At 68.3% G+C, this 109,724-nt stretch carries 109 protein-coding genes and 1 pseudogene (2 of these 110 only partly in view); 38 read left to right on the top strand and 72 right to left on the bottom strand.

Annotated features, from left to right (window positions below; all coding sequences use genetic code 11):
• From nagZ to AC3A6G_RS07215, 22 genes are all read right to left on the bottom strand, one after another.
• Window positions 1-702: the 5' portion of a beta-N-acetylhexosaminidase gene (gene nagZ / locus AC3A6G_RS07320; RefSeq protein ID WP_487859607.1), read on the bottom strand. 411 nt of this gene lie to the left of the window's left edge; 702 of the gene's 1,113 nt are visible here — the first part of the coding sequence; its start codon is at window positions 700-702; its stop codon lies off the left edge, out of view.
• Window positions 699-1,091, bottom strand: a complete 393-nt coding sequence (gene acpS / locus AC3A6G_RS07315; protein ID WP_487859606.1) for a holo-ACP synthase — start codon at window positions 1,089-1,091, stop codon at window positions 699-701. Before acpS ends, nagZ begins: the two co-directional genes overlap by 4 nt.
• The gene (locus AC3A6G_RS07310; protein WP_487859605.1) at window positions 1,088-1,849 is read right to left on the bottom strand and encodes a pyridoxine 5'-phosphate synthase; all 762 of its coding nucleotides are present in this window, start codon (window positions 1,847-1,849) and stop codon (window positions 1,088-1,090) included. Before AC3A6G_RS07310 ends, acpS begins: the two co-directional genes overlap by 4 nt.
• On the bottom strand, window positions 1,846-2,622 hold the full coding sequence (gene recO, locus AC3A6G_RS07305; protein ID WP_487859604.1) for a DNA repair protein RecO: 777 nt from the start codon (window positions 2,620-2,622) through the stop codon (window positions 1,846-1,848). Before recO ends, AC3A6G_RS07310 begins: the two co-directional genes overlap by 4 nt.
• A 1-nt stretch (window position 2,623) precedes the next feature.
• Window positions 2,624-3,592: a GTPase Era gene (gene era / locus AC3A6G_RS07300; RefSeq protein WP_487859603.1), complete on the bottom strand. Its 969-nt coding sequence runs from the start codon at window positions 3,590-3,592 to the stop codon at window positions 2,624-2,626.
• 7 nt (window positions 3,593-3,599) lie between these two features.
• Window positions 3,600-4,286, bottom strand: coding sequence for a ribonuclease III (rnc, locus tag AC3A6G_RS07295; protein ID WP_487859602.1), 687 nt, complete (start codon window positions 4,284-4,286; stop codon window positions 3,600-3,602).
• A gap of 17 nt (window positions 4,287-4,303) precedes the next feature.
• Complete coding sequence (locus AC3A6G_RS07290; protein ID WP_487859601.1) at window positions 4,304-4,675, bottom strand: DUF4845 domain-containing protein; 372 nt, start codon at window positions 4,673-4,675, stop codon at window positions 4,304-4,306.
• Between the two features lie 30 nt (window positions 4,676-4,705).
• Window positions 4,706-5,671: a signal peptidase I gene (gene lepB / locus AC3A6G_RS07285; protein WP_487859600.1), complete on the bottom strand. Its 966-nt coding sequence runs from the start codon at window positions 5,669-5,671 to the stop codon at window positions 4,706-4,708.
• 8 nt (window positions 5,672-5,679) lie between these two features.
• Entirely contained in the window at window positions 5,680-7,491 is a 1,812-nt protein-coding gene (gene lepA, locus AC3A6G_RS07280) for a translation elongation factor 4 (protein ID WP_487873433.1), read from the bottom strand.
• A 522-nt stretch (window positions 7,492-8,013) separates the two neighbouring features.
• The gene (locus AC3A6G_RS07275) at window positions 8,014-9,522 is read right to left on the bottom strand and encodes a DegQ family serine endoprotease (RefSeq protein WP_487873432.1); all 1,509 of its coding nucleotides are present in this window, start codon (window positions 9,520-9,522) and stop codon (window positions 8,014-8,016) included.
• Window positions 9,523-9,619: 97 nt separating this feature from the next.
• A complete protein-coding gene (locus tag AC3A6G_RS07270; protein WP_487873431.1) occupies window positions 9,620-10,684 on the bottom strand; it encodes a MucB/RseB C-terminal domain-containing protein in 1,065 nt (354 codons plus the stop codon).
• A gap of 22 nt (window positions 10,685-10,706) precedes the next feature.
• Window positions 10,707-11,381, bottom strand: coding sequence for a sigma-E factor negative regulatory protein (locus AC3A6G_RS07265; RefSeq protein WP_487873430.1), 675 nt, complete (start codon window positions 11,379-11,381; stop codon window positions 10,707-10,709).
• A 17-nt stretch (window positions 11,382-11,398) separates the two neighbouring features.
• Entirely contained in the window at window positions 11,399-12,073 is a 675-nt protein-coding gene (rpoE, locus tag AC3A6G_RS07260) for an RNA polymerase sigma factor RpoE (protein WP_487859595.1), read from the bottom strand.
• Between the two features lie 9 nt (window positions 12,074-12,082).
• Window positions 12,083-12,565 (bottom strand): hypothetical protein, encoded by a 483-nt coding sequence (locus AC3A6G_RS07255; RefSeq protein WP_487859594.1) that lies wholly within the window; start codon window positions 12,563-12,565, stop codon window positions 12,083-12,085.
• Between the two features lie 13 nt (window positions 12,566-12,578).
• Window positions 12,579-13,823 carry a beta-ketoacyl-ACP synthase II gene (gene fabF, locus AC3A6G_RS07250; RefSeq protein WP_487873429.1) on the bottom strand — a complete coding sequence of 415 codons (1,245 nt, stop codon included), beginning with the start codon at window positions 13,821-13,823 and terminating at the stop codon, window positions 12,579-12,581.
• Window positions 13,824-13,922: 99 nt separating this feature from the next.
• The gene (gene acpP / locus AC3A6G_RS07245) at window positions 13,923-14,162 is read right to left on the bottom strand and encodes an acyl carrier protein (protein WP_007830471.1); all 240 of its coding nucleotides are present in this window, start codon (window positions 14,160-14,162) and stop codon (window positions 13,923-13,925) included.
• A 98-nt stretch (window positions 14,163-14,260) separates the two neighbouring features.
• On the bottom strand, window positions 14,261-15,004 hold the full coding sequence (fabG, locus tag AC3A6G_RS07240; RefSeq protein WP_487873428.1) for a 3-oxoacyl-ACP reductase FabG: 744 nt from the start codon (window positions 15,002-15,004) through the stop codon (window positions 14,261-14,263).
• A gap of 29 nt (window positions 15,005-15,033) precedes the next feature.
• The gene (gene fabD / locus AC3A6G_RS07235; protein WP_487873427.1) at window positions 15,034-15,984 is read right to left on the bottom strand and encodes an ACP S-malonyltransferase; all 951 of its coding nucleotides are present in this window, start codon (window positions 15,982-15,984) and stop codon (window positions 15,034-15,036) included.
• A 54-nt stretch (window positions 15,985-16,038) separates the two neighbouring features.
• The gene (locus tag AC3A6G_RS07230; RefSeq protein WP_487859590.1) at window positions 16,039-17,016 is read right to left on the bottom strand and encodes a beta-ketoacyl-ACP synthase III; all 978 of its coding nucleotides are present in this window, start codon (window positions 17,014-17,016) and stop codon (window positions 16,039-16,041) included.
• Window positions 17,016-18,110 (bottom strand): phosphate acyltransferase PlsX, encoded by a 1,095-nt coding sequence (gene plsX / locus AC3A6G_RS07225; RefSeq protein WP_487859589.1) that lies wholly within the window; start codon window positions 18,108-18,110, stop codon window positions 17,016-17,018. The genes AC3A6G_RS07230 and plsX overlap by 1 nt, the downstream gene beginning before the upstream one ends.
• Before the next feature lie 61 nt (window positions 18,111-18,171).
• Window positions 18,172-18,354 carry a 50S ribosomal protein L32 gene (rpmF, locus tag AC3A6G_RS07220; protein ID WP_007830466.1) on the bottom strand — a complete coding sequence of 61 codons (183 nt, stop codon included), beginning with the start codon at window positions 18,352-18,354 and terminating at the stop codon, window positions 18,172-18,174.
• 125 nt (window positions 18,355-18,479) lie between these two features.
• Complete coding sequence (locus tag AC3A6G_RS07215) at window positions 18,480-19,046, bottom strand: YceD family protein (protein ID WP_487873426.1); 567 nt, start codon at window positions 19,044-19,046, stop codon at window positions 18,480-18,482.
• A gap of 36 nt (window positions 19,047-19,082) precedes the next feature.
• Here AC3A6G_RS07215 and AC3A6G_RS07210 point away from each other — a divergent pair, with 36 nt between their 5' ends.
• Genes AC3A6G_RS07210 through AC3A6G_RS07200 form a run of 3 tightly spaced genes read left to right on the top strand, consistent with a single transcriptional unit; the run spans window position 19,083 to window position 21,573 of the window.
• The gene (locus AC3A6G_RS07210; protein WP_487859587.1) at window positions 19,083-19,664 is read left to right on the top strand and encodes a Maf family protein; all 582 of its coding nucleotides are present in this window, start codon (window positions 19,083-19,085) and stop codon (window positions 19,662-19,664) included.
• Window positions 19,661-20,422 carry an SAM-dependent methyltransferase gene (locus AC3A6G_RS07205; protein ID WP_487859586.1) on the top strand — a complete coding sequence of 254 codons (762 nt, stop codon included), beginning with the start codon at window positions 19,661-19,663 and terminating at the stop codon, window positions 20,420-20,422. The genes AC3A6G_RS07210 and AC3A6G_RS07205 overlap by 4 nt, the downstream gene beginning before the upstream one ends.
• Window positions 20,423-20,424: 2 nt before the next feature.
• On the top strand, window positions 20,425-21,573 hold the full coding sequence (locus AC3A6G_RS07200) for an MFS transporter (RefSeq protein WP_487873425.1): 1,149 nt from the start codon (window positions 20,425-20,427) through the stop codon (window positions 21,571-21,573).
• 36 nt (window positions 21,574-21,609) lie between these two features.
• Here the strand turns inward: AC3A6G_RS07200 and AC3A6G_RS07195 are convergent, their stop codons facing one another.
• Genes AC3A6G_RS07195 through AC3A6G_RS07180 form a run of 4 tightly spaced genes read right to left on the bottom strand, consistent with a single transcriptional unit; the run spans window position 21,610 to window position 24,810 of the window.
• The gene (locus tag AC3A6G_RS07195) at window positions 21,610-22,653 is read right to left on the bottom strand and encodes a S49 family peptidase (RefSeq protein WP_487859584.1); all 1,044 of its coding nucleotides are present in this window, start codon (window positions 22,651-22,653) and stop codon (window positions 21,610-21,612) included.
• A gap of 1 nt (window position 22,654) precedes the next feature.
• Entirely contained in the window at window positions 22,655-23,029 is a 375-nt protein-coding gene (locus tag AC3A6G_RS07190; protein WP_487873424.1) for a Rieske (2Fe-2S) protein, read from the bottom strand.
• A gap of 31 nt (window positions 23,030-23,060) precedes the next feature.
• Window positions 23,061-23,735, bottom strand: coding sequence for an HAD family hydrolase (locus AC3A6G_RS07185; RefSeq protein ID WP_487859582.1), 675 nt, complete (start codon window positions 23,733-23,735; stop codon window positions 23,061-23,063).
• On the bottom strand, window positions 23,728-24,810 hold the full coding sequence (locus AC3A6G_RS07180) for an RluA family pseudouridine synthase (RefSeq protein ID WP_487873423.1): 1,083 nt from the start codon (window positions 24,808-24,810) through the stop codon (window positions 23,728-23,730). Before AC3A6G_RS07180 ends, AC3A6G_RS07185 begins: the two co-directional genes overlap by 8 nt.
• Before the next feature lie 559 nt (window positions 24,811-25,369).
• Here AC3A6G_RS07180 and AC3A6G_RS07175 point away from each other — a divergent pair.
• Window positions 25,370-28,660: an Rne/Rng family ribonuclease gene (locus tag AC3A6G_RS07175; protein ID WP_487873422.1), complete on the top strand. Its 3,291-nt coding sequence runs from the start codon at window positions 25,370-25,372 to the stop codon at window positions 28,658-28,660.
• A 100-nt stretch (window positions 28,661-28,760) separates the two neighbouring features.
• On the opposite strand, the gene AC3A6G_RS07170 is transcribed toward AC3A6G_RS07175, so the two are convergent.
• Genes AC3A6G_RS07170 through hemC form a run of 4 tightly spaced genes read right to left on the bottom strand, consistent with a single transcriptional unit; the run spans window position 28,761 to window position 32,800 of the window.
• Window positions 28,761-30,050, bottom strand: a complete 1,290-nt coding sequence (locus tag AC3A6G_RS07170; RefSeq protein WP_487864195.1) for a heme biosynthesis HemY N-terminal domain-containing protein — start codon at window positions 30,048-30,050, stop codon at window positions 28,761-28,763.
• Window positions 30,050-31,153, bottom strand: a complete 1,104-nt coding sequence (locus AC3A6G_RS07165) for a uroporphyrinogen-III C-methyltransferase (protein WP_487873421.1) — start codon at window positions 31,151-31,153, stop codon at window positions 30,050-30,052. The genes AC3A6G_RS07170 and AC3A6G_RS07165 overlap by 1 nt, the downstream gene beginning before the upstream one ends.
• The gene (locus tag AC3A6G_RS07160) at window positions 31,150-31,929 is read right to left on the bottom strand and encodes a uroporphyrinogen-III synthase (protein WP_487873420.1); all 780 of its coding nucleotides are present in this window, start codon (window positions 31,927-31,929) and stop codon (window positions 31,150-31,152) included. Before AC3A6G_RS07160 ends, AC3A6G_RS07165 begins: the two co-directional genes overlap by 4 nt.
• 7 nt (window positions 31,930-31,936) lie before the next feature.
• Window positions 31,937-32,800: a hydroxymethylbilane synthase gene (gene hemC, locus AC3A6G_RS07155; protein ID WP_487873600.1), complete on the bottom strand. Its 864-nt coding sequence runs from the start codon at window positions 32,798-32,800 to the stop codon at window positions 31,937-31,939.
• 145 nt (window positions 32,801-32,945) lie between these two features.
• Between hemC and ppc the strand changes: the two genes are divergently transcribed.
• The 5 genes from ppc (at window position 32,946) to AC3A6G_RS07130 (ending at window position 40,785) form a co-directional block, all read left to right on the top strand.
• Complete coding sequence (gene ppc / locus AC3A6G_RS07150) at window positions 32,946-35,813, top strand: phosphoenolpyruvate carboxylase (protein ID WP_487873419.1); 2,868 nt, start codon at window positions 32,946-32,948, stop codon at window positions 35,811-35,813.
• 247 nt (window positions 35,814-36,060) lie between these two features.
• Entirely contained in the window at window positions 36,061-37,554 is a 1,494-nt protein-coding gene (locus tag AC3A6G_RS07145) for an NCS1 family nucleobase:cation symporter-1 (RefSeq protein WP_487859574.1), read from the top strand.
• A gap of 32 nt (window positions 37,555-37,586) precedes the next feature.
• Window positions 37,587-38,324 carry an aspartate/glutamate racemase family protein gene (locus AC3A6G_RS07140; protein WP_487860044.1) on the top strand — a complete coding sequence of 246 codons (738 nt, stop codon included), beginning with the start codon at window positions 37,587-37,589 and terminating at the stop codon, window positions 38,322-38,324.
• A 49-nt stretch (window positions 38,325-38,373) separates the two neighbouring features.
• Window positions 38,374-39,129 carry a GntR family transcriptional regulator gene (locus AC3A6G_RS07135; RefSeq protein WP_487859573.1) on the top strand — a complete coding sequence of 252 codons (756 nt, stop codon included), beginning with the start codon at window positions 38,374-38,376 and terminating at the stop codon, window positions 39,127-39,129.
• Window positions 39,130-39,288: 159 nt separating this feature from the next.
• Window positions 39,289-40,785: a nucleobase:cation symporter-2 family protein gene (locus AC3A6G_RS07130; protein ID WP_487864199.1), complete on the top strand. Its 1,497-nt coding sequence runs from the start codon at window positions 39,289-39,291 to the stop codon at window positions 40,783-40,785.
• A gap of 28 nt (window positions 40,786-40,813) precedes the next feature.
• Here AC3A6G_RS07130 and AC3A6G_RS07125 read toward each other — a convergent pair whose 3' ends face one another.
• From AC3A6G_RS07125 to AC3A6G_RS07105, 5 genes are read right to left on the bottom strand one after another with little or no spacing between them, the layout of a single operon-like run.
• Window positions 40,814-41,671, bottom strand: coding sequence for an aldo/keto reductase (locus AC3A6G_RS07125; protein WP_487873418.1), 858 nt, complete (start codon window positions 41,669-41,671; stop codon window positions 40,814-40,816).
• 10 nt (window positions 41,672-41,681) lie between these two features.
• Window positions 41,682-41,963, bottom strand: a complete 282-nt coding sequence (locus AC3A6G_RS07120) for a DUF3325 domain-containing protein (protein WP_487873417.1) — start codon at window positions 41,961-41,963, stop codon at window positions 41,682-41,684.
• The gene (locus AC3A6G_RS07115; RefSeq protein ID WP_487873416.1) at window positions 41,960-43,582 is read right to left on the bottom strand and encodes a PepSY-associated TM helix domain-containing protein; all 1,623 of its coding nucleotides are present in this window, start codon (window positions 43,580-43,582) and stop codon (window positions 41,960-41,962) included. Before AC3A6G_RS07115 ends, AC3A6G_RS07120 begins: the two co-directional genes overlap by 4 nt.
• 6 nt (window positions 43,583-43,588) lie before the next feature.
• Window positions 43,589-43,879, bottom strand: a complete 291-nt coding sequence (locus AC3A6G_RS07110) for a DUF3649 domain-containing protein (protein ID WP_487859568.1) — start codon at window positions 43,877-43,879, stop codon at window positions 43,589-43,591.
• Between the two features lie 19 nt (window positions 43,880-43,898).
• Complete coding sequence (locus tag AC3A6G_RS07105) at window positions 43,899-46,070, bottom strand: TonB-dependent receptor (protein ID WP_487873415.1); 2,172 nt, start codon at window positions 46,068-46,070, stop codon at window positions 43,899-43,901.
• Window positions 46,071-46,416: 346 nt separating this feature from the next.
• Between AC3A6G_RS07105 and AC3A6G_RS07100 the strand changes: the two genes are divergently transcribed.
• The 5 genes from AC3A6G_RS07100 to AC3A6G_RS07080 all read left to right on the top strand — a co-directional run bounded on the left by AC3A6G_RS07100 (window position 46,417) and on the right by AC3A6G_RS07080 (window position 51,719).
• On the top strand, window positions 46,417-47,751 hold the full coding sequence (locus AC3A6G_RS07100; protein ID WP_487859566.1) for a C4-dicarboxylate transporter DctA: 1,335 nt from the start codon (window positions 46,417-46,419) through the stop codon (window positions 47,749-47,751).
• Window positions 47,752-47,756: 5 nt separating this feature from the next.
• Window positions 47,757-48,470 (top strand): GntR family transcriptional regulator, encoded by a 714-nt coding sequence (locus tag AC3A6G_RS07095; protein ID WP_487859565.1) that lies wholly within the window; start codon window positions 47,757-47,759, stop codon window positions 48,468-48,470.
• 57 nt (window positions 48,471-48,527) lie between these two features.
• Entirely contained in the window at window positions 48,528-49,598 is a 1,071-nt protein-coding gene (locus tag AC3A6G_RS07090) for an AI-2E family transporter (RefSeq protein WP_487859564.1), read from the top strand.
• Between the two features lie 163 nt (window positions 49,599-49,761).
• A complete protein-coding gene (locus AC3A6G_RS07085; protein ID WP_487873414.1) occupies window positions 49,762-50,199 on the top strand; it encodes a DUF2141 domain-containing protein in 438 nt (145 codons plus the stop codon).
• Window positions 50,200-50,207: 8 nt separating this feature from the next.
• On the top strand, window positions 50,208-51,719 hold the full coding sequence (locus tag AC3A6G_RS07080) for a carotenoid oxygenase family protein (RefSeq protein ID WP_487873413.1): 1,512 nt from the start codon (window positions 50,208-50,210) through the stop codon (window positions 51,717-51,719).
• Window positions 51,720-51,723: 4 nt separating this feature from the next.
• Here AC3A6G_RS07080 and AC3A6G_RS07075 read toward each other — a convergent pair whose 3' ends face one another.
• Window positions 51,724-52,626, bottom strand: a complete 903-nt coding sequence (locus AC3A6G_RS07075) for a LysR family transcriptional regulator (RefSeq protein WP_487859561.1) — start codon at window positions 52,624-52,626, stop codon at window positions 51,724-51,726.
• Window positions 52,627-52,738: 112 nt separating this feature from the next.
• On the opposite strand from AC3A6G_RS07075, the gene gcl reads away from it, so the two are divergent.
• Genes gcl through AC3A6G_RS07060 form a run of 3 tightly spaced genes read left to right on the top strand, consistent with a single transcriptional unit; the run spans window position 52,739 to window position 56,279 of the window.
• Window positions 52,739-54,532 carry a glyoxylate carboligase gene (gene gcl, locus AC3A6G_RS07070; protein WP_487873412.1) on the top strand — a complete coding sequence of 598 codons (1,794 nt, stop codon included), beginning with the start codon at window positions 52,739-52,741 and terminating at the stop codon, window positions 54,530-54,532.
• A gap of 14 nt (window positions 54,533-54,546) precedes the next feature.
• Complete coding sequence (hyi, locus tag AC3A6G_RS07065; RefSeq protein ID WP_487864209.1) at window positions 54,547-55,335, top strand: hydroxypyruvate isomerase; 789 nt, start codon at window positions 54,547-54,549, stop codon at window positions 55,333-55,335.
• Window positions 55,336-55,367: 32 nt separating this feature from the next.
• A complete protein-coding gene (locus AC3A6G_RS07060) occupies window positions 55,368-56,279 on the top strand; it encodes a 2-hydroxy-3-oxopropionate reductase (protein ID WP_487864210.1) in 912 nt (303 codons plus the stop codon).
• 18 nt (window positions 56,280-56,297) lie between these two features.
• On the opposite strand, the gene AC3A6G_RS07055 is transcribed toward AC3A6G_RS07060, so the two are convergent.
• Window positions 56,298-57,632, bottom strand: coding sequence for an NAD(P)/FAD-dependent oxidoreductase (locus tag AC3A6G_RS07055; protein WP_487873411.1), 1,335 nt, complete (start codon window positions 57,630-57,632; stop codon window positions 56,298-56,300).
• Between the two features lie 239 nt (window positions 57,633-57,871).
• Between AC3A6G_RS07055 and AC3A6G_RS07050 the strand changes: the two genes are divergently transcribed.
• Window positions 57,872-60,175 (top strand): NADP-dependent malic enzyme, encoded by a 2,304-nt coding sequence (locus AC3A6G_RS07050; RefSeq protein ID WP_487873410.1) that lies wholly within the window; start codon window positions 57,872-57,874, stop codon window positions 60,173-60,175.
• Window positions 60,176-60,202: 27 nt separating this feature from the next.
• On the opposite strand, the gene AC3A6G_RS07045 is transcribed toward AC3A6G_RS07050, so the two are convergent.
• On the bottom strand, window positions 60,203-61,129 hold the full coding sequence (locus AC3A6G_RS07045) for an aspartyl protease family protein (RefSeq protein WP_487873409.1): 927 nt from the start codon (window positions 61,127-61,129) through the stop codon (window positions 60,203-60,205).
• Window positions 61,130-61,400: 271 nt separating this feature from the next.
• Here AC3A6G_RS07045 and AC3A6G_RS07040 point away from each other — a divergent pair, with 271 nt between their 5' ends.
• From AC3A6G_RS07040 to AC3A6G_RS07030, 3 genes are read left to right on the top strand one after another with little or no spacing between them, the layout of a single operon-like run.
• Window positions 61,401-62,435, top strand: a complete 1,035-nt coding sequence (locus AC3A6G_RS07040) for an ABC transporter substrate-binding protein (RefSeq protein WP_487859555.1) — start codon at window positions 61,401-61,403, stop codon at window positions 62,433-62,435.
• Window positions 62,435-63,295, top strand: coding sequence for an ABC transporter ATP-binding protein (locus AC3A6G_RS07035; protein ID WP_487873408.1), 861 nt, complete (start codon window positions 62,435-62,437; stop codon window positions 63,293-63,295). The genes AC3A6G_RS07040 and AC3A6G_RS07035 overlap by 1 nt, the downstream gene beginning before the upstream one ends.
• 10 nt (window positions 63,296-63,305) lie before the next feature.
• The gene (locus tag AC3A6G_RS07030) at window positions 63,306-64,073 is read left to right on the top strand and encodes an ABC transporter permease (protein WP_487859553.1); all 768 of its coding nucleotides are present in this window, start codon (window positions 63,306-63,308) and stop codon (window positions 64,071-64,073) included.
• A gap of 34 nt (window positions 64,074-64,107) precedes the next feature.
• On the opposite strand, the gene AC3A6G_RS07025 is transcribed toward AC3A6G_RS07030, so the two are convergent.
• Window positions 64,108-64,620 (bottom strand): DUF2938 domain-containing protein, encoded by a 513-nt coding sequence (locus AC3A6G_RS07025; protein ID WP_487859552.1) that lies wholly within the window; start codon window positions 64,618-64,620, stop codon window positions 64,108-64,110.
• Complete coding sequence (locus AC3A6G_RS07020; protein ID WP_487859551.1) at window positions 64,613-65,494, bottom strand: class I SAM-dependent methyltransferase; 882 nt, start codon at window positions 65,492-65,494, stop codon at window positions 64,613-64,615. The genes AC3A6G_RS07025 and AC3A6G_RS07020 overlap by 8 nt, the downstream gene beginning before the upstream one ends.
• A gap of 74 nt (window positions 65,495-65,568) precedes the next feature.
• Between AC3A6G_RS07020 and AC3A6G_RS07015 the strand changes: the two genes are divergently transcribed.
• A complete protein-coding gene (locus tag AC3A6G_RS07015) occupies window positions 65,569-66,042 on the top strand; it encodes a helix-turn-helix domain-containing protein (RefSeq protein WP_487859550.1) in 474 nt (157 codons plus the stop codon).
• On the opposite strand, the gene AC3A6G_RS07010 is transcribed toward AC3A6G_RS07015, so the two are convergent.
• From AC3A6G_RS07010 to AC3A6G_RS06990, 5 genes are read right to left on the bottom strand one after another with little or no spacing between them, the layout of a single operon-like run.
• Window positions 66,011-66,970 carry a Bug family tripartite tricarboxylate transporter substrate binding protein gene (locus AC3A6G_RS07010; RefSeq protein ID WP_487859549.1) on the bottom strand — a complete coding sequence of 320 codons (960 nt, stop codon included), beginning with the start codon at window positions 66,968-66,970 and terminating at the stop codon, window positions 66,011-66,013. The two genes, AC3A6G_RS07015 and AC3A6G_RS07010, sit on opposite strands and share 32 nt — an antisense overlap.
• A 29-nt stretch (window positions 66,971-66,999) precedes the next feature.
• Window positions 67,000-67,809: an HpcH/HpaI aldolase family protein gene (locus AC3A6G_RS07005; RefSeq protein ID WP_487873407.1), complete on the bottom strand. Its 810-nt coding sequence runs from the start codon at window positions 67,807-67,809 to the stop codon at window positions 67,000-67,002.
• Window positions 67,810-67,856: 47 nt separating this feature from the next.
• Window positions 67,857-69,614: an L-arabinonate dehydratase gene (araD, locus tag AC3A6G_RS07000; RefSeq protein WP_487859547.1), complete on the bottom strand. Its 1,758-nt coding sequence runs from the start codon at window positions 69,612-69,614 to the stop codon at window positions 67,857-67,859.
• A gap of 4 nt (window positions 69,615-69,618) precedes the next feature.
• Window positions 69,619-70,593, bottom strand: a complete 975-nt coding sequence (locus AC3A6G_RS06995) for a Bug family tripartite tricarboxylate transporter substrate binding protein (protein WP_487864218.1) — start codon at window positions 70,591-70,593, stop codon at window positions 69,619-69,621.
• Between the two features lie 46 nt (window positions 70,594-70,639).
• Complete coding sequence (locus AC3A6G_RS06990) at window positions 70,640-71,581, bottom strand: 2-hydroxyacid dehydrogenase (RefSeq protein WP_487873406.1); 942 nt, start codon at window positions 71,579-71,581, stop codon at window positions 70,640-70,642.
• Between the two features lie 82 nt (window positions 71,582-71,663).
• On the opposite strand from AC3A6G_RS06990, the gene AC3A6G_RS06985 reads away from it, so the two are divergent.
• The gene (locus tag AC3A6G_RS06985) at window positions 71,664-72,800 is read left to right on the top strand and encodes a LacI family DNA-binding transcriptional regulator (protein ID WP_487873405.1); all 1,137 of its coding nucleotides are present in this window, start codon (window positions 71,664-71,666) and stop codon (window positions 72,798-72,800) included.
• 15 nt (window positions 72,801-72,815) lie between these two features.
• Here the strand turns inward: AC3A6G_RS06985 and AC3A6G_RS06980 are convergent.
• The 3 genes and pseudogenes from AC3A6G_RS06980 to AC3A6G_RS06970 all read right to left on the bottom strand — a co-directional run bounded on the left by AC3A6G_RS06980 (window position 72,816) and on the right by AC3A6G_RS06970 (window position 74,912).
• Window positions 72,816-73,054, bottom strand: a pseudogene (locus AC3A6G_RS06980) (oxidoreductase-like domain-containing protein).
• Entirely contained in the window at window positions 73,055-73,951 is an 897-nt protein-coding gene (gene lpxO / locus AC3A6G_RS06975) for a lipid A hydroxylase LpxO (protein ID WP_487859542.1), read from the bottom strand.
• A gap of 73 nt (window positions 73,952-74,024) precedes the next feature.
• Window positions 74,025-74,912 (bottom strand): NAD(P)-dependent oxidoreductase, encoded by an 888-nt coding sequence (locus AC3A6G_RS06970; RefSeq protein WP_487860043.1) that lies wholly within the window; start codon window positions 74,910-74,912, stop codon window positions 74,025-74,027.
• Between the two features lie 102 nt (window positions 74,913-75,014).
• On the opposite strand from AC3A6G_RS06970, the gene AC3A6G_RS06965 reads away from it, so the two are divergent.
• Window positions 75,015-75,368 carry a winged helix-turn-helix transcriptional regulator gene (locus AC3A6G_RS06965; RefSeq protein WP_487859541.1) on the top strand — a complete coding sequence of 118 codons (354 nt, stop codon included), beginning with the start codon at window positions 75,015-75,017 and terminating at the stop codon, window positions 75,366-75,368.
• Window positions 75,369-75,395: 27 nt separating this feature from the next.
• Here AC3A6G_RS06965 and AC3A6G_RS06960 read toward each other — a convergent pair whose 3' ends face one another.
• Window positions 75,396-75,797, bottom strand: coding sequence for an OsmC family protein (locus tag AC3A6G_RS06960; protein WP_487859540.1), 402 nt, complete (start codon window positions 75,795-75,797; stop codon window positions 75,396-75,398).
• Between the two features lie 62 nt (window positions 75,798-75,859).
• Window positions 75,860-76,327 (bottom strand): Lrp/AsnC ligand binding domain-containing protein, encoded by a 468-nt coding sequence (locus AC3A6G_RS06955; protein ID WP_487859539.1) that lies wholly within the window; start codon window positions 76,325-76,327, stop codon window positions 75,860-75,862.
• 128 nt (window positions 76,328-76,455) lie between these two features.
• On the opposite strand from AC3A6G_RS06955, the gene AC3A6G_RS06950 reads away from it, so the two are divergent.
• On the top strand, window positions 76,456-77,757 hold the full coding sequence (locus tag AC3A6G_RS06950; RefSeq protein ID WP_487859538.1) for a D-amino acid dehydrogenase: 1,302 nt from the start codon (window positions 76,456-76,458) through the stop codon (window positions 77,755-77,757).
• Between the two features lie 27 nt (window positions 77,758-77,784).
• Here AC3A6G_RS06950 and AC3A6G_RS06945 read toward each other — a convergent pair whose 3' ends face one another.
• Window positions 77,785-78,864, bottom strand: coding sequence for an aromatic ring-hydroxylating dioxygenase subunit alpha (locus tag AC3A6G_RS06945; protein ID WP_487864222.1), 1,080 nt, complete (start codon window positions 78,862-78,864; stop codon window positions 77,785-77,787).
• Between the two features lie 287 nt (window positions 78,865-79,151).
• Here AC3A6G_RS06945 and AC3A6G_RS06940 point away from each other — a divergent pair, with 287 nt between their 5' ends.
• Genes AC3A6G_RS06940 through AC3A6G_RS06930 form a run of 3 tightly spaced genes read left to right on the top strand, consistent with a single transcriptional unit; the run spans window position 79,152 to window position 81,581 of the window.
• The gene (locus AC3A6G_RS06940; RefSeq protein WP_487873404.1) at window positions 79,152-80,186 is read left to right on the top strand and encodes an ABC transporter substrate-binding protein; all 1,035 of its coding nucleotides are present in this window, start codon (window positions 79,152-79,154) and stop codon (window positions 80,184-80,186) included.
• Complete coding sequence (locus AC3A6G_RS06935; RefSeq protein ID WP_487864224.1) at window positions 80,183-80,716, top strand: nucleoside deaminase; 534 nt, start codon at window positions 80,183-80,185, stop codon at window positions 80,714-80,716. The genes AC3A6G_RS06940 and AC3A6G_RS06935 overlap by 4 nt, the downstream gene beginning before the upstream one ends.
• Window positions 80,717-80,750: 34 nt before the next feature.
• A complete protein-coding gene (locus AC3A6G_RS06930) occupies window positions 80,751-81,581 on the top strand; it encodes an urease accessory protein UreD (RefSeq protein WP_487859534.1) in 831 nt (276 codons plus the stop codon).
• A gap of 29 nt (window positions 81,582-81,610) precedes the next feature.
• On the opposite strand, the gene AC3A6G_RS06925 is transcribed toward AC3A6G_RS06930, so the two are convergent.
• The 3 genes from AC3A6G_RS06925 to AC3A6G_RS06915 form a co-directional block, all read right to left on the bottom strand.
• On the bottom strand, window positions 81,611-82,453 hold the full coding sequence (locus AC3A6G_RS06925) for an alpha/beta hydrolase (protein WP_487859533.1): 843 nt from the start codon (window positions 82,451-82,453) through the stop codon (window positions 81,611-81,613).
• Between the two features lie 35 nt (window positions 82,454-82,488).
• Window positions 82,489-82,830: a DUF1161 domain-containing protein gene (locus AC3A6G_RS06920; RefSeq protein ID WP_487873403.1), complete on the bottom strand. Its 342-nt coding sequence runs from the start codon at window positions 82,828-82,830 to the stop codon at window positions 82,489-82,491.
• 127 nt (window positions 82,831-82,957) lie between these two features.
• On the bottom strand, window positions 82,958-83,383 hold the full coding sequence (locus tag AC3A6G_RS06915; RefSeq protein ID WP_487859531.1) for a sel1 repeat family protein: 426 nt from the start codon (window positions 83,381-83,383) through the stop codon (window positions 82,958-82,960).
• A gap of 254 nt (window positions 83,384-83,637) precedes the next feature.
• Here AC3A6G_RS06915 and AC3A6G_RS06910 point away from each other — a divergent pair, with 254 nt between their 5' ends.
• Window positions 83,638-85,287: an ankyrin repeat domain-containing protein gene (locus tag AC3A6G_RS06910; RefSeq protein ID WP_487873402.1), complete on the top strand. Its 1,650-nt coding sequence runs from the start codon at window positions 83,638-83,640 to the stop codon at window positions 85,285-85,287.
• 14 nt (window positions 85,288-85,301) lie between these two features.
• Here AC3A6G_RS06910 and AC3A6G_RS06905 read toward each other — a convergent pair whose 3' ends face one another.
• From AC3A6G_RS06905 to AC3A6G_RS06860, 10 genes are all read right to left on the bottom strand, one after another.
• Window positions 85,302-85,508, bottom strand: coding sequence for a YbdD/YjiX family protein (locus tag AC3A6G_RS06905; RefSeq protein WP_487859529.1), 207 nt, complete (start codon window positions 85,506-85,508; stop codon window positions 85,302-85,304).
• Window positions 85,509-85,519: 11 nt separating this feature from the next.
• Window positions 85,520-87,586, bottom strand: a complete 2,067-nt coding sequence (locus AC3A6G_RS06900) for a carbon starvation CstA family protein (RefSeq protein ID WP_487873401.1) — start codon at window positions 87,584-87,586, stop codon at window positions 85,520-85,522.
• 124 nt (window positions 87,587-87,710) lie between these two features.
• Complete coding sequence (locus AC3A6G_RS06895) at window positions 87,711-88,133, bottom strand: hypothetical protein (RefSeq protein ID WP_487873400.1); 423 nt, start codon at window positions 88,131-88,133, stop codon at window positions 87,711-87,713.
• A gap of 67 nt (window positions 88,134-88,200) precedes the next feature.
• Entirely contained in the window at window positions 88,201-88,683 is a 483-nt protein-coding gene (locus tag AC3A6G_RS06890) for a C40 family peptidase (RefSeq protein ID WP_487873399.1), read from the bottom strand.
• Between the two features lie 50 nt (window positions 88,684-88,733).
• Window positions 88,734-89,342 carry a DUF938 domain-containing protein gene (locus tag AC3A6G_RS06885; RefSeq protein ID WP_487873398.1) on the bottom strand — a complete coding sequence of 203 codons (609 nt, stop codon included), beginning with the start codon at window positions 89,340-89,342 and terminating at the stop codon, window positions 88,734-88,736.
• A 5-nt stretch (window positions 89,343-89,347) separates the two neighbouring features.
• Window positions 89,348-90,001: a response regulator gene (locus AC3A6G_RS06880; protein ID WP_487873397.1), complete on the bottom strand. Its 654-nt coding sequence runs from the start codon at window positions 89,999-90,001 to the stop codon at window positions 89,348-89,350.
• Window positions 89,998-91,365 (bottom strand): cache domain-containing protein, encoded by a 1,368-nt coding sequence (locus AC3A6G_RS06875; protein ID WP_487873396.1) that lies wholly within the window; start codon window positions 91,363-91,365, stop codon window positions 89,998-90,000. The genes AC3A6G_RS06880 and AC3A6G_RS06875 overlap by 4 nt, the downstream gene beginning before the upstream one ends.
• Window positions 91,362-92,315: a VTT domain-containing protein gene (locus AC3A6G_RS06870; RefSeq protein ID WP_487859522.1), complete on the bottom strand. Its 954-nt coding sequence runs from the start codon at window positions 92,313-92,315 to the stop codon at window positions 91,362-91,364. The genes AC3A6G_RS06875 and AC3A6G_RS06870 overlap by 4 nt, the downstream gene beginning before the upstream one ends.
• 61 nt (window positions 92,316-92,376) lie before the next feature.
• A complete protein-coding gene (locus AC3A6G_RS06865; protein ID WP_487873395.1) occupies window positions 92,377-93,387 on the bottom strand; it encodes an aldo/keto reductase in 1,011 nt (336 codons plus the stop codon).
• Window positions 93,388-93,513: 126 nt separating this feature from the next.
• Complete coding sequence (locus AC3A6G_RS06860) at window positions 93,514-93,891, bottom strand: tautomerase family protein (RefSeq protein ID WP_487873394.1); 378 nt, start codon at window positions 93,889-93,891, stop codon at window positions 93,514-93,516.
• Window positions 93,892-93,984: 93 nt separating this feature from the next.
• Here AC3A6G_RS06860 and AC3A6G_RS06855 point away from each other — a divergent pair, with 93 nt between their 5' ends.
• Window positions 93,985-94,842: a LysR family transcriptional regulator gene (locus AC3A6G_RS06855; RefSeq protein WP_487873393.1), complete on the top strand. Its 858-nt coding sequence runs from the start codon at window positions 93,985-93,987 to the stop codon at window positions 94,840-94,842.
• 26 nt (window positions 94,843-94,868) lie between these two features.
• Here AC3A6G_RS06855 and AC3A6G_RS06850 read toward each other — a convergent pair whose 3' ends face one another.
• The 6 genes from AC3A6G_RS06850 to urtA all read right to left on the bottom strand — a co-directional run bounded on the left by AC3A6G_RS06850 (window position 94,869) and on the right by urtA (window position 101,996).
• Complete coding sequence (locus tag AC3A6G_RS06850) at window positions 94,869-96,119, bottom strand: MFS transporter (protein WP_487873392.1); 1,251 nt, start codon at window positions 96,117-96,119, stop codon at window positions 94,869-94,871.
• Between the two features lie 80 nt (window positions 96,120-96,199).
• Window positions 96,200-96,892, bottom strand: coding sequence for an urea ABC transporter ATP-binding subunit UrtE (gene urtE, locus AC3A6G_RS06845; protein WP_487864231.1), 693 nt, complete (start codon window positions 96,890-96,892; stop codon window positions 96,200-96,202).
• Window positions 96,893-96,904: 12 nt separating this feature from the next.
• Entirely contained in the window at window positions 96,905-97,783 is an 879-nt protein-coding gene (gene urtD, locus AC3A6G_RS06840; RefSeq protein WP_487859516.1) for an urea ABC transporter ATP-binding protein UrtD, read from the bottom strand.
• Entirely contained in the window at window positions 97,780-98,994 is a 1,215-nt protein-coding gene (urtC, locus tag AC3A6G_RS06835) for an urea ABC transporter permease subunit UrtC (RefSeq protein WP_487873391.1), read from the bottom strand. The genes urtD and urtC overlap by 4 nt, the downstream gene beginning before the upstream one ends.
• Complete coding sequence (gene urtB / locus AC3A6G_RS06830; RefSeq protein WP_487873390.1) at window positions 98,991-100,538, bottom strand: urea ABC transporter permease subunit UrtB; 1,548 nt, start codon at window positions 100,536-100,538, stop codon at window positions 98,991-98,993. Before urtB ends, urtC begins: the two co-directional genes overlap by 4 nt.
• A gap of 189 nt (window positions 100,539-100,727) precedes the next feature.
• On the bottom strand, window positions 100,728-101,996 hold the full coding sequence (urtA, locus tag AC3A6G_RS06825; RefSeq protein WP_487873389.1) for an urea ABC transporter substrate-binding protein: 1,269 nt from the start codon (window positions 101,994-101,996) through the stop codon (window positions 100,728-100,730).
• A gap of 194 nt (window positions 101,997-102,190) precedes the next feature.
• Here urtA and AC3A6G_RS06820 point away from each other — a divergent pair, with 194 nt between their 5' ends.
• Both AC3A6G_RS06820 and AC3A6G_RS06815 read left to right on the top strand, forming a co-directional pair.
• Window positions 102,191-102,526: a hypothetical protein gene (locus tag AC3A6G_RS06820; RefSeq protein ID WP_487873388.1), complete on the top strand. Its 336-nt coding sequence runs from the start codon at window positions 102,191-102,193 to the stop codon at window positions 102,524-102,526.
• Complete coding sequence (locus tag AC3A6G_RS06815; RefSeq protein WP_487873387.1) at window positions 102,519-103,043, top strand: ribonuclease toxin HepT-like protein; 525 nt, start codon at window positions 102,519-102,521, stop codon at window positions 103,041-103,043. The genes AC3A6G_RS06820 and AC3A6G_RS06815 overlap by 8 nt, the downstream gene beginning before the upstream one ends.
• On the opposite strand, the gene AC3A6G_RS06810 is transcribed toward AC3A6G_RS06815, so the two are convergent.
• A complete protein-coding gene (locus AC3A6G_RS06810) occupies window positions 102,994-104,064 on the bottom strand; it encodes an extracellular catalytic domain type 1 short-chain-length polyhydroxyalkanoate depolymerase (RefSeq protein ID WP_487873386.1) in 1,071 nt (356 codons plus the stop codon). The two genes, AC3A6G_RS06815 and AC3A6G_RS06810, sit on opposite strands and share 50 nt — an antisense overlap.
• Window positions 104,065-104,131: 67 nt before the next feature.
• Window positions 104,132-105,043: a polyphosphate kinase 2 gene (gene ppk2, locus AC3A6G_RS06805; protein WP_487859509.1), complete on the bottom strand. Its 912-nt coding sequence runs from the start codon at window positions 105,041-105,043 to the stop codon at window positions 104,132-104,134.
• A gap of 150 nt (window positions 105,044-105,193) precedes the next feature.
• On the opposite strand from ppk2, the gene AC3A6G_RS06800 reads away from it, so the two are divergent.
• From AC3A6G_RS06800 to AC3A6G_RS06775, 6 genes are all read left to right on the top strand, one after another.
• Window positions 105,194-106,303 carry a transporter gene (locus AC3A6G_RS06800; RefSeq protein WP_487864234.1) on the top strand — a complete coding sequence of 370 codons (1,110 nt, stop codon included), beginning with the start codon at window positions 105,194-105,196 and terminating at the stop codon, window positions 106,301-106,303.
• A 97-nt stretch (window positions 106,304-106,400) separates the two neighbouring features.
• On the top strand, window positions 106,401-107,258 hold the full coding sequence (locus tag AC3A6G_RS06795) for a 3',5'-nucleoside bisphosphate phosphatase (protein WP_487859507.1): 858 nt from the start codon (window positions 106,401-106,403) through the stop codon (window positions 107,256-107,258).
• Between the two features lie 10 nt (window positions 107,259-107,268).
• Complete coding sequence (locus AC3A6G_RS06790; RefSeq protein ID WP_487859506.1) at window positions 107,269-108,246, top strand: DMT family transporter; 978 nt, start codon at window positions 107,269-107,271, stop codon at window positions 108,244-108,246.
• A 16-nt stretch (window positions 108,247-108,262) separates the two neighbouring features.
• Window positions 108,263-108,898, top strand: coding sequence for an L-threonylcarbamoyladenylate synthase (locus tag AC3A6G_RS06785; RefSeq protein ID WP_487859505.1), 636 nt, complete (start codon window positions 108,263-108,265; stop codon window positions 108,896-108,898).
• 43 nt (window positions 108,899-108,941) lie between these two features.
• On the top strand, window positions 108,942-109,613 hold the full coding sequence (locus tag AC3A6G_RS06780) for a site-2 protease family protein (protein WP_487859504.1): 672 nt from the start codon (window positions 108,942-108,944) through the stop codon (window positions 109,611-109,613).
• Window positions 109,614-109,631: 18 nt separating this feature from the next.
• Window positions 109,632-109,724: the 5' portion of a tryptophan--tRNA ligase gene (locus AC3A6G_RS06775; protein WP_487873385.1), read on the top strand. It continues 1,245 nt past the right edge of the window; only the first 93 of its 1,338 coding nucleotides appear in the window; the start codon lies at window positions 109,632-109,634; its stop codon lies beyond the right edge, outside the window.

Here is a 109,724-nt window from a genome sequence, read left to right as displayed (position 1 = left end):
TCGCTTGTCGACTTTTGGATAGATAACGTGCGCGGGCATCACGGCCGTGAGCGTGCCCGCGAGCCATTCGAACGGCCGCGCGTCGTCCGCCAGGATGGCCTTGAGACCGCGCCGGTCGACCGGAATCTCGACATGCGAATCGGCCTTGACGAAACCGTGTCCCGGAAAGTGCTTGCCGCAGTTGGCCATGCCGGCCTGCAGCATGCCGTGTGCCACGCTCTTGGCCAACATGGCCACCACGCGCGGATCGCGGTGGAAGCTGCGGTCGCCGATCACGCCGCTGCCGCCGTGGTCGAGGTCGAGCACCGGCGCGAAGCTGAAGTCGACATCGCAGGCGCGCAGCTCCGCGGCCAGCACCTGCCCTGCCGCGGTCGCGGCCTGGGTGGCGCGCATGGCATCGCGCATCCACAGTTCGCCCAGCGCCCGCATCGACGGCAGGCGCGTGAAACCGTCGGTGCGAAAGCGCTGGACCCGGCCACCTTCGTGGTCCACGCAAATCAGCAGGTCGGGCCGGATGGCCTTCAACTCGGCGTTGAGCGCGGTCATCTGGGCACGGTCGTGCCAGTTTCGGGCGAAATGGATCACGCCACCCACCAGCGGATCGCGCACGCGGCGGCGGTCGGCATCGGTGAGTTCGGTGCCCGCCACGTCGATGATCAGCGGCGCATGGCCGCCGTTATGCGGCGCCCTTGCGGCCGTCATGCCTTCTCCACCACGACGAAGCTCGCCGCATAGTCGGTCTCGTCGGTCACGGTGACGTGCGCCGTGAGGCCCTGGGCCTCGAACCACCGCTTGAGTTCGCCATGCAGCACGATCACCGGCTTGCCGCTTCGCAGGTTCGCGATCTCGCACAGGCGCCAGCTCATCGGCATGCGCATGCCCATGCCGATCGCCTTGCTGAATGCCTCCTTGGCGGAAAAGCGGGTGGCGAGATAGCTCAGGCCGCGCTTCGGCCAGCGCGCGCTGCGGCTCTTCCAGACCACGAATTCGGCCTCGCTCAGCACGCGCTCGGCAAAACGCTCGCCCTGGCGCTCGAAGGTCGCGGCGATGCGCCGCACGTCGCAGATGTCGGTGCCGATGCCGTAGATCATGACGCGTCGGCGATGCAGCGCAGGTAGGCCCGCGTGGTGGCGGCATAGCCGAGCTCGAGCGCATCGGCGATGAATGCATGGCCGATCGAGACCTCGTGCACACCGCGCACGGCGCGCAAGAAAGGCGTGAGGTTGTCGCGGCTCAGGTCGTGCCCGGCATTGACTCCCAGGCCGGCGGCCTGCGCCGCGCGCGCCGCTTCGGCGTAGCGCGCAAGCACGGCCTCGTCGCCGGCGGTGCCGCGCGCAGCGGCATAGCCCTCGGTGTACAGCTCGACGCGGTCGGCGCCCACGGCTTTGGCCGCGGCCATCATCTCGGGAATCGGGTCCATGAAGAGGCTCACGCGCACGCCGAGCGCACGCGCTTCGGCAATCACCGGGCGCAGGCGCTCGGCGTCCTCCGGGAAGCTCCAGCCGTGGTCGCTGGTCGACTGCGTTTCGCTGTCGGGCACGAAGGTGGCCTGGTGCGGCTTCTGTTCGCGCACGAAGTCCATCAGGTTGTGGAACGGGTTGCCTTCGATGTTGAACTCGATGGCCGGCCACTTTGCGGCGAGCAGTGCCGCCAGGTCGTGCACGTCGTGCGCGCGTATGTGGCGCGCGTCGGGCCGCGGATGCACCGTGATGCCCTGCGCGCCGGCGGCGAGGCAGGCCTCGGCGGCGGCCACCACGCTCGGAATGCCGAGCTGGCGGGTGTTGCGCACCAGCGCTACCTTGTTGAGATTGACCGACAGCGAGGTGGTCGTTGGGCCGGAAGTGCTCATAGGGCTTGCAAATCTCTCATCATCTGCCGCGTACGCAGCGTGGACACACCGCAATGGTAGTTGAGCAGAGGGCGCAGCTGGTTTCTCAACGCACCGTTGCTGCCGGCGTCCAGGTTCGCGATCTCGCGCAGCGTGGCCGTGAACGGCGCCCGGTCGTCGAGCACGGCCTGCAGCGACCGCCAGTCGGTGCCGCGCAGCGCCGCTTCGCCGCCGGCCGCAAGCCGGAGGCCGGCTTCGGGCACCAGACTGTAGTGCGCGTCGGCCGAGAGCGGCTCGAGCGTCAGCGTCTGGACATCGAGCGAAGGCAGCAAGCCCACTTCACGCAGCAGCAGCAATTCGAAGGCGCGCAGCGCCGCGGCCTGGGTGGCCGCCTGCGCACCGGCATGGTCGCCGGCAAGCACCTGCACCACGCCGGCATAGGCGTCGAACAGCGCTTCGTGGGGATCGTCGCGCGCGAGCAGGCGCAGCAGCAGCTCGTTGACGTAATAGCCCGAGAGCAGCGCCTCGCCCGTGGGCATGACATGGCCGCCCATCCATTCGGCACCTTTAAGGGTGCGGATCTCGGCGTCGCCGCCGTAGTTGAGCTGCAGTGGCTGCAGCGGCAGCAGCACCGGCCTGAAATTGGAACTCGGCCGCTTCGCGCCCTTGGCCACCAGCGCGATGCGCCCGTGGTGCCGCGTGAAGACCTCGAGGATCAGGCTCGACTCGCTCCAGTCGTAGCGGTGGAGCACGTACGCCGGTTCGTGCGAAACGCGGTGGGCAGCCGTCGCCACTTCATTCGTAGCCGAAGGAGCGCACGCGGGCTTCGTCGTCGGCCCAGCCGGAGCGCACCTTCACCCACAGCTCGAGGAAGACCTTCGCGTCGGCGAGCTTTTCGAGCTCGACCCGCGTTTCCATGCCGATGCGCTTGATGCGCTCGCCCTTGTCGCCGATGACCATGGCCTTGTGGCCGTCGCGCTCGACGACGATGGTCGCGGCGATGCGCAGCAGGCGCTTCTGCCCCTTCTTCTGCGGCGGCTCTTCCTCGAACTTGTCGATGATGACCGTCGAGGTGTAGGGCAGCTCATCGCCGGTCAGACGAAACAGTTTCTCGCGCACCAGCTCGCCCGCGAGGAATTTCTCGCTGCGGTCGGTCAGTTCGTCCTCGGCGTAGAACCAGGGCTGCTCGGGCAGGTATTTCTCGCAGACGCCGAACAGGCGTTCGACGTCCTTGGCATTCTTGGCCGACATCGGCACGAATTCGGTGAAAGCGTGCTTCTGCTGCATCTGCTGCAGCCAGGGGGCGATGTCGCCGCGGCGGTGCACGTTGTCGAGCTTGTTGGCGAGCAGCACCGTGGGAATGCCCTTGCCGAGCAGCTTGAGCACGCGCTCGTCGGCGGGCGTGAAGCTCCCGGCCTCGACCACGAAGAGGATCAGGTCCACGTCGCCCACGGCCCCCTGCACGGTCTTGTTCAGCGACTTGTTGAGCGCGTTGGCATGCAGGGTCTGGAAACCCGGCGTGTCGACGAACACGAACTGCGTCGCCCCCCGCGTGCGCATGCCCGTGATGCGGTGCCGCGTGGTTTGCGCCTTGCGCGAGGTGATGCTGATCTTCTGGCCGACCAGCGCATTGAGCAGCGTCGACTTGCCCACGTTGGGCTTGCCGACGATGGCCACCAGCCCGCAGTGCTGCGGACCGCTTGCGTTCGGACCGGCCGGAGGCTCCGGGGCGTCTGCTGCTGCTGAGTCGATTACGTCGTTCATTCTGGTTTCACGCGGCGCCGCGTGCCTTGAGCCGGATCAACATGGCCGCCGCGGCGGCCTGCTCGCCGGCGCGGCGCGAGCCACCGATGCCGCGCTCGCGCAGGCCCAGCTCCGGCACTTCGCACTCGACATCGAAGGTCTGCTTGTGCGCTGCGCCGAGCGTGTCCACCACGCGATACGCCGGCAACTTCATTTTGTGGCCCTGGAGCCATTCCTGCAATTCGGTCTTCGGGTCTTTGGCCGCAGCCTGCATTCGCGGATTGATCTCGACCGCGTCGTAGAGCCGATGCACCAGCGCCTCGGCGGCGGCGAAGCCGGCGTCGAGGTAGACCGCGCCGATCAGCGCCTCGAGCGCGTCGGCCAGGATCGAGGGCCGGTTCGGGCCACCCGAGCGTGCCTCGCCTTCCCCGAGCCGCAACAGCGGCGACAGCGCCAGGTCGACCGCCAGCTGGTGCAGCGTGTCCTGCTTGACCAGATTGGCCCGCACGCGGGAAAGGTCGCCCTCGGGCAGCGCCGAAAGCCGGATGTAGAGCAGGTGCGAAACCGCGAGGTTGAGCACCGAGTCGCCGAGGAACTCGAGGCGCTCGTTGTGGTCGGCGGAGAAGCTGCGGTGCGTCAGCGCGAGCTGAAGCAGCCGCGGGTCCGAGAACGAATGCTGGAGGCGCTCCTGCAGCGCAACGAGGCCACCGTCCACCTTGCGTGTCGCCGCGTTCAGCGGGCCTCGCCCTTGTACTTGAGCACCAGGTAGGCCGGGCCGAACAACGGGATCTCGCGCTCGTAGGCATACGAGACGACCACCCGGTCGCCTTCCTTGCGGATGTCGAGGTCCTTGCCGGAGACCGACTTGAAGTCGTCGATCGCCTGCGCCCGGTCGAAGATTGCGCGCACTTCGGGCACCGTGGTGCCTTCCTTGGCCTTGTTGGCGGCCTTGTTGATGGCCTGGTATTCGATCAGCGTCGGAATGACCTGCGCGACCACGACGCCCACGCACGCCAGCACCACGGCCACGAAGACCAGGCCGAGGAACGAAATGCCGCGCTGCCGCGAAGCCCCGGCGCTGCGGATGAATGGATTCGACTTCATATCCCTAACCCCCTCGAGTATCTCGATTGCTTATTGGAACGGACCGATGCGACCCAGGTCTCCGAAATTCATCCACACGAAGAACGCTCGTCCGACGATGTTCTTGTCGGGCACGAAGCCCCAGAAACGCGAGTCGGCCGAATTATCGCGGTTGTCGCCCATCATGAAGTAGTTGCCGGCGGGCACCTTGCACACCACGCCCTCCACCGAATAGCGGCAATTCTCGCGAAACGGGAAATCGGTCACCCCCTGCACGAAGGCCGGGCCTGCATCGTCGTTGAGGAGGCGGTGCTGCTTGCTGCCAAGGTCTTCGCTGAACTGCTTCAGCAGCCGCATCGATTCGCTGTCGAGATAGTCGGGCAGCGGCTGCTTGGGTACCGGTTGGCCGTTGATGGTGAGCTTCTTGTTGAGGTAGGCGACCTCGTCGCCCGGGATGCCGACCACGCGCTTGATGTAGTCCATGCTCGGCTTGGGCGGATAGCGGAAGACCACCACGTCGCCGCGGGCCAGCGGCGTGCCCTCGGTGATCTTGGTGTTGATGACCGGCAGGCGCAGGCCATAGGTGAACTTGTTGACCAGGATCAGGTCGCCGGTCAGCAGCGTCGGCATCATCGAGCCCGAGGGAATCTTGAAGGGTTCGTACAGGAACGAACGCAGCAGAAACACCACCAGGATCACCGGGAACAGCCCGGCCGTCCAGTCGAGCCACCACGGCTGCATCAGCAAGCGCTCGCTCGCCTTCGGGTCCACCGTGTCGACCTGCGTGATGCCCTGGCCGGCGAGGCGCGCGTTGCGCTCGGCGAGCGACTCCTCGAGCGCCGCAGCGGCGCGCTCGCGCCGGGGCAGGAAGTAGAAGCGCTCGGCCAGCCAGTACAGGCCGGTGACCACCGTGGCCAGGAACAGCAGCAGCGCGAAGTTGCCTTCGAGCGCACCAAAGTACCAGGCACCGACGTAGCCGACGAAGGCCGCGAGTACCACTGAAGTAATGAATGCCATGTTTGAGATCAGTCTTCGACTTGCAGAATCGCGAGGAAGGCCTCTTGCGGGACCTCGACGGAGCCGATCTGCTTCATTCTTTTCTTGCCCGCCTTCTGCTTCTCGAGCAGCTTCTTCTTGCGGGAGATGTCGCCGCCGTAGCACTTGGCCAGCACGTTCTTGCGCAGCGCCTTGATTGTCTCACGCGCAATGATGTTGACCCCGATGGCAGCCTGGATCGCAACGTCGAACATCTGGCGCGAAATGATCTCGCGCATCTTCGACACCACCGCCCTGCCGCGGTATTGCGACTGGCTGCGGTGCACGATGATCGACAGCGCGTCGACCTTCTCGCCGTTGAGCAGGATGTCGACCTTGACCACGTCCGACGCCCGGTACTCCTTGAACTCGTAGTCCATCGAGGCGTAGCCCCGGCTGACCGACTTCAGCTTGTCGAAGAAGTCGAGCACGATCTCACCGAGCGGCATCTCGTAGGTCAGCATGACCTGGCGGCCGTGGTAGGCCATGTTCAACTGCACGCCGCGCTTCTGGTTCGCGAGCGTCATGACCGCGCCGACATATTCCTGCGGCATGTAGAGATGAACGGTCACGATCGGCTCGCGGATCTCGCTCATCTTGCCGACTTCGGGCATCTTGGACGGGTTCTCGACCATGATGACCTCGCCGTCGTTGCGCACCACCTGGTACACCACGCTTGGCGCGGTGGTGATCAGGTCCTGGTCGAACTCCCGCTCCAGCCGCTCCTGCACGATCTCCATGTGCAGCAGGCCGAGGAAGCCGCAGCGGAAACCGAAGCCCAGAGCCTGACTCACCTCGGGCTCATAGCGCAGCGACGAATCGTTGAGCTTGAGCTTCTCGAGCGCATCGCGAAGCGAGTCGTACTCGCTGGCCTCGGTCGGATAGAGCCCGGCAAACACCTGCGGCTGGATTTCCTTGAAGCCCGGCAGCGCTTCGGTGGCCGTGGCCCCCGCGCCGCCCGTGCCCGACTTGATCAGCGTCACGGTGTCGCCGACCTTGGCAGCCTGCAGTTCCTTGATGCCCGCGATGATGTAGCCCACCTCGCCCGCCTCGAGCGACGCGCGCGGCTCGGTGGCCGGCGTGAAGACGCCGATGTTGTCGGCGTTGTACATGGCGCCCGAGGCCATCATCTTGATGCGCTCGCCCTTGACGAGCCGTCCATCCACCACGCGCACCAGCATGACGACACCAACGTACGCATCGAACCAGCTGTCGACGATCATCGCGCGCAGCGGACCGTCGGGATTGCCGCGTGGTGCGGGCATGCGCTTGACGATCGTCTCGAGGATCTCGTCGATGCCCACGCCGGTTTTCGCCGAGCAGGGAATCGCGTCGGTCGCATCGATGCCGATCACGTCTTCGATCTCGGTGCGCGCGTTGTCGAGGTCCGCGTTCGGCAAGTCGATCTTGTTCAGCACCGGCACCACCTCGACACCGAGATCGAGCGCGGTGTAGCAGTTGGCCACCGTCTGCGCTTCGACACCTTGCGATGCGTCGACGACGAGCAGCGCACCTTCGCATGCGGAGAGCGAGCGACTCACTTCGTACGAGAAGTCGACGTGGCCCGGCGTGTCGATCAGATTGAGGTTGTAGATCTGTCCATCGCGCGCCTTGTAGTGCAGTGCTGCGGTCTGCGCCTTGATGGTTATCCCACGCTCTTTTTCGATGTCCATCGAGTCGAGAACCTGCGCCTCCATTTCGCGCTCCGCGAGGCCGCCGCAACGCTGGATCAAGCGGTCTGCGAGCGTCGACTTGCCGTGGTCGATGTGCGCAATGATCGAGAAATTTCTGATGTGATTCATCAACGGGAACGCTTAAGTACTTGAATTGGCTCGTGCGCAGAGTGCGACAGGCAAGAAAAAAGGGCGCGTCTTCTGGAGACGCGCCCTGAACCAACAAGCAATGGCAACTGCAGTAGTTGGAACTTCATTGTAGGCAAAAAGGGAAGCGCGTACATCCAGGGACAGGGTCGAAACGGGTCGTTGCGGGTCCACAACATCAAAGATATTAACAACTTATCCACAAGATCGGTGGAGCACTCCATGAACAACATGTGGGCGATCTGTGGAGCGCCGGTGGACTGCTGCAGGACATCTCGCATGGTGGAGGAAACCCACCTCCTTATGCACTGACCTACCGCCCAGCGTTCACTATTCTACCGAAATTCGTCCTAAGGCCCGATTTAAGTTAGTTTTCACTAACAAAATCAACTCTTTTCACCCCATTAACTTTTTTTGAAACCAGGCGCTCGAACGTCGCAAACACCTCAAAAAAAGGGCCCCAAACCCGAGTGAAGGGTGGGGCCACTTGACGGCTGGGCCGGATCAGCGTGCGGGCCGGATCAGTGCGTATTGCGCCCACTCGCCGCGGCGGAACAGCACGCTGAGTGGCTTGCTCTTGTCGGCCTTGGCGATCGCGGCCTCGAAATCCTTCACGCCCGAGACCTCGATGTTCCCGACGGCAAGGATCACGTCGCCTTCGCGGAGCCCGGCCCGCGCCGCGGCATCGCTCGCAGCTTCGATGCGCACGCCACCGCGCATCTTCAGCTCTTTCTTCTGCGCTTCGGTCAGGTCGGTGACCGTCAAGCCCAACGCCTTGCCGGCTGCCGAGGGTTTGCCTTGCGGCTCTTCGCTCTCCTGCGGGCGTTTGCCGGCGGGCTTGGCTTCAGGGTCGCCTTCGGCCACCGTGATCGACAGCTCGCGCGCGCTGCCGTTGCGGAAGACGCTCAGCGTGCTCTTGATGCCCGGCTTGGTGCTCGCGACCGAGCGCGACAGATCGGTCGGCGTCTCGATGACCTTGTCGCCGTACTTGGTGATGATGTCGCCCGGACGCACGCCGGCCTTGTCGGCCGCCGAACCCGGCACCACGCTGCTCACGACCGCCCCACGCGCCTTGCCAAGGCCGAGGGATTCGGCCACGTCCTTCGACACCGTGCCGATGGTCACGCCGATGAGGCCGCGCGACACGCGGCCGGTGGTGCGCAGCTGGTCGCTGACACGGATCGCCTCGTCGATCGGGATCGAGAACGAAATGCCCATGTAGCCGCCCGAGCGCGAGTAGATCTGGCTGTTGATACCGACCACTTCGCCGCGCAGGTTGATCAGCGGGCCACCCGAATTGCCGGGGTTGATCGCCACGTCGGTCTGGATCAGCGGCACCAGGTCGCCGGTGTCGCGCTGCTTCGCGCTCACGATGCCGGCCGTCACGGTGTTCTCGAGGCCGAAGGGCGAACCGATCGCCATGACCCATTCGCCGACGCGCAGCTTCGAGATGTCGCCCACCTTCACCGCGGGGAGGCCCGCGGCCTCGATCTTGACCACGGCAACGTCGCTGCGCTTGTCGGCGCCGATCAGCTTGGCCTTGAACTCGCGCTTGTCGGTCAGGGTGACGATGATCTCGGAAGCATCCTCGATCACGTGCGCATTGGTCATCACGTAGCCGTCGGCGCTCAGGATGAAACCCGAACCCACGCCGCGCGGACGCTCTTCCTCCTGCGGCGGGCGGTTCGGGCGCGGGCCGGGGCGCGGGTTGCCGGGCAGCGGCTGGCCGAAGAAACGGCGGAAGAACTCCTGCATCTCCTCGTCCATTTCCCCGCCACCGTTACCGCCGCCACGCGTGACCTTCTCGACCGTGCGGATGCCGACCACCGCGGGGCCGACCTGCTCGACGAGGTCTGCGAAATCGGGCAGACCGCGCGCTTGCGGCATCTGGGGCACCTGCGGTGCCTGCGCATGAGCCGGCGCGGCGGGCAATAGCGCTGCTGCGCCGGTGAATGCCATGCCGAATGCGAAGAGATAGGAACGAACCTGGTGTCCCTCGACTTTGAACATCATCGGTTTTCTTTCAAAAGAACAGAGCGGCAAAAAGTAGAAGAGATATGGAGTCTGCAATGCCAACTTGGTTCAGCACCGGCCGTGGGACAGTTCCACTTCAGCGCGTGCGTGCAAGGCTCTGGGCAAATGCGTTGAGCGTCTGCTGCGGCACCTCGCCCACTGCCGTGAGCCACCAGTCGCTCACCGGCTCCGGCAGCCGACGGCGAATCGCGTTGGTGGCACCGATGGTCAACACGCCGTCGCGGGGCGCGCGCTTTTCATCGTAGCGTTCGATGAAAAGCGAGACCGAAGCGAGGCCATCGGAAAACGTCCACTGGACGGTGCGTTCCTGCGCACTCTTGTCGCCCGCGGGGCGGCGGTAGAAGCTGCGCGGCCGGAAGCCCGCGACGGGTGTCTTGAGCGTCCAGCCCTCGTCATGCGCGCTGCTGCGCTCGAGTTCGAGCTTCTCGACGCGGTAGCCACTGGTGTTGGACATCATCTGCAGCAGCGCCTGCGCCTTGATCGGTGCATCGAGCTGGAGTTCGGAGAACGCCGACTGCTCCACCACGCGGGAGTCGTTGTCGACGGTCTGGAGCTTCACGAGCAGGCCGGAGCGGCGCTCGCTCCAGATGCGGTAGCCGAAGCGCAGGCCATCGTGCGGCACGAGCTGCACCACGTCGGTGTCGAAACCAGCCACGCGGTCCTTGCCGAGCGCCCGCACCTCGTAGAAGTCGCCGATCGACGAATCGGGCTTGTCCGGCAGGTTGGGGAACAGATCGAAGTTCTCGCGCTTCTCGACCTTCACGACCTTCGCCTCGGGCAGGAAGGTCATGACATGGTGGTTGCGCCTGAACGTGGAGCGTGGCGGCCCCGACAAGGCCTCGATGCGCTCGATCTGCATCTCGCCGTCGCGCACATGCCAGATGCGCGCGCTCGACAGATTGCCGCCCGCGGCCGACACTACGAAGGTACCAATGTAGTTGCGCTGCCGTGCCCCCGAGTGCATGCGCTGCAGCCACTCGACAACGCCCAGCGACGGCGGCGCGTCACCGGCCTGTGCCGAGGCCGCACCTCTGGGGTTCGCCGCCGCGGGCCGGGTCTGGGCGACCGCCACATGGGCCAGGCAAAAGGCAGCGATCACCAGCGCAAACGCGCGAGCGGAGGTGGGCATCGGAACGGTCATCGAGCGTGGCGATCGGCGCACATCAGCGCGAAGGGCCTTCGAAAGTCGCATTGCGCAGGAACCCCGAGGGCATCTGCGATGCGCCGCCGGCCTGCTGATGCGCCTCGAGCAACTGGTCGAGTCGCGGATCGCGCAGCATCACTTGCGGGTTGCCGTTGCCGACCAGCACGCGCGTCGACGCCCGCGCGGTCGGGGCGGCATTCGCGGCGCCGTTCGCACCCGCTGTGGCCACCACGGACGCTGCGCCCGGCTGCGGCTGCGTTGCCGCGAGTTGAGCGCCCGGCGCCTGCACGGCAGCGCCGTTGCCGACCAGGGTCCAGCTGATGGCCGCGACCGCCATCAGCGACGCGGCACCGGCGACGAGTTTCCAGCGGAACACCGGCTCGTTGGCCGCGTCCGCCTTGCGCCGAACCGCAGGCACCGACGTAGCGGGCGCCACGGGCACCGCGGCCGGCCGCACCACCAAGGGCTCGGCCGCCAGGCGCCGCTGAAAGCGCGTCAGGAAGGCGTCGGTGTCGGTGCATGGCGAATGGGCGCCCGAGCGCAGCACGTCGCCCACGAGATGGTAGGCCTGCCAGGCGCCGCGGGCGTCTTCCTGCGCGCAGACCGCTTCGATGGCCTGCGCCAGGTCCTCGCTTTGCAAATGACCGTCCGCGAGTGCGGACACTTGTTCACGAACCGTCATGCTCTGATTCATTTCATTCACCTGCTTACCTACCACCGCTTGCCGGATTGGTTGTCCAGCATCGGCTTGACCTTGGCCGAAATGGCCTCACGCGCTCTGAAGATACGCGAGCGCACCGTGCCGATGGGGCAATTCATGACCTCGGCAATCTCTTCGTAACTCATGCCCTCGATTTCGCGCAGGGTCACAGCCTGACGCAGTTCGGCTGGCAGCGCATCCATGGCCATCTCGACCACGCGGGCGATTTCGTTGGCCGCCAGCACCGATTCGGGGGTTTCGTCGGTGGTTGGTTCGTTTCCCGGACGGTAAGTTTCATCGTCGTCGTCAGAAGACGGGCGCAGGGCGCTTTCCGAAATGGTCGGATCGCGCTTCATGTCGACCAGCGCCTTCTTGGCGGTGTTGACCGCGATCCGGTAGAGCCAGGTGTAGAACTGCGCGTCGCCGCGAAACTGATGCAACGCGCGATAGGCCCGGATGAAGGTCTCCTGCGCGATATCCTCGACCAGGTCGACGTCGCGCACCATGCGCCCGATCAGGCGCTCGATCCGGCGTTGGTACTTGATGACCAGAAGTTCGAAGGCTTTCTGGTCGCCGGCCACGGTGCGCTGGACCAGTTGCAGGTCGACCTCCCCCGGCCGCGGCGCAGCGGCGACTCCCTCGGGCAAGCCCGAGTCCGGTGGCACTGGCGGCACGGAAGTGGTCATCTGGAAGGTTCAGGGCCCATCGGCATGGGCGGTCGCCCGCCACGGCTCACCGGCGGTCGAACCCGACGGGGCGCGCGAATATACCGCACGGCGCAGGTCGCGCCAGCGCTCGGGCATGGCACTGTGCTCGGCCCACACCCAGCGCACCGACCGACCCGGCTCGGCCAGCCTGATCAGCAGCAGTGATTGCAGGTCGAGCGCCACGGCCGCGCGCGCCGCAACAACCGCCCGGCCGGTCTCCGCGCCCGCCAGCGTCCAGTGACGCCCGTCGAAACGCAGTTCGGCCGCAGCGTCGCCTCGCAGCGCGAGCGCGGCAGCACCGCCCGAGAACAGCACGCTCAGCACCAGGAGCACCTGGCGCCAGCCCGCGCCGTCAAAAAAATAGCAGGACACGCCGGCGCAGCACGCACCCAGTGCCCACGCCGCGATCAGGATCCGGGCTGCACCGCGCGAGCGCCCGACCGGATAGATCACCGACGGCGCGCTGTGCATGAAAGAGCAATGCTCAAACGCGCTTGAACACCAGCGTGCCGTTGGTGCCGCCGAAGCCGAAGTTGTTCTTGACCGCGACATCGATCTTCAGATCGCGCGCCTCGTTGGCGCAGTAGTCGAGATCGCACTCTGGATCCTGGTTGAAGATGTTGATGGTCGGCGGGCTCTTCTGATGATGCAGCGCGAGCACTGTGAACACCGACTCGATGCCGCCAGCGCCGCCCAGCAGGTGGCCGGTCATCGACTTGGTGGAGTTCACGATCAGCTTCTTCGCATGGTCGCCGAAGGTGTTCTTGATCGCGTTGGTCTCGTTCAGGTCGCCCAGCGGCGTGGAAGTGCCATGCGCATTGAGATACTGCACCTCGTCGGCGTTGGCCCCCGCATTGGCGAGCGCCATCGACATCGACCGGCGTGGTCCGTCGACATTGGGCGCCGTCATGTGATACGCGTCGGCGCTCATGCCGAAGCCCGAAACCTCGGCGTAGATCTTGGCGCCGCGCGCCTTGGCGTGCTCGTACTCCTCGAGCACGACCACCCCGGCGCCCTCGCCGAGCACGAAGCCGTCGCGGTCCTTGTCCCACGGGCGCGAGGCCGTGGCGGGATCGTCGTTGCGCGTCGAGAGTGCGCGCGCCGCCGCGAAGCCGCCGATGCCCAGCGGCGAGACGGTCGATTCGGCGCCGCCCGCGACCATCACGTCGGCATCGCCGTACTCGATCATGCGGGCCGACAGGCCGATCGCATGCAAGCCGGTGGTGCAGGCCGTGACGACCGCGATGTTCGGCCCCTGGAAGCCGTACTTGATGGAGACGTGGCCCGAGATCATGTTGATGATCGAGGCCGGCACGAAGAACGGCGACACGCGGCGAGGGCCGCGGTTCACGAGCTCCCCGTGCGTTTCTTCGATCATCGGCAACCCGCCGATGCCCGAGCCGATGTTGCAGCCAATGCGCGTCGCCTCTTCGGGCGAAAGCGCATCGTTGGTCTGGATACCGCTGTCCTGCACGGCCTGGATGGCCGCGGCAAGGCCGAGATGGATGAAGCGGTCCATGTGACGCGCTTCCTTCTCGGAAATGTATTGGGTGATGTCGAAACCCTTCACCTCGCCTGCGAACTTGCAGGCGAAGGCGCTTGCATCGAAGGCGGTAATGTTCGCAATGCCCGACTTCCCGGCCAACAGGTTGGCCCAGGATTCGGTTGCGGAGTTTCCGACAGGAGCGATGCAACCGAGTCCGGTCACGACGACGCGGCGTTTGGTCATGCCGGCAAACCTTTCTGGAAGCGTGGAGCAGCTGCCGATCGGCGCTTGCGGTTCAGTGAAGAAAAGCCGCCAGGCGCCGTCGCAGCATCAATTGGCCGATCAGGCCTTTTGATTCTTGGTGGCGTAGTCGACGGCGTTTTGCACCGTGGTGATCTTTTCGGCATCTTCGTCGGGGATCTCGATGCCGAACTCGTCTTCGAGTGCCATCACGAGTTCGACCGTGTCGAGCGAGTCAGCGCCGAGGTCGGCCACGAAAGCCTTTTCATTCGTCACTTGAGACTCTTCCACGCCGAGCTGCTCGGCGATGATTTTCTTGACACGTGCTTCGATATCGCTCATTTGGTTCCCTCTGAGGGTTGTAGGTAACAGTGGATTTTAGCCGGGCGCATTGTGGCATTTGCCGTGCGTCCGGTACGGGAAAACATTGCGCCTTTCGGCTACATGTGCATGCCGCCGTTGACGTGCAGCTCCTGCCCCGTCACGTACGACGCCTGAGGCGATGCGAGGTAGGCCACCGCATGCGCGATGTCGGCCGGCTTGCCCAGGTGCCCGAGCGGGATCTGCTGCAGCAGCGCCTGCTGCTGGGCTTCGGGAAGGCTGGCCGTCATGTCGGTTTCGATGAAGCCCGGCGCGACGCAGTTGACCGTGATGTTGCGGCTGCCGAGTTCGCGCGCGAGCGCGCGGGTCATGCCGGCAACGCCGGCCTTGGCGGCCGCGTAGTTGGCCTGGCCGGCATTGCCGGCGGCGCCCACCACGCTCGTGATGCTGATGATGCGGCCGTAGCGCTGCTTCATCATCGGGCGGATCACCGCGCGCGAAAGCCGGAACACGGCTTTCAGATTGGTGTCGAGCACCGCATCCCAGTCTTCGTCCTTGAGTCGCATGGCCAGCGTGTCGCGCGTGATGCCGGCGTTGTTGACCAGCACGTGGATCGCGCCATAAGCCTTGACGATCTCGTCGATGAGCGCTTCGACGGCCGCCCCGTCGTTCACGTCGAGCGCACGGCCGCGGCCGTCGAACGCGCTCAGGGCCGACGTGATCTTGGCCGCGCTGTCGTTGGTGGTGCCAGTGCCGACCACCTTGAGACCGCGCTGCGCGAGTTCGAGCGCGATTGCCGCGCCGATGCCGCGCGATGCGCCTGTGATCAGGGCAACCTGCCCTTCGAATTTTGGAATGCTCATAAAAGGAGTATCGGGCCTTGGGCCGCTCATCAGGCGAGCAGTTGACGGGTGTCTGCGAGCGTGGCCGGGTCGTACACCGACGCGGCTTCGAGTTCGGGGGCGATGCGCTTGACCGTTCCGGCCAGCACCCGGCCGGGCCCGCACTCGATGATGGCGGCGACACCGCGCAGTTTCAAGGCCTGGACGCTCTCGACCCACCGCACCGGACCGGCGGCCTGGCGCACCAGGGCCTCGCGGATGCGCTCGGACTCGGTTTCCACCGCCACGTCGATGTTGTTGAGCACCGGAATTTGCGGCGCGGCCAGCCTGATCGTGCTGAGCTTCTCGCGCAGCGCCTCGGCGGCGGGCTTCATCAGGCTCGAATGGAACGGTGCCGACACCGGCAGCAGCAGCGCGCGCTTGGCGCCGCCCGCCTTGAGCAGCTCGCAGGCCTTGTCGACCGCGGCCTTGCTGCCGGCGATCACCGTCTGCATCGGATCGTTGAAGTTCACCGCCTCGACGATTTCGGCACTGCCCGCGCCGAAGGACGCGGTGGCCTCGGCGCAACCAGCGATCACCTTCGAGGCCTCCATGCCGAGGACCGCCGCCATCGCACCTGCGCCCACCGGCACGGCCTGCTGCATGGCCTTGGCGCGGAACCGCACGAGCGGCGCAGCCTGCGCCAGCGTGAGCACGCCCGACGCCACGAGTGCCGAATACTCGCCCAGCGAATGCCCCGCCACGACCGCAGGGGCCGCGCCGCCCTCGGCGAGCCAGGCACGCCAGGCGGCCACGCCAGCCACCAGCATCACGGGCTGGGTGTTGGTGGTGAGCGCCAGCTCTTCCTTGGGACCGTTCTTGATCAGCGCGCCGATGTCTTCGCCGAGCGCTTCGGACGCCTCGCGCAAGGTCTCGGTCACGGCCGGATGATCGCCCCAGGCGTCGAGCATGCCGACGGCCTGAGAGCCCTGGCCGGGAAAGACAAAAGCAAAGGATTTCATTGTTTTTTATGGCGCATGCGAACGCCGTGGTACGCGACTGCGGACGGCGGCATGCTATAGATTCAGTAGCACCGCACCCCAGGTGAAGCCACCGCCCACGCCTTCAAGCATGAGCGTCTCGCCTTTCTTCACCCTCCCGGACCGCACGGCCTCGTCGAGCGCCAGCGGGATCGAGGCGGCCGACGTGTTGCCGTGCTCGTTGACCGTGACGACAAGCTTCTCGAGCGGCAGCTTGAGCTTCTTCGCCGTGCCTTCCATGATGCGGATGTTCGCCTGGTGCGGAATCAGCCAGTCGATGTCGGCTTCGGTCTTGCCGGCCTTCGCGAGCGTGGTACGGGCGGCTTCCTCGAGCACGCGCACAGCGAGCTTGAAGACGGCCTGACCGTCCATGTGCAGCAGCGGTGTGCCGAGCACGTTGCCGCCCGACACATGGCCGGGCACGCACAGGATGCCCACGTGCTTGCCATCCGCATGCAGGTCGCTCGCGAGAATGCCGGGCTCCTCGCTGGCCTCAAGCACCACCGCGCCCGCGCCGTCGCCGAACAGCACGCAGGTGGTGCGGTCGTTGAAATCGAGGATGCGCGAGAAGACCTCGGCGCCCACCACCAGCGCGCACCGTGCCGTGCCGGTGCGGATCATCGCGTCAGCCACCGTAAGGGCATAGACGAAGCCGCTGCAGACCGCCTGCACGTCGAAGGCCGGGCAGCCGGCAATGCCAAGCTTGTTCTGGAGGATCGCGGCCGACGACGGAAACACCATGTCCGGCGTCGAGGTCGCGACGATGATCAGGTCGATCTCTTCCGCCTTGCGGCCTGCCGCCTCGAGGGCGTGCCGGGCCGCTTCAAGGGCGAGGTCGCTGCTCGACACCTCCGGTGCCGCGAAGTGGCGCGCGTGGATGCCGGTGCGCTCGACGATCCACTGATTGGAGGTCTCGACGCCGCGCAGCGCCAGTTCACTGGCGAGGTCGTCGTTGGTCACCCGGCGCGGTGGCAGGTAGCTGCCGGTGCCGGTGATGCGTGAATATGGGCTCATCAAGCGTGAAGGGCCGTCGCGTCCTGGGACACCGCGGGCTCCTGCCGCGCGAGCAATGGCGCGGCGTGGGCAATGCGGGCCCGCACGCGATCGAGCAGGTTGTTGCGAGCGGCATCATAAGCGCGATCGAGCGCATGGCCGAAAGCCACTTCGTCAGCCGAGCCATGGCTCTTGAAAACCAGCCCGCGCAGGCCAAGCAGGGCCGCGCCATTGTAGCGGCGGTGGTCAAGGCGGCTTTTGAACGCTTTTAGGACCGGATAGGCTGCAATTGCAGCCATCTTGGTGAAAACATTGCGGGAAAATTCGACCCGAATGAAATCGCCAATCATCGAAGCCACGCCTTCGCTGGCCTTGAGCGCCACGTTCCCGACGAAGCCGTCGCATACGACGATGTCGGTGGTGCCTTTGAAAATGTCGTTGCCCTCGACGTTGCCGTAGAAGTTGAGATCTTTCGAATTGGCAGCAGTTCGCAGCAGTTGACTGGCCTTCTTGATGGTTTCGCTGCCCTTGATGGCTTCCTCGCCGATATTGAGCAGGCCCACCGATGGCGCCTCGTTGCCCGTGAGCGCGGAAACCAGGGCGGAACCGAGCACGGCGAACTGCAGCAGGTCCTCGGCGTCGCAATCGACGTTGGCGCCCAGGTCGAGCACGGTCGTCGCGCCACCCTTCACGTTCGGCAGTTGCGGTGCGATCGCGGGGCGGTCGATACCGTCGAGCGTCTTGAGCAGGTAGCGCGCAATCGCCATCAAGGCGCCGGTGTTGCCGGCGGACACCGCCGCGTGCGCCGCGCCGTCCTTCACCTGCTGGATCGCCACGCGCATGGAAGAATCTTTCTTCTTGCGCAGCGCGATCTCGATCGGGTCGTCCATGCCCACCACTTCGCTGGCCGGCACGACGCGGGCGCGCGGATGCGCGGCGAAGCCCGCCAATGCGGCCGGCGCACCTACCAGCAGCAAGGAGGCCTCACTGTGCCGCTCGAGAAACGCGCGGCAGGCCGCGAGCGTGACGCGCGGCCCGTGGTCGCCTCCCATGCAATCGACGGCAAGCGTGATCGCGGAAGGCGCAGCAGTGGATTCGGGAGAAGACGTAGCCATCAAAACAAAGGCCCGACGCTACGGCAAAAGTAGCTTCGGGCCTCGGCCTTGGGATGCGAGATCAGGCTTCGGACTTGTTTTTGAGCACTTGCCGGCCACGGTAGAAACCGTTGGGGCTGATGTGGTGGCGCAGGTGCGTTTCGCCGGTGGTGGGCTCGACGGCGATACCGGGCACGACCAGCGCGTTGTGCGAACGGTGCATGCCACGCTTGGAAGGCGACTTCTTGTTTTGCTGGACGGCCATGATGGCTCCTGGACTGTGAGGTGAGTGATTGGATGCGCTCTCTTGCGGTGGCAATGATGAATGGCATTGCTGATCACGGCGGCGCGCGCGAAGCCCATGATTATAGCCCAGCTGGCGGATAAGGGCTACCCGCCCTCTTTGGGGCCACGCGGACGCAGCGCACCGAGCACCGCGAACGGGTTCGGCTTGGCCTCTTCCGCCGCGTTGAAATCGTCGTCGCTGGACGACAGCCGGACCGGCACGGGACAGACGTCATGCGCGGGCGTGACGGGAATTTCCATCAGCAGTTCGTCTTCGACGAGCGCGTGCAGGTCGAAGTCGCGGCTCATCGCGAGCACGTCTTCGTCGGCTTCCTCGTCCTCGGCCTCGGCCGTGGCCTCGTCGGCGACGAAACGGAACCATCGGCTCACCATGACCGGCGTCGCCACCGGCGTCAGGCAGCGCTGGCAAGTCAGGGGCAGCGTCGCTTCGGCGTCCAGGTGCAGCCAGGGCTCGGCCTTGCCGTCGGCGCCGGGACGCTCTTCGCCGCTGGCTGTCCAGCGCACGAGGGTGTCGGCTGCGGGGTCGGCCTCGGTCGCCAGCTCGGCCGCGAGCCGCACGTAGTTCGCAACCGGCTCGGCCGCTTCCAGCGTGGCGCCCGCGAGGGCAAAGCGGGCCACGTCGAGCCGTTCGGGGGCAAATTCTCTCTTCATCCTCACCAGTCTAGCGCGCTCACGCACAATCATCCCATGCAACGCCCCGTGATCCTTGCCTCGACCTCGCGCTACCGGCGCGAACTGCTTTCCCGCCTGCGCCTGCCCTTCGACGTGCAGCCGCCCGACGTCGACGAAACCCCGCGCGGCGGCGAGTCGCCCCGGGCGCTGGCCGAACGCCTGGCGCTCGAAAAGGCCCACGCGGTGGCGGCGCGCTTTCCCGAAGCCGTGGTGATCGGTTCCGACCAGGTGGCCGACCTGGCCGGCGAGGCGCTGGGCAAGCCGGGCGACCATGCGCGCGCGACCGCGCAGTTGCGGCGCATGCGCGGCCAGACGCTGGTGTTCCAGACGGCGGTGGCGGTGGTCTGCCACGCGAGCGGCTTCGTCCAGCACGACCTGGCGCCCGTTCGGGTGGTGTTCCGCGAGCTCACTGATGACGCGATCGAAAATTACCTGCAGGCCGAGCAGCCCTACGACTGCGCCGGGAGCGCCAAGAGCGAAGGCCTCGGCATCGCCCTGCTCGACGCCATCGACAGCGACGACCCCACGGCACTCGTGGGCTTGCCGCTGATCCGCACCTGCCGGATGCTGCGCGCCGCGGGAGTCGAACTCCTGTGACGCCGGGCAAGCTCTACCTCGTGCCCGCGCCACTCGACTTCGGCTGCGAATCGCAGGCGCCGCTGCAGGACGCGCTGCCGCTCGGAACCCTCCAGGTCGCCGCGGGCCTCACCCACTGGATCTGCGAGAACGCGAAGTCGGCGCGCGCCTACCTGAAGCGGATCGATGCGGTGGTGCCGCTGGCCGCGCCACTACAGGCGCAGGACATCCGCGAACTGCCGCGCGAAGTGCACAAGAAGGGCGACCATGCGGGCCAGTTCGACGCTCGGCCGCTGCTCGCCGCCGCGCTCGAAGGCCATGACATCGGACTGCTCAGCGAGGCGGGCATGCCGGCAGTGGCCGATCCCGGCTCGTCGGTGGCGCGGGCTGCGCACGATCTCGGCCTGGCCGTGGTCCCGCTCACCGGCCCGGTGTCGCTGCTGCTGGCGCTGGCGGCGAGCGGCCTCAATGGCCAGAACTTCGCCTTCGTCGGGTACCTGCCGCAGGATGCCGGCGAGCGCCAGGGCCGCATCCGCGATCTCGAGGCGCTGGCGCTGCGAACCGGCCAGACGCAGCTGTTCATCGAGACACCCTACCGCAATGCCGCACTCCTGCAGGCGCTGGTGCAGACGCTGCAGCACAACACGCGGCTCGCCGTCGCGCGCGGGCTGACGCTGGCCACCGCCGACGTTCGCAGCCAGACCGCGAAGACGTGGCGCACCCAGCCCAAGAGCACCGCGGACGAGCGCCTGCCGGCCGTGTTCGCGATCGGACGTTGACGATGAGGGTGACCGCCAGCCACCGCTGGGCCTCGCGCGCGCAGTTTTTCTCTTCCGGTTTCATCTTCGCGACGTGGGGCGTGCACGTGCCCACGGTCAAGGCGCACTACGGCATCGACGAGGCACAACTCGGCCTCGCCATGCTCGCGGCCGGCGCCGGCGCGATGTTCGGCCTCACGAGCGCAGGCCGATGGATCGGCCGCCACGGCGCCCGCCGCATGGCGGCTATTTGCGGCTGCATCTACGCGTTGCTGCTCGCGGGTCTCATCGCCATGCCGGGCTATTTCGCGCTGCTGGCGCTGCTGGCCGCCTTCGGGCTCGTCACCAGCGTGTTCGACGTTGCCATCAACACCGAGGCGGCCCAGCTCGAGCTGAAGGGCGGCAAGCCGCTGATGAGCGGCATGCACGGCATGTTCAGCCTCGGCGGCATGGCCGGCGCCGCAAGCGGCAGCGCCGCGCTGGCTGCCGGACTTGGGGCCCAGGCGCACCTGCTGTGGGTGGCGGCGGCGATGATGGCTGCGGTCGCGATCGCCTCGACCCGCATGCTGCCGCCCGTTGCCGCTGCCGGCGACGCGGCCGCGCGCCATGGCTTCCGCCTGCCGCGCGGCACGCTCGCGGTGCTGGGCGTGCTCGCCGCGCTGGGCCTGATCGCCGAGGGCGCCATCTACGACTGGAGCGTGCTGTACATGCAGCAGGAGCTCCATAGCCCGCAGCAGCAGGCCGCACTGGCCTATGCGAGTTTTTCCGCAGCCATGGCGGCGGCGCGCTTCGGCGGCGACGCGCTGCGCGCCCGCTTCTCGCCCGCCGCCCTGTTGCTCGGCAGCGGCCTGCTCGCGGCCGCTGCCATGACGCTGGTGCTGTTGACGCACCTGCCGTGGGTCGCACTGCTCGGCTTCGCGGGCGTGGGCGTGGGCTTTGCGAACGTGGTGCCGATCCTGTTCGGCGCCTCGGCCCGCGTGCCCGGCGTGGAACCCGCCAGCGGCATTGCCGCGGTGTCGGCCGTGGCGTACCTGGGCTTCATGGCCGGGCCGGCGGTGATCGGGCTGCTGGCGCGCGCCAGTTCGCTGACGGCCGCGCTGTATGTGGTGGTGGCGTTCGCGGTGGCGCTCGCGGCCTCGGCGCGCTTCACCGAGCGCGGCACCCGGGCTTGATCGCGGCTTGATCGCGCCGGGCAGCCGCTGCCGATCTCAGCGCAGCGCCGGCGAGGCGGACTGCAGCGAGCGGACGGTGGCGGCGCCCATGGCGGCGCCGAATTTCTTCGCGAGCTTCTCGGCCACGTTGTCACGCCGCGTGTAGTCGGTGACCTCCTCGGCCTTGATGACTTCGCGCGCCACGAAGTCGACGTTGCCCAGCTGGTCGGCCAAGCCGAACTCGACGGCCTTCTCGCCGCTCCAGAACAGACCGCTGAAGAGCCCCGGCGTGTCGAGCTTGAGCCGGTCGCCGCGCCCGGTCTTCACCACATTGATGAACTGTGTGTGAATCTGGTCGAGCATCGCCTGGGCATGGGCACGCTGCGCGTCGTTCATGGGGCTGAACGGATCGAGGAAGCCCTTGTTCTCGCCGGCCGTGAGCAAGCGGCGCTCGACGCCGACCTTGTCCATCACGCCCGTGAAGCCGAAGCCGTCCATCAGCACGCCGATGCTGCCGACGATGCTGGCCTTGTCGACGAAGATCTTGTCGGTGGCTGCCGCGATGTAGTACGCCGCCGAGGCACAGGTTTCCTCGACCACGGCATAGACCGGCTTCTTGTGCTTGGCCTTCAGGCGCTTGATCTCGTCGCTGATGATGCCGGCCTGCACCGGGCTGCCGCCGGGCGAATTGATGAGCAGCACGATGCCCTTGGCACCCTGGTCCTCGAAGGCCGTCTTCAACGCGGCGATCACGAACTCGGCGCTCGCATCGCTGCCGTTGGCGATCTCGCCCTTGACCTCAACCACCGCCGTGTGCGCCGTGCTCGTGGCGGTGCTCGGCGCGCTGCGCGACATGGCCAGCCAGACCAGGAAGATGAAGAAGGCGAGCCACGACAGGCGCACGAAGGTCTTCCAGCGGCGCGCCGCCTTCTGTTCGTTCAGCGATGCGAAGGCGAGTTTTTCGAGCGTTGCACGCTCCCAGCCGGGGCGTTGCGTGGGATCTTTGGCCATGTTTCTCGGTGCGCCCTGCGAGGGCGCCAAAGGGGTCGCCGGCTCGAAGGGTTCGAAGCCTTCGGGTTCCGTGCGGTTCGAGTCGGTCATTTCAGAATGTCAGGGGATGGAGGTTCCAGGCAGTATGCCAGTGGACCACGCCGTGGCTTTCGCTCAGGGCGATCTTCACGAGGCCGCCGCGGCACGGGCCGCCCGCGCATTCGCCCGTGTCGGGCCGGTAGACCGCGCCGTGCGTGGCGCACAGCAGCCACTGGCCCGAATCGTCGAAGAAGCGGTCGGGCTGGAAGTCCATTTCCATCGCCACATGGCTGCACCGGTTCAGGTAGGCGTGCGGCTGCCCTTCGAAGCGCACCGCGAAGGCCCGGCAGGTCTCACCGCCATAGACCACGTCGAAGGGAACGGCACGGCCGCCTTCGACCAGGTCGGACCCGTTGCACAGGGGAATGCGCTGTTCTTCGCTCGTCATCGCGCGATTGTCAGGCGGTCGCAGGCGGTCGTCAGGCGTTCTCGAGCAGCCACGCCTCGAGGCTGGCCACCGAGTGGGCCACGAACAACGGCTTCAGTTCGTCGAAGCTCCCGGGCTCGTGCGCGCCGTAGCTCACGCCCACGCTCGCGCAGCCGGCATTGAGCGCGAGCTGCAGGTCGTGCGTGGTGTCGCCGATCATCAGCGTGCGCTCCGCCGGCACTTCGAGCTCTTCCATCAGTTCGAGCAGCATCCGCGGATGCGGCTTGCCGAAGGTCTCGTCGGCGGTGCGCGAGCCGTCGAAGCGCTCGCGCAGCGCCACCGACCGGAGCGCCTCGTTGAGGCCGCGGCGCGATTTGCCCGTGGCCACAGCCAGCTTGTGGCCGCGCGCGCGCAGCGCATCGAGCATCTGCAGCACGCCGTCGAACAGCACGAGGTCGTCCTGGTGCTGCAGGTAGTGGTAGCGGTAGCGGGCGCCGAGCTCGGGGTATTTCTCCTTCGGCACGTCGGGTGCCGCGCGCGCGAGCGCCTCGGCCAGGCCCAGGCCGATCACCCAGGCAGCGTCGTTCTCGCTCGGCTTCGCGCCGCCGACGTCGACCACCGCGGCCTGGATGCAGCGCACGATGAGCCGCGTGGAGTCATAGAGGGTGCCGTCCCAGTCGAAGGCAATCAGGTCGAAACGCAAGGGTCGGGTAGTGGGGTCAGTCATGGGCCGTGGGAAGGGGATGTTGGGCCAGCGCCTCGAGGGCGGGCGGCGGTATCAGGGTATGCAGTTCGGGCGGCAGGTCGGCCTGCAGCGCCACGCGCTCGCCGGTCGCGGGATGGTTGAATTGCAGTCGCCAGGCATGCAGGAACATGCGCCGCAGCCCCAGCCGCTGGAGTGCGCGCTGGCGGTCCGAGTCGCCGTACTTGTCGTCGCCCGCGATCGGGTGGCCGGCCGAGGCCAGGTGCACCCGGATCTGGTGCGTGCGGCCGGTCTTGATGGTGACTGCGAGCAGCGACAACGGCGCGGCCTCGCCCGCCAGCGTGAGCCGCGCAAGCACGCGCACCAGCGTCACCGCGTGCATCGCGTCGGGGTGGTCCTTGGCGACCACGCGCACGCGGCGTTCGCCGGCGCCCGCACCGTCGCCCGGCAGCAGGAACCGCGCGAGCGGCGCATCGAGCACCTTGCGGTTCGCGGGCCAGGTTCCTTCGACCAGCGCCAGATAGGTCTTGCCGGTCTCGCGTTCGCGGAACTGGTCTTGCAGCGCCACCAGCGCGCTGCGCTTCTTGGCCACGAGCAGGATGCCCGAGGTTTCGCGGTCGAGCCGGTGCACCAGTTCGAGGAATTTCGCGCCGGGCCGGGCGGTCCGCAGCTGTTCGATCACGCCGAAGCTCACGCCGCTGCCGCCATGCACCGCCACGCCGGCGGGCTTGTCGATGGCGAGCACGGCGTCGTCCTCGAGCAGCACCGGGAACTCGCGCGCGGGCGCCGGCGGCGTGGCGCCCTCCTCGGCGCGCGCCGAGATCCGCACCGGCGGCAGCCGCAGCACGTCGCCGGCCTCGATGCGCGTCTCGGCCTGCACGCGTCCCTTGTTGATGCGCACCTCGCCCGATCGGATGATCCGGTAGACATGCGTCTTGGGAACGCCCTTCAGGTGGCGGAAAAGGAAGTTGTCGAGCCGCTGTCCGGCCGATTCGGCGTCCACAGTAATGAATTTGATGGACGCGCCGGGCGCGCCGCCTTCATTTCCCGCGATTTGGGGCGCCGCGGGGCTGTGCTTCGCACCTATAATGTTTTTCACCAGCGCGGTCGTGTAAGTGCTTGATTAGACAGAAGTTTAGACCACTGCGGTCAAGCACCCACTACAACGCTGCGAGGTCGATGCCGCTTTGGCGCCGAGACTGCAAACCCCGCGCAAGCGCGCAAAGTGGCAGGCCCTGCACCCAAGTCAAGCCGACACCCACGAAACACCGATACGGAATACCCAGCCTGCAGCTTCCGAGCTGCAGGCGGATCGAAGCGAGCCCCTTGTGTTGATGCTGCTGATTCGACTGTGCCTGCGCTGGCCGACCTGGCTTCTGCCAGCGGCCTCCGGCATGGAATCATCCGCGCCGCGCGCCACCATTGCGCACCCTGCCATCGAAAAGATGGCCGCTCAACACCGAATCTGGCTCGCGCCCATCCACGCGCCCCCACCCCGGCTGTCCTCCTGAGCTGACGCTCGAGAGGCTTGTCCGCGCCTGCGCGGCACAGCACAGCATCCGGGGCCAAGCGGCAATTCCCCTCGTTTCGCGGGCGTCGTCCGTGCATCGTTGGCCCGTCATGGGCCGGTAGAACGATACATAGAAGGACAACGCATCATGAAGCGGATGCTGATCAATGCCACGCAGGCCGAAGAACGCCGCCTGGCCATCGTCGACGGGCAAAAGCTCCTCGACTACGAGATCGAGATCGAAGGGCGCGAACAGCGCAAGGGCAACATCTACAAGGCCGTCGTGACGCGCGTCGAGCCGTCGCTCGAAGCCTGTTTCGTCGACTACGGCGAAGACCGCCACGGCTTCCTGCCGTTCAAGGAAATCTCCAAGCAGTACTTTGCCGAAGGCGTTTCCGCCAGCCAGGCGCGCATCCAGGACGTCATCAAGGAAGGCCAGGAACTGACCGTCCAGGTCGAGAAGGAAGAACGCGGCAACAAGGGCGCGGCCCTCACCACCTTCATCTCGCTGGCCGGCCGCTATGTCGTGCTGATGCCGAACAACCCGCGTGGCGGGGGCGTTTCGCGCCGCATCGAAGGCGACGACCGCGCCGAGCTCAAGGAGGCGATGGACCAGCTCGAGTACCCGAAGGGCATGAGCATCATCGCGCGCACCGCTGGCATCGGCCGCTCGGCGCCCGAACTCCAGTGGGACCTGAACTACCTGCTCAAGCTCTGGACCGCCATCGACGGCGCGGGCAAGGGCGGCAAGGGCGCCTTCCTGATCTACCAGGAATCCTCGCTCGTCATCCGCGCCATCCGTGACTACTTCAATCACGACATCGGCGACATCCTGATCGACACCGACGACATCTACGAGCAAGCGCAGCAGTTCATGGCGCACGTCATGCCCGAGCATGCCGCCCGCGTGAAGCGCTACCGCGACGATGCGGCGCTGTTCAGCCGCTTCCAGATCGAGCACCAGATCGAGTCGGCCTATGCCCGCACCGTGCAGCTGCCCTCGGGCGGCGCCATCGTGATCGACCACACCGAAGCGCTCGTGTCGGTCGACGTGAACTCGGCCCGCGCCATCAAGGGCGGCGACATCGAGGAAACCGCCACGCGCACCAACCTCGAAGCCGCCGACGAAGTGGCCCGCCAGATGCGCCTGCGCGACCTCGGTGGCCTGATCGTCATCGACTTCATCGACATGGACGAGTCGAAGAACCGCCGCGAAGTCGAAAGCCGCCTGCGCGATGCGCTGCGGCAAGACCGCGCCCGCGTGCAGTTCGGCTCGATCAGCAAGTTCGGCCTGATGGAAATGAGCCGCCAGCGCCTGAAGCCGGCGCTGTCGGAGGGCTCGTCGATCCCCTGCCCCCGCTGCGGCGGCTCGGGCCACATCCGCGATACCGAATCCAGCGCACTGCAGATCCTGCGCATCATTCAGGAAGAGTGCCTGAAGGACAACACGGCCGCCGTGCACGTTCAGGTGCCGGTCGAAGTGGCCTCGTTCCTGCTGAACGAAAAGCGCCCCGAGATCGCGAAGATCGAGCTCAAGCAGCGCGTCACCGTGCTCATGGTGCCGAACAAGACGCTCGAAACGCCGAACTACAAGCTCGAGCGCCTGAAGCACGACGACCCGCGCCTCGACCACATCGAAGCCAGCTACAAGATGGCCGACGAGGTCGAGGACCCGACTTCGGTCACCCGCCGCTCGCAGGAGCCGACCAACAAGCAGACGCCGGTCATCAAGGGCGTGCTGCCCGACGCACCGGCGCCCGTGGCGGTGCCCCGGCCCGAACCGGTGCGCGCCCCCGTGGCCGTGGCCCCGGCACCGGTTGCACCGCCAGTCGTGAGCGCACCGGCACCGGCCGAAACCGGCTTCTTCGCACGCCTCAAGGGCTGGTTCTCGGGCACGCCGGCGCCAGCGCCCGCACCGAGCACCATGATCCCGGTCGAGCCCCCGAAGCCCACCCGGCGTGACGGCGGCCGCACCGGCCGCGATGGCGAGGCGCGCGGCGCCCGCGGCGACGGCGAACAGCGCCGCGGTGGCCGCACCGGCGAGAACGGTGGCCGCTCGGGCGGGCGCGATGGCGAACGCCGCGGTGGACGCGGTGGCGAGCGCCGCGAAGGACGCGAACAGCGCGAGGCACGCGGCAACGGCAGCGAACTCCGCAACGACGCCGCCGCCCAACCGCGCGAGCAGCGTGAACCCCGCGAACCGCGTGAGGCCCGTGCCCCGCGCGACGGCGAGCAGCGCCGCGGTGGCCGTGGCGAACGCCGCGACGGCGAAGGCCGCGGTGCCCGCGCGGCATCGGGCGATCCGATCGACAACACCAACCTCGAAGCCCAGCAGCTCGCGCCCAACGGTGAGGCCGGCGACGAAGGCAACACCACGGCCGAGCGCGCACCCCGCGCCCGGGGCGGTGAACGTGGCGAACGCCGTGAACGCGGCGAGCGTGGTGAACGTGGCGAGCGCGGTGGTGAACGCACCGAGCGCGGCGAGCAACAGCCGCAGCCGCAGCCGCAGCGCAACGACACCGAGATGGCGCGCGAATCCACCGACGGCGACAACGCCGCCGCACCGCAGGACGGCGTACAGCCCGAACGCGCACCGCGCAGCGGCCGCGACGAGCGTGGCCCGCGTGGCGAGCGCGGCGAAGGCCGCCGCGGCGAGCGCCGTGGCGAAGGCCAGCCGCGCTTCGGCAGCGACAGCGAAGCAGCCGCCACGCCGGACGATGCCGAGCGCGGTGCAGCCGAGCCGGCTGAACTCGCAGCCGGCACCGAAGGCGAAGCGCCGCGTCGCGATGGCGAAGAGCGCCGTGGTCGTTCGCGTGACCGCTACGGCCGCGATCGACGCGAACGCGCCCCGCGCGACGAGAGCGAAGCCAGGCCATCGGCCGACGGCGCTGCCGTTGCAGAGGCCGGCGAGGCCATGCCTGCTGCGCAGGTGCCGGCCGAGCGCGCTGTCGCCGAAGACGCACCGGCACGACGCAGCTACTTCGACCGCCCCGCGGAAGCGGCTGCGGCCGAAGCAGCGGCACCGGCATTCGTCCCGGCCGCGGCAACGGTTCCTGCGCCCGCACCGGCACCAGCCCCCGCGCCGGTGGCTGCGGTGGCTGCACCCGCGCCCGTCGCAAGCCCCGCACCGAGCCAGCCCGCTGCCAGCGGCCGGGCGCTGCCGAAGGTCCAACCCTTCCAGCTGCCGCTCGACGAACTGGCGCAGGTCGCCGAAAAGTCGGGTCTGCAATGGGTGAACTCCGACGCCGAGCGCATCGCGCAGGCGCGCGCCGCCATGGCGGCCGAGCCGAAGCCGGTGCATGTGCCGCGCGAACGTCCGCCGGCCGTCGTGCTCGACGAAGGTCCGCTGGTGCTGGTCGAAACCCGCCGCGATCTCGGCGCAATGAGCCTGCCGTTCGAGAAGGCAGCGGCATCCTCCGACGCGCAAAACGTGAACTGACGCAGCAGCGAGCAAGCCACCGGGTCGCGAGGCCCGGTGGCCAACAACGAAAAACGGCGCCGATGAGGCGCCGTTTTTTTTGGGCTCTCTCGTTTCCCGCTCAGGCCTTGTCGGTCTGCCCCTGCGCAGCGCGCTTCCAGGCCGCCGCCGCCTGCGCTTCGTCGCCGCGCGCTTCTGCCAGCTCGGCGATGGCGAGCCAGGCGCGGCGGTAGAGGTCCGCGTCCTGCAGGGTCTGGCCGGCCTGCGTGAGCAGCTGCTGCGCCTTGCCCCAGAGCTGGTGCTTCATGCAGGCCATGCCCGCGAGGTACTGCAGGTTCGGGTCGCGTGGATTGTTGCGTTGGGCCGATTCGATGCGCGCCAGCCATTCGGGATCGACCGAATCGAAGCCGGCCTCGAGCGCCCGCGCGAGCTTGACGCGCAACGCGTCGCCCAGGCCGTGCGGTTGCGCGACCATGCGCTCCCAGGCCGGCAGCAGCCAGCCGCGCGCCACCGACAGGTCGCCGCGCAACGCCACCATGCGCTGGGCGGCATGGATCGCGATCTCGGGCATCTCGCGCTCGGCCGGCTCGAGTTCCGACCATGCGCGCAGCAGTTGGGCCGGATCGTGCGCGCCCGAGAGCAGGTCGGTGGCGAGGCCGCGCACGATGCTGCGCGCCGCGGCTTCCGAGAAGGCCCGGTGCTTGGCGAGCAGGCGTGCAGTTTCGAGGGCCTCGAGCGAGCGCCCTTCCTGGCGCGCCGCCTTGAGGCGGATGCGCAGCGCGAGCGTGCGCCGCTGAACGCCCTGGGGCAGCTCTTCAAGACGCGCAAGCGCGGCCGCCGGATCACGGTCTTCGAGCGCCCAGCGGGCGGCGCGCAACTGCACGCCTTCGCGCGTCTCGGGGCTCGCGAGCAGGGTGCGATCGGTACTTTCGTTGAGCGCCTGCTGCAGATGCGCATCGCGTGCGGGCCTGTCCTGCAATGCCTGCGCGCTTTCGGCCGCGAGCAGATGGGCGAGCACGCGCACCTGCTGCGCCTGCGGCAGGTGCGCGTCGAGTGCCGCGAGCGTCTTCTCCTGCACCAGCGCGGCCTGCGCGGCCTTGCGCGCGCGTGAGAAACGCCCAGAGATCAGTTGCACCATCGCGTCGAGCACGGCCGCATGCAGCGTGCGTTCCTTCTGCTGCAGCCGCCACTGCCGCGCCTGCGTCGGCAGCGAGAACAACGCCGCGAGGCCGCGCAATGCCAGGTGAAGCAATGCGAAGACCGCGAACAGGATCAGCAGCACCAGATTGAGCGAAAGATCGACCCGCCAGGGCGGCCAGAACACCGTGATCGTGCCCTGGTTGTTGCCCGCGAACAGGGCCACCGCTGCCGCGATGGCGAACAGGCCGAGGAGCCAGAGCGCCGCTCTCATCAGCGCCCCGCTGCGGCGGTTGCGAGCGCGGCCAGCGTTTCGTCGATGCGCGGCGGCTCGGTGGCCTTCACCTGGGTCTGGAGCTGCTGCAGCAGCGTGGCCGCCGCCTGCGTGCGCCGCGAGGCGGGATCGAAATAGCGGTTCAGCGCGCTGGCGACCACCGCGAGTTCGCTGCGCGCGGTGTCCATCTGGCGCGACAGCAGCGAGAGCCGCGCATTGAGCAGCTTGAGCTTGAGGTTCTCACGCAGGAAGTAGGTCTGGTCGGGCGCCAGCAGCACGGCTTCGGGCCGCTCGATGCGGCCCACGCGCACCAGCGAGCGGAGTTCGGCGCGCACGGTCAACAGCGCCTTTTCCCACCAGGGCGCGTCGGCCGGAATGGGTTCGGGCTGCCAGGCGTTGAGGCCGCTGCCGCGCATGGCGACGGCGTTCAGCGGCGGCAGGTCGTCCACGCCGCGCATCAGCTCGTCGATGCGCCGCAGCGCTTCACCGTTGTCGGCGCTCGCGCTGCTGCGCAGGCGATCGGCATCGCGCTGCATGGCGCGCTGCAGCGGCGCGAGCCGGGGCTGCGCTGCGCGCGCGATGCGCAGGTCGCCGGACTTCATCACCGCCAGCAGCGGCTCCACGCTGCCCGTGACCTGGGCCTGCTGCAAGGCCAGGCGGATGGCCGATTCGATGTCGACCACGAGGTTCTCGTCGCGCGAGCGCGAGAGGCTCTGCATCAGTTCCTCGAGCTGCGAGCGCTGGAGCGCGACTTCGGCCACCCGCGTCTCGGTGAGGGCTGCGCGGGCCGCGGTGTCGCGCACCGTGTCCATGGCCTGGCGCGCGAGCGTGCGCGCCTCGAGCGACTGGGCCTGCGCTTCGGCGCTCTGGCGAGCCAATTGCTCCTGCATGCCGCTGACCCGCTGCCACAGCGCGATGGCGATCACCAGCGCAGCCAGGGCCACGAGCGCCAGCAGGCCGAGGGCGATGCGCGAAAGCGTTCTTGCCGCTGCGGCCAACGACTCCGGCGTCTGCGACATCGACACCGGGGCCGGCAACGGCGCGGCCGCATCGGCGGCGGACGGCGAGGGGGAGAAGTCGTCGGGCGGGGACGCAGCACTCATGAGAACGATTCTATCGACGCGATCAACGCCTCTCGCAGGGGCGCGCACACGCGCACGGCGCCGAAGCCCGCGGCGCGCGCCGCATCACCGATGCGTTCGTGCGTGGCCACCGCGCGGGCCTCGTCCCATGGGATGCCGGGCATGGCATGGCACAGGTTGCGGATCGCCTCGGAGCTGCTGAAGAGCCAGATGGCGCCGCCCGCGGCGGCTTCGCGCGCGAGTGCACGCGCCGTGTCGTCGAAACTGGGCGCGAGCCGCCGGTAGGCGACCACCGTGTCGCGCAGGCCGCCGGCGGCGTCGATCTCCTTCGCGAGCCAGTCGCGCCCGCTCGGCGCCCCGGCCGCGTCGCCGCCGCGCACGATCAGCACGCGCACGCCGTCACCGACCTGGGTCTTCACAAGGGACCAGAGCGCCTCGGAATCGAAGCGTTCCGCATCGGTAGGCGGCGCGTCGATGGCATGGTCGGCCACACCGGCCCGCTGCAGCGCACGCGTGGTGCCGGGGCCGGTGGCCCAGAAGCGCAGGCCGGGCGGCAAGCCGGGCACGCCCTCGCCCGCGTGGGCGAAGAAATGTTCGACGGCCGTGGCGCTCACGAACATCAGTGCGGCATAGCCGGACAGGCGCTTCCACGCGACGTGCAGCGGGGCGGTGTCGAGCGCGGGTTCGATCACGATCAGCGGCAGCGCCTCGGCCCGAAGCCCGGCGGCACGGAAGAGGTCGACCCATTGCGCGGCCTCGCGCGCGGGCCGCGTCACGATGACGGGCTTCGCGGCCATCGGACGCTCAGCGCGCGCCGGCCTGGCGCAGCAGCGCGGCCGCGCGTTCGCCCACCATGCCGGCCTGCGCAAGATCGGCCACCGGCGCCTCGGCCTGCACGCGCACCAGCGCGGCGCGCCCCTCGGGGTCGCCCCAGGCCGCATCGACGCGCAGCGCGCCATCGGGCTGCCAGCGCGCATGGGCCGCCAGCGGCATCGAGCAGCTGCCGCCCATGGCGCGGCTCACGGCGCGCTCGGCGGCGGTGGCGAGCCAGTCGCGCGGATGCGACAGCGTGCCGAGCAGCGCGATCAGCTCAGCACGGTCGGCACGCACCTCGATGCCGAGGGCGCCCTGCCCCGCGGCCGGAAGCATGGTGTCGGGCTCGAATGCGACGCGGATGCGGCTTTCGAGCCCGAGGCGCTTGAGCCCGGCCGCCGCAAGCACGATCGCGTCGTACTGGCCTTCGTCGAGCTTGCGCAGGCGGGTGTCGAGGTTGCCGCGCAGCGGCTCGATGCGCAGGTCGGGTCGCAGCGCCCGCAGCAGCACGACGCGGCGCAGGCTCGAGGTGCCGACCACAGCGCCCTGCGGCAGCGCATCGAGCGAGGCGTAGTGCGGCGACACCAGCGCATCGCGCGGGTCTTCGCGCTCCAGCACGCCGGCCAGCACAAAGCCTTCGGGCAGGTCCATCGGCACGTCCTTCAGCGAATGGACCGCGATGTCGGCGCGGCCTTCCTCGAGCGCGAGCTCGAGCTCCTTCACGAAGAGCCCCTTGCCGCCCACCTTGCTGAGCGACTTGTCGAGGATCTGGTCGCCGCGTGTGGTCATGCCCAGCAGGGTGACCGTCTGGCCCCGCGCCTGGAGCAGTTGTTGCACGTGTTCGGCCTGCCACATGGCCAGCCGGCTTTCGCGCGTGGCGATCACGATAGGGCTCAAGATCGCTCCCAAAAAAGTACGAGTTCGGACGGCCGGAATGCTAGCATGTTGCGCCGCAGCAACGCAGGCGGCGTCTTCTTTCACGTCCAGGAAAAAGCATCGAATGAAAGCCAGCAAGACCCCTGCGCCCGCCAAGCGCCGGCAAGCCGAAGACCAGCCCCTGATCGACGACATCCGGCTGTTGGGCCGGATCCTCGGCGACGTGATCCGCGAGCAGGAAGGGCAGGAGACCTATGCCCTGGTCGAGAAGATCCGCACGCTCTCGGTGGCGTTCCGCCGCGATGCTGACCATGCCGCCGACCGCGCGCTCAAGAGCCTGCTCAAGGGCCTCAGTGCCGCCGAGACGGTGCGCGTGATCCGCGCCTTCACGTACTTCAGCCATCTTGCGAACCTGGCCGAAGATCGGCACCAGATCCGCCGCCGCACCGAAGCGGAACGTGCCGGTGAGAGCGCCGACGGCGACCTGCAGACCGCGCTGGCGCGCATCCGCAAGGCCGGCGTGAAGCCCGAGCAGATCGTCGCCTCTCTGGCCCACAGCTACGTGTCGCCGGTGCTGACCGCGCACCCGACCGAGGTACAGCGCAAGAGCATCCTCGATGCCGAGCGCGCGATCGCGCAGCTGCTCACGGCGCGCGACGAGATCAAGCTGCGCCAGGGCGCCTATGCCGGCGCGAAGGACGCGCTGACGCCGATCGAATTCGCCGAGAACGAAACGCAGATGCGCACCCGCGTCACGCAGCTGTGGCAGACGCGCCTGCTGCGCTTCTCCAAGCTCACCGTGGCCGACGAGATCGAGAACGCGCTGAGCTACTACGAGGCCACCTTCCTGCGCGAGATCCCGCGCGTCTACGCCGACCTCGAGAAAGCCCTGGGCCAGGGCGGCATCACGCCCTCGGTGGCGACCTTCCTGCGCATGGGCCAATGGATCGGCGGCGACCGCGACGGCAATCCCAACGTGACGGCCGAGACGCTCGAATACGCGCTGCGCCGCCAAGCCGAGCTGGCGCTGCGCCACTACCTCACCGAAGTGCACTACCTGGGTGGCGAGCTTTCGCTGTCGGCCACGCTGGTCGACGTGTCGGTCGAGATGCAGGCGCTGGCCGAACGCTCGCCCGACACGAGCGAGCACCGCATGGACGAGCCCTACCGCCGCGCGCTCACCGGCGTGTACGCGCGCCTCGCGGCAACGCTGCGCGAACTCACGGGCGGCGAGGCCGCGCGGCATGCGGTGCCGCCGCAGAACCCCTACGCCGCGGCGGAGGAGTTCCTGGCCGACCTGCGCACCGTCGAGGAGTCGCTCGGCGAGAAGCACGGCAGCGTGCTTGCCGCGCCGCGCCTGCGGCCGCTGATCCGCGCGGTGGAGGTGTTCGGCTTCCATCTGGCCACCGTCGACCTGCGCCAGAGTTCCGACAAGCACGAGGCCGTGGTCGCCGAGCTGCTGGCCACCGCACGCATCGCGCCGGCGTATGTGTCGCTGACCGAAGAGGCCAAGCAGAAACTGCTGCTCGAACTGCTCGACGACGCGCGCCCATTGCGCGTGCCCGATGCCGAGTACTCGCCGCTCGCCACCAGCGAGCTCGCGATCTTCGCGGCCGCGCGCACGGCCCGCGCGCGCTACGGCGCGGCGGCCATCCGCCACTACATCATCAGCCACACCGAGACGGTGAGCGACCTGCTCGAGGCCCTGCTGCTGCAGAAGGAAGTCGGCCTGCTTCGCGGCAGCCTGAGCGACAACGCGGTCTGCGACCTGATCGTCGTGCCGCTGTTCGAGACCATCGAAGACCTGCGCAACGCCGCGCCGATCGTGCGCGCGTTCTATGCCCTGCCCGGCATCGCCGAACTCGTCGAGCGCTCGGGCGGCGAGCAGGACGTGATGCTCGGCTACAGCGATAGCAACAAGGACGGCGGCATCTTCACGAGCAACTGGGAGCTCTACCGCGCGGGCACCGCGCTGGTGGCGCTGTTCGATGAGCTCAACGACAAGAAGAAGAAGGCTTCGGCGAGCAGCGGGCGCCCGCCGATCCGCCTGCGCATGTTCCATGGCCGCGGCGGCACGGTGGGACGCGGCGGCGGCCCGAGCTACCAGGCGATCCTCGCGCAGCCGCCCGGCACGGTACGCGGGCAGATCCGGCTCACCGAGCAGGGCGAGGTGATCGGCTCCAAGTACGCGAACCGCGAGATCGGCCGGCGCAACCTCGAGACGCTGGTGGCCGCCACGCTCGAGGCCACGCTGCTGCCGCAGGGCAAATCCGCGCCCGCCACCTTCATGTCGGCCGCGGCGGAGCTTTCGAGCGCGAGCATGGCGGCCTACCGCAAGCTGGTCTACGAGACGCCGGGCTTCGGCGACTACTTCTTCGGCTCGACGCCGATCCGCGAGATCGCCGAACTCAACATCGGCTCGCGCCCCGCCTCGCGCAACCCGAGCCACAAGATCGACGACCTGCGCGCCGTGCCGTGGAGCTTCAGCTGGGGCCAGTGCCGGCTCACGATCCCGGGCTGGTTCGGCTTCGGCGCGGGCGTCGAACAGTTCCTCGCGGCAGCCGCCACGCCGGCGGCCCGCAAGGAGCGCATTGCGGTGCTGCGGCGCATGTATGCGCAGTGGCCGTTCTTCCGCACCCTGCTGTCGAACATGGACATGGTGCTGGCCAAGAGCGACCTCGCGCTGGCCTCGCGATATGCCGAGCTCGTAACCGACCGCAAGCTGCGCCAGAAGGTGTTCGCGATGATCGATGCCGAATGGCACCGCACCTCGGATGCGCTCACGCTGATCACCGGCGCGAAGCAGCGGCTCGAAGGCAATGCCGAGATGCAGCGCTCGGTGCGCCACCGCTTCCCCTACATCGACCCGTTGCACCACCTGCAGGTCGAACTGATGCGCCGCTACCGCGCGGGCGACGGCGGCGAACGGCTGCAGCGCGGCATCCACATCTCGATCAACGGCGTGGCCGCCGGCCTGCGCAACACGGGCTGAGCCCCGACGCCGCGCGCGGCAGCACGCGGCGGCCCCTCCCTCTTCTTGTCCTGCTCCCGCGCCCCCGCGGGCGGCGGGCGCACGCCCGTGGGCCGATCCGTTGACAGTTCTCAGGGAATGTACGGATATATGAATTCTCGGATGACCTTGATTGCATCCTGTTTTTGTATACAAATAACGAACTCAAAGCGGGCGCAAATTTGCGTCGCAACTGGCTTCCCAACCACCCACTCCAAGAGGTAAGACCATGAGCACAGTCGCCAGCGAGGCCCCGATCGGGTCCGGCAGCACCGGGCCGCACGCCGAATCGAACGCCCTCATCAAGCCCGGCTACCACCCGCGCCTGACCAACGAGGACCTCGCGCCGCTGAAGAAGCAGACCTGGGGCCAGTACAACATCTTCGCGTTCTGGATGTCCGACGTGCACAGCGTGGGCGGCTACATCACAGCCGGCAGCCTGTTCGCGCTCGGGCTGTCGAGCTGGCAGGTGCTGGTGTCGCTGCTCGTGGGCATCGTGATCGTGCAGGTGTTCTGCAACCTGGTGGCCAAGCCCAGCCAGGTGACCGGCGTGCCCTACCCCGTGGTGTGCCGCGCGTCGTTCGGCGTGCTCGGCGCCAACATTCCGGCGATCATCCGCGGCTTGATCGCGGTGGCCTGGTACGGCGTGCAGACCTATCTCGCATCGGCGGCCTTCATGGTGCTGGCGCTGCACATGTTCCCCAACCTCGCACCGTATGCGGACGTGGCCCAGCACGGTTTCGTGGGCCTCTCGGCGCTGGGCTGGCTGGCGTTCATGGTCATGTGGGTGCTGCAGGCGCTCGTGTTCTGGCACGGCATGGAAGCCATCCGCCGGTTCATCGACTGGGCCGGCCCGGCGGTGTACGTGGTGATGGCCATCCTCTGCGGCTGGCTGGTGTGGAAGGCCGGCTGGCAGAACATCGACCTGAACCTCGGCGGCATCAAGTTCCAGGGCTGGGACGCACTGCCGGTGATGCTCTCGGCCACCGCGCTGGTAGTGAGCTACTTCAGCGGCCCGATGCTCAACTTCGGCGACTTCTCGCGCTACGGCAAGAGCTTCGAGGCGGTGAAGAAGGGCAACTTCTGGGGCCTGCCGATCAACTTCGTGTTCTTCTCGTTGCTGACCGTGATCACCACGGCGGCCACGCTGCCGGTCTTCGGCGAACTCATCACCGACCCGGTGCACACGGTCGGCAGGATCGACAGCACCACCGCCGTGGTGCTGGGCGCGGTGACCTTCATGATCGCCACCATCGGCATCAACATCGTGGCCAACTTCGTCTCGCCGGCCTTCGACTTTTCGAACGTGGCGCCGCAGCACATCAGCTGGCGCACCGGCGGCATGATCGCTGCGGTGGGCTCGGTGTTCCTCACGCCCTGGAACCTCTACAACAGCCCCGAGGTCATCCACTACACGCTCGACGTGCTCGGCTCCTTCATCGGCCCGCTGTTCGGCATCCTGATTGCCGACTACTACATCGTGCGCAAGCAGCGCATCGACGTGGACGCGCTCTACACCATGAGCGAGAAGGGCGAGTACTGGTACAGCGGCGGCTACAACCCGAAGGCCATCCAGGCGATGATCCCGTCCGCGCTCGTGCCGATCCTGTGCGTGATGGTGCCGACGCTGCGCGGTGCGGCCAACTACGCCTGGTTCATCGGCATGGCGCTCGGTTTCGTCATCTACGTCCTGCTGAATCGCAACACCATCAAAGCCCGTTGACCCCACGCACCGAAGAAAAGGAAGGCCGCCACGTGCGCATCAAGATCATCAATCCCAACACCACCTGGAGCATGACCGAGAAGATCGGTGCCTGCGCCCGCGCGGTAGCGCACGCCGGCACCGAGATCGTGGCCGTCAGCCCCGCGATGGGACCGGTCTCGATCGAGAGCCACTACGACGAGGCGCTGGCCGTGCCGGGCCTGCTGCAGGAGATCGCGGCCGGCGAGCGCGACGGCATCGACGGCTACGTGATCGCCTGCTTCGGCGATCCGGGCCTGAAGGCCGCGCGCGAACTGGCGCGCGGGCCGGTGGTCGGCATCGCCGAAGCCGCGATGCACCTCGCGAGCATGGTCGCCAGCCGCTTCAGCGTGGTGACCACGCTCGGGCGCACCATGGGCCAGGCCTGGCACCTCGCCGAGATCTATGGCATGGAACGCTTCTGCGCCAACGTGCGCGCCTGCGAGCTGCCGGTGCTCGAGCTCGAGGAGCCCGGCTCCAACGCGCGCGAGCGCATCGTCGATGAATGCCGGCGCGCGCTCGACGAAGACGGCTCCGACTGCATCGTGCTCGGCTGCGCCGGCATGACCGACCTGTGCGAGCACATCGCCGGGCTGCTGGGCGTGCCGGTGATCGACGGCGTGGCCGCAGGCACCAAGCTCATCGAATCGCTCGTCACGCTGAAGCTCGAGACCAGCAAGCACGGCGAACTCGCGCGGCCACTGCCCAAGACCATGATGGGCGCGCTCGAAGGCTTCACGCTGCGCGGGTGATGCAAGCTGGTGCAGGCGAAGGCATCGAACGCTGAGCCACAATCTCCGCATGCCCCGCGCCAGCTCCAAAACCCCTGCTCTTCCCGAAACGATCGCCGCACCCGCCGAAAGCGGCGCGGCTGTCGATAGGGGCAGCTCCATCGAGAGCATCGCCCAGGACATCGCCACCGCCATCGTCGAGAAGCGCCTGCCGCCCGGCACGTGGCTGCGCGAAGAAGCGCTGGGCCGCGTCTACTCGGTGAGCCGTACCAAGGTGCGGGCGGCGCTCTTGATGCTGTCGAAAGACAAGCTGATCGAGATGATCCCCGACAAGGGCGCCTTCGTCTCGCAGCCCACGGTGCAGGAGGCGCGCGAGGTGTTCGCGGTGCGCCGCATCCTCGAGAGCGAAGTGGTCCGCCTCTTCATCGCGAATGCGCGGCCGCGCGACTACCAGGTGCTTGAGCAGCACATCAAGTTCGAGCGCACGGCGCTGCGCCAGAGCCCCGCCATGGGCACGGTGCGCGAGAAGGTGCTGGGCGACTTTCACGTGGCGCTGGCCGAAGCCACGGGCAACCACACGCTGACGGAACTGGTGCGCGAACTGGTGGCGCGCAGCTCGCTGATCGCGATGCTGTATCACTCGTCGAACGATCCGCACTGCTCGTCGGACGAGCATTCGGACTTTCTTCGCATCTGCCGCAAGGGCGATGTCGAAGGCGCTGTGGTCTGCATGACCGAGCACCTCGAACGCATCGAAGCCAGCCTTGAGCTGGGCACCGACAAGCCCGACCGCCAGCTCGACCTGGTCAAGGCCCTGCTCGCCTAGGACCACCGGAAACAGCCCGACACCATTGCGCGCTGTGATGCGGGTTTTCCTGCATCCGTATTGCCGCATAAATTGTATACAGTTTCGCGTACACACTTTGTGGACGCCGCGACGCGCCGTCTGCGCCTTTTCTCCCCTTGCTGCGCCAGGAGATACACGATGACGGCCGAGACCTCTTCCACTGTTTCAACAGTCCATCCGGTGGACCAGCGCCTGCCCGCAGGCAAGCTCACGGCGCTGGGCCTGCAGCATGTGCTGGTGATGTACGCGGGCGCCGTGGCCGTGCCGCTGATCGTCGGCCGTGCGCTCAAACTCTCGCCCGACGAGGTAGCCCTGCTGATCTCAGCCGACCTGTTCTGCTGCGGCATCGCCACGCTGATCCAGGCGCTCGGTGCCACGCAGTGGTTCGGCATCCGGCTGCCGGTGATGATGGGCGTGACCTTCGCCTCGGTCGCGCCGATGGTGGCCATCGCCAATGCCAATCCGGGACAGAGCGGCGCGCAGCTGCTGTTCGGCGCGATCATCGGTGCGGGCATCATCTCGATCCTGATCGCGCCCTTCGTGAGCCGCATGCTGCGCTTCTTTCCGCCGGTGGTCACGGGCACCATCATCGCGGTGATCGGCATCAGCCTGATGCGCGTGGGCATCAACTGGATCTTCGGCAACCCGGTCGGGCCCACCGCGCCGGCGCTGGTCGATCCGGTGTACGCCAAGTGGCTCGCGCAGGTCACCTCGCCCGGCAGCTCGATCCCCGAAGTGCCCAAGGGCTTCGCGATCATGCCGACGGTGCCCAACCCGCGCTACGCCGACCTGCCGGGCCTCGGCGTGGCGGCACTGGTGCTGGTGTCGATTCTTCTGATCGTGAAGTACGCCAGGGGCTTCGTCGCGAACATCTCGGTGCTGCTGGGCATCGTGATCGGCGCGGTGGTGGCCACGGCCACGGGCCTCATGACCTACGAGAAGGTCGGCAAGGCCGCGTGGTTCGACCTGGTGCTGCCGTTCCACTTCGGCATGCCGCAGTTCGATCCGATCCTGATCCTCACGATGACGCTGATCATGATCGTGGTGATGATCGAATCGACCGGCATGTTCCTCGCGCTCGGCGAGATGACCGAACGCAAGATCTCCCAGAAGGACCTGGCCAAGGGCCTGCGCACCGACGGCCTGGGCACGCTGATCGGCGGCGTGTTCAACACCTTTCCCTACACCAGCTTCTCGCAGAACGTGGGCCTGGTGGCAGTCACGGGCATCAAGAGCCGCTACGTCTGCGTGGCGGGCGGCGTGATCCTGGTCGTGCTCGGGCTGCTGCCCAAGATGGCGGCGCTGGTCGAATCTCTGCCCACCGTGGTGCTCGGCGGCGCGGGCCTGGTGATGTTCGGCATGGTGGCGGCCACGGGCATCCGCATCCTTTCGGGCGTGGACTTCAAGCACAACCGCCACAACGCGATGATCGTCGCGGTCTCGATCGGCGTCGGCATGATTCCGCTGATCGCGCCCAACTTCAAGCAATGGATGCCGCATGCCATTCACTCGCTGGTCGAGTCGGGCATTTTGCTGGCGTCGATCGCGGCGGTGCTGCTGAACCTGTTCCTCAACGGCGCGAAGCACGACGAAGAGGCGGTCATCGCGGCTGCAAAGCACGCGGACGCGCACTGACCGCCGAACGTAGCCACCGCGCGCTGATTCAGATCATCGCCAGCGGCCGCTTGCGTGATGGCGGCGGATGCAGCCGGTCCAGTTCGGCGAGCACCTCGGCATCGAGCACGAGGTCGGCGGCCGCGAGGTTGTCGCGCAGGTGGGCACTGCGCACTGCCTTCGGGATGGCGGCCACGCCCGGTCGGGCGATGACGGCCGCCAGCGCGAGCTGCGCCGCCGTGACGTTCAGGCGCGCCGCGAGTTCGGCCAGGGCCTTGTCGCCGGCCCGCGCGCCCTGGTCGATCGGGCTGTAGGCCATCAACGGCATGCCGCGCTCGCGCAGCCAGGGCAGCAGGTCGAACTCGGGTCCGCGCTCGCCGAGCGACAGGTAGACCTGGTTGGCCGCGCAGGGCGGGCCGCCGCGCATCAGCGGCGCGAGTTCCTGCATGTCGTCGGTGTCGAAGTTGCTCACGCCCCAGCGCACGATGCGCCCGCTGGCCACGAGCGACTGCATCGCCTCCACGGTCTCGGCCAGCGGATGGCTGCCGCGCCAGTGCAGCAGGTACAGGTCGATCGTGTCCAGGCCCAGCCGCTGCAGGCTGCGCGCGCAAGCCTCGGGCGTGCCGCGCCGGCTCGCGTTGTGCGGATACACCTTGCTCACGATGAAGAGCTCGTCGCGCCGCACCTCGTTGGCGCGCAGTGACTCGGCAAGGGCCTGCCCCAGCACGGTCTCGGCGCCGCCTTCGCCGTACATCTCGGCGGTGTCGATCAGGCGCCAGCCCATCGCGATGGCCTCGCGCACCGCGGCCACCTCGGCTGCACGCCGGCTCGCCACCTCGCCCATGCGCCAGGTGCCCAGGCCCAGCACCGGCATCTCGCCACCGCCCGGAAGTGAAAGTGTTCGCATCCCGCAGATACTAGCGCCGGCGTCTTCGCGCGCTCGCCACGAGGCCGAGATACACCAGCCCGGCGCCCAGGCTGGTGTGGCCGCTGTACGCAACGAGGCCCAGTCCCCAGCCCCAGTGCCCCACTGCTACCGCGAGGCACACGGCAAGCAGAACCCAGCCCGTGAGCCGAAGCGCGCGCGTAGCGCCGGCCGGCAGCGCGCCCCCCAACAATTCGTCCTGCTGGCGTTCGGTGGCGAGCGCCAGCGCCGCGAAGCCGGCCGCACTCGACAGCAGCATCAGCACGTGGGTCATGCGGGATCGCCGATGCGCTGGTCCGCGCGAGGTGTCGCGGAACGCCTGCCGGCGGGCGCGCGCCCGCGATGGCGCGCGGTACGCACGGCCAGCGCGGCATGCAGCGCTGCCAATACCCAGAGCGCCAGGTCGATGCCCGCGAACACCCAGTCGCCGTCGGCAAGGCTCTGCCACAACGGCCGGTCGGTGGTGAATGCGCCGAGCACCGGCAGCAGCGCGAGCGCTGCGGCCCCGGTCCAGAGCTGCTCGGTCCAGGCACGCTTCGCAGGGCGCAGCAGCGCATGCAGCAGCGCAACACCCCAGACGATGAAGAACACATGCACTTCCCAATCGCCGCGCCGCTCAAGCTGCACCGGCAGCAGCCGGTTGGCCCAGAGGAAGCCCGCCATGGCGACGGACAGCCCCGCAATGGATGCGATGTTCAGCCGTTCGACCAGCCAGAAGCCGAAATGCGGCCGGGCCGGATCGGCGAGCTTCGCGCGGCGCTTGACGGTCCACATGACGAGTCCGGTGCCCACCATGGCGGTGCCGGCGAGGCTGACGATGAAGTAGAGCCAGCGCAATGCGAGGTCGCTGAACCGCCCCAGGTGCAGCGCATACAGAACCCCGCGCGTTTCGGCAGCGGGGCCTACCCCGTCGCGCGCCTCGAGCAGCTTGCCCGTGGTGCCTTCGAACAGCATGGCCTGCGGGCTCATCGACACGCGGCCTGCGTCGCCGCGGGACACGGCCACGCGCGACGCGGCATCGCCGGGGTGCGTGATGGCGACACGGCCCACGTTGCCCGCCCCCCAGGCGGCCTGCGCCTGGCGCACCATGGCGTCGACCGGCGCCAGGGGCGCCGCGTTGCCGCTGGGCTTGCCGGGCGGGACGAAGGCGCGGAGTTCGGCCGACAGCTGCTGCCGCTCGGCCGGGGTCTTGATCGCCGCCTGCTGGCCCCACGGCATGTACATCGCCATCAGCGTGACGAGCCCCGTGTACGTGATCATCAAGTGGAAAGGCAGCCCGAACACCGAGAGCGCGTTGTGCGCATCGAGCCAAGAGCGCTGTCCCTTGCCCCAGCGGAAGGTGAAGAAGTCGATAAAGATCTTCTTGTGCGTGATGACGCCGCTCACGATGGCCACCAGCATGAACATCGCGGCCAGCCCCGCCAGCCAGCGGCCCCACGGCACCGGCATGTAGTGAAACTGGAAGTGGAAGCGGTAGAAGAAGTCGCCGCCTTTCGTCTCGCGCGCGGCGATCTTCGCGCCGGTCGCGGGGTCGAGGTGCGCTTCGGTGAAACCGCGCCTGCCGGGTTCACGCTGCGCTGTGCGCCAGAACACGTCGACGCTGTTGTTGCGCGCATCGGGCATGCGCATGTTCCATTGCGGGCTGCCGGGCGCGGCGACGGCCAGCGCATCGGCCACGCGCTGCGCCACCGCGGCGGCATCGGGCACCTGGGCCTGGTGCGGCAGCTCGGGCCGCATCCACTGCGAGAGTTCGTCCTTGAAATAGCTCACCGTGCCGGTGAGGAACATCGCATAGAGCACCCAGCCGAGCAGCAGACCGACCCAGATGTGCAGGCCGGACATCGTCTGGCGGATGCCTGGGGCTTTCTGCGGCGTGAGGGATTCGTTCGACATGGCGGCTCAGGGCGCAGGGCTTGCGGACCAGACCGTCCATGCAGGAACCGACAGCAAGGCGGTGGCCACCAGCAGGCCCGCCCAGGCACGGCGCGCGCTGCGCACCGCGAACACCCAGACCACCGCCGCCGTGTAGACGATGAAGCTCAGCAGCATGCCCGCGAGCACCCCCTGTGGCTGGCTCACGGGCAGCGCGACGGTGGCCACGCTCGCGAGCGCGGCCACCGCGTAGCCGCCGAACACGGCGGCCACGATGCGCGAGATCAACGGACCGACGCCGCGGACTCCCCAGCGCATTGCACTCACCGTCCTTGCGTCAGAAGTCGATCGACGCCGACAGCATCAGCGTGCGCGGCGCGCCGACCGTAACGTAGGTGCTGGTGACCCAGTAGTTCTTGTCGAACACGTTCTCCAGGTTGGCGCGGAAGATCACAGGCTTGTTCGCCACCTTGGTCGCATAGCGCGCGCCGATGTCCAGCCGCGTCCACGCGGGAACGCGCAGCACGTTGGCGGCGTCGGCGTACACCGACGAGGTGTGGATCACGCGGCCGTTCAGGCTCAACCCCGGCACGCCGGGCAGGTCCCAGTCGAGCCCCAGGTTGAAGGTGCGGTCGGGCACGCCGGCGGCGTCGTTGCCCTGGTTGACACCGCCCGCCGTGCGCGTGAGCTTGGCGTCGTTGAAGGCCGCGCTGGCCATCACGCGCAGGCCGCGCTGGATTTCGCCGTAGGCCGTGAGCTCCAGGCCGCGGTTGCGCTGCTCGCCGCCGAAGCTGTAGACGTTGGTGACCGGATCGGTCAGGCTGCTCGGCCGGGTGATCTGGTAGACGGCGGCCTGGGTGGTCAATTGGCCCCAGTCGATCTTCACGCCGGCCTCGTACTGCTTCGACTTCTGCGGCGCGAAGGTCTCGCCGACGTTGGCGGTGCCCGGTCCGGCCGTGCCGCCGCGCGTGAGGCCGGCGGTGTAGTTGGTGTAGAGCGAGACGTTGCTCACCGGCTTGAAGACCAGGCCCGCGAGCGGCGTGACCGAACTCGCTTTGTAGCGGCTCGTCGAGGCGCCGGTGGTCTGCGAGAAGTTCTCCTGCTCGATGGTCTGGTCGCGCAGCCCCAGCGTGACCAGGACGCGGTCGTTGGCGAACGACATCGTGTCGGCCAGCACCACGCTGGTCTGCTTCAGCTCGCCCGACTTGACCGGCGCCGTGCGCGGCACCGTCACGGGCGGCAGCGGCGCGGGGAAGTACAGGCTCGACGGGTTGGTTCGGGCCGACTGCGCGTAGAAGTAGCCCGACTCCTGGTCGAGCAGGTTCACGCCCAGCGCGAGCGTGTGGCCCACGCTGCCGGTCTTGAAGCGGGTGCGCACGCCGGCATCGGCCGCGGTGTTCTTGCTGAAGAAGTCGTAGTAGGCGTTCGAGACGTTGAAGTTGCCGAGCGCGTTGGGGCGGCCGCTCGGGAACACCTGCATGTAGTCGAAGTCGGTGTAGCCGACGCTGCCGTAGACGGTCGTGCTGTCGTTGATGTCGTATTCGGCGCGCGAGATCACCGTCTTCACGTTGTCTTCCAGCCGCGTGCCCGGATAGAAGTTCAGGCGCGCCGGCGGCGGCTCGGGAATCTGCGTGATGCCGGCCGCAAAGCTGGTCTGCGGGCGGAACTCGCGCGTGTCGCCCTTGCTGGCCATGGCGTCGAGCGACCAGCGCAGCCGCGTGCCGAGGTAGTCCAGGCCCAGCGATCCGAGGCCGAGCTCCTGCTTGCCGTTGTCGATGTTGCCTTCGCCGCCGCGCAGCACGCCGTTGAAGCGCACGCCCCACTGGTTCTCTTCGCCGAAACGGCGGCCCACGTCGAGGTGCGTGCCGAACTGGGCGCGGCTCATGTAGGTGGTGGTCAGGCGCGTGAGCGGCACGTCGGCCGCGCGCTTGGTCACCACGTTGATGCTGCCGCCGACGCTGCCGGTGGGCGCCACGCCGTTGGCCAGCGCGCCCGGTCCCTTGAGCACCTCGACGCGCTCGATCATCTCGAGCGGCACGCGCGTCGTGGGCGTCAGCCCGAACAAACCGTTGATGCCGATGTCGCCGTTGGGCACGGTGAAGCCGCGGATCTGGAAGTCGTCGCCGAAGCCGCCGCGCGAGGTGAGCGGCCGCACCGACGCGTCGTTCATCACCACGTCGGCCACGCTCAGCGCCTGCTGGTTCTGGATCAGCTCGGCCGTGTAGTTGGTGGTGCTGAACGGCACGTTCATCAGGTCGGTGATGCCCAGGATGCCCAGGCTGCCACCTCGCGCGAACTGGCCGCCCGAATAGGTCTTCTGCAGCCCGCCGATGGCTTCGGCCTCGCCGAACACCGTCACTTCATGCAGTTGCTGCGAGCCCGTGGGCGCCGGGGTCTGCGCGGCGGCGCTGGCGGCGGCCAGCAAGAGCGAAGCGCCAAGCCCCTGGCGCAGGAGACGAACCACAGGCGTGAGGGCGAAGCGGAGTGAGGAAGCGGTCGGCGAAAGCATGGGAGATGAAAGCGAGGAGAGCAGGAGGGAACGGGTACGGGAATGGGAACGGGAGCCCGCGGTGGCCCGGAACGTGCAACGCGAGAGTTCCAGCACGCCCGCAAATGCCAATCGCAACGAGAACAATTCCGATTCTATAAACAGATGTAAGCCGATCCTGCTAAATCCCCTCTCATTCACATGCGTTTTCATGGAACGTTGCGATCGCGAGACGCACGGCCCGTCTGAATCAGCGCGGCGCCGGGAATACCCTCTGAAACGCAAAGGCCTTGTTGCCTACATTTCTTGTATGCAAGAAAACCTAACCTTGCATGCAAACATCGTCCCTTCCTCCAAGGAGCCTTACATGCCCCGCTTCGCCAGATCCCTTTTCGGCCAGGTCGTCATCGCGCTGGTGCTCGGCGTGCTGGCCGGCCTCTTCGTGCCGGAATTCGCCGTCAAGCTCAAGCCGCTCGGCGACGCGTTCATCAAGCTGATCAAGATGATCATTCCGGTACTGGTGTTCTGCGTGGTGGTGCACGGCATCGCCGGCGCCGGCGACCTGAGGCGCGTGGGCCGCGTCGGCGTGAAGGCACTGATCTACTTCGAGGTGCTCACCACCATCGCGCTGGCCATGGGCCTGGTGCTGGCCTTCGTGTTCCAGCCCGGCGTGGGCATGAACGTCGATCCGGGCCAGCTCGACGCGACCGCCATGAGCGCCTACGCCTCGAACGCCGACAAGCTCACGAGCGGCGGCACGGTCGACTTCCTCATGAAATTGATCCCCACCACGGTGGTCAACGCCTTCGCCACCGGCGACGTGCTGCAGGTGCTGCTGTTCGCGGTGCTGTTCGGCTGCGCGCTCGCGCTGCTCGGCGAACGCGGCAAGCCGGTGGCGGTGGTGGTGGACGCGCTCTCGCTGGTGCTGTTCAAGATCATGGGCATCATCATCAAGCTGGCGCCGCTCGGCGTGCTGGGCGCCATCGCCTTCACGGTCGGCAAGTACGGCATCGGCTCGCTCAAGCAGCTCGGCATGCTCGTGGTGCTGTTCTACGGCGCGGTGCTGGTGTTCGTGTTCGTGGTGCTCGGCGCGGTCATGCGCATCTCGGGCTTCAGCCTCTGGAAGCTGCTGCGCTACCTGCGCGAGGAACTCGCGATCGTGTTCGCCACCACCTCGTCCGACAGCGTGCTGCCGCAGATCATGGCGAAGCTGCGCCGCATGGGCATCCGCGATTCGACGGTCGGCCTGGTGATTCCCACCGGTTACTCGTTCAACCTCGACGCCTTCTCGATCTACATCACGCTGGCGGCGGTATTCATCGCGCAGGCCACCAACACGCCGATCGGCATGGGCGACCTGCTCACGATCCTGGCGATCGCGCTGGTCACTTCCAAGGGGGCGCACGGCGTGCCGGGCTCGGCCATCGTGGTGCTCGCGGCCACGCTGCATGCGATACCCGCCATTCCGGCGATCGGGCTGGTGCTGGTGCTCTCGGTGGACTGGTTCATGGGCATTGCGCGCGCGCTCGGCAACCTGATCGGCAACTGCGTCGCCACGGTGGCGGTCGCGGCCTGGGAAGGCGACATCGACCGCGAGCGCGCCCATGCGGTGCTCGACGGCACCTACGTGCCCGACGAGGTGCCAGCCGACGAAACTCCCGCCACCGCGCCGATCGCCGCCGCCGGCGCGGCAAGCCACTGACCGCGATGGCCCCCGCCAACGACGTTACCCCCACCGCCATCGCCGAGCGCGTGGTCGAAGCGATCCTGGCGCAGAAGCTCGCGCCGGGCGAGCGGCTCGGCGAGCAGGCGCTGGCCGAGAACTTCGCGGTCAGCCGCACCATGGTGCGTGAGGCGCTGATGCAGCTGCAGGCGCGCGGCTTCGTCGAAGTACAGTCGCGCCGCGGCTGGTACGTGGTGGAGCCCTCGGCCGAGGAAGCGCGCGATGCGTTCTCGGCGCGCCGCATCGTCGAGGCGGGCATCCTCGCCGAGAGCGAAGGCCGGCCGCTGCAGAAGGCCATTCGCAAGCTGCGCGACCACATCGCCGACGAGCAGCGCGCGATCGAGGGCGCCGACGCCGCCACGCGCGCCTTCCTGCTGGCGGACTTCCACGTCTGCCTGGCCGAGCAGATGGGGCACCAACTGCTGGTCGACGTGCTGCGCGACCTGACGGCCCGCACCACGCTGGCCGCCACGCTCTACCAGTCGAAGCACGAGGCCGGCCAGTCGTGCGCCGAGCATGGCGCAATCGTCGCGGCGCTCGAGGCCGGCGACACCGATGCGGCACGCCGGCTCATGATCGACCACATCGGCAACGTCGAGCGGGCGCTCGAGGTGGCGCCGCCCGCCGCACCCGACGCGCCGGCCCGGCTGCGCGCCACGCTGGCGCCCGTGGCCCTGCCGGCGCGCACACGGCGCTGACTAGGGCCCCGGCCGACATGGCCGGGCCGCGGGGCTGGGCTACAGTGCGGTTCACGTATGAACACACCCCAACTCCAGCGCGGCGTCTTCCTCGCCCTCCTCGCCATCGTCACGGTTGCCTTCCTCTGGGTGCTGATGCCGTTCTTCGGCGCGGTGCTCTGGGGGGTTTCGCTCGCGATCCTGTTCACGCCGCTCTACAAGTGGTTGCTCAGGAAGATGCCGGGCAAGCGCAATGCCGCGGCGCTGTCGACGCTGGCGATCTGCCTGTTCATCGTGATCCTTCCGCTCGCGATGATCGGCGTGTCGCTGGTGCAGGAAGTGGCGCTGGTGGCGCAGAAGATCCGCTCGGGGCAGATCAACTTCGCGGCCTACTTCCAGCAGATCCTCGACGCGCTGCCGCAATGGATCTGGAATATTTTCAACCGCTTCAACCTCGGCGACACCGGCGCCTGGCAGGCGCGCATCTCGGCGGGCGCCGCGCAAGGCAGCCAGGCCATCGCAGGCCAGGCGCTCACCATCGGGCAGAACACCTTCGACTTCGTGGTCAGCTTCTTCGTGATGCTGTACCTGCTGTACTTCCTGGTGCGCGACGGCGCCAGCCTGTCGAAGTCGATGCGCCAAGCCGTTCCGCTCGCGCAGCCGCACACCGAGTACCTGCTCAACAAGTTCACCACCGTGATCCGTGCCACGGTGAAGGGCAACGTGGCGGTGGCGATCGCGCAGGGCACGATCGGCGGCCTGGCGTTCTGGTTTCTCGGTGTGCAGGGCGCGCTGCTGTGGGCCGTGCTCATGGCCTTCCTGTCGCTGCTTCCGGCAGTCGGCGCGGCGCTCATCTGGGCGCCGGTGGCGATCTACTTCCTGGCCACCGGCCAGTTCTGGCAAGGCGGCGTGCTGATCTTCGTGGGCGTGTTCGTCATCGGGCTGGTCGACAACATCCTGCGCCCCGTGCTCGTCGGCAAGGACACGCAGATGCCCGACTACATCGTGCTGATGTCGACCATCGGCGGCATGGCGCTCTTCGGCATCAACGGCTTCGTGATCGGGCCGGTCATTGCGGCGCTGTTCATGGCGGCTTGGAGCCTGTTCGTGGCGTCCGACAAGCTGGAAGTGCCGCCAAAGCAGGGCTGAGCCCGCCGCGGCCGGCTGTCCGGCCGCGCATTCATTGCAGCTTCGCCTCGCACCGGCGAAGCGCATCCCGCGCCCTTCAGGCGGCGTTTCGTCGCATGCCGCTGGGAAGCGAACGCGCGCTGCGCGATGGTCGGGACCTCCAACTTTCGACGAGGTCCGATTGATGAACTTCCGCTCCAAGCTCCCCCGGCCGCGCATGCTCTGCGCCGCCCTGCTCCTGTCGCCGCTGGCCGTGATGGCCGCCGACCTGAACCTGCACGTGGCCGACGGCCCCGCCGCCGACGCCACGCTGTATGCCGCGCTGTACGACAGCGCCGAAGCCTTCGCGGGCGGCGGCAAGCCCGTGGCCGCACAGACCGCGGCGCTGCGCGGTGGCGAGGCCCGACTGCGCTTCGCGAACCTTGCGCCGGGGCGCTATGCGCTGCGCGTGTTCGCCGACGAAAACGGCAATGGCAAGCTCGACGCCAACCCCATGGGCCTGCCGCTCGAACGCTACGGCTTCTCGAACGACGCCAAGGGAAACCGCGGCGCGCCGGCGTTCGACGCCGCCGCACTGCCCGTCGAGGCCGACGACGTTCCGGCCGTCATCCACCTGCGCTGAGGTTCGCCATGGCACCCCCGCTTCAACGGCGCGCGCTCCTGCTGCGCCTGATGGCCACGGCCGGTGCGCCTGCCTGGCTGCCCGCGCGCTCGCATGCCGCCAGGCGCGACGATTGGCAGGCCGCGTACGAGGCCGCCCCCGCGCGCTGGAAGTCCGGCTTCGCCACGCCGCCGGCCGACTTCCCGCCGGTGCGCGCCGCGGTGCGCGGCCGCTTCCCCGATGCCGTCGCGGGTACGCTTTTCCGCAACGGCCCGGCCGGGCACGACCTCGGCGGCCAGCGCTACCACCACTGGTTCGACGGCGACGGCATGGTGCAGCGCTTCGCGATCGATGGCCGCGAGGTGCTGCACCAGGGCCGCTACGTCGCCACGCCCAAGCGCGTGGCCGAGCTGCGCGCCGGCCGCCGCCTTGCCGAAGCCTTCGGCACCGTGCCGCCGGGCGCGGAGCCAACGGCTTCGCCCGACAGCATCAACGTGGCCAACACCAGCGTGCTGCCGCTCGCGGGCGAGCTGCTCGCGCTGTGGGAAGGCGGCTCGGCCACGCGGCTCGATGCGCGCACGCTCGAGACGCTGGGCCTCAAGACCTGGCGCCCCGACTTCGCGGGCATGCCCTTCTCGGCCCATCCGCGCGTGGACCCCGACGGCACGGTCTGGAACTTCGGCATCGGCGCGGGCCAGGACCTGCTGGCGCTCTACGAGATCGCGCCCGACGGTGCGCTGCGCCGCGCCAGCGCGATCACCGTTCCCGACCTGCCGATGGTCCACGACTTCGCGGTGACCGCGCAGCATCTCGTCTTCCTGATGCCGCCGCTCGTGTACGACCCGAAGCGCAAGGAAGCCGGTGCGAGCTTTCTCGATGCGCATGTCTGGCGCCCCGAGCTCGGGATGCGCGTGCTGGTGGTCGACAAGCAGGACTGGGCGCGCCGCCACACGCTGGCACTGCCCGCGGGCTTCCTGTTCCATGTCGGCAACGCCTGGGAAGAGCAGGCGCCGGGCGGCACGCGCATCCACATCGACTACGTGCGTTCGGACACCGCCGCCACGGTGTTCACCACCAGCCGCGAGCTGATGCGCGCGCGCTGGGTGAAGCGCCCCACGCCGCAGCTGACGGTCGCGACGCTGGACCTCGGCACCGGCCGCGCCACGCAGACCACGCTGCCGTTCGACGCCGAGTTTCCACGCATCGATCCGCGCCGCACCGGCCTGCGCCACCGCCGCGTGGTCCATGCGACCGCAGCCCTGCCCGACCGGCCCGGCTTCACCGCGGTGGCGCTGACCGACGTCGAGACAGGCCGCAGCCAGCGCTACAGCTATGGCCGGCAGGCGATGGTGGAGGAGCATGTCTTCGTGCCTGACGGCGGTGGCCCAGGCTGGGTGCTGGGCACCGCGCTCGACTTCGGCCAGCAGAAGACGCTGCTCTCGTGCTTCGCGGCCGATGCGCTGGCGGCGGGTCCGGTCGCGCAGGCCACGCTGCCGTATGCGCTGCCGCTCGGGCTGCATGGGGCGTTCGTGGCGGGTTGAGGGATCAGCCCGCCCACCAACCCTCGGCAAAGCGCCCCTGCAAGAATGCCACGAAGCCCGACACCTTGCCCGGCACCAGCTTGGGCGACGGAAAAACGGCGTGGATCTCCTGCTCGGGCAGCGCATGGTCGCCGAGCACTTCGGTCACCTTGCCGGCGGCGAGCGACTCGCTCGCCACGTAGCGCGGCATCAGCGCAATGCCCAGACCGTCGCGCGCCGCGGCCAGCACGGCCGACAGGTTGTTCGAGCGGAAGCGGCCCGACACCGGCACGGTCACCGCCTCTCCCTTGGGCGTGTGCATGCGCCAGAACTCGTCGCCGACCACGCTGCTGTAGATCAGCGCCACATGCGCGCTGAGGTCCTGCGCGCGCCGGGGCATGCCGTGCTTCTTCAGGTAGCCGGGCGCCGCGACCATGGCCCACGGGTTGGTGCCGAGGTAGCGCGCGCCAAGCGACGAATCGGCCAGCTTGCCCATGCGGATCGCCACGTCGATGCCTTGCGCGACAAGGTCGACGTAGCGGTCCTCGAAGCTCAGGTCGAGCTGCACCTGCGGATGGCGGCGCATGTACTCGAGCGCGAGCGGCACCACCACGCGGCGCCCGAACGCCACCGAGGTGCCCACGCGCAGGAGGCCCTGCGCCTGGTTTTGCCGCAGTTGCACGATGCTGTCGGCCTCCTCCGCGTCGCGCACGATCGTCTTGCACTTCTCGTAGTACAGGGCGCCCGGCTCGGTGAGGCTCACGCCGCGCGTGTTGCGGTTCAGCAGCCGCACCTTCAGCCGCGCCTCGATGGCCGCGACCTGCTTGGTCACGGTGGGCTGGGTGGTGTTGAACTCGCGCGCCGCCTTCGAGAAGCTGCCTGTCTCGACCACGCGCACGAACATTTCCATTGCCAAGAGTCTGTCCATCCACGCATCGTAGTCAGTTATTCCGCCACGGAATAGCTTTTATGGCCTGCAGCTGTCTTCTTCGAACGGGCATCGCTTCCTACAGTGGGACCACTTCAACGGAGACAGTCCCATGGCAAAAATGAAAGCGGTCCAGGCCGCCGTGCTGGTGATGGAAAAAGAAGGCGTGACGCAGGCCTTCGGCGTGCCCGGCGCTGCCATCAACCCGATGTACTCGGCGCTGCGCCAGCGCGGCAGCATCTCGCACATCCTCGCGCGCCACGTCGAGGGCGCCTCGCACATGGCCGAGGGCTACACGCGTGCGGTGGCCGGCAACATCGGCGTGTGCATCGGCACCTCGGGCCCCGCAGGCACCGACATGATCACGGGCCTCTACTCGGCCTGGGCCGATTCGATCCCGATCCTGTGCATCACAGGCCAGGCGCCGCGCGCACGGCTCTACAAGGAAGACTTCCAGGCGGTGGACATCGAGTCGATCTCCAAGCCGGTCACCAAGTGGTCGGTCACGGTGCGCGAGCCGGGCCAGGTGCCGCAGGTGTTCCAGCAGGCCTTCCACCTGATGCGCTCAGGCCGCCCGGGCCCCGTGCTCGTCGACCTGCCGTTCGACGTGCAGATGGCCGAGATCGAATTCGACATCGATGCCTACGAGCCGCTGGTGCCCTACAAACCGGCCGCCACGCGTGCGCAGATCGAGAAGGCCATCGGCATGCTCAACGCCGCCGAGCGCCCGCTGATCGTGGCCGGCGGCGGCATCATCAACGCCGACGCGAGCGACCTGCTGGTGCGCTTTGCCGAGATCACGGGCGTGCCGGTGATTCCCACGCTGATGGGCTGGGGCGCGATTCCCGACGACCATCCGCTGATGGCCGGCATGTGCGGCCTGCAGACCAGCCACCGCTACGGCAACGCGACCATGCTCGCCTCGGACTTCGTGCTGGGCATCGGCAACCGCTGGGCCAACCGCCACACCGGCTCGGTCGACGTCTACACCAAGGGCCGCACCTTCGTGCACGTGGACATCGAGCCCACTCAGATCGGCCGCGTGTTCACACCCGACTTCGGCATCGTGTCGGACGCGAAGGCCGCGCTCGAGCAGTTCGTGGCCGTGGCCGAGGAGATGAAGGCCGCCGGCCGCCTCGCCGACCGTCGCGCCTGGGCCAAGGATTGCATCGAGCGCAAGAAGACGATGCTGCGCAAGACCAACTTCGACGACGTGCCGATGAAGCCGCAGCGCGTGTACCAGTGCATGAACAACAACTTCAGCAACGACACCTGCTACGTGAGCACCATCGGGCTGTCGCAGATCGCCGCGGCGCAGTTCCTGCACGTGTACAACCCGCGCAACTGGATCAACTGCGGTCAGGCCGGCCCGCTGGGCTGGACCATCCCGGCCGCGCTGGGCGTGCGCGCGGCCGACCCTACGCGCAAGATCGTCGCGCTCTCGGGCGACTACGACTTCCAGTTCATGATCGAAGAGCTCGCGGTGGGTGCGCAGTTCAAGCTGCCGTACATCCACATCGTGGTCAACAACTCGTACCTGGGCCTGATCCGCCAGGCGCAGCGCGGCTTCGAGATGGACTACTGCGTGCAGCTCGCCTTCGACAACATCAATGCGGGCCCCGACGCCGGCATCGAGAGCAGCTACGGCGTGGACCACCTCAAGGTGGTGGAGGGCCTGGGCTGCAAGGCGATCCGCGTGAACAAGCAGGAAGAGATCGCGCCGGCGATCCAGCGCGCCGAGGCGCTGATGGCCGAGTTCAGCGTGCCCGTGGTGATCGAGGTGATGCTGGAGCGCGTGACCAACATCGCGATGGGCACCGAGATCGACAACATCGCCGAATTCGAACCGCTGGCCGAGACGCCGGCGGACGCGCCCACGGCGGTGGCGGCCGAGATGCTGGACTGACGAGGAGCCACGCCATGCCCAAGTTCGCAGCCAATCTCACGATGCTCTTCACCGAGCTGCCGTTCATGCAGCGCTTCGAGGCGGCCGCCAAGGCCGGGTTCGAGGCGGTGGAATATCTGTTCCCCTATCCGTTCGAGAAGAAGGAACTCGCGGCCGCCCTGCGCGCCAACGGCCTTGCGCAGGTGCTGCACAACCTGCCGGCCGGCGACTGGGACAAGGGCGAGCGCGGCATCGCCTGCCATCCCGACCGCACCGGCGAGTTCCGCGAAGGCATCGCGATGGCGATCGACTACGCCACGGCGCTGGGCTGCCCGCAGGTGAACTGCCTGGTCGGCAAGGTGCCGGCGGGCGTGGGCCACGACGCGGCGCACAAGACCGTGGTCGAGAACCTGCGCCTGGCCGCGGGCGAGCTCGGGGCGGCCGGCATCCGCCTGCTCGTGGAGCCGATCAATCCCTTCGACATTCCCGGCTTCTTCCTCAACCGAACCGACCAGGCAGTCGCGCTGATCGACGAGGTGGGCTCGGCCAACCTGCGCGTGCAGTACGACATCTACCACGCGCAGCGCACCGAGGGCGAACTGGGCAACACGCTCACGAAGCACTTCGCGCGCATCGGCCACATCCAGCTCGCCGACAACCCGGGGCGCGGCGAGCCGGGCACGGGCGAGATCAACTACCCCTGGCTCTTCGCGCACATCGACGCGCTGGGCTACGACGGCTGGATCGGCTGCGAGTACAAGCCGCGCGCCACCACCGCCGAAGGCCTGGGCTGGCGCGAGGCGCTGGCCGCCGCACCGCAGTGAACACGGACAACAACATTCAAGGACAGAAAGACATGTCGGCAACGCAACAGAAAATCGGATTCATCGGCCTCGGCATCATGGGCGCACCCATGGCGGGGCACCTGCTCGACGCGGGCCACGAGCTCTTCGTGAACACGCAAGGCAACACGCCCGAGCCCTTCATCTCGAAAGCCACGATCTGCGGCTCGGCGGCCGAGGTGGCGCGCCGGGCCGACGTGATCTTCATCATGGTGCCCGACACGCCCGACGTGGAGAAGGTGCTGTTCGGCGAACCGGGGACGCAGGGCGTGGCCGAGGGTCTCGAGGGTTCGCGCGGCAAGATCGTGGTCGACTGCAGCTCCATCGACCCGATCGCCACCAAGGGCTTCGCGAAGCGCATCCTCGCGCTCGGCTGCGGCTACATCGATGCGCCGGTCTCGGGCGGCGAAGTGGGCGCCAAGGCCGCGAGCCTCACGATCATGTGCGGCGGCGACGAAGGCACCTTCGGGCGCGTGCGCCCGCTGCTCGAGAAGATGGGCAAGAACGTCACGCTGGTGGGCGGCGTGGGCGACGGCCAGGTCTGCAAGGTGGCCAACCAGATCATCGTGGCGCTCAACATCGCGGCCGTGGGCGAGGCGCTGCTCTTCGCCTCGAAGGCCGGTGCCGATCCGGCCAAGGTGCGCCAGGCGCTGATGGGCGGCTTCGCGAGCTCGCGCATCCTCGAGGTGCACGGCGAGCGAATGATCAAGCGCACCTTCGCGCCGGGCTTTCGCATCTCGCTGCACCAGAAGGACCTGAACCTCGCGCTGCAAAGTGCCCGCGCACTCGGCGTCGCGCTGCCGCAGACCGCCGGTGCGGCGCAGCTGATGAACGCCTGCGCGGCGCTCGGCCACGGCCAGCAGGACCACTCGGCGCTGGTGCGCGCGCTTGAGGCGCTGGCCCAGCACACGGTGGCGCCCGACTGAGCACGCAGCGGGGGCGAGCTAAGCTTTCGCTTCGAGAGACTCTTTGAGGTTGCGCCGGCGCCAGGCCCAGGTCTTCACGGCCTGCGGCAGGATGCCGAGGCACGACGCGTAGTAGGTCACCTTGAAGCCCCAGAAGCGCGGGCCGATCGGCGTGTTGCGGAACAGGTCGCCGGCCAGGATGGACAGCAGTGCCTCCTGCATGCGCCAGATGTTGCGCGGGTTCATGAACAGCCGCCGGATGGCCGGCGAGGTGATGCGGTAGATGAACCACGAGAACATCCGGGGCCCGTGCTTCATCACCTTCTCGTAGTGGCGGAACGCGCGCTCGGCCGCCTTCGCCTCGCCGCGCAGCCAGTGGTCGGCCGCAGTGGCCGCCTCGAAGCCGCTGTTCATCGCGAGGTAGACGCCCGACGAGAACATCGGGTCGACGAAGGCGTAGGCGTCGCCCACCATCATGAAGCGGTCGCCGCGGCAGAACTTCGAGTCGTAGGCGTAGTTGCCGGTCGAGGTGACGCCGTCGACCAGCGTGGCGTTCGCGAGGCGCGCCGCGAGCTTGGGCGCGAGCGCGATGGTTTCCATCAGGAACGCCTCGAGCGTGCCCTTGCGGCGCTTGAAGTACGCGGGCGAGGCCACGGCGCCGACGCTCACGGTGCCGTCCTTCAGCGGGATGTACCAGAACCAGCCGTGGTCGAACCAGAACAGCGTGATGTTGCCCTCGAAGCGGCCGGGCCGGCGTTCGGCATTCACGAAGTGGCCGTAGAGCGCGGCGCTCGCATGCTTGCGGTTGCGCTGCTTGACGTCGAACTGGTTCGACAGCAGCGTGTCGCGCCCGCTCGCGTCGATCACGAAGCGCGGGCGCCACTGGGTCTCGGTCCCGTCGTCGGCCTTCACCTTCACGAGCGGGCGGTTGTCCGGCGTGCCCTTGCCGACGTCCATGTCGACGCCGGTGACGCGCTGGCACTCGAAGGTGCGCGCGCCGCGCTTGCCGGCATGGCGGAACAGCAGCTCGTCGAACTCCGAGCGGCGCACGTGCACCGCATACGGAAAGCTCTTGTCCATTGCCTCGCCGAAATGGAAGTGGCTGCTGTGGTCGTGCCAGGGCGACACGAACTCGGCACCATGCTTGCGCAGGCCGATGGCCTCCACTTCGGTGCGCACGCCGAGCCGGTCGAACAGCGGCATGTTCATCGGCAGCAGCGATTCGCCGATGTGGAAGCGCGGATGCTGCGCCTTCTCGATCAGCACCACGTCGTGGCCCTTGTCGGCCAGCAGCGCGGCCACGGTGGAGCCCGAAGGGCCGCCGCCGATGACCACGACGTCGGGCTCGGCGGTGGTGAAAGGTCCGGGTGTCATGCGCTGCCCTCGTTCTCGTTCGTGTGTTGTTGTGGACGATGGCCGGCCCGCTGGCTTGCGGCGCGGCAAAAAAACGTAACCGCGGCCGACAGAATCCGGCCCCGGTTTACAGGTTGCGGAGTGTAGCGAACCGCCCGCCCCTTTCGCTATGGGTTCAGGCGTTTTCGGCATTCCCCGGTCCCGATCCGGCGCTGGTTTTGCGGTAGCCTCGTTGCCCGACAGAAACAAGGAGACATTTCATGGCTGCACCTCTCTCCCCCGCAGAAGAAGCACTTCGCGAAGCAGCGCGCGAATACCACCGCGCTCCGGTCCGGGGCAAGATTTCGATCACGCCGACCAAGGCACTGCTGAACCAGCGCGACCTGTCGCTCGCCTACTCGCCCGGCGTGGCCTACCCCTGCCTCGACATCGCGGCCGATCCGTCGATGGCGGCCGAATTCACCGCGCGCGGCAACCTCGTGGGCGTGGTCACCAACGGCACCGCGGTGCTGGGCCTCGGCAACATCGGCCCCTTGGCCGCCAAGCCGGTGATGGAAGGCAAGGGCTGCCTGTTCAAGAAGTTCGCGGGCATCGACGTGTTCGACATCGAGCTGGCCGAGACCGACCCCGACAAGCTGGTCGACATCATCGCTGCGCTCGAGCCCACGCTCGGCGGCATCAACCTCGAGGACATCAAGGCGCCCGAGTGCTTCTACATCGAGAAGAAGCTGCGCGAGCGCATGAACATCCCGGTGTTCCACGACGACCAGCACGGCACCGCCATCATCTCGGCCGCGGCGCTGATCAACGGCCTGGAGCTCGTGGGCAAGAAGATCGAGGACGTGAAGATCGCCGTCTCGGGCGCCGGCGCGGCCGCCATCGCCTGCCTCGACGTGATGGTCGGGCTGGGCGCGAAGCCCGCGAACATCTTCGCCTGCGATTCCAAGGGCCTGATCTACACCGGCCGCGCCGGCGGCTTCGACGAGTCGAAGGCGCGCTACGCGCAGCGGGACACCGGCGCGCGCACGCTGGCCGACGTGGTGGACGGTGCCGATGTGTTCCTCGGCTGCTCGGCGCCCGGCGTGATGACCGCCGACATGGTGAAGTCGATGGCCGCCCAGCCGATCATCCTGGCGCTGGCCAACCCCGAGCCCGAGATCCGCCCCGAACTGGCCAAGGCCGTGCGGCCCGACTGCATCATCGCGACCGGCCGCTCGGACTACCCGAACCAGGTCAACAACGTGCTGTGCTTCCCGTACATCTTCCGCGGCGCGCTCGACTGCGGCGCGAGCAAGATCACCGAGGAAATGAAGCTCGCCTGCGTGCGCGAGATCGCCGAACTCACCAAGGCCGACATCAGCGAGGAAGTGGCCACCGCCTATGCGGGCCAGGAACTGACCTTCGGGCCCGATTACCTCATTCCCAAGCCCTTCGACTCGCGGCTCATCCTGCGCATCGCGCCGGCCGTGGCCAAGGCGGCCGAGGCGTCGGGGGTGGCAACCCGCCCGATCGAGGACATGGAGGCCTATCGCCAGCACCTCACGCGCTTCGTCTACCAGACCGGCATGTTCATGCGCCCGGTGTTCGGCGCCGCCAAGATCGCGGCCGCCAAGCGCGTGGCCTATGCCGAAGGCGAGGACGAGCGCGTGCTGCGCGCGGCGCAGTGGGCCGTCGACGAGGGCCTCGCGCAGCCGATTTTGGTGGGGCGCCCCGCCGTGATCGAGGCGCGCATCGAGAAGGCGGGCCTGCACATCCGCCCCGGCACCGACTTCGAGATCGTCGATCCCGAGGACGATCCGCGCTTTCGCACCTATTGGGAGAGCTACCACAAGCTCATGGGCCGGCGCGGCGCCACGCCCGAGGCGGCCAAGTCGATGGTGCGCCGCTCCAACACCATCATCGCCGCGCTGATGCTGCACCTGGGCGACGCCGACGCGATGATCTGCGGCCTGGTCGGCCGCTTCGATGCACACCTGGAGCACATCCGCAGCCTGATCGGCCTGAAGCGCGGCGCGCCGGGCTTTGCCACGCTCAACGCGCTCACCCTCGACAAGCGCACGGTGTTCATCACCGACACCAACGTCAACGAGGACCCGAGCGCCGAACTGCTCGCGAGCATCGCGCTGATGGCGGCCGAGGAGGTGAGCCGCTTCGGGCTGCCGCCGAAGGTCGCTTTCCTTTCGCACTCGAACTACGGCACCTCCGAGCGCGCTTCGGCGCGCAAGATGCGCCTGGCGCGCGACCTGTTCGCGCAGATGGCGCCCGACATCGAATGCGACGGCGAGATGCACGGCGACACGGCGCTGTCCGAGGAAGTGCGCCGCATGGCGCTTCCAGAGACCACGCTCAGCGGCGAGGCCAACCTGCTGGTGTGCCCCAACCTCGACTCGGCGCACATCCTCTACAACGTGCTGAAGATGACGGGCGCCAACGGCATCACCGTCGGCCCGATCCTGCTGGGCGGCGCCGCCTCGGCGCATGTGCTCACGCCGTCGTCGACCGTTCGGCGCGTGGTCAACATGACTGCGCTGGCTGTGGCCAAGGCGAACACGGCGCTGAAGTAACGGGGCGCCGCGGCGCCGCCTGACGCGTCACGGGCTGCGCTGCACCAGCAACTGGCGGGTGGCATACGAGATCCAGACCTTGCGCGAACGCAGGAAGTCGAGGCCCAGCAGCCCGTCGTAGGGATCGACCTGGATCTCGGACACCTTGACCACCACGTTGCGAAAGTTGCCCTGGCCGATGCGCACGCTGCCGAAGCGGTGCGCGTAGTTGCGCATCGGCGTGCCGTGGGTGCTGCGGCTGATGCTCTCGGGCGCCTCGTTCTTCAGGCGTTCGAGGTCCATCCCGAGCTTTTGGGCGGCGGCTTTCAACGAGAGCTTGGAGCGCATGGCGCCGGTGTCGAGCGCCAACTGGAGCTCGATGCCCTCGAGGACCACCGGCAGCGAGACGATGCTCTTCGCCGAGCGCTTCAGCGGCACCACGTCGTGTGGCACATTCCAGGGCCGAAAGCCGCTGTCGCCCGGCGCGCAATGGCTCACGCGGTAGAGCGACAAACGTTCGTTGGGAAAGTCGAACTCCACGTCGAAGCCCGAGAGCAGGTCCGCGCCGATGGTCCCCTGCGGCCGTGGCGGGGTTTCGACCTTCCTGTCGTGCTGTGCCATGGCCACGTCCTGGCGCTCCATTCCCGCGAACGCGAGGCGTTCGATGGTCACCTTGGGATACGCCTTTCCGCGCCGCCCATCGGTGCCGATCAGGAAGATCCGGCGCCCCGGCCGCGCCGGCAGGCCCAGGCGCTCGGCAAGATCGACATTGACGATGCTGGTCTCCGCGCCCGTGTCCACCGTGAAATCCACCGGCGTCTCGCCGTTGACGAGCGCCGTGATCTGGTAGTGCCCGTGCACCCGCACCATCGGCGTCTCGCCGACCTTGACGATGGCGCAACGCTCGGCGTGTGCCGTCGCGGCCATGCCGCAGGCCGCCAGGCCCAGCGCCAGGCGCCACAAGAAACGGCGCACGGCCGGCCGCTCCATCCACCGGCCGCGACCGGGCCGTCGATTCGATGACATAGGCATTCCTCCCTGGAGACCGTCGCTGCAGCGACGTTGTTGTGGCGGCGAGTTTGCCATGGAGGCCCGGCTTTGGTGCCTGCACCTTCGACCGTCCAGCGCAATCCCCGCACCGGTGCATGCCATGCACCACGCTCGTGACCGAAGAGGGTTCGCACCAATCGCGTGCGGGCACCGTTTTTGCTTGAATGCCGAAGCATTCACATTTACGGGTCCCGCAATGAACAAGCGCCAACTGCTCCAGTCCTTCCTCGCCGCCTCGGCACTCGGCCTCGGCCTTTCGCCGGCCCTGGCCCAGACCACGACGCCGATCAAGTTCCAGCTCGACTGGCGCTTCGAGGGACCGGCCGCGCTGTTCCTCCATCCCGCGGCCAAGGGCTATTTCAAGGCGGCAGGCCTCGACGTGACGATCGATGCGGGCAACGGCTCGGGCGGCACGGTCACGCGCGTGGCCTCGGGCGCCTACGACATGGGCTTCGCCGATCTGGCGGCGCTGATGGAATTCCACGCCAACAACCCCGACAGCCCCAACAAGCCGGTCGCGGTGATGATGGTCTACAACAACACGCCGGCCTCGGTCATGGCGCTCAAGAAGAGCGGCATCACCAAGCCGTCCGACCTCACAGGCAAGAAGCTCGGCGCGCCGGTGTTCGACGCGGGCCGCCGCGCGTTCCCGATCTTCGCCAAGGCCAACAACATCGGCGCCGTCAACTGGACCGCGATGGACCCCACGCTGCGCGAAACCATGCTGGTGCGCGGCGACATCGATGCGATCACCGGCTTCACCTTCACGTCGCTCCTGAACCTCGAGGCGCGCGGCGCCAAGGCGGCCGACGTGGTGATCCTGCCCTACCCCGACTTCGGCGTGAAGCTCTACGGCAACGTGATCATCGCGTCGCCGAAGCTCCTCAAGGAGAACCCCGAGGCGGTGAAGAGATTCCTCGCGGCGTTTGCCAAGGGCGCCAAGGAAGTCATCGCCAATCCGGCCATGGCGATCGAATCGGTCAAGGCGCGCGACGGCATCATCAACAGCCAGCTCGAGACGCGCCGCCTGCAGCTCGCGATCGACACCGTGATCAACAGCCCCGACGCGCGCGCCGACGGTTTCGGCGCGGTGAACGCGGGCCGCCTGTCGCTGATGGCCTCGCAGGTGTCCGACGCCTTCAACACCAAGACCCGCGTGGTCCCCGAAGCCGTGTGGACGGCCGCGATGCTGCCGCCCGCGGCCGAGTTGAGCGGGGTCCTTCGCAAGTGATGGCGCGCGCATCGAACAACAACGCCGCGGCTGCCGCCCCCTTCGTCGAATTTCAGGACGTCTGGCTCGCCTACAACGAGGAGCTGCTGCGCGCCAACCACTTCGCGGTCGAAGCCATCGACCTGCAGGTGACGCGCGGAGAGTTCATCGCCATCGTCGGCCCCTCGGGCTGCGGAAAGTCGACGTTCATGAAGCTCACCACGGGGCTGAAGATGCCGTCGATGGGCAAGATCCGCATCGACGGCCAGCCCGTGACCGGGCCGCTCAAGATCTCGGGCATGGCGTTCCAGGCGCCGTCGCTGCTGCCGTGGCGCACCACGGTCGACAACGTGCTGCTGCCGCTGGAGATCGTCGAGCCCTACCGCTCGAGCTTCAAGGCGAAGCGCAAGGAGTACGAGGAGCGCGCCCGCAAGCTGCTGCAGAAGGTGGGCCTTGCCGGCTATGAAGACAAGTTCCCGTGGCAGCTGTCGGGCGGCATGCAGCAGCGCGCGAGCATCTGCCGCGCGCTGATCCACGAGCCCAAGATGCTGCTGCTCGACGAGCCGTTCGGCGCGCTCGATGCCTTCACGCGCGAGGAGCTCTGGTGCATCCTGCGCGACCTCTGGACCGAGCAGCAGTTCAACGTGATCCTGGTCACGCACGACCTGCGCGAGTCGGTGTTCCTGGCCGACACGGTCTACGTGATGAGCAAGAGCCCGGGCCGCTTCGTGGTCAAGCGCGAGATCGAGCTGCCGCGCCCGCGCGAACTCGAACTCACCTACACCAAGGAATTCACCGACATCGTGCTGGAGCTCCGCGGCCACATCGGCGCGATCCGCGGCGGCACGACGGCCACCGCCCCCGCGGCGGCGGCACATTGAGGAAGCGGCCATGAAGAACACCAAGCAACTCGAACGCTGGTCGCCCTGGCTGCTGCTCGTGGCGGTGATCCTGCTGTGGCAGGTGATCTGCGCGGGCTTCGGCGTGTCGGACTTCATCTTTCCGAGTCCGCTGCGCATCTGGGAGCAATTCTGGGAATACAAGGGAATCATCGCGGGCCATGCCTGGCGCACCTACTGGGTCACGATGGCGGGCTTCGGCCTGGCGATCGTGGTGGGCGTGCTGCTGGGCTTCGTGATCGGCAGCTCGCGCCTGGCCTATGCCGCGATCTATCCGCTCATGACGGCCTTCAACGCGCTGCCGAAGGCCGCCTTCGTGCCGATCCTCGTGGTGTGGTTCGGCATCGGCATCGGACCCGCGATCCTCACCGCCTTCCTGATCAGCTTCTTCCCGATCATGGTCAACATCGCCACCGGCCTCGCCACGCTCGAGCCCGAACTGGAGGACGTGCTGCGCGTGCTCGGCGCCAAGCGCTGGGACGTGCTCGTCAAGATCGGGCTGCCGCGCTCCATGCCCTACTTCTTCGGCTCGCTCAAGGTCGCGATCACGCTGGCCTTCGTCGGCACCACGGTCAGCGAGATGACCGCCGCCAACGAGGGCATCGGCTACCTGCTGATCTCGGCCGGCTCGGCCATGCAGATGGGCCTGGCCTTCGCGGGCCTGATGGTGGTGGGCGCGATGGCCATGCTGATGTACGAACTCTTCAGCGTGGTCGAGAAGCACACCACGGGCTGGGCCCACCGCGGATCGCAGGCCTGACGCGCGGCCCCTGCAGCCGCGGGCGCTGCAGGCACTAGTCGGCGAGCGGCAGGCGCCAACCTTTGGTGAGCCAGGCCGAACCGTAGAGACCGAGCCCGAACACCGCGTGCGTGGCAAGGCTCTGCCAGCGCGCCGCCCAGGGCCGTGGCGAGCGGCTGGCCGCCACGCCGAATCCCAGGGCCGGCTGCATCACGAAGAACGGCGCGGCCACGCTGCCGATGCCGACCGTGAGCGCCGGCCCCGGCGTCGGCCCGCGCGCCCAGCCGAGCCCCCAGACCGCGAGCAGCACGGCAGCGAACGCGATGCCGATCGCGTAGTGGGCGCTCCACCCGAGCAGGCGCTCGCCCGCGATCGGCGGCGAGGCGCCGATGGGATGGTGGCGAAAGCGCCCGCGCGCGAGGTGGCCGAGCCAGCGTCCGACCAGCGCATAGTCCAGCGCGCGTTGGCCGAGCAGCCGCTGTCGCACCAGCGCCCACACGTCCATCGCCACGGTCGCGCCGCCGCCGATCAGCAGCGCGCGCAGCATGAATTCGAGCGGCTCAGGCATGGCCGACCTTCATCACCGCAGGCGGCGCAGAACGCGCACGCGCATCGACCTGCCAGCAGGCGGCCGTGAAGCGCACCTCGACCCCATGGACGTAAGGCGCGAAGGCGGCGCGCACGGTCTCGATCACGCGCTCGCGCGTGGCGGCATCCGCCTGGTCGAGCGCGAGGCCCACGGGCCCGAGCCGGGCGAGGTACGTCGGCAGGCTCGGCTCGGGCATGCGGCAGGCGAACTCCACCGGCTGCACGTCGATGCCCGTCCAGCCGCTGTCCTCGAGAACCCTGGCCATGTGGTTGCGCTCGGCAAAGGCGAACTGCCCCGGTGCGCCCGGCCGGCGCGGTGGCAGGCCAGGCAGCAGCGGCGCCGCGGCCCGCTCGGCGGTCGTCATGAACGGGTTCTCGGCCGCGCTGCGCCAGGCGATGAAGCGCAGCGCCGCGCCCGCCTTCGCGGCCCGCCGCAGGTTCGAGAAAGCCCGGACCGGGTCGCCGAAGAACATGACGCCGAGACGCGAGACGACCGAGTCGAAACCCGCGGGCTCGAACACATGCGCCTGCGCATCGGCCTCGATGAAGCGGGCCGCGAGGCCCTCGCGGCCGGCGCGCGCGCGGGCGGCCTCGAGCATCGGCCGGGAGATGTCGATGCCCGTGCAGTGCCCCCGGGCGCCGAGCCGCCGCGCGAGCGCCAGCGTGACGGCGCCCGTGCCGCAGCCCACGTCGAGCACGCGGCTGGCGGCGCCCGCGGGCACGGCCTCGGCGAGCGGCGCCGCGAGCGGTTCGAAAAGCCCGTCGAGCAGTTCCTGCGTGTCGACCCAGGCGCGGCCCGCGGGGCCGTTCCAGAGCCTTGCCTGTTCGCTGTCGGCCTCGGGAATGTCGTTCATGGTGTGGTCCTTTCACTTGCCTTGGATAAGCGGAACCTGCACTATGCAAGCTCAAGTCGACTTGAGGTCAAGGGATGAAACATCTGGACATTGCCGAGGTGGCACAACGTTCCGGCCTGCCGGCATCGGCGCTGCGGTATTACGACGAGAAGGGCCTGATCACCTCCACCGGCCGGCGCGGGCTTCGGCGGTTGTTCGACGAGCGCGTGCTCGAACGGCTGGCGCTGATCGCGCTGGGCCGCGCCGCCGGTTTCTCGCTCGACGAGATCGCCGCGATGTTCGCGCCCGACGGCCGGCCCGACATCGACCGAAGGATGCTCGCGGCCAAGGCGGACGAGATCGACCGCACGATCCGCGGCTTGGCCGCGATGCGCGACGGCCTGCGGCATGCGGCGGTATGCCCGGCGCCGAGCCACATGGAATGCGCCACCTTCCGGCGCATCGTGGGCGCTGCCGCATCGGGGGCGATCGGCGGGCGGCGCCGGAAAGCGCCCGCCGTGCCGGCTGCGCCGGTGCCTACTGCTTCTCGGCGAGCCCGAGGTTCTTGATCAGGCCGGTGTAACGCGCCTGCTCGGCCTGCACGAAGGCCTCGAAGGCCTTGCCGTCGCGCCACACCAGCGGCGTGTTCGCCTGGTCGGCCTTGGCGGTGTAGGCCTGGGCGTGCGCGGCCTTCCGGCATGCGGCTTCGAGCTTCTGGCGGATCGGCGCCGGGAGCCCCTTGGGCGCGATCAGGCCGCCCCAGACCGACGCCTCGAGCGGAAAGCCCGTCTCCGCCGCGGTGGGCACCTCCGGATAGGCCGGCAGCCGGCGCTTCGCCAGCACCGCCAGGCCGCGCAGCTTGTACTGCGTGGAGACGGTCGGCGTCTCGTTGAACAGCGCCACGTGCTGGCCCAGCAGCCCGGTCACCATCTCGCCGGAGCTCTTGTAGGGCACGTGCAGCCCGGTGGCCTTGGCCTGATCGAGCAGCATTGCCATCGACAGGTGCAGCACCGTGCCGGTGCCCGACGAGCCGTAGGCCAGCTCACCGGGCTGCGCCTTGGCCGCGGCCATCACGTCGCCGAGCGTCTTGAAGCGTGAGTCGGGCTTGACCATCATCATCAGCGGCACGTCGTAGGTGCCGCAGAGGTGGTCGAAGTCGGCGTGGGTGTAGCCGGTGTTGCGCAGCGCGGGCTGCAGCACTTCGGGCCCGATGACCGACAGGCCTATGGTGTGGCCGTCGGCCTGCGCATTCTTCAGCGCCGTCATGCCGATGGCGCCGCCGGCGCCGGCCTTGTTGTCGATGACCACCGGCACGCCGAGTTGGTCGGCCAGGGGCTGCTGGAGAAAGCGCGCCATGATGTCGGAGGTGCCGCCCGGCCCGAAGGGCACGATGAGCGTCACGGGGCGCGAGGGGTAGGCGGGCTGGGCCTGCACGGTGGCAGACAGGCACAGGACGAGCGTGGCGGCGGCCGCGCATGCAGATTTCTTCGAGATCATGAAGGGTCTCCCTGGATTCGGTGAACGGCTCAATACACGGCGCTGTCGAAACCGCGCGCAAGGCTGGGCTGGATCGCGTCGATGAAGGCCGTGGCCTGGCGCACCATCATTCCCATGTCGGACGCGACGGCCACGAACGAATAGCCCATGGCCACGAAGCTGGCCACCACCTCGGGCGTGGGGCCGACGATGCCGCACGGGATGCCGGCCTTGCGGCAGCGCGCGGCCACGTCGGCAATGACGGCCTGCACCTCGGGGTGCAGGATGTTGCCGATGTGCCCCATGTTGGCCGACAGGTCGCCCGGGCCGAGGAACAGCGCGTCGACGCCCTCGACCGCCGCGATGTCCTCCAGCGCGGCCACCGCGGTTTGCGTCTCGAGCTGGATGATGGTGAACACCGAATCGTTGGCGCGCTTGCCGTAGTCCTTCACGGTGCCGTAGCCGCTCGCGCGGAACATGGCCGCAAAACCGCGCTGGCCCTCTGGCGGGTATTTCGCGTACGAGACGGCGCGCCGCGCTGCGTCGGCCGAGTCGACGAAAGGCACCATCACGCTCTGCGCGCCCATGTCGAGCGCGCGCTTGAACAGCACCATGTCGTTGGCCGCGAGACGCACCACGGGCGCAGCGCGCGTGCCGGCAATCGCCTGCAGCACGTGCAGGGTGTCGCGCTCGTCGAGCGGCACATGCTCCTGGTCGACCACGAGCCACTCGAAGCCGGCGTGGCCCATGGCTTCGGCGGTGCTCGCGGTGCCGGACATGAGCCAGGTGCCGAGCGGCGTGCCGGGCTGCTGCAGGCGCTGGCGGAAAGGATTGGAAAGCAGGTCGGGTGTCGAGGACATGGTGCTGGAGGTGTGAAGGGTTGAAAAGGAAAAGACGCTGGAATGCGTCAGTAGATGGACGGCTCTGCCGTGGGCGCATTGCCGGCCAGCACAGCGAAGTCGCAGCCCTTGTCGGCCTGCGTCACTTCCTGCTGGTAGATGCGTGCATAGCCGCGTGCATGGGCCCGGGGCGGAGCGACCCATGCGGCGCGCCGGCCGGCGAGCTCGTCGTCGGAAACCTGCATGTCCAGCCGCCTCGCGCCGATGTCGAGCGTCACGATGTCGCCCGTCCTGAGCAGCGCGAGCGGGCCGCCGACCGCGGACTCGGGCGCCACGTGCAGCACGCAGGTGCCGTAGTGCGTGCCGCTCATGCGTGCGTCGGAAATGCGCAGCATGTCGCGCACGCCACGCTGGAGCAGCTTCTTCGGAATCGGCAGGTTGCCCCATTCGGGCATGCCGGGCGCGCCGACCGGCCCGCCGTTGCGCAGCACGAGCACGGTGTTCTCGTCGGCGTCGAGCGCGGGGTCGTTCACCGCCGCGAGCATCTCGGCGTTCGAGTCGAAGACCAGCGCACGCCCGCTGTGGCGCAGCAGGTGCGGCGACGCGGCCGAGGGCTTGAGCACCGCGCCGTCGGGACACAGGTTGCCGCGCACCACGGCCAGCGCCATGCCGGCCTCGGGGCACTCGGGTGTCGCGGCGATCAATGGCGCGCCGGCGTCGCGGATCACGTCGTCGTCGGTGCAGGTGCGCCCCGCGATGTTCTCGCCGAGGCTGCGGCCGGTGACGGTGAGCGCCGAAAGGTCCAACTGCGCGCTGATCTTGTTGAGCAGCGCGGGCAGCCCGCCGGCGTAGAAGAAATCTTCCATCAGGCGGTTGCCCGAAGGAAAGAGATTGGCCAGCACGGGCACGCGGCGCGCCATCTCGTCGAGGTCGTCCAGGCCGAGCGCGATGCCTGCGCGGCCGGCGATGGCCGGCAGGTGGACCGCGGCATTGGTGGAGCCGCCGAGCGCCATATACGCCGCCACGCCATTGAGCAGCGCGGCGCGGGTGACGATGCGCGAGGGCCGCAGGTCTTCCCACACCATTTCGACCGCGCGCCGTCCGCAGGCCCAGGCCATGCGCGTGTGGCCGGCGTCCATGGCCGGCACGCTTGCGGCACCCGGAAAGCACAGCCCCATCGCCTCGATGATCGAGGTCATGGTGCTGGCCGTGCCCATGGTGTTGCAGGTGCCCGGCGCGCGCGTCATCTTGGCCTCGAGCGCGATCCACTCGGGCTGCTCGATGTTGCCCATGACGTACTCTTCCCAGTACTTCTTGGTGTGCGTGCCGGCGCCCACGGCCTGGCCCTTGTAGCGGTCGTTGAGCATCGGCCCCGCGGGGCAGAAGATGGCGGGCAGGTCCATCGACAGCGCGCCCATCACGAGCCCCGGCGTGGTCTTGTCGCAGCCGCCCATCAGCACCGCACCGTCGAGCGGCAGGCTGCGCAGCAGCTCCTCGGTCTCCATGGCGAGGAAGTTGCGGTAGATCATCGTGGTGGGCTTGACCATCACCTCGCCCAGGCTCATGGCCGGCAACTCGAACGGATAGCCTCCCGCCTGCAGCACGCCGCGCTTCACGGCCGCGGCGCGCTCGCGAAGATGGGCGTGGCACGGCGACAGCTCGCTCCACGTGTTGATGATGCCGATGACCGGCCGGCCCATGAACTCCTCGCGCGCGAGGCCTTGCTGCTGCATGCGCTGGCGGTGCGCGAAACCGCGGATGTCGTCGCTCGCGAACCAGCGCTGGCTGCGCAGTTCGGCGAGGGTCTTGCGTTTCGGAACGGTCATGGCCTCAGTCCAGCTGGATGCCGGCCTGCTTGACGGTGGTGGCCATGGCGGCGAGGTCCTTCTTCAGCAGCGCCTCGAACTCGGCCGGCGTGGAAGACAGGACCTCGTAGCCCTGCGCTTCGAGGGGCTTGCGGAATTCGGGCGACTCGAGCACGGCGCGCAACTCGGTGTTGAGCCGCGCGACGATGGGCGCGGGCGTGCCGCGCCGCACCAGCAGGCCGTTCCACACGATCGACACCACGCCCGGCACGCCGGCCTCGGCCATGGTCGGCACGTCGGGCAGCACCGGCGAGCGCTTGGTGTCGGCCACCGCGAGCACGCGCACCTTGCCGGCCTCGCGGAACGACACCACCGCGGGCAGATTGTGGAACATCATCGGGATCTGGCCGCCGAGCACGTCATTGAGCGCGGGCGGGCCACCCTTGTACGGCGCATGAATGAGTCGCGCGCCGCTCTTCTCCTGGAACACGACGCCCGCGAGGTGCATCGAGTTGCCGTTGCCGGCGGAACCGAAGACCAGCGTGTCCGGCGCGGCCTTCGCGGCGGCGGTCACATCGGCGAGGGTCTTGTACGGCGTGCCCGCGCCGACCACCAGCACGTTGGGCATCTGGTGCGTCAGCGTCACGGGCTGGAGGTCTTTCACGGGGTCGTAGCCCATCGACTTGTAGAGGTGGGGGTTCACCGCCAGCGTGCTCGTCGAGCCGAGCAGGATCGTGTAGCCGTCGGCCGGCTGCTGCCGGGCCGCATGGGCCGAGCCGATGTTGCCGTTGGCGCCGGCCCGGTTGTCGATGACCACCGCTTGCCCGAGCCGCTTGCCCAGCGCCTGTGCCAGCGGGCGCGCGATGGTGTCGGCAACGCCACCGGCCGGGTACGGCACGACGAGGGTCAGCGGACGGTTCGGGAAATTGTCCTGGGCATTGGCGCAGAGCGCGGCGGCGCCGGCGAGCGCGGCAATGGCAATTCGGGTGATCGGGTGCATGTGCGATGGCTCCTGTCGGGTCGGTGATGGATGGGTGCGCGCGGTCTCAGGGCACCGGGGTCGGCAGCGGCCTGCCCCCGGCCCACGCCTCGACGTTGGCCACGACGAGTTCGCCCATGGCACGACGGGTTTCGTGGGTGGCACTGGCGATGTGCGGCGTCAGCACCACCTGCGGCATGGCCAGCAGCGGCGCCGGAACGTTCGGTTCGTCGGCGAAGACATCGAGGCCCGCCGCGGCGATGCCCCCCGACGCCAGGCGTTCGACCAGTGCGTCCTGGTCGACCACCGAACCGCGCGCGATGTTGATGAACACGCCCCTCGGCCCGAGCGCATCGAGCACCTCGGCCGAGACCAGGTGGCGTGTGGCCGCGCCGCCGGGCGTGGCGGCGATCAGCACGTCGCTCCACGCGGCGAGCGCCCTGGGCGAGTCGAAGTACGCGTAGGGCACGTCGGCCTGCTGGCGCCGGCCGGCATAGCCGACCGTGGTGTCGAAGGCGATGCAGCGGCGCGCGATCAGGCGCCCGATGTTGCCCAGCCCCACGATTCCGATGCGGCTGCCTGCGAGCCGCCGTCCCAGCGGCAGCGGGCCTCGCGCCCATGCGCCGTCGCGCACATGCCGGTCGGCCGCAGGCACCTGGCGGAACACCGCGAGCAGCAGCGCCAGCGCGAGGTCCGCCACGTCGGCCGACAACACGCCGGGCGTGTGGGTGACGGCGATGCCGCGCTGGCGTGCCTCCTCGACGTCGATCGCGTCGTAGCCCACGCCGTTGCAGGCGATGAGTTCCAGTTTCGTGAGGTGTTCGGCGCTGCCCGCGGGCAGGCCGATCAGCCCGTTCGTGATGACGACCCGCACCTCGGCGCCGCGCTGGCGCAGGAAATCGAGCGGCGCGGGCAGCGCGCTCCAGCGCACGATCTCGCAGGCGCCTTCGAGCGGCTGCAGCAGCTCGGGTGGGAGCGGAATGATGACGAGGAGAACGGGTCGGGGCATGGAGAGGATCGGCAGGTGGGCCGGTGGAAAAACAGGCAATGTCACCGGTAACATTGCCGCGACTGTATATTTCGCGCCAGCCATGCGTCAACCCGTTCGAACTGGATCAAGGGAAAACCACGAGCCGCCACCCGGCGGGCCGGAAGGTGCGGCCGAAGGGTCGGCGCCGGCACGCGCACGCACGCCCCGGCGCAAGCTCGGCACCCACACCATCCACGACGTGGCCGCGCTCGCGGGCGTGTCGTCGATCACCGTGTCGCGCTACTTCAACGCGCCCGAGAAGGTGTCGCCCCGCGTCCGCGAGCAGCTGCGCCAGATCATTCTCGAGACCGGCTACGTGCCGAACCAGATGGCCGGGCGTCTCGCGTCGGCCGAAAGCCGGGTGGTCGGTGCCGTGATGCAGAACACCGGCAGCCTGACCTTCGCGTCGCTCGTGAAGGGCATGGCCGACGGCTTCGAGGCGTCGGGCCTGCAACTGTTGCTGGCCAACACCGAGTACTCCGAGGTGCTGGAGGAGAGGGCCATCCGCGCCTTCGTCGGGTGGCACCCGAGCGCGCTGATCCTCACGCGCGACGACCACACGCCGGAGTCCGATGCGCTACTGCAGGCCTGCCGCTGCCCCATCGTCGAGACCTGGGGCGTGGTGCCCGGACGGCCCTTTCACCAGGTCGGCTTTCCGCATGCGGATATCGGCATCGAGCTGGCCCGGCACTTCCTGGCGCAAGGTGCGCGGCGCATTCGCTTCGCATTGCGCGGCGCGCCCGAGGACTTTCGCGCGCAGCAGCGCGCGCTCGGCTATGCCGAAGCCATGAAGGCCGCGGGGCTGGTGCCCGACATCGAAGTCTCTACCCTCACCGACGAGTTCGACGCTGGCGCCCAAATCCTGGAGCGGCTGGTACACCAGAGCGCGGCAGAGCGGCCCCAGGCCGTGATCTTCGCCAGCGACAACATGGCCGTGGGCGCCATCCTGAAAGCACCGGAACACGGCATCCGCTTTCCTCAGGACTTCGCGATCGCCGGCTTCGGCGATGCGCCGATCGCCGCGCGGCTGCATCCGTCGCTCACCACGGTGCGCCCCGAGCCCTATGCCATCGGGCTCAAGGCCGCGCAGGTGGTGCTGCAGCTGAAGGCCGACAAGCAACCCGATGCGCCGCCCGCGCTGCACATCGTGCCGTGCCAGCTGATCGTGCGCGAGAGTTCGCGCATCGCCGGCACCTGAGCCCCGGCGGCGCCGTCATTCGTCCCGCTGCTGCAGCAGCAGCGAGGCCTCGTCGCGCCAGTAAGCGACGGCGCCCAGCCAGCCTTCCCACACGCAGCCATTGCAGCCGCGGCCGCAGCAGGTGGTGGGCGCAGGCGGCGGCACACACGCATGGCGATGTTCCGCGCCCGCAGCAGCGACTGGATGCGCGCAATCAGCGCCTGGGCGCTGGCCAGGTCGGTCGGGGCGATGAGGTCGAGGACAGGGGCAGTCACCTACCAGAAAATCCAGAGCGCGAGGCCGCCAAAGATCGTCCACTTCACGAGGTAGTACGCCCGCTTGTCCCAGGCCTTGAGCCGCTTGCCGAGTACGCGGACCTGGTAGATGTACTTGAACGCGCGGTTGAGGCCGCCGGTCTTGTCACCGGCGTCGTTGGGCGATGCCGCAGCGGCCAGCAGGTTCTTCGCGAACCAGCGGTTCACCGCGCTGGCCCAGCGGTATTTCAGCGGACGCTCGATGTCGCAGAACAGGATCACGCGGTCATGCTCGGTGGTGTTCTCGGCATAGTGGATGTAGGTTTCGTCGAACACCACCGCCTCGCCGTCGCGCCAGTGGTAGCGCTGGCCGTCCACGTCGATGTAGCAGCCCTCGGCGCCGGGCGTCCACAGACCCAGGTGGTAGCGCAGCGAACCGGCGAACGGGTCGCGGTGGCGCACCAGGCGGCTGCCGGGCGGCAGCTCGGCGAACATCGCGGCCTTGATGGTGCCGATGCCCTTGAGCAGCTCGGTGGTGCGCGGGCACAGCTCGGCCGCGGACGGATGCGCATCGTCGTACCACTTCAGATAGAAACGCTTCCAGCCGCTCTTGAAGAAGGAGTTGAAGCCCACGTCGTTGAACTGGTTCGACGCCTTGATGCTGCCGCCGTTGCGCATGGCGAGTGCCTCTTCGCGGATGACCTCCCAGTTCTCCTCGAGCACGCGCATCTCGGGGAACTGCGCGGGCGAGAGATACGGCGTGCCCGGCACCTTCGAGAACATGTACATGAACACGTTCAGCGGTGCGAGAAAAGTGGAATGGTCCGACAGCTGCCTGAAGAAGCGGTGCCGGACCTGGCCGCGAAAGTGAACGTAGAGCGCACTGAGCGCGAAGATGGCGAGGATGACCCACTTCATTTGTTGAAAAGTGTCTTGTGGAGCGGGCGGGTAGTGTAGTTCTTCACACTTGTCCCGACCGATGGCGGCCTTTTCAGCGCCGAAGCAGCTTGATCAGCGCCGCGAACTCCTCGCCGCCGAGCCCCGCACCATCGGCGCGCCTCAACAGCCCCGCCGCGAAGGCAGGGAACTCGGTGTTGATGCCGGCCTGCTGCGCAGTGTCGAGGATGCGCTGCGTGGCCTCGACCGAAATACGCATCGGGCTTTGCGAGATCGCGAAGTCGCCCGACTGGATGACCTTGGCCTCGTGCTGCAGGAAGCCCGCGAAGGTCGACATGATCCCCGCCACGATGCGGCCGTACTCCGCCACGTCGAACCCCTCGTGCTCGGCCACGCGCGCGCCGTGCACGAAGCCGATCAGCGTGCCGTAGACGGTCGACAGCGTGGCGAGGTCCATCGCGGCGGCGGCGCTGGACTTGTCGCCGAGGTAGACGATGCCGCCGCCGAGCACACCGAGCATCGGCTCGGACGCGCGGAACACGGGCTCGGCGCCCGACATCAGGATCGGCGTGTCGGGCTGGCCCATCTGCTCTGGCGCGGCCTGGATCGCGCCCTCGAGGTAGCGCGCGCCCTGCTTGTGCGCCCAGGCCTCGGCGTCCCTCGCGTCCTGCGGGCTACCGGTGGTGAGCTGCACCAGCAGGCGCCCGTCCATGGCGGCGGCCACGCCGTCCATGGCGAGGACCGCATCGGCTGCGCGGTAGTCGTAGACGCACATCAACACCACCGGGCTTGCGCGCACGGCTTCGGCCGCACTGCGCGCCAGCGTGGCACCGCGCGCCACGAGCGCTTCGGCCTTGGCGGCGCTGCGGTTCCATACGGTGACCTCGTAGCCCTGCGCGATGTACAGGCTGGCAAGGGTCTGGCCCATCGATCCGAGGCCCAGGACGGTGATCTGCTTTTGCTTCATGACGTTTTGCTCAATGCGATGTGAAGAGGCGTGTATCGTCTGATGTGGCTTTCACTCGGTCAAGTACCTACAATAAAGTGAGGTACTTACCAAAACAGCAGTATTGGAACGAACGACATGGCATCGAAGAAGCCTTACGTCTGCGGCATCGGGCCCGCATTCGAGGTCATCGGCGGCAAATGGAAGGCGCTGATCCTCTGGGAGCTGCACCTGCAGCCGCGCCGCTTCGGCGAGCTCAGGCGGATGCTGCCGGGCATCAGCGAGAAGATGCTGATCCAGCAGCTGCGCGAGCTCGAGACCGACGGCATCGTCGCGCGCGAGGTGTTCCGCGAGGTGCCGCCGCGCGTCGAGTATTCGGAAACCAAGCTCGGCGCCACGCTGAATGCGGCGCTCGGTCCGCTGGCCGACTGGGGCGACCGCCATGCCAAGCGCGTGGCGGCGGCACGCAAGCTCGCGTCGGCCGAAGCCTGACGGCCCGTCCGCGGGGCCGGCGCAGGTTCAGTCGGCCCAGCCGGTCTGGATCTCGGTCTTCACCTCGGTCATGAGCTTGTGCACCGGGCACTTGGCGGCCACGCGCATCAGTTCGTCGCGCTGCGCCTCGCTGAGATCGCCGCTCACGCGCAGCTTCGTGTCGAGGCGGTAGACGCCCTTGCGCTCCTCGCTATCGTCGCGGTCGACCGCCACCTCGATGTCTTCGACCGGAATGCCCTTGCGGCGCGCATAGATCAGCACGGTGAGCGCCTTGCAGGCCGCGAGCGAGGCATCGTAGAGATCGTGCGGCTCGGGGCCTGCGTCGCTGCCGCCGCCCGCGGGCGAGGCATCGATGGCGATCTCGTGGTTGCGGATCTTGAGGATGTGGCGCGTGCCGGTGGTGCCGTCGCGGCGGATCGAAAGGCTCATGGGGCGGTCCTTGGGTGCTTGGATCAGGCCGGCGATGGTAGCCGCCGAGGCACCAGCCCTGCTTACCGGTCCATTGCCAGCACCAGCGTTTCCTTGATCTCCTCCATCACCACGTAGCTGTGCGACTCGGCTGCCACCGGCAGCTTCTTGAGGATGTCGCCGAGCAGGTGCCGGTATTCGCTCATGCCGCCGAGGCGCGCCTTCACGAGGTAGTCGAAGCTGCCCGACACCAGATGGCATTCGAGCACCTCGGGCATGTGCAGCAGTTCCTTGCGCACCTTGTCGAACACGTCGCCCGACTTGGCCGAGAGCTTGATCTCCACGAACACCAGCAGCGTCTTGCCGAGCGCCTCGGGCGACACATGGGCGTGGTAGCCGCTGATGACGCCCTCGCGCTCCATTCGCTTCACGCGCTCGGTGCAGGGGGAAGCCGACAGCCCGATGCGCTCGGCGAGTTCGGTCATGGAAATGCGGCCCTGGCGCTGCAGCACGTCGAGGATCTTGCGGTCGATGCGGTCGAGTTCGGGCATTTCACTTGGCGCGGGGCGTTGCCCGTCTTTCGGCAGTTGTTTTCACTGGGTAGACCAAAAATTCGATGAAATCCACTCCATTTTGAAGCATAAATTCTGTCTATTCACCTTCATACCGGTAGATACCCATGAAAGTCATCGTTCTCGGCGGCGGCGTGATCGGCACCACGACGGCCTACTACCTCGCACGCTCGGGTGCCGAAGTGACCCTGCTCGACCGGCAGGCCGGCACGGCCGAGGAAACCAGCTTCGCCAATGCGGGCCAGGTGTCGCCGGGCTACTCGACGCCATGGGCGGCGCCGGGCATTCCGCTGAAGGCGCTCAAGTGGATGTTCCAGAAACATGCGCCGCTGGCGGTGCGCCCCGACGGCACGCTGTTCCAGCTGCGCTGGATGGCGGCGATGCTGCGCAACTGCTCGCCGGAACGCTATGCAGTCAACAAGGAACGCATGATGCGCGTGGCCGAGTACAGCCGCGGTTGCCTGCAGCAGCTGCGCGCCGAGACCGGCCTCGCCTACGAGCACCGCACCGGCGGCACGCTGCAGCTCTTTCGCACGCAGGCGCAGCTCGACGCGGTGCAGCGCGACATCGCGGTGCTCGAGGAATGCGGCGTGCCCTACGAGCTGCTTGAACGCGATGCGCTCGCGCGCGTCGAGCCCGCCCTCGCCGGCGCGCGCGACCGGCTCACGGGCGGGCTGCGCCTGCCCAACGACGAGACCGGCGACTGCCATCTCTTCACGCGCGGGCTGGCCGAGATCGCACGCGGCCTGGGCGTCGATTTCCGCTTCGGCCAGCAAGTGGCCGCGCTCGAGATGGCGGGCGACCGCATCACGGGCGTGCGCACCACGGCCGGCAAGATCCTCACGGCCGACCGGTACGTGATGGCCTTCGGCAGCTACTCGCGCCCCGCACTCGCATCGCTCGGCCTCGACATCCCTGTGTACCCGGTCAAGGGCTACTCGCTGACCGTGCCGCTCGTCGACGAGGCGCTGGCGCCGCAATCGACCGTGCTCGACGAGACCTACAAGGTGGCCGTCACGCGTTTCGACAACCGCATCCGCGTGGGCGGCATGGCCGAGCTCGGCGGCTTCGACCTGCGGCTCAATCCCGCGCGCCGCGCCACGCTCGAGAAGGTGGTGAGTGACCTGTTCCCCGGCGGCGACCTGCCGCGCGCCAGCTTCTGGACCGGCCTGCGCCCGATGACGCCCGACGGCACGCCGATCGTCGGCGCCACGCGATTTGCCAACCTGTTCCTCAACACCGGCCACGGCACCCTCGGCTGGACCATGGCCTGCGGTTCGGGCAAGCTCATTGCCGACATCGTGACGGGCCAGCGCCCCGAGATCCGCACCGAAGGGCTTGCGATGGACCGCTACCAGGCGGGTTCGGCACGCATGGGGAGCAGGCGCCCTGCCACTGCAGTCGCCTGAGAAAAGCGGGCTGCCCGGGTACGGGCTTCAGGCAGCCTTCGCCACCACCACCGCCTGGTCAATTCCCCGGTACACCTCCGCCTCGCCAAACCGCGCCAGCAGCTGCATCAGGTGCTTGCGGATCAGCATGCCGGGCCGGTCCGAGTCCATCGAATACTCGATGCCGCGGCGGCGCGTGTCGACCACGGCGTCGGGGTCGGTCGACTCGAGGATGTCCTTGTCCTCGCGCGTGATCTCCTCGTCGAAGTCGATCAGCATCTGCGCCGGGCAGTCGGCCTCGGCGTCGTTGCGGAACAGCCATTGGCACAGCTGCATGCGCGTGTCGTCGATCGGCGTGAAGCAGTTGATGATGATGTGGCGCACGCCGCTCGGGTACTCGATGTCGAGGCGGCGCGAGAACGGCATGAAGTAGGCATTGCGCATGTGGCGCGTGGTGATCGCGTCGGTCACGCCGCTGATCGCATGGAACCTGGCCGGATTGGCCGCCTCGATCACCGTCTCGGCATGGAAGCCGCCCTCGTTCTCGACCAGTTCGTACCGGCTCGGCTTCGGGCTCGCGGCCACGCCGAAGGTGGCGCGGTGCACGAAGCTGAAGTGCGAGTTGTCGAACGAATTCTCGAGCGCACGCAACGGGCTGGTCTGCCATTCCTCGTAGAACTGGAAGATCGTGCGGTAGCCCGGATCGCCGAACTCCGGGATCGCCGGAATGTCGGCGACCGGCTCCTCCAGCGCCACCCAGGCATAGCCGTAGCGCGCGGTGCAGCGGTAGGCGGTGGTGCGGTACTCGGGCGAGATCTTGCGATCGGGCTCGTACTGCGGAATGCGGATCACCTGGCCGCTGCGGTCGTAGGTCCAGCCGTGGTAGCCGCACTGGATCGCGCCCTGGCCGCAGGCCTTGCCTTCGCCGTCGACGCACCAGCCCTTCGAGAGCTTGGCGGTGCGGTGGCAGCAGCGGTCGCGCAGTGCCGCGGGCTGGCCCTCGGCGTCGATGAAGAGAACGATGTCCTCGCCCAGCAGCTTGAATGGCTTCGGACCGGTGGCAAGTTCAGTGAGCGGCATGACGGCATGCCAGAACTTGCGGAAGACGGGTTGTCGGGAAACGAGCATGCGGGACTCCTTCTGTTGCACGTGGGTACGGACGAACCTGAAAGAGCAATTTCCCGCCGCGAGGCTGAACGCTTCTACTCTGCGCGACCAGCCTTGCAAGTTGCGCGCCCGCATTGTGCCCGCTCGGGAAGGCTCGCGCTGGCATGCGTCGTGCAATAGCCATTGCAAGAGTAGAAGCGTTCAGCAGCGCACGCACCATTCACGTGCGCCCGCCCGGAAATTGCTCTTGCGAGGCCTCCCTGCCACCGCGGGAGGGATCACAAGACGACCGACTCCGGAGCCCCACCATGCAACGCCGACTCTTTCTTGCCGCAGCAGCCACCGCCGCCAGCGTCGCCGCGCCTCGCGTGTTCGCGCAGGGCAGCAACAACAAGCTCACGCCCATCAAGTTCACGCTCGACTTCCGCATCAACGGGCAGACTGCGCCGTTCTTCCTTGCGCACAGCAAGGGCTACTACCGCGACGAAGGCCTCGACGTAGCCATCGACACCGGCGCCGGCTCGGTTGCCTCGATCACGCGCATCGCGAGCGGCGTGTACCAGATGGGCCTCGGCGACATCAGCTCGCTGGTGGAGTTCAATGCACAGAATCCGGGCACCCCGATGGTGCAGGCCGTGTACCAGTACTACAACCGTGCACCCTTCGTGATCATCGGCCGCAAGGACCGCGGCATCACCGGCGACTTCAAGAGCCTCGCCGGCAAGAAGGTGGCCGCGGCCGCCGTCGAGGCCACCCGCCGCGCATGGCCGATGGTGGCGCGCAGGCAGGGCATGCGAAGCGATGCCTTCCAGTGGCAGACCACCGACTTCTCGGCGCGCGACAACGTGATGGTGCGCGGCGACGTCGATGCCGCCACCTATTTCCACGACTCGGCGATCTCGCTCTTCGCGCGCATGAAGCCGGACGAACTCTCGGTGCTCAAGTATTCGGACGCCGGCGTCGACCTCTACGGCAACGCGATCCTCGCGAGCAGCAACCTCATCGCGCAGAATCCCGGGGTGGTCGCGGCCTTCCTGCGCGCGACCAACCGGGCCATCGTCGAGACCTTCGCCAATCCGGCGCCCAGCATCGCCGCCATGCGCCAGCGCGAACCGATCCTCGACGAGAAGATCGAACTCACGCGCTGGGGCGTCACGGCGCAGTACGTGGGCGCGGCCGACGCGCGCAGCCATGGCCTCGGCGACATCCGCAAGCTCACGCTCGAGCAGCAGGTCGACCAGGTCGTCGACGTCTTCGGCCTCAAGGTCAAGCCCGCGTCCGACGCCATCTTCAACACGTCGATGCTGCCATCGCGCAACGAACGCAACCTTCCCAAGGCATGAACTTCAGCAATCTCACCACCACCACCCACACCGCGCTTCCCGAGGAAGCCACGCTCGACGAACGCGACGAGCGCTACCTGCGCAAGGCGATCGTCTGGTCGCATGCGGCGCGCCGCCGCGGCAACCGGCCGTTCGGCTCGGTGATCGTCTCGGCCGACGGCGAGGTGCTCGCCGAGGCGGCCAACAGCAACAGCGAGACCGGCGACTGCACCGCCCACGCCGAGGTCAACGCGCTGCGCGCGCTCGCGGGGCGCGGCCTCACGCGCGAGGAACTGGCAGGCGCCACGATCTACGCGTCGGGCGAGCCCTGCGTCATGTGCGCGGGCGCGATCTTCTGGTCGAACATCGGCCGCGTGGTGTTCGGCATCGATGCCGAACGGCTTCGCGCGTTCCGCGGCGAGCGGCAGGACCAGCGCGACGCCGAGCTCTCGTGCCGCGACGTGTTCCGCGCTTCGCCGCACCCGATCGAGTGCATCGGACCCGCCTTGGTCGACGAAGCAAGCGCCGCCCACGACGGTGCCTGGAAATAGCGGCAAGGAAGGCGCGCCCGCATAGACTCGTTGGATGCCCTGGCACGCCCATCTCCATCTCGACTACCGGCAGGAAGCCGCGCGCAGCGTGGCGCGCTTTCGCCATGACGGCCCGCTCCGGATCCTGCAGAGCCTCTACCCCGAAGGCGATGCCGTCTGCCACAACGTGCTGGTGCATCCGCCGGGCGGACTGGTCGGCGGCGACACGCTCGACATCGAGATCGATGCGGCCGATGGGAGCCACGGCCTCGTGACCACGCCCGGCGCCTCGCGCTTCTACCGCTCCGAGGGCGAGCTCGCATTGCAGCGCACGCGCATCCGGCTCGCACCGGGTGCGCGGCTCGAATGGCTGCCGCTCGAGGCGATCTGCTACAGCGGCTGCCAGGCCGAGAACCGGCTCGTCATCGAGGCCGCGCCCGGTGCCGAGATGATCGGCTGGGACGTGACCGCCCTCGGCCTGCCCAACGCCGGCCAGCCGTTCGAACGCGGCAGCTACCTGCAGCACATCGAAGTGCCCGGCGTGTGGCTCGAGCGTGGCCGAATCGACGCGGCCGACCAGCGGCTGCTGCAAAGCCCGCTGGGCTTCGGCGGCCACCGCTGCATCGCGTCGCTGTTCTTCGTCGCGGGCAAGCCGGCCGACCGCGCGCGGCGCGAGGCGCTGCTGGCGCTCGCACGCGCCGCCATCGACGCCGGCGGCCTGCAGGAGAGCGCGGGCGCGACAAGCCCGCATGCCGAAGTCGTGGTGCTGCGCGTGCTCGCGCCGGTGGTCGAGCCCGCCATGCAGCTGCTGCGGCAGGTGTGGCAGGCATGGCGCGCCGAACTCTGGCGCCTGCCCGCCAGCTCGCCGCGCATCTGGAGCACTTGAAGACGCCCCCCCGAAGCGCCTGCGGCTGGCTATGCCGCCTTGGGCTCGGGGATGATCGCGGTCAACGCAAAGTCGATGAGGTGCAGCCAGGTCGCTTCGAGCCGCATGATGCTGTGGTGGTCGGAACCCGGCACCGTCTGCACGCAGACCGGCGTGGGCCAGGCCGCGATCAGTTTCTGCGAGCGCTCGGGCAGCACGACGTCGTCGCGTTCCGCCAGCAGGACCTGTGTCTTGGCCGCCACCTCCTTGCAGTGCGAGAGCGAGTTGAAGCGGTTGCGCAGCAGCAGCGACAGCGGCACCAGCGGAAAGCGCCGCTTGGCCACCTCGAGGATCGAGTCGTACGGCGTGACCAGCTGCAGGCTCGCGAACTGGTCCTGGTGCGCGACGAGCTGGATCGCCACGCCGGTGCCGAGGCTGCGCCCCACCACATGCAGCCGCACGCCCGGAAAGGCCTTGTGCAGGTGCCGGGCGAACTGCACCGCGTCGGCGACCGATGCGATCTCCGACGGATGGCCTTGGGAATCAGCCACGCCGCGGTAGTTGACCGCCGCAAAACCGAAGCCTTCGGGCAGCCAGTGCAGCGCCTGCGCGGTCGCACGCACGTCTTCGCCGCGGCCCGCGAAATAGATGAACAGGTCCTTCAGCGCAGCCTCGCCCTGCGGGTGATAGACGTAGCCGCGGACCATGCCCCCGGGCACGGTGTGTGAATAGGTCGAGAACGCGTCCGACAAATGGACCACCGGGAGCTTGCGGGCGTGAAAGAGGATGTGCCCCTGCCGCGTGGCAAGCAGCGTCCAGTAGGCCGCGATGGCGCCCAGGGTAGCGGCCGAGGCCGAGAGTGCGATGCGGAAGGCTTTTTGGCGTGACAACAAGGGGGGTTTGCTCCAGAGATGCAGGGGGGCGTCGCCTACTTGCGGCAATCGCCACCGACCGACACCGTGCCGTCCTTGCACTCGGTCAGGATCGCTTCGTCGTTCGACGGCGATGGCGCAGCCGCTGGTGTCGACGCAGCCGCTACCGATGCACTTTCGCGCTGGTAGACGATCTTCCTGCTGCCGAGTTCGCAGCTGCCGACCACCTGGCCGGGGGCCTGCGCATCGGAATCGAGGGTGACGACCGAGAAGCGCGCCACGCCGGCCGCGGCGATCTTCGATTCGATCTGCGCGCGCAGCGCTTCGCAGCCTTCAGCGCCGTGGGCCGCGCCCGCGAAGGCGAACGCGAGTGCGAGGGAAATCGTCCAGGGTTTCATGATGGGAATGCCTCGTGGCGAACGGTTCTCACGCGGAGAGTCTAGCCCGCTCACCGCCCGCTTTGCTGCCGGACACATCCCCGTACACCTGCCGGAAAGCGCGGCAATCCGCGCCCGGCGCCTCGATTCATTCGCAGGCGTTCCGGCCGGCCGGCGACTGACGCAGCCGATTGAGGAAGACGAGCTGCACCTTCGCGGTTTCGCTGCCCTGCGATGCGGCGCGCAGCATCCAGCTGCGCGCTTCGCAGCGGTTCGCGCGGATGCCCGGGCCATACAGCGTGGCGCCGGTGAGCAGCACCATGCCGAGCATCTCCTGCGCCTCGGCGTGGCCTTCGCCTGCCGCCTGGCGCAGTTCGCGGAGCATGGCCGTGTAGTCGCGCGCCGCCTGCGCCTCGAGCGCGAGCTGGAAGCGCTGCTCGGCATGCAGCACGACGACATCGCGCCCCGCCGGCTGAGCCGCAGACGTTGCCACGGCGCACAGCGCGGCGGAAAAAAGAAGAGGTATGCGCCAGCGCAGCGAGCGGCTTGCGATGCCGGAGATTCGGGATGCCATCGATGAGCTCCATTGTTGTGTTGTTGCAATGGCTTGCATCGTGGCAGCAGGCGCGCGCCGCGGGAAACTGGATTTCGCGCAGCCGGCCTCAGCCTCCGCCTGAGCCCATTGCGCTAACATCGCGTCCGCGGTTGCAAGCCGCGCCCGGACCCGCGGGAAGGGTGGAACCCACTTGCTTCATCTGCTTGCTGACCAGTCAGCGCCTTTGTGCAGCCGGATTGCGGGTCGTCGGCGCTTCATGCACGGAGGTTCATGTGAAACGCATTCCCGCACGGCCCGACATCGGCCATCTCAAGAAGCAAGCCAAGCAACTGCTTGCCGCCTTGCGCCAGGGCGACCCCGCCGCCTTCTCCCGCTTCCGCGGCGCATTGCCCGTCGCCGCCCGAAGAGACGACGCAGCCATTGCCGCACTCGGCCTGCGCCTGCACGACGCACAGTCGTGCCTGGCGCGCGAGTACGGCTTCGCGTCGTGGGCGGACCTGCAGGGCTTCGTGCAGGCCCGCGCCGCAGTGGCGAACGACCCCGCCCGCGCGGTGCTGCTGTGGCTGCGCACGGCCTATGCGGGCGAGATCGCGGGCGGCAACAACCTGGCGCGGCCCGCCGTGGCCGCACGGCTCGTCGACGAAAGCCCTGACCTGGTGCGCAGCAGCGATCCGTGGCTCGCCTGCACCGTCGGCGATGCCGAACTGTTGCGCGAGACGATCGCGCGCGACCCCGGCTGGGTCCGGCAGGCCGGCGGCCCGCTTGCGCTGCCGCCGCTGCATGCGGTGGTGTTCTCCAGCCTCTTGCAGTTGCCGCGCTTCCGGGACGGCCTGCGCACCTGCGCCAAGCTGCTGCTCGACGCCGGCGCCGATCCGAACCAGTCCATCGGCAGCCGCTGGCCGCCCGCCTCGCTCGCGGAACCTGCCGAAGGCATCCGGCTGTCGGCGCTGTACGGCGCGGCCGGGCTGAACCGCGACGCGGAAATCACGCGGCTGCTGCTCGAGGCCGGCGCCGATCCGAACGACGGCGAATCGCTCTACCACTCGCTCGAGGAACCCGCCTGCACGCGCCTGCTGCTCGCAGCGGGCGCGCGCGTGGCCGGCACCAACGCGCTCTATCGCGTGCTCGACCTCGACCGGCTCGAATCGCTGCAACTGCTGCTCGCCCATGGCGCCGACCCGAACGAAGCGGCGCCGGGCGCACCGACCAGCGACTGGGGACGCCCCCTGCTGTGGGCGCTGCGGCGGCGGCGCTCGGCCGCGCACATCGAGGCGCTGCTCGACGCCGGCGCCGACCCCTCGGCGCGCACGCCCGAGGGCGTCGATGCGCGCACGCTCGCGCTGCGCTTCGGCCTCACCGACGTGGCGCGGCTGCTCGCAGAACGTGCGGGCGGCGATGCGCCGCTGCCCCCCGACGAGCAGTTCGTCGCGGCCTGCGCGCGTGGCGATGTCGCGGCGGCACGGCGCCTGCAGGCGCAGCATCCGCAGTGGCCCGCCAGCCTCTCGCCCGCGCAACTGCGCCTGTTGCCCGAACTGGCGGCCCAGCCCGGCTGCGGCGCGGCCGTTCAGTGCATGGTCGAACTCGGCTGGCCGATCGCCACCCCGGGCGGCGACTGGGAGGGCTCGGCACTGAACCAGGCGGTGTTCCGCGGCGATGCGGCGCTCACGCGCTTCCTGCTCGCGCATGGCGCCAGCTGGACCGAGCGGCACGGCTTCGGCGACGACGCGAGCGGCTCGCTGTCATGGGCCTCGATCAACCGGCCGACCGACGACGGCGACTGGGCCGGCTGCGCCGAGGCGATGGTCGCGCATGGCCTGCCCGCTGCGCAGCCCGATCCCGGCGGCTCGGACGGCGTGATCATGGACGGGCGGCTCAAGTGGTTCTCGGACGAGGTGACCGAGGTGCTGCTCGCGGGGCGCTAGCAGCCGAGGGGGCGCTAGCAGCAGCGCCCCTTGCCCGCCCCGTACCGCGCCTCGAGCCGTTCGCGAAAGAACTCCTCGTAGCTCATCGGCGGCCGGTCCGGATGGGTGGCCGCCATGTGGCTCAGGTAGGCGTCGTAGTCGGGCAGCCCGACCATGAGCCGCAGCGACTGCTTGAGCGAGCGCGCGAAATAGCGTCCCGCTTCCGGCAAGGCCAGCCCCATGGCATTGCCCCTCAGCGCGCCGCAGGTGCGGCGAAGGGCTCGAACGGCGTTTCCTGCGCGGTCGGCCGGTGGGCCGCGCGCGCCGCGAGGCAGGCCTTGATGCTGTAGACCAGCACGCTGAGCACCACGAACATGAAGAGCGCGCAGAGCGCGGCGTCGAGCCGGTCGTTGAAGACGATGCGCGCCATGGCCTCGGGCGTCTTCGCGGGCGCGACCAGCACGCCGTTGGCCAGACCTTCCGTGTACTTCGCGGCATGCGAGAGGAAGCCGATCTTCGGGTCGGGCGAGAAGATCTTCTGCCACCCCGCCGTGAGCGTGCAGGCCAGCAGCCACACGGCCGGCGCGATCGCGACCCACGCATAGCGCTCGCGCTTCATGCGGAACAGCACCACCACGCCGAGCAGCAGCGCCACCGCGGCCAGCATCTGGTTCGAGATGCCGAACAGCGGCCACAGCGTGTTGATGCCGCCGAGCGGATCGACCACGCCCTGGTAGAGGAAGTAGCCCCAGGCCGCCACGCACAGCGCGGTGGCGAACAGGTTGGCCGGCAGCGAGTCGGTGCGCTTGAGCGCGGGCACGAAGCTGCCGAGCAGGTCCTGCAGCATGAAGCGGCCCGCGCGGGTTCCGGCGTCCACCGCGGTGAGGATGAAGAGCGCCTCGAACAGGATCGCGAAGTGGTACCAGAAGGCCATCATGGCGGGCCCGCCGATGACCTGGTGCAGGATGTGCGCCATGCCCACGGCCAGCGTCGGCGCGCCGCCCGCCCGGCCGAGGATCGTGGTCTCGCCCACGTCCTTCGCGGTCTGCACCAGCATCTCGGGCGTGACCACGAAGCCCCAGCTCGAGATCGTCTGCGCCGCCTGCTCGACGGTGCTGCCCACGAGCGCCGCGGGGCTGTTCATCGCGAAGTAGATGCCGGGCTCGATGCACGAGGCCGCCACCAGCGCCATCACCGCGACGAACGATTCGGCCAGCATGCCGCCGTAGCCGATGAAGCGCGCATGGCGCTCGTTGTCGAGCATCTTGGGCGTGGTGCCCGAGGAGATCAGCGCATGGAAGCCCGACACCGCGCCGCAGGCGATGGTGATGAACAGGAACGGGAACAGGCTGCCCGACCACACCGGCCCGCCGCCGTCGGCGAACTGCGTGAGCGGCGGCATCTGCAGCGTCGGCATCACGAACACGATGCCCAGCGCCAGCGCGATGATGGTGCCGATCTTCAGGAAGGTCGACAAGTAGTCGCGCGGCGCGAGCAGCAGCCACACCGGCAGGCTCGCGGCCACGAAGCCGTAGCCCACGAGCATCCAGGTGAGCGCCTTGCCGTCGAAGGTGAAGCGCGCTGCCCAGGCCGGGTCCTGGCTCACGGCCTGGCCGCCGAAGATCGCGAGCATCAGCAGCACGAAGCCGATCAGCGACACCTCGCCGATGCGCCCCGGGCGGATGTAGCGCAGGTACACGCCCATGAAGAGCGCCACCGGCACGGTGGCCGCCACCGTGAAGGCGCCCCACGGCGATTCGGCCAGCGCCTTCACCACGATCAGCGCCAGCACCGCGAGGATGATGATCATGATCATGAAGGTGCCGAACAGCGCGATCATCCCCGGCACCACGCCCATCTCCTGTTTGACGAGGTCGCCGAGCGAGCGCCCGTCGCGGCGCGTCGAGATGAAGAGCACGATGAAGTCCTGCACCGCGCCCGCGAACACCACGCCCGCGAGCACCCACAGAAGCCCCGGCAGGTAGCCCATCTGCGCGGCGAGCACCGGGCCCACCAGCGGACCGGCGCCCGCGATGGCCGCGAAGTGGTGGCCGAACAGCACGTTCTTGTCGGTGGGCACGTAGTCGAGCCCGTCGTTGTGGCGGTGCGCCGGCGTCTTGCGCGTGGCGTCGAGGCCCAGCACCTTGTCGGCGATGAACAGGCTGTAGTAGCGGTAGGCGATCAGGTAGGTGCAGATCGCGGCGGTCACCACCCAGAGGGCGTTGACGCTTTCGCCACGCGTCAGGGCGACGGTGCCCAGCGCGAACGCGCCGACCAACGCCACGGCGAGCCACACCAGGTGGCGGCGGATGCTGTGCATGCGGATGTCTCCTCGGGAATCGAACCCGGGAGTCTTGCCGCAGCGGCGCGGTCGCGCATCCGTCGGACCGCGTGGTCCGCTTGCGTGGCTTTACGTAGTGGAAAACACTTAGTCTCGGCGGGCCTCAGCGCACCGTCGACATCACCGTCGCCCGGCACCGCGGCTGGTCGCGCGGCGCCAGCAGGTTGCAGTTGTCGAGCGCGCGCTGCTGCATGTCGCTGAGCCGCGGCGCCTGGCCCCGCGGGCCTTCGTCCCACTGGCGGTAGGCCGGCGGGGGCGGAGGGCCCCGACGATCGCGGCGCTCGTATTCGCGCCGCTGCTCCCGCTCGTAGGCGCGCTGCTCCCTGTCATAGGCGTGCTGCTCGCGCCGGTCCTGGCGGCGCCTCTCGCGCTCGCGCTGCGCGCGCCACATGCAGGTGTTGAAGTCCACACCCGAACGGCCGCTCGCGCAGTAGCGGCGGTCGTTCTCGTAGGCCGGGCCGCGCTGCGCAAACGCCGGAAGGATGCCGGCAAGGCCCAAAATCGCAAGGACGAGGTATTTCTTCATGGCAGTTCTCCGCGAGGTTTCGGTGGCACCGTGCAGCATGCCACACGGGTCTGACACACCCTGCGGCTCAGAGCCGGCGCACCTGCACCGGCTGGCGCGACCAGTAGACGCCGTCCATCCGGTCGAGCCGCACTTCGCCTCCCGTCGAGGGCGCATGCACGAACTGGCCATTGCCCACATAGATCCCAGCGTGCGACGGCGTGGCGGCGCCGAACAGCACCAGATCGCCCGAGCGCATGTCGGACGCAGCCACCGGGCGGCCGAAGCCCGCGAGCCGCGCCACGGTGCGTGGCATCGCCTGGCCCGCGCTGTGGCGGTAGACATAGCCGATCAGCCCGCTGCAATCGAAGCCGCCTTCGGGTGTGTTGCCGCCGTAGCGGTAGGGGGTGCCGACCAGGCCCAGCGCATGGATCGCGACACCGTTCGATTGCTCGGCGGAAAGCGGCGAGGCCGGGTACGCAGCGGACGACGACGGCCGCGGCGGGCTCGCGCAACCGAGCGCGAGCAGGCAGCAGGCGGTGGCCAGGAGGCGAGGTATCCAGAAGGGCATGGTCGTGCAGGGCTCGTGGACGTGGGCCCGACTGTACTAGGCGCTCGTGGCTAGTTGTCCCCGCCGAAGACGAGCAGCAGGTTGTTCGCCGGCATGGCGTGGCGCTCGCGCAGCACGAGGCCGGCGCGCTGCGCCTCGGCGGCCACGTCGCCGAGCCGCCGCAGGCCCCAGGCCGCATTGCGCGCACGCAGGTCTTCGTCGAACGCGAGGTTGCCCGGCGCGGTCGGGACGTCGTCTTCGAGGTAAGGCCCATAGGTGACCAGAACGCCGCCCGGTCGCAGGTGCCGTGCAGTACCCTGCATCAGCCCTTCGCATGCGCTCCACGGCGCGATGTGCAGCATGTTCGCGCAGTAGATTGCATCGAAGCGTTCTTCCAGCGGCCAGTGCGGCGCGGTGACGTCGAGCCGCAGCGGCGCACGCAGGTTCGCGAGCCCGGCCGCATCGACCCGCCGCGCGAGCGCTGGCAGCATGCGCGCATCGGCCTCGGTCGGCTGCCACGTCCAGCCGGGCAAGGCGGCCGCGAACCATGCGCCATGCTGGCCGGTGCCGGACGCGATCTCGAGCGCGGTGCCCTCGCTGCCGAGGATGCGCACGAGCACATCGAGGATCGGCTGTTTGTTGCGCTCGGCGGCGGGGCTGGAAGGAAGGTCGTGGGTCATCCGCATCATTCTCCACGCTCGAACCCGCGCGCATGCTCGACCGCGTACTTGATGAGCTCGGCCTGCCCTTCGATGCCGAGGCGCCGCTTGATGCTCTGCCGATGCGCCTCCACCGTGCGCACGCTCAGGCCCAGGTCGCGCGCGATCTGCTTGCTCGATTCGCCGCGACCCAGCGCCGCGAGGATCTCGCTCTCGCGCGGGGTGAGGAGCGGGCGCGGCGCCTGGTTGCGGAACAGCTTCTTCGAGACCGCCGGGCTCAGGAAGGTGCCGCCGCACGACACGGCCTCGATGGCGGCGACGATCTCGGCCGCCGGCGCGTCCTTCAGCACATAGCCGCGCGCGCCCGCCTGCAGCGCCTGCTGCACGTACTCGGGGTTGTCGTACATGCTCAGCATCACGATGTGCGGCGCGGGCACGCACTGCGCGAGCACCCGCGCGGCGAGCTCGATGCCGTTCATGTCTTTCATGCCGACGTCCATCAGCACCAGGTCGGGCGCGAGCGAGGCGAGCAGCGCCAGCGCCTCGGCGGCGCTGCCCGCTTCGCCGACGATCTCGAGGCCCGCAATGGCGCCGAGCCGCGCGCGCAGGCCGTCGCGCACCAGCGGATGGTCGTCGACCAGGAACAGGCGGATCGGGGCGGCGTCTTCTTTGTTCGTCATGGGCTCTCCGCCTTCGCGCTCGGGGCCGGCACGTCGGCCACGATGGATGTCCGGCCGCGGGCTGAGTCGACCCGCAGCGTGCCGCCGATCGATTCCATGCGCTCGCGCATGTTGCGCAGGCCGATGCCGCGCCGCGGATCGAGCTGCATCGCCGCCACGTCGAAGCCGATGCCGTCGTCGCCGATCGCGAGCCGCACACGGTCGTCGGAAAAGCCCAGCGCAATGTGCACGCGCTTTGCCTGTGCATGCTTGCGCACGTTGGTCAGCGCCTCCTGCGTGACGCGGAACAGCGCGGTCTTGGCCTCTGGCGAGAGCGCGAAGGCCTCGCCCTCGATCATGATCGAGGCATCGACCGCGCCCTCCTCCGCAAACTCGTCGCCCAGGCGTTCGAGCGCGGCCGGCAGGCCCAGTGTGTCGAGCAGCGCGGGGCGCAGCCGGTGCGAGATGCGGCGCACCTCGCGCAGCGAATCGTTGAGCCGCTGCAGGGCCTTGCCGAGCGCAGGCGGGGCCGGCCGGTGGTCGCGGTCGAGCGCATCGACCGCCGATTCGATCAGCAGCTTGGCCGACACCAGCGTCTGGCTCGTGCCGTCGTGCAGTTCGCGCGCCAGATGCCCGCGCTCTTCTTCCTGCGACTGCACCACGCGCCGCGCAAGCAGCCGCAGCTTGGCCTCGGCCACGCGGTGCTCGCTGAGGTTGAGCAGCAGCCCGGCGGCGCTCACCACGCCGAGGCCGAGCGCCGCAATGCCGGCGATCCAGAGCAACGTGGTCGTCACGTTGGTGCTCACCTGGCGGTCGAGCGCCCGCATGGTCGCATCGATGTCGTCGAGGTACAGCCCGGTGCCGAGCATCCAGTTCCAGCGCGGCAGCGCTGTGACGTAGCCGAGCTTGGCCGTCATCTGCTCGCTCGAAGGCTTGCGCCATTCGTATTCGACATAGCCGCCGCCCGCGCGCGCGCCGGCGATCAGGTCGCGGAGGGTGAAGCGCCCGCGCGCGTCGCGCAGGTCCCAGAGGTTCTGGCCCACGAGTTCGGGTTGGCGCGAATGCATGAGCGAACGGCCCTGCATGTCGTAGACGAAGAAATAGCCGTCATCGCCGTAGTCCAGCGCGGCCAGGCGGCGCAGCGCCTCGTCGCGGGTCGCTTCGTCATCGAGTCCCGCATCGTAGAGCGGCCGCACGGTGCTCACGGCCAGGTCGACGTAGCTGCGCAGTTCGCTGCGCCGCTGGTCCATGTAGCTCTTCTCGATCAGCGCGCGCTCGCGCCGTGCGAGGTCGCGCTCCTGGTGCCGCACCGCCAGCGCGACGAGCACCAGCGCCACCACCAGCGGTGCGACGGCCAGCGCGACGATCTTGGTGCGGAGGTTCATTCACCGCGCCCTCCATGCAGGCTCGTCGGATGCCCCGAGGCCACCCACGCGTCGAGCCCGCCCGTGAGCGGCCATGCGCGCCGCGCACCGCGCGCCAGCAGCACGCGTGCGGCCAGCGCCGCGGACACCTCGTTGGGGCAGTTGCAGTACACCACCACGTCGCGCTGGCCATCGAGCGGCAGGTCGAGCTGGCGCTGCTGCAGCGCCTTGAGCGTGTACGACAGCGCGCCAGGGATGCGGCGCGGATCGACCTTCAGGCCTGCGTCGCCGCGCACGTCGACCACCAGCGGCGGCGCATCGCCCGCGAGCAGCCGGTGCAGCTCGTCCACGCTGATGCGCGGCATGCGGGTGAGGAGAAGCACGGCGCGCCGGCGCCAGTAGCGCAGCACCAGCACCACGGCCAGCGCCCCCACGAGCGCCAGCGTGGCAATGCCGCCGGCCTGCGCGAGCAGGGCCAGCACCTCCTGGATCTGGTCGCGGAAGAACCAGCCCAGGCCGAGGAACACGCCGGTCCAGATCAGCGCGGCACCGGTGTCGTAGCCGATGAAGCGCGCCACCGACATGCCGAGCGCGCCCGCCATCGGCGGTGCCACCACCGAGACGCCGGGCACGAACTTGGCGGCCACGAGCGAGAGGCCGCCCCAGCGCGTGATCAACGATTCGCCGCGCCGCACGCACGAATCGGGCGACAGCGAGATGCGGCACAAGAGGCGCATGAAGCGGTAGCCGAAGCGGCGCCCGGCATAGAACCATGCGCCGTCTCCGAGCAGGTTGGCGAGCACCGCCGCCAGCACCACGCCCGCGACCGGCACGTCGCCGGCCGCCAGCAGTGCGCCCGACACCACCAGCACCGCGGCCGCGGGCACCGGCAGGCCGAGCCGCGCGGCCAGGCTGGCGACGAACACGACCGCGATCGCGTTCTGCACCAGCAGCGACATCAGCTGTGCCATGGCCGCCGCGCGAGCGCGTCGATGCAGTGATCGCTTCTTCTTCGGTGCACGGGGTCGGGGCCTACCGCGGCGCGTCGCCCTTGCGGTAGTCGGCGGTCAGTTCGTCGAGCTTTTGCTTCAGCGCGGGGTCGAGCTTGTAGTCGGCCGCAGCGAGCGTGGCGTCGAGCTGCTCGGGCCGGCTCGCACCGAGCAGCGGTGCGGTGACGAGCGGGTTGGCCATGACCCAGGCCACGGCGAGCGTGGCGAGCGGCACGCCGGCTTCGTCGGCGAGCTTGTGCAGCTGCGTCACGGTGTCGAAGCTGCGCTCGTTCCAGTAGCGGTCCTGGTACATGCCGCCGGCCGTGCCGAGCGTGAAGCGGGTGTTCTCTTCCGGCTTGGCGCCGGGCTTGTACTTGCCGGTGAGCAGGCCGCCGGCCAGCGGGTTGTAGGGAATCACGCCCAGCCCCTCTTCGCCCGCGAGCGGCAGCAACTCGCGCTCGATCTCGCGGAACAGCAGGCTGTAGCGCGGCTGCACCGACACGAAGCGCGTGAACCGGTGCAGGTCGGACTTGCCGAGGGCACGGGCCAGCCGGTAGGCCAGGAAATTCGACACGCCGATGTAGCGCGCGCGGCCCGACTTGACGATCAGGTCGAGCGCCTCGAGGCTCTCTTCGAGCGGCGTCTCGCGGTCGTCCATGTGCAGCTGGTACAGGTCGACGTGGTCCGTCTTGAGCCGCTTCAGCGAGAGGTCGATGGCATCGAGCAGGTGTTTGCGCGAGGCGCCCTGGTCCCAGGGATTGGGGCCGACCTTGTTGACGGCCTTGGTGGCGACCACGAAGCGGCGGCGACCTGCGGGCCCCTGCTTTTCGAGCCAGTTGCCGATGATCTCCTCGGTGCGCCCGGTGGTCTCGACGGTGCCGCCGAGCGGGTAGACGTCCGCGGTGTCGAGAAAGTTGATGCCGCCTTCGGCCGCCTTGTCGAGGATGCGGTGCGACACTGCTTCGTCGGTCTGCAGGCCGAAGGTCATCGTGCCGAGGGCGAGGCGCGAAACGGTCAGGCCGGTGCGGCCGAGGCGGGTGGTCGGAAGGGTCATGGCGGAAGCCTCGTTCGCTGGAAGGTGAGACGCGGATGATGACGAGAACGCAAGCCGGGCATCTTAGTCATTGGCTCGAAACCGCGCAGGCGTCGGCCCAATCCGACCACTCTCTCAGGGGCCGCGTCAGGCGAACTGCGCCAGCCCGCCGCCCACCGACCAGTTCTCGGCCGGGGCATCCGCCACGCTCACGAACACATCCTCGGGCCGGATGCCGGGGCGCTCGCCGAGCAACTGCGCGATGCGCTGGTAGAGCGCCTTCTTCTGCTGCGCGGTGCGGGTCGCGAAGACGGTGATGCGGATGTAGACCAGGTCGTCGCTGCGCTCGAAGCCATAGGCATTGCCGCGGCGGAAGTTGGCCGCCTCGTGCTCCGAAATCGTCATGAACTGGTCGTCCTCGGGCACGTCGAGCGTGTCGCGCAGGGCCATGTAGAGGCTGTCGAAGATCGCTTGGCGGTAGCTCTCGGGCTTGCCGGCGCGCATCGCGATGTGGATCAGTGGCATGGGGTTCCTTCGTCGTTTCGGAGGAACAGACCTTAGGACGCAGGCCCCGCCGCGGGAAGCCGCTGGCGCTGATATCAGCAACAATGCTTCGAAATGATGGAACGCCCGCTCGATCTCGATGCCGTGCAGGCATTCGTGCGCATCGCCGAACTCGGCAGCTTCACGCGCGCCGCCGACATGATGGGAACGACCCAGGCCGCCGTGAGCTTGAAGCTGCGCCGGCTCGAGGATCGGCTGGGCTGGCGGCTCGTGGAGCGCACGCCGCGCTATGTGCGGCTTTCGGCGCGGGGCGCGGTCTTTCTCGAGCGCGCACGCGAACTCATGGCGCTGCACGACCGTGCACTGGCCGAGTTCGCGGGCGCGCGGCAGCGGCTCACGATCGGCATCAGCGACCATGTGGCGGGCCCGGAACTGCCGGCGCTGATCGCGCGCATGAACGCACACGATGCGCAACTGCTGATCGAGATCCGCATCGCGTCGTCGGGCGACCTGCTCCAGGCCTTCGACCGGCGCGAGCTCGACACGGTGATCGTGCGCCTGCATGCGGGCCGCAGCGACGGCGAGCAACTGGCCGAGGAGCGTTTCGGCTGGTTCGCAGCACCGGACTGGAAGCACCGCCCGGGCGAGCCGCTGCCGATCGCCACCATGGCCGAGCCCTGTGGTGTGCGTGCGCTGGCGGCGCAACTGCTCGACGCGGCCGGCGAGCCCTGGACCGAGATCTTCGTCGGCGGCGGCGTCGCGGCGGTGGCCGCGGCCGTGGTGGGCGGCCTCGGCATCGCCGCGCTCGCGCCGCGCATGCTGCCGGGCGACGCAGTCGATGTCGGTCCCCGGCTCGGACTGCCGCCGCTGCCGCGGTTGCCGGTGCTGCTGCACACCCGAATCAAGGAGGGGCGGCCGCGCGAGGCGCTCGACGCCCTCGCGGCAGGCTTCCGCAGCGCCGTGCGCGATTGAGGCGCCGGCGCACCGGCTGGCCTCGGTCAGCCTTCGCAGGCGACGGCGCGCGCTCGCATGTCTGCCCGCGCGCTGGCCAGCGCCCAGCCGAACACGCCCAGCCCCGCGAGCGCGAGCAGCGCGCCGACCCAGCCGGTCGAGGTCCAGCCCAGGCCGGCCGAAATGGCGACGCCGCCAAGCCAGGCGCCGAGCGCATTGGCCATGTTGAAGGCCGAATGGTTGAGCGCGGCCGCGAGCGTCTGCGCGTCGCCGGCCACGTCCATCAGGCGAATCTGCAGCGCCGGGCCGATGGCGACCACGGTGCCGATCAGGAACACGTTGATCGCGGCGGTCACCACATGGTGCGCCGCGAACGAGAACGTGGCGAGCACCAGTGCCGACCACGCGAGCAGCCCGCCGATGGTGCGCATGAGCGACTTGTCGGCCAGGCGTGCGCCCACGAGGTTGCCCGTGACCATGCCCAGGCCGAACAGCGCCAGCACGAAAGGCACGCCGCCGAGCGGCAGGCCCGCCACCTCGGTCAGCGTGGGCTTGATGTAGCTGAACACTGCAAACATGCCGCCGAAGCCGATGGCGCCGATGCCGAGCGTGAGCCACACCTGCTTGCGCTTGAGCGCGCCGAGCTCGCGCCAGGGGCTGGCACCGGCGCTCGGCGCGAGGTCGGGGATGTCGCGGCGCAGCAGCACCACCGCCACGAGCGCGATCGCGCCGACGAACACGAAGGCGGCGCGCCAGCCGAACAGCTGGCCGAGCCATGCCGCGATCGGCACGCCGACCAGCGTCGCGCCCGTGAGGCCGAGCATCACGAGGCCCACCGCACGCGCCCGCCGCCCCGGCGGCGCGAGCGTGGCGGCCACGAGCGCGGCCACGCCGAAGTAGGTGCCGTGCGGCAAGCCGGTGGCGAAGCGCAGCAGGTTGAGCGAGAGATAGCCGGGCGCCATCGCGGTCGCGAAATTGCCGAGGGCGAACACCGCCATCAGCGCGATCAGCAGCGCCCGTCGGCCCCATCCGGCCGCCAGCACCGCGAGCACCGGCGCGCCGACCACCACGCCGAGCGCATACGCGCTGATGACGTGCCCGGCCTGCGGAATGCTGACCCCGATGTCGCGTGCGACCTCGGGCAGCAGGCCCATGATCACGAACTCGCCGGTGCCGATGGCGAAGCCGCCGACGCCGAGCGCGAGCACGGCGCGCACGAAGCCCGCGGGCGATGCAGCGGAAGGAACGGAAATGTCGGGGGTGTCGGCGCCGTCTGGCGCGGTGGGGGAGGCATTCAAGGCCGGGCTCCTGGGTCGCCCGGCGGCGACGGGCAACGGTCGATTTTAGGGTAAACCCTTAAATCTCGCCGGCTGCGCCTTCAGATTGCCACGAGCTGGCGCACGCCTTGTGCTTCCATGTCTTTGCCGAGACCGCGCGCAATGACTTCGCCGCGTTCCATCACCAGGTAATCGTCGGCCAGTTCCTGCGCGAAGTCGTAGTACTGCTCGCAGAGCACGATGGCCATGTCGCCGCGGTCGGCCAGCATGCGGATCACGCGGCCGATGTCCTTGATGATGCTGGGCTGAATGCCTTCGGTCGGCTCGTCGAGGATCAGCAGCTTGGGCCGGGGCGCCAGCGCGCGCGCAATCGCCAGTTGCTGCTGCTGCCCGCCCGAAAGGTCACCGCCCCTGCGGTGGATCATCTGCTTGAGCACGGGGAACAGTTCGAACAGTTCCGGCGGAATCGGCGTGCTGCCGCGCTTGTAGGCCAGGCCCATGCGCAGGTTCTCCTCGACCGTGAGCCGCGCGAAGATCTCGCGGCCCTGCGGCACGAAGCCGATGCCGGCGCGCGCCCGTTCGTAGGGCGTGGCCTTGTGGATCGGCCGGCCTTCGAGCGCGATGCTGCCGCTCTTGATCGGCACCAGCCCCATCAGCGACTTGAGCAGCGTGGTCTTGCCCACGCCGTTGCGGCCCAACAGCACGGTGACCTTGCCGAGCGTGGCCTCGAAGCTCAGGTCGCGCAGGATGTGCGAGCCGCCGTAGTACTGGTGGATGTTCTTGACTGTCAGCATGCGTTGGTTTCCTCAGCGGCCCAGATAGACCTCGATCACCCGCTCGTCGGCCTGCACCTCGTCGAGCGTGCCCTGCGCCAGCACCGCGCCGTCGCACAGCACGGTCACGATCTCGGAGATGGTGCGGATGAAGCTCATGTCGTGCTCCACCACCATCAGCGAGTGCTTGCCCTTGAGCGTGAGGAACAGCTCCGCGGTGCGCGCGGTTTCCTCGTCGGTCATGCCGGCCACGGGTTCGTCGAGCAGCAGCAGCTTCGGGTCCTGCATCAGCAGCATGCCGATCTCGAGCCACTGCTTCTGGCCGTGGCTCAGGTTGCCCGCGAGGCGCGACACGCTGTCGGCCAGGTGGATGGTCTGCAGCACCTCGGCGAGCCGGTCGCTCTGCGCCGAATCGAGCCTGAACAGCATCGACGCGCGCACGCCCTTGTCGGTCTTGAGCGCGAGTTCGAGGTTCTCGAACACGGTGAGATGCTCGAACACCGTCGGCTTCTGGAACTTGCGGCCGATGCCCAGTTGGGCGATGTCGGCCTCGCGGTGGCGCAGCAGGTCGATCGTGCTGCCGAAGAAGACCGTGCCCTCGTCGGGCCGCGTCTTGCCGGTGATGATGTCCATCATCGTCGTCTTGCCGGCGCCGTTCGGGCCGATGATGCAGCGCAGTTCGCCCGGCGCGATGTCGAGCGACAGCTTGTTGATCGCCTTGAAGCCGTCGAAGCTCACGCTCACGTCTTCGAGGTAGAGGATGCGGCCGTGCGTCACGTCGACCTCGCCGGGTGTGGCGATGCGGCCGAAGTCGGCGGCGCGGCCGCCCGATTCGGTCTGGCCGGTGGCCACGTGCAGGCCGGCTGCGCGCGCCGCGCGCTCGGCGCCGGCTTCCATCAGGTCGGGCGTCATGCGCGCGCTCCTTTCGCATCCACGGGCGGCGGCACCATCGCGTCGGGCTCGACGCCCTGCTCTGCCGCCACAGCGCGTCGTGCTTGCTGCACGGGCGAGTCCGCTGGCGCCTTCTCCCGCGACAGCCACCTCTTCACCAACCCGACGATGCCGTTCGGCAGGAACAGCGTCACGGCAATGAACAGCGCGCCGAGAAAGTAGAGCCAGTACTCGGGATACGCCACCGTGAGCCAGCTCTTGGCGCCATTGACGATGAAGGCGCCGATGATCGGGCCGATCAGCGTCGCGCGCCCGCCCACCGCGGCCCAGATCGCGATCTCGATGGAGTTGGCGGCGCTCATCTCGCCCGGGTTGATGATGCCGACCTGCGGCACGTACAGCGCGCCGGCCACGCCGCACATGACGGCCGAGATGACCCAGATCGTGAGCTTGTAGGGCAGCGGGTTGTAGCCCGAGAACATCACGCGCGTCTCCGCGTCGCGGATCGCCTGCAGCACGCGGCCGAACTTGCTGGCGATGAGCCATTTGGCGAACAGGAAGAAGCCCAGCAGCGTGAGGCCCGTGAGTGCGAACAAGGTCATGCGCATCTCCTGCGTGGCGATCGGGATGCCCAGGATGCGCTTGAAGTCGGTAAAACCGTTGTTGCCCCCGAAGCCGGTCTCGTTGCGAAAGAACAGCAGCATCGCCGCGAAAGTCATGGCCTGCGTGATGATCGAGAAGTACACGCCCTTGATGCGCGAGCGGAACGCGAAGAAGCCGAACACGAACGCGATCAGGCCGGGCACCGCGACGATGAGCAGCAGCGTCACCGGGAAGCTGCCGCTGAAGGTCCAGTGCCAGGGCAGCTCCTTCCAGTCGAGGAACACCATGAAGTCGGGAAGCTCGCTCTTGTAGTTGCCGTCGCGTCCGATCTGGCGCATGAGGTACATGCCCATCATGTAGCCGCCGAGCGCGAAAAACAGGCCATGGCCGAGCGACAGGATGCCGGTGTAGCCCCAGATCAGGTCCATCGCCAGCGCGGCAATCGCGTAGCACATGATCTTGCCCACCAGCGCCACGGCGTAGTCGCTCATGTGCAGCGGGCTTTCGGGCGGCACCCACATGTTGAGCACCGGCGCCACCGCGCACACCACGATCAGCGCGACGAAGAAGGCCGTCCAGCCCTTGCCGCTCAGCAGCGGCCCTTTGGTTGGCAACGTGACCTTGCTCATGCTTCTGCGCTCCGGCCCTTCATCGCGAAGATGCCCTGAGGTCTCTTTTGAATGAAGATGATGATGAAGACAAGCACTGCGATCTTCGCGAGCACCGCGCCGGCCCAGCCTTCGATGAACTTGTTGAGGATGCCCAGGCCCAGCGCCGCATACACGGTGCCCGCGAGCTGGCCGACGCCGCCCATCACGACCACCATGAAGCTGTCGACGATGTAGCTCTGGCCGAGGTCGGGGCCGACGTTGCCGATCTGGCTCAGCGCGCAGCCCGCGAGGCCCGCGATGCCCGAGCCGAGCGCGAAGGCATAGGTGTCGATACGCGCCGTGTTCACGCCCATGCACGAGGCGATCGGCCGATTCTGCGTGACGCCGCGCACGAACAGGCCCAGGCGCGTGCGGCCGATCAGCCAGCCCATGGCCAGCAGCACCAGCACCGCGAAGACGATGATGCCGATGCGGTTCCATGGCAGCGTCACGTTGCTCAGCATGGTGAAGCCGCCGCTCATCCAGACGGGGTTCTCGACGCCGACGTTCTGCGCGCCGAAGATCGACCGCACGAGCTGCTGCAGCATCAGGCTGATGCCCCAGGTGGCCAGCAGCGTCTCGAGCGGGCGGCCGTAGAGGAAGCGGATCACGCCGCGCTCGAGCACGGCGCCGACCAGCGCCGACGCCAGGAACGACACCGGAATGGCCGCGACCAGATACCAGCCGAACGCGGCCTCGGGCAGGTAGCGCTGAAAGATGCCCTGCATCACGTAGGTGGCGTAGGCGCCGATCATCATCAGCTCGCCGTGCGCCATGTTGATGACGCCCATCAGGCCGTAGGTGATGGCCAGGCCCAGCGCGGCGAGCAGCAGCACCGAGCCCAGGCTGATGCCGCTGAACACCGCGTTGATGCGGTCGCCCCAGACCAGCGCGCCGTCGATGCGTGCGATCGACGCAGTGATCGCCGCCTTCACGTCCGCATCGGTTTCATCGGCCAGGCGCTGGTTGAGCAGCAGCTTGGTATCGGGGCTGCTGTTCGCGCCCAGGTCCTTGGCCGCGGCGAGGCGCCGGGCCTTGTCGGCACTGCCGAGCATGCTGGCGGCGCGCACGAGCTCCAGCTGCGCCTTGATCTTCGGATTGGCTTCTGCGGCCAGCGCCTTCTCGATCATCGGAACGCGCGATTCCTCGGGCTCCTTGAAGAGCGCCGCTGCGGCTTCGGCGCGCACCGCGTCGTCCTTGCTCGTGAGCCGGAGCGCGGCCTGCGCGGCATCGAGTGCGCCGCGCATGAGGTTGTTGTTGACCACGTCCTCGGCCGTGTCGGGCACCGGCAGCTCGGCACCGGTGACGGGGTCGTGGCCCTTGTCGTCCTTCATCACGAAGACCTTGTCTTCGGTGTACTTGACCGCGTCTTCCGACATGGCCTGGAGAAAGGCAACCGTCTTGTCATCGGCCGTGAGCACGGCCTGGTTGAGCGCGGCGATGCGGGATTCGGAATCGCCCGAGGCGATGGCGCGGGCTTCGTCGGCGGTCAGCGCGTGGACGGCCGACGCTGCGAAGAGCATGGCGGCGAAGGCGCAGTGAAGGGATCGTCGAAGCATCATGGATTCGTGTTGCCCCCTCTCCCCTTGGGGAGAGGGTTGGGGTGAGGGCCAGCGGCCGTGCAGCGAGCGCGGCGACCAGTGGACCGCCGTTGCCCTCACCCCAACCCTCTCCCAGAGGGAGAGGGAGCAAGGCGAGGGACTTGCGACGAGTTACATCGACTTGCCGGCGGGCTGATCGGGCTTCTTGTCGTTGCCTTCGATGTACGGGCTCCACGGCTTGGCCTTCACCGGGCCCGGCGTCTTCCACACCACGCTGAACTGGCCGTCGGCCTTGATCTCGCCGATGAACACGCTCTTGTGCAGGTGATGGTTCTTCTCGTCCATCTTCGAGACGATGCCCGACGGCGCCGTGAAGGTCTGGCCGGCCATGGCGGCGATCACCTTGTCGGTGTCGGTCGACTTGGCCTTCTCGACCGCCTGCTTCCACATGTGGATGCCGATCCAGGTGGCTTCCATCGGGTCGTTGGTGAGCGGCTTGTCCTTGTGGCCCGCGATGTTCTTGGCCTTGGCGTAGTCGCCCCACTGCTTGATGAAGGCGGTGTTGGTCGGGTTCTTGATCGACATGAAGTAGTTCCATGCGGCCAGGTGGCCGACCAGCGGCTTGGTGTCCACGCCGCGCAGTTCCTCTTCACCGACCGAGAAGGCGACGACCGGCACGTCCTTGGCCTTGAGCCCCGCGTTGCCCAGTTCCTTGTAGAACGGCACGTTGGAGTCGCCGTTGATGGTCGACACCACCGCCGTCTTGCCGCCGGCCGAGAACTTCTTGATGTCGGTGACGATGGTCTGGTAGTCGCTGTGGCCGAACGGGGTGTACTTCTCGTCGATGTCGGAGTCCTTCACGCCCTTGCTCTTGAGGTAGGCGCGCAGGATCTTGTTGGTGGTTCGCGGGTACACGTAGTCGGTGCCCAGCAGCACCCAGCGCTTGGCACCGCCGCCGTCCTTGCTCATGAGGTAGTCAACGGCCGGGATCGCCTGCTGGTTGGGCGCGGCGCCGGTGTAGAACACGTTCTTCGACAGCTCTTCGCCCTCGTACTGCACAGGGTAGAACAGCAGGCCGTTCATTTCCTCGACCACCGGCAGCACCGACTTGCGCGAGACCGAGGTCCAGCAGCCGAAGATCACCGAGACCTTGTCCTGGCCGAGCAGCTGCTTGGTCTTTTCGGCGAACAGGGGCCAGTTGGAGGCCGGGTCGACCACTACGGGCTCGAGCTGCTTGCCGAGCACGCCGCCCTTCTTGTTGATGTCGTCGATGGCCATCAGCACCGTGTCCTTCAACACGGTTTCCGAAATGGCCATGGTGCCCGACAGCGAGTGCAGCACGCCGACCTTGATGGTGTCGGCGGCAAAGGCCGGCACAGCGGCAATGCTGGCCAGGGCGACGGCGGCGGTGAGCGCCTTGAGGGTGAAACGACGTTGCATGTGGACTCCTGCTCGGGGGTGGTGTGGACCTGTTGCCGGCGCATGGCCGGCATGGGAGCGAGTCTGCGGAATGGGCCGCCCGGGTGAAATACGCCGGGTGGCGTACACGCGGGGCTGCTGGACCACCTGACATCGCAGGCTCAGCCATCCCGGCGTTTTTGGGATTGAGGGGTTTGGCTCTACGATCAACACCTATGCCCGGCCTGTACAGACCACTGAAGGATCTTCGAAAGGAGCGCAGCGACGCGGTCCGGGCCCGCCTTCGGCCGCAAGTCGAGGGTGCGCTTCGCGCATTGCGATCGCAAGGCCTGGTCGTCACGCCGATTGGTTCGTTCGCAAAACCCGACGCCTACTTCGATCCGAACTCCGATATCGATCTGCTCGTGGAAGATGCCGCCGGCCACAGCGATCTCGAAATTTGGCGCACGGCAAGAGATTGGATCAAGGAGGTCGAGGTCGACGTGGTGATGGCAGACGCAGTGGATGCCGAGATGCTTGAATTCATGAAGGTTGGAGTCACGAATGAGTGAGCAAGCGATTGCGGCGATCGTCAAAAGAGCATTGGGGCGCCTCGTGGCGGAACTCAATGCGATGGAAGAGGACCACCGAATATTCGAGAAGACCCGCTTGGAAGCGTCTGCCTTCTATTCGGAGCGTGGCCACGCACTGGCAATGGCCTCGCACCTTCAGGGCATGTACTCGCAGGCAGAGAATCTGCTGAAACAAGTGACGGAGCAGCTTGGCGATGAGCTTCGCAAGACAGAGGCTTGGCACAAGCAATTGCTCGAGATTGCCGCCGTGGAGGTTCCGGGCGTACGGAGCGCCATCCTGAGCGAGGAAGCCTATTCCGGTCTCGAATCGATGCTGAGGATGCGCCATGTCATCAGATCGAACTACGCAGGAGACCTCAAGCCAGCCCGCATCCTGGAATTCTTACCCGAAGCAAGGACAGCGATCCAGCACACGATCAACGATCTCGACCTCTTCGCGACCTCACTCATCCAAGGCCCTGGCGACGCACCGGGCGCGTCTCCGCCCCGGCCTTGAACTGCGCACAGGCAAACGCCCACGCCATGCGCGTCGCATCGGGCCCCTCGGGGTCGCTGAACAGCAGCTTCGATGCACCGCCGCTCCACGAGTGCCCGAGCCCCGCGATCTCGCACAGCCTGACGAGCGTGCGGCCCTTGCGCGTGAAATCGGTCAGGCGCATCGTGCGGCGCTTGCCGCGCTGCACCACGCGCGCGAGCCCGGGTTTGGCGCCGAGGGCCGTGGCCCAGACGGACGCGCTGTCGACCGCATTGCTGGGCGCCACCACCGTGTCGGCGTCGCCATGCAGCACGAGCATCGGCGGCAGGGTCGCGAACACCGCCGCGGCGCCCAGCGCCTTGCCGACGGCAGTGGCCGGCATCGGCGGCACGTTCTTGCCGCGCATGGCGCCGAGCGCCGTGGCCGACGAGGTGGCGGCGCCGGGCGCCACGCCCGAGTGCATGACGACAGCGCGGAACCGCAGCGGATAGCGCGTGGCCAGCAGCGCGGCCATGCTGGCGCCGGCCGAGAGCCCGACCAGGGCGACGCGCGCACGGTCGACGGGATAGAGCATGCAGGCCTGGTCGACCGCGGCCATCAGCGTGGCGGCTTCGGCGTCGGCCTTGCCGGAGCGGCGCTCGTACCAGTTCCAGCAGCCTTGCGGATGCGCCAGCCGGTCTTGCTCGGGATAGAGCACGAGGAAGCGGTGCCGCAGCGCCAGTGCGTTCATCCGCGTGCTGGCCGCGAAGTCGCGCCCGCTCTGCCCGCAGCCGTGCAGCATCACCACTAGCGGCAGCTTCTCGCCGGGCTGCAGGTTCAGCCCGACGGGCCGGAAAAGGTGATAGGCGCGGGCGCCACCAGGCCCAAGCGCCATGCCGCCGATCCAGTCGCCCTTGCCAGGCGGTGGCTTGCGCCGCTCAGCCGCCGCGCGCTGGATCGGGCCCGCCACGCGCCGGCCGCTGCCGAGCGCGAGCTTCGTGAGTGCCTTGAGATTGCGCTCGTAGGCGCGGGCAAAGAGGGAGGGGGCGGTGCGGCGGGCCATGACGCAGTGTGAGGGCAAAGCGCCGGTCGCCCAACCGGAGGCCGGGCCGCCCCGAGGCGGTGGGGCCTCAGTAGATCTCGGGCACGATCATGCTGGCCGGCACCGGCTGCCGAAGGTAGTCGGCGTGGCGTTCGCGTGCGGGCAGTTCCACCGGCGGATGCGGCACTTCCTGGTAGGGCAGCTGGCCCAGCAGGTGGCTGATGCAGTTGAGCCGCGCCTTCTTCTTGTCGACCGCCTGCACCACCCACCACGGCGCCTCGGGAATGTGGGTGCGCTCGAGCATGATCTCCTTCGCCTTGGTGTATTCCTCCCAGCGGCGGCGGCTCTCGAGGTCCATGGGGCTCAGCTTCCACTGCTTGAGCGGATCGTGGATGCGGCCGAGAAAGCGCATGTGCTGCTCGTCGTCCGTGATGGAGAACCAGTACTTGATGAGCTTGATGCCCGAGCGCACGAGCATCTTCTCGAACTCGGGCACGGTGCGGAAGAATTCCTCGTACTCGTCGTCGGTGCAGAAGCCCATCACGCGCTCGACGCCGGCGCGGTTGTACCAGCTGCGGTCGAACAGCACCATTTCGCCGGCCGCCGGCAGGTGGGCGGCATAGCGCTGGAAGTACCACTGGGTGCGTTCGCGGTCGTTGGGTGCCGGCAGCGCGGCCACGCGCGCCACACGGGGATTCAGGCGCTGGGTGATGCGCTTGATGACACCGCCCTTGCCTGCGGCATCGCGGCCCTCGAACAGGATCACCACCTTCTGCCGGCTGTGCTGCACCCAGTCCTGCAGCTTGACGAGCTCGCCCTGCAGCCGGAACAGTTCCTTGAAGTAGGCCTGGCGCGCAGCCTTGTCGGTGGCACCGGCGACGGCGCCGTGCTCGTCGATGTGGCGGTCCTCTATCTCCAGCTCGAGCTCTTCGTCGTAGCTGTCGATCAGCTCGCGGGCGATGCGTTGCATCAGGTCTTCGTGGTCTGGAAGTGCGCTCATGGCATCGTGGAAGGAGTGGAGGAAATGACAGGCAGGCCCCGAAGGCATGCCGCATGCTGCCCGCCGCGCATGACGTTTGCGTGACGGCCGACACGATGTTGTCATATTCGGCGAAGACGATCCAGGGACGCCCATCAACGCACAAGCACCTTGCCGGCACTCCACGACCTGGCCGCCCATTCGTACGGCGGCGACGAAGCCGGGCTGATCTGCGGCTATCTGTTCGACGCCGGGGCGCCGGAATCAGCACGGCCGATCGATTCGGCGCAGGCAGCCCTCTGGCTCGAGCAGGTTTCGCAGGGCGGCCCGAGCGCAGCGCCGGGCCGCCCCAAGCAAGCGAGCACCCCCTCGGGGGGCAGCGAGGACACGAAGTGCCGAGCGTGGGGGCACAATTTTGTTTGGCTGCACTTCAACTTGAGCCATGCCCAGGCCGAGCGCTGGCTGCTGCGCCATGCGGGGCTTTCCGACGCCTTCTACGAAGCGCTGCACGAGGGCCTGCCCTCCACCCGCATCGAACGCGCCGACGATTCGCTGATCGCGGTCATCAACGACGTGCACTTCGAGTTCAGCTTCGAGCCCTCGGACATTTCCACGCTCTGGATCAGCGTGGGCCCGCGCCTCGTGGTCACGGCGCGCGCCAAGCCGCTGCGCTCGGTCGACGCGCTGCGCACCGCGGTCAAGGCTGGTGACGCGCCGCGCTCGAGCACCGAACTGCTCGAGCACCTGTTGCGCGCGCAAGCCGACGTGCTGGTGAAGATCGTGCGCGGCGTGACCACGCGCATCGACCGCATCGAGGACGAGCTGCTCGCAGGCCGGCTCGACCACAAGCGTGCGCGGCTCGGCGTGCTGCGGCGGCTGCTGGTGCGGCTGCAGCGGCTGCTCGCGCCCGAGCCGGCGGCGCTGTTCCGGCTGCTGCAGGGACCGCCGGCCTGGATGGCCGAAGCCGATGCCCAGGCGCTGCGCGCCTCGACCGAGGAGTTCTCGGTGGTGCTGCGCGACATGCAGACGCTGCAGGAGCGCATCAAGCTGCTGCAGGAAGAGATCGCCGCCAACGTGAACGAGGACAACAACCGCAGCCTCTTCGTGCTGACCGTGGTGACGGTGCTCGCGCTGCCGATCAACATCCTTGCCGGCCTGTTCGGCATGAACGTCGGCGGCATTCCATTGGCCGAGCACCGGCACGGGTTCTGGATCGTGGTGGCGATCGTTGCGAGCTTCACCGCGGCGGCCGCCTGGGCGGCCTTCCGCAAGAAGCGCTGAGCCCCGCCTCGCGCGGCAGTAATGCTATTTATTTAATAGCAATCAGGACAGCATCCATGCGCCCGCGTCGGTATTCCTTAGCCTCTAGAATGCCGGTGTGTCCTCCATTCTCAACGCCGATCTGCACTGCCATTCCGTGGTTTCGGACGGCACGCTGACGCCCGAAGAGCTGGCCGCGCGCGCCGCTGCCAACGGCGTCGAGTTGTGGGCGCTCACCGACCACGACGAGGTCGGCGGCCAGCACCGCGCGGCTGCGGCGGCACGCGCCAACGGCATGCGCTACCTCACGGGCACCGAGATCTCGGTGACCTTCGCCAACGAGACGGTGCACATCGTGGGCCTGGGTTTCGACCCCGACGACGCCGCGATGACGCAGGGCCTCTACGACACGCGCGGCGGCCGCGGCAAGCGCGCGATGGAGATGGCCGAGGGCCTGGCGCGCGTGGGCATCCATGGCGCCTACGAAGGCGCGCTCAAGTTCGTCGGCAATCCCGAGCTGATCTCGCGCACGCACTTCGCGCGCTTCCTGGTCGAGCAGGGCCACTGCCGCGACACGCCCGAGGTGTTTCGCAAGTTCCTGACCGAAGGCAAGCCCGGCTACGTGCCGCACCGCTGGGCCTCGCTGAAGGATGCGGTGCACTGGATCACCGCGGCCAAGGGCCTGGCCGTGATTGCGCACCCGGGGCGCTACAAGTTCACGGCGAACGAGGAATACGCGCTGTTCCTCGAGTTCAAGGCGCATGGCGGGCGGGCGATCGAGGTCGTCACCGGCAGCCATACGACGGCCGAATACGTCGAGTACGCCGACAAGGCGCTCGAGTTCGATTTCGCCGCCTCGCGCGGCAGCGATTTCCACAGCCCCGACGAAAGCCACTGCGACCTCGGCAAGCTGCCACCGTTGCCCGGTGCGCTCACGCCGGTGTGGGAACTGCTCGGCGACCGCATCCAGCAGTGAGCGCCGCGCAGTGAGCCAGAGCCCCGGGCCCGGCACCGACGGCGCGGCGAACGCGGCGCTGGACGACGCCCGTGCCGCCGCGCGCGAGACGCGCGACCTCGAGTCGGAGCGCATCCTCGCGGGCATCGGCATGGTCATCGTGGCGGTGGCCTGCTTCGCCACGCTCGACACCGCCACCAAGACCTCGACCGCGGCCGTGCCGATCCTCATGGGCGTGTGGTTCCGCTATGCCTTCCAGGCCGTCGCCACCACGGCGGTGCTGCTGCCGCTGCACGGCACGGCGCTGCTGCGCACGCGGCATCCGCGCTACCAGCTGCTGCGCGGCGCGCTGCTGCTGGTGTCGAGCACGCTGGCCTTCCTGAGCCTGCGCTACATGCCGCTGGCCGAGTTCACCTCGATCGTGCTGATCGCGCCGCTCGTGATCACGCTGCTGGCGGCGACCACGCTCAAGGAGCGCGTCTCGGTGCTGCGCTGGACGCTGGTGGCCGGCGGCTTCATCGGCACGCTGGTCATCCTGCGCCCGGGCGGCGGCGCTTTCAGCTGGGCCGTGCTGCTGCCGATCGGGCTGGTACTGACCAACGCCTGGTTCCAGGTGCTCACGAGCAAGCTGGCGCAGACCGAGAACCCGCTCACGATGCATTTCTATACCGGCTGGGTCGGCGCGCTGATCGCCTCGCTGGCGCTGCCCTTCGTCTGGACCGCCCTGCCGTCGTGGCACTGGTGGGCGCTGCTGTGCCTCATGGGCTTCATGGGCACCGTGGGGCATTTCATCCTCATCCTCGCGTACCAGCGCGCGCCCGCCTCCACGCTCACGCCCTACCTCTATGCGCAGATCGCCTTCGCTATGCTGGGCGGCTGGCTCGTCTTCTCGCACGTGCCCGACCGCTTCTCGCTGATCGGCATGGCGATGATCGCCATCTGCGGCGCAGCGGGCGCCTGGCTTACCGTGCGCGAACGCCGCGTGCCCATCGAACCGGCGGAATCCTGATCAGGAGGTTTACCCCATGGCCCAATATTTCGAAGTCCACCCCGACAACCCGCAACAGCGCCTGCTCAAGCAGGCCGCCACACTGCTCCAGCGCGGCGAGATCGTGGCCGTGCCCACCGATTCGAGCTATGCGCTGGCCTGCCACCTCGACGACAAGGACGCGGTCGATGCGCTGCGCCGCATCCGCCAGGTCGACGAGAAGCACCATCTCACGCTGATCTGCCGCGACCTGAGCGAGCTGGCCAACTACGCGCGCGTGGACAACAAGCAGTACCGGCTGCTGAAGGCGGCCACACCGGGGCCCTACACCTTCCTGCTCGAAGCCACCAAGGAAGTGCCGCGGCGCGTGAGCCATCCGCAGCGCAAGACCATCGGGCTGCGCGTGCCCGACCACAAAGTGCTTGGCGAGCTGCTCGCGCTGCACGGCGCACCGCTGCTGGCGACCACGCTGATCCCGGCCGGCGAGACCGAGGCGATGAACGATGCCCAGGCCATCCGCGAGCGCTTCGAGAAGCAGATCGCCGCCGTCATCGACGCGGGCGCCTGCCCTTCGCAGCCGACCACCGTGGTCGACCTCACGCCCATGGGCGCGGGCGACGAGCCGGTCGTCGTGCGGCAGGGCCGCGGCGCGCTGGCGGTGCTTGGCCTCTGACGAGCGGCACCGAAGCCCGCACGCCGTCTGACACAATCGCCCAGTGGATATCTCCAACCTGATTCAGACCGTTCTCATCTACGCACTGCCCGTGGTCTTCGCGATCACGGTGCACGAGGCGGCACACGGCTATGTAGCGCGCCATTTCGGCGACAACACCGCCGAAGTGATGGGCCGAGTGACACTCAATCCGATCAAGCACATCGATCCCATCGGGACCATCCTGATGCCGTTGATGCTCTATTTCGCGACCTCGGGCGCCTTCCTGTTTGGCTATGCCAAGCCGGTGCCCGTGAACTTCGGGCGGCTGCGCCATCCGAAGCGCGACATGATCTGGGTCGCGCTCGCCGGCCCCGCATCGAACTTCGTGCAGGCCATCCTCTGGGCACTGCTCTTGGTGGTGATGCTGGCCGCGGGCGTCAATGAAACCTTTTTCATCAAGATGGCGCAGGGCGGCGTGCTGGTCAACCTCGTGATGTGGGCCTTCAATCTGTTCCCGCTGCCTCCGCTCGACGGCGGCCGCGTGCTCGCGGGCCTGCTGCCCAACGGGCCGGCACAGAACTTTCTCGCGCGCATCGAGCCCTTCGGCTTCTTCATCGTGATGGGCCTGGTGCTCGCGGGCATCGTCAGCACCTTCTGGCTGCTTCCGCTGATGGATGTCGGCTACGCCGTGCTGAACCTGCTGATTTCGCCGCTCACGGCTTTGCTGCGCTAGTTACGTTCTTTTTTCTCCATGGCCACGTCTTCCTCCGCTCGTCCCCTGCGCGTGCTCACCGGCATCACGCCCTCGGGCACGCCGCATCTCGGCAACTACGTCGGCTCGATC

This window comes from Variovorax sp. Soil_C_26, assembly GCF_057657075.1.
The sequence above is the reverse complement of the archived record's forward strand: the minus strand, read 5'-3'. Positions and strand labels throughout refer to the sequence as shown.

What these genes read in the sequence shown, in the direction of transcription:
- acpS (WP_487859606.1), bottom strand. Translation starts at nt 1,091, where the DNA reads ATGATCTACGGCATCGGCACCGACATCTGCGACGTGCGGCGCATCGCC.
- AC3A6G_RS07310 (WP_487859605.1), bottom strand. Translation starts at nt 1,849, where the DNA reads ATGAGCACTTCCGGCCCAACGACCACCTCGCTGTCGGTCAATCTCAAC.
- era (WP_487859603.1), bottom strand. Translation starts at nt 3,592, where the DNA reads ATGAACGACGTAATCGACTCAGCAGCAGCAGACGCCCCGGAGCCTCCG.
- AC3A6G_RS07290 (WP_487859601.1), bottom strand. Translation starts at nt 4,675, where the DNA reads ATGAAGTCGAATCCATTCATCCGCAGCGCCGGGGCTTCGCGGCAGCGC.
- lepB (WP_487859600.1), bottom strand. Translation starts at nt 5,671, where the DNA reads ATGGCATTCATTACTTCAGTGGTACTCGCGGCCTTCGTCGGCTACGTC.
- lepA (WP_487873433.1), bottom strand. Translation starts at nt 7,491, where the DNA reads ATGAATCACATCAGAAATTTCTCGATCATTGCGCACATCGACCACGGC.
- AC3A6G_RS07275 (WP_487873432.1), bottom strand. Translation starts at nt 9,522, where the DNA reads ATGATGTTCAAAGTCGAGGGACACCAGGTTCGTTCCTATCTCTTCGCA.
- AC3A6G_RS07270 (WP_487873431.1), bottom strand. Translation starts at nt 10,684, where the DNA reads ATGACCGTTCCGATGCCCACCTCCGCTCGCGCGTTTGCGCTGGTGATC.
- AC3A6G_RS07265 (WP_487873430.1), bottom strand. Translation starts at nt 11,381, where the DNA reads ATGAATCAGAGCATGACGGTTCGTGAACAAGTGTCCGCACTCGCGGAC.
- rpoE (WP_487859595.1), bottom strand. Translation starts at nt 12,073, where the DNA reads ATGACCACTTCCGTGCCGCCAGTGCCACCGGACTCGGGCTTGCCCGAG.
- AC3A6G_RS07255 (WP_487859594.1), bottom strand. Translation starts at nt 12,565, where the DNA reads ATGCACAGCGCGCCGTCGGTGATCTATCCGGTCGGGCGCTCGCGCGGT.
- fabF (WP_487873429.1), bottom strand. Translation starts at nt 13,823, where the DNA reads ATGACCAAACGCCGCGTCGTCGTGACCGGACTCGGTTGCATCGCTCCT.
- acpP (WP_007830471.1), bottom strand. Translation starts at nt 14,162, where the DNA reads ATGAGCGATATCGAAGCACGTGTCAAGAAAATCATCGCCGAGCAGCTC.
- fabG (WP_487873428.1), bottom strand. Translation starts at nt 15,004, where the DNA reads ATGAGCATTCCAAAATTCGAAGGGCAGGTTGCCCTGATCACAGGCGCA.
- fabD (WP_487873427.1), bottom strand. Translation starts at nt 15,984, where the DNA reads ATGAAATCCTTTGCTTTTGTCTTTCCCGGCCAGGGCTCTCAGGCCGTC.
- AC3A6G_RS07230 (WP_487859590.1), bottom strand. Translation starts at nt 17,016, where the DNA reads ATGAGCCCATATTCACGCATCACCGGCACCGGCAGCTACCTGCCACCG.
- plsX (WP_487859589.1), bottom strand. Translation starts at nt 18,110, where the DNA reads ATGGCTACGTCTTCTCCCGAATCCACTGCTGCGCCTTCCGCGATCACG.
- rpmF (WP_007830466.1), bottom strand. Translation starts at nt 18,354, where the DNA reads ATGGCCGTCCAGCAAAACAAGAAGTCGCCTTCCAAGCGTGGCATGCAC.
- AC3A6G_RS07215 (WP_487873426.1), bottom strand. Translation starts at nt 19,046, where the DNA reads ATGAAGAGAGAATTTGCCCCCGAACGGCTCGACGTGGCCCGCTTTGCC.
- AC3A6G_RS07210 (WP_487859587.1), top strand. Translation starts at nt 19,083, where the DNA reads ATGCAACGCCCCGTGATCCTTGCCTCGACCTCGCGCTACCGGCGCGAA.
- AC3A6G_RS07200 (WP_487873425.1), top strand. Translation starts at nt 20,425, where the DNA reads ATGAGGGTGACCGCCAGCCACCGCTGGGCCTCGCGCGCGCAGTTTTTC.
- AC3A6G_RS07195 (WP_487859584.1), bottom strand. Translation starts at nt 22,653, where the DNA reads ATGACCGACTCGAACCGCACGGAACCCGAAGGCTTCGAACCCTTCGAG.
- AC3A6G_RS07190 (WP_487873424.1), bottom strand. Translation starts at nt 23,029, where the DNA reads ATGACGAGCGAAGAACAGCGCATTCCCCTGTGCAACGGGTCCGACCTG.
- AC3A6G_RS07185 (WP_487859582.1), bottom strand. Translation starts at nt 23,735, where the DNA reads ATGACTGACCCCACTACCCGACCCTTGCGTTTCGACCTGATTGCCTTC.
- AC3A6G_RS07175 (WP_487873422.1), top strand. Translation starts at nt 25,370, where the DNA reads ATGAAGCGGATGCTGATCAATGCCACGCAGGCCGAAGAACGCCGCCTG.
- AC3A6G_RS07170 (WP_487864195.1), bottom strand. Translation starts at nt 30,050, where the DNA reads ATGAGAGCGGCGCTCTGGCTCCTCGGCCTGTTCGCCATCGCGGCAGCG.
- AC3A6G_RS07165 (WP_487873421.1), bottom strand. Translation starts at nt 31,153, where the DNA reads ATGAGTGCTGCGTCCCCGCCCGACGACTTCTCCCCCTCGCCGTCCGCC.
- AC3A6G_RS07160 (WP_487873420.1), bottom strand. Translation starts at nt 31,929, where the DNA reads ATGGCCGCGAAGCCCGTCATCGTGACGCGGCCCGCGCGCGAGGCCGCG.
- hemC (WP_487873600.1), bottom strand. Translation starts at nt 32,800, where the DNA reads ATGTGGCAGGCCGAACACGTGCAACAACTGCTCCAGGCGCGGGGCCAG.
- ppc (WP_487873419.1), top strand. Translation starts at nt 32,946, where the DNA reads ATGAAAGCCAGCAAGACCCCTGCGCCCGCCAAGCGCCGGCAAGCCGAA.
- AC3A6G_RS07145 (WP_487859574.1), top strand. Translation starts at nt 36,061, where the DNA reads ATGAGCACAGTCGCCAGCGAGGCCCCGATCGGGTCCGGCAGCACCGGG.
- AC3A6G_RS07135 (WP_487859573.1), top strand. Translation starts at nt 38,374, where the DNA reads ATGCCCCGCGCCAGCTCCAAAACCCCTGCTCTTCCCGAAACGATCGCC.
- AC3A6G_RS07130 (WP_487864199.1), top strand. Translation starts at nt 39,289, where the DNA reads ATGACGGCCGAGACCTCTTCCACTGTTTCAACAGTCCATCCGGTGGAC.
- AC3A6G_RS07125 (WP_487873418.1), bottom strand. Translation starts at nt 41,671, where the DNA reads ATGCGAACACTTTCACTTCCGGGCGGTGGCGAGATGCCGGTGCTGGGC.
- AC3A6G_RS07120 (WP_487873417.1), bottom strand. Translation starts at nt 41,963, where the DNA reads ATGACCCACGTGCTGATGCTGCTGTCGAGTGCGGCCGGCTTCGCGGCG.
- AC3A6G_RS07115 (WP_487873416.1), bottom strand. Translation starts at nt 43,582, where the DNA reads ATGTCGAACGAATCCCTCACGCCGCAGAAAGCCCCAGGCATCCGCCAG.
- AC3A6G_RS07110 (WP_487859568.1), bottom strand. Translation starts at nt 43,879, where the DNA reads ATGCGCTGGGGAGTCCGCGGCGTCGGTCCGTTGATCTCGCGCATCGTG.
- AC3A6G_RS07105 (WP_487873415.1), bottom strand. Translation starts at nt 46,070, where the DNA reads ATGCTTTCGCCGACCGCTTCCTCACTCCGCTTCGCCCTCACGCCTGTG.
- AC3A6G_RS07100 (WP_487859566.1), top strand. Translation starts at nt 46,417, where the DNA reads ATGCCCCGCTTCGCCAGATCCCTTTTCGGCCAGGTCGTCATCGCGCTG.
- AC3A6G_RS07095 (WP_487859565.1), top strand. Translation starts at nt 47,757, where the DNA reads ATGGCCCCCGCCAACGACGTTACCCCCACCGCCATCGCCGAGCGCGTG.
- AC3A6G_RS07090 (WP_487859564.1), top strand. Translation starts at nt 48,528, where the DNA reads ATGAACACACCCCAACTCCAGCGCGGCGTCTTCCTCGCCCTCCTCGCC.
- AC3A6G_RS07085 (WP_487873414.1), top strand. Translation starts at nt 49,762, where the DNA reads ATGAACTTCCGCTCCAAGCTCCCCCGGCCGCGCATGCTCTGCGCCGCC.
- AC3A6G_RS07080 (WP_487873413.1), top strand. Translation starts at nt 50,208, where the DNA reads ATGGCACCCCCGCTTCAACGGCGCGCGCTCCTGCTGCGCCTGATGGCC.
- AC3A6G_RS07075 (WP_487859561.1), bottom strand. Translation starts at nt 52,626, where the DNA reads ATGGACAGACTCTTGGCAATGGAAATGTTCGTGCGCGTGGTCGAGACA.
- gcl (WP_487873412.1), top strand. Translation starts at nt 52,739, where the DNA reads ATGGCAAAAATGAAAGCGGTCCAGGCCGCCGTGCTGGTGATGGAAAAA.
- hyi (WP_487864209.1), top strand. Translation starts at nt 54,547, where the DNA reads ATGCCCAAGTTCGCAGCCAATCTCACGATGCTCTTCACCGAGCTGCCG.
- AC3A6G_RS07060 (WP_487864210.1), top strand. Translation starts at nt 55,368, where the DNA reads ATGTCGGCAACGCAACAGAAAATCGGATTCATCGGCCTCGGCATCATG.
- AC3A6G_RS07055 (WP_487873411.1), bottom strand. Translation starts at nt 57,632, where the DNA reads ATGACACCCGGACCTTTCACCACCGCCGAGCCCGACGTCGTGGTCATC.
- AC3A6G_RS07050 (WP_487873410.1), top strand. Translation starts at nt 57,872, where the DNA reads ATGGCTGCACCTCTCTCCCCCGCAGAAGAAGCACTTCGCGAAGCAGCG.
- AC3A6G_RS07040 (WP_487859555.1), top strand. Translation starts at nt 61,401, where the DNA reads ATGAACAAGCGCCAACTGCTCCAGTCCTTCCTCGCCGCCTCGGCACTC.
- AC3A6G_RS07035 (WP_487873408.1), top strand. Translation starts at nt 62,435, where the DNA reads ATGGCGCGCGCATCGAACAACAACGCCGCGGCTGCCGCCCCCTTCGTC.
- AC3A6G_RS07030 (WP_487859553.1), top strand. Translation starts at nt 63,306, where the DNA reads ATGAAGAACACCAAGCAACTCGAACGCTGGTCGCCCTGGCTGCTGCTC.
- AC3A6G_RS07025 (WP_487859552.1), bottom strand. Translation starts at nt 64,620, where the DNA reads ATGCCTGAGCCGCTCGAATTCATGCTGCGCGCGCTGCTGATCGGCGGC.
- AC3A6G_RS07020 (WP_487859551.1), bottom strand. Translation starts at nt 65,494, where the DNA reads ATGAACGACATTCCCGAGGCCGACAGCGAACAGGCAAGGCTCTGGAAC.
- AC3A6G_RS07015 (WP_487859550.1), top strand. Translation starts at nt 65,569, where the DNA reads ATGAAACATCTGGACATTGCCGAGGTGGCACAACGTTCCGGCCTGCCG.
- AC3A6G_RS07010 (WP_487859549.1), bottom strand. Translation starts at nt 66,970, where the DNA reads ATGATCTCGAAGAAATCTGCATGCGCGGCCGCCGCCACGCTCGTCCTG.
- AC3A6G_RS07005 (WP_487873407.1), bottom strand. Translation starts at nt 67,809, where the DNA reads ATGTCCTCGACACCCGACCTGCTTTCCAATCCTTTCCGCCAGCGCCTG.
- araD (WP_487859547.1), bottom strand. Translation starts at nt 69,614, where the DNA reads ATGACCGTTCCGAAACGCAAGACCCTCGCCGAACTGCGCAGCCAGCGC.
- AC3A6G_RS06995 (WP_487864218.1), bottom strand. Translation starts at nt 70,593, where the DNA reads ATGCACCCGATCACCCGAATTGCCATTGCCGCGCTCGCCGGCGCCGCC.
- AC3A6G_RS06990 (WP_487873406.1), bottom strand. Translation starts at nt 71,581, where the DNA reads ATGCCCCGACCCGTTCTCCTCGTCATCATTCCGCTCCCACCCGAGCTG.
- AC3A6G_RS06985 (WP_487873405.1), top strand. Translation starts at nt 71,664, where the DNA reads ATGCGTCAACCCGTTCGAACTGGATCAAGGGAAAACCACGAGCCGCCA.
- lpxO (WP_487859542.1), bottom strand. Translation starts at nt 73,951, where the DNA reads ATGAAGTGGGTCATCCTCGCCATCTTCGCGCTCAGTGCGCTCTACGTT.
- AC3A6G_RS06965 (WP_487859541.1), top strand. Translation starts at nt 75,015, where the DNA reads ATGGCATCGAAGAAGCCTTACGTCTGCGGCATCGGGCCCGCATTCGAG.
- AC3A6G_RS06960 (WP_487859540.1), bottom strand. Translation starts at nt 75,797, where the DNA reads ATGAGCCTTTCGATCCGCCGCGACGGCACCACCGGCACGCGCCACATC.
- AC3A6G_RS06955 (WP_487859539.1), bottom strand. Translation starts at nt 76,327, where the DNA reads ATGCCCGAACTCGACCGCATCGACCGCAAGATCCTCGACGTGCTGCAG.
- AC3A6G_RS06950 (WP_487859538.1), top strand. Translation starts at nt 76,456, where the DNA reads ATGAAAGTCATCGTTCTCGGCGGCGGCGTGATCGGCACCACGACGGCC.
- AC3A6G_RS06945 (WP_487864222.1), bottom strand. Translation starts at nt 78,864, where the DNA reads ATGCTCGTTTCCCGACAACCCGTCTTCCGCAAGTTCTGGCATGCCGTC.
- AC3A6G_RS06940 (WP_487873404.1), top strand. Translation starts at nt 79,152, where the DNA reads ATGCAACGCCGACTCTTTCTTGCCGCAGCAGCCACCGCCGCCAGCGTC.
- AC3A6G_RS06935 (WP_487864224.1), top strand. Translation starts at nt 80,183, where the DNA reads ATGAACTTCAGCAATCTCACCACCACCACCCACACCGCGCTTCCCGAG.
- AC3A6G_RS06930 (WP_487859534.1), top strand. Translation starts at nt 80,751, where the DNA reads ATGCCCTGGCACGCCCATCTCCATCTCGACTACCGGCAGGAAGCCGCG.
- AC3A6G_RS06920 (WP_487873403.1), bottom strand. Translation starts at nt 82,830, where the DNA reads ATGAAACCCTGGACGATTTCCCTCGCACTCGCGTTCGCCTTCGCGGGC.
- AC3A6G_RS06915 (WP_487859531.1), bottom strand. Translation starts at nt 83,383, where the DNA reads ATGGCATCCCGAATCTCCGGCATCGCAAGCCGCTCGCTGCGCTGGCGC.
- AC3A6G_RS06905 (WP_487859529.1), bottom strand. Translation starts at nt 85,508, where the DNA reads ATGGGGCTGGCCTTGCCGGAAGCGGGACGCTATTTCGCGCGCTCGCTC.
- AC3A6G_RS06900 (WP_487873401.1), bottom strand. Translation starts at nt 87,586, where the DNA reads ATGCACAGCATCCGCCGCCACCTGGTGTGGCTCGCCGTGGCGTTGGTC.
- AC3A6G_RS06895 (WP_487873400.1), bottom strand. Translation starts at nt 88,133, where the DNA reads ATGAAGAAATACCTCGTCCTTGCGATTTTGGGCCTTGCCGGCATCCTT.
- AC3A6G_RS06890 (WP_487873399.1), bottom strand. Translation starts at nt 88,683, where the DNA reads ATGCCCTTCTGGATACCTCGCCTCCTGGCCACCGCCTGCTGCCTGCTC.
- AC3A6G_RS06885 (WP_487873398.1), bottom strand. Translation starts at nt 89,342, where the DNA reads ATGACCCACGACCTTCCTTCCAGCCCCGCCGCCGAGCGCAACAAACAG.
- AC3A6G_RS06880 (WP_487873397.1), bottom strand. Translation starts at nt 90,001, where the DNA reads ATGACGAACAAAGAAGACGCCGCCCCGATCCGCCTGTTCCTGGTCGAC.
- AC3A6G_RS06875 (WP_487873396.1), bottom strand. Translation starts at nt 91,365, where the DNA reads ATGAACCTCCGCACCAAGATCGTCGCGCTGGCCGTCGCACCGCTGGTG.
- AC3A6G_RS06870 (WP_487859522.1), bottom strand. Translation starts at nt 92,315, where the DNA reads ATGGCACAGCTGATGTCGCTGCTGGTGCAGAACGCGATCGCGGTCGTG.
- AC3A6G_RS06865 (WP_487873395.1), bottom strand. Translation starts at nt 93,387, where the DNA reads ATGACCCTTCCGACCACCCGCCTCGGCCGCACCGGCCTGACCGTTTCG.
- AC3A6G_RS06860 (WP_487873394.1), bottom strand. Translation starts at nt 93,891, where the DNA reads ATGCCACTGATCCACATCGCGATGCGCGCCGGCAAGCCCGAGAGCTAC.
- AC3A6G_RS06855 (WP_487873393.1), top strand. Translation starts at nt 93,985, where the DNA reads ATGATGGAACGCCCGCTCGATCTCGATGCCGTGCAGGCATTCGTGCGC.
- urtE (WP_487864231.1), bottom strand. Translation starts at nt 96,892, where the DNA reads ATGCTGACAGTCAAGAACATCCACCAGTACTACGGCGGCTCGCACATC.
- urtD (WP_487859516.1), bottom strand. Translation starts at nt 97,783, where the DNA reads ATGACGCCCGACCTGATGGAAGCCGGCGCCGAGCGCGCGGCGCGCGCA.
- urtC (WP_487873391.1), bottom strand. Translation starts at nt 98,994, where the DNA reads ATGAGCAAGGTCACGTTGCCAACCAAAGGGCCGCTGCTGAGCGGCAAG.
- urtB (WP_487873390.1), bottom strand. Translation starts at nt 100,538, where the DNA reads ATGCTCTTCGCAGCGTCGGCCGTCCACGCGCTGACCGCCGACGAAGCC.
- urtA (WP_487873389.1), bottom strand. Translation starts at nt 101,996, where the DNA reads ATGCAACGTCGTTTCACCCTCAAGGCGCTCACCGCCGCCGTCGCCCTG.
- AC3A6G_RS06820 (WP_487873388.1), top strand. Translation starts at nt 102,191, where the DNA reads ATGCCCGGCCTGTACAGACCACTGAAGGATCTTCGAAAGGAGCGCAGC.
- AC3A6G_RS06815 (WP_487873387.1), top strand. Translation starts at nt 102,519, where the DNA reads ATGAGTGAGCAAGCGATTGCGGCGATCGTCAAAAGAGCATTGGGGCGC.
- AC3A6G_RS06810 (WP_487873386.1), bottom strand. Translation starts at nt 104,064, where the DNA reads ATGGCCCGCCGCACCGCCCCCTCCCTCTTTGCCCGCGCCTACGAGCGC.
- ppk2 (WP_487859509.1), bottom strand. Translation starts at nt 105,043, where the DNA reads ATGAGCGCACTTCCAGACCACGAAGACCTGATGCAACGCATCGCCCGC.
- AC3A6G_RS06785 (WP_487859505.1), top strand. Translation starts at nt 108,263, where the DNA reads ATGGCCCAATATTTCGAAGTCCACCCCGACAACCCGCAACAGCGCCTG.